This is a genomic window from Nakamurella aerolata (assembly GCF_013002705.1).
Classification (GTDB): Bacteria; Actinomycetota; Actinomycetes; order Mycobacteriales; family Nakamurellaceae; genus Nakamurella; species Nakamurella aerolata.
The window spans coordinates 1-115,343 of the sequence record NZ_JABEND010000001.1; the positions used below are offsets into that span (position 1 = coordinate 1).

The following is a 115,343-nucleotide window of genomic DNA, read 5'->3' on the forward strand; positions in this document are numbered from 1 at the left end:
TCTCGTCGCTCACGTACGGATGGACGGAGCGTGGCTGGGCAGCATCGACATCTCGATCAACAAAGCCTTCACGGCCCGCGCGTTCGACACAGCCACCAAAGACCTCGGCGACCTCGCCCAACCTGGTGAGCAGTTCTACGGCATCCACGCCTCCAACGACGGTCGGGTGATGGTCTTCGCCGGTGGCATCCCGCTCGAGCGCGACGGCCAGGTCGTCGGCGCCGTCGGCGTCAGCGGAGGAACCGGTGACCAAGACCAGGCCGTCGCCGAAGCCGCCGCCAGCGCCTTCTGAGACCGACCCGCACCGAACCCGGCCCCCGGCCGGCAGCCCACCCACCGAAGGAGCCGCAGTCCCGGTCCGTTATCGGCGCCGTTTACAACACTGCGCGGCGTTGTTTAGAGACCAATGCCCTGAAGGACGAGGTCCACGCCGCCGACGACACCGGCACCCCCGCGCAGCAGCCTCGGCCTGCGAATCAGTCCTCGACCGGGTAGGACGCTGTCAGCACCGGCGGCGACACCGGAGCCACCACGTCGCTCGCGCCGGTCGCAGACCGCAGGGTGTCATGAGCACGGCCACCGTCGCGCGAGGCACGATGCCCCTCGCCGACCATCTGCGGGAGGCGCGTCGACGCGGAGTCCGCGCGACAGTGGCGCCATCGGTCGAGTCCGCGCGACAGTGGCGCCATCGGTCGGCGTCGTCGCCGGCTTCCCTTTTTCCGACCAGGTCCTCGACCTCCTGCGTGCGCCGATCGAGCAACTCGCCGCGTCACGCAACGCGAGCCTCAACTACGACACCGTCACCGGCGCGTTCGACCTCAAGCTCAAGATCGCCCTGTTCTGCGGAGTCATCGTGTCCAGCCCGGTCTGGCTGCTGGAGCTGTTCGCGTTCGTCACCCCGGGCTTGACCCGCCGCGAGAAGAAGTACACCCTCGGGTTCCTAGCGACCGCGGTGCCCCTGTTCGCAGCCGGCTGCGCCTTCGGCTTCCTGCTGTTCCCGCACATGGTGCAACTGCTCACCGGGTTCGCCTCGACCGAGGACAGCACGATCCTCACCGCGTCCTACTACGTGGACTTCGTCCTGCAGATCGTGCTCGCTATTGGGATCGCGTTCGTGCTGCCGGTCTTCGTGGTGATGCTGAACTTCCTCGGGCTGATGTCGGCCCAGACCCTGCGCCGGGGCTGGCGCGTCATCGTCGTCATCATCACTCTCCTCAGCGCTCTTGTGACGCCAGCGGCCGACGTCTTGTCGATGTTCTTCGTCGCCGCACCCATGTCCGCGCTGTTCGGTGCCGCCATGGCCATCACCCACCTCCACGACCGACGGGCAGCACGGCATGCGATCACCGCCGACCGCGCACGCCCCGCCCTGACCGAGTGACGAAGGAGTCCACCCCATGTTCGGTTTGACCTTCGAGAAGCTCCTTCTGGTCATGCTCGTCGCCGGGATCATGGTCAGCAGACCACGGTGCGCTGGCGACATTTTCTCGCCGGGTTGGACTTGACCTGACCCGGTCCGGTTGACAGGTCCAAGTCCACTACCCGGCCGAACGAGTCCAAGGTCGAGGTCTTCGGGCGTTCAGGATTCAACCGTTCCGGTCGTTCCGCTCACGTTGAAGGATCAAGTGATTCAACCCAGATGGCGCAGTGACGCAACTGTGAACCACCGTCAGCCCTGGGCCTCGCCCAGGCGCGCTTCGGGCGTGAGCTCGGCGGAGAGCCCGCCGCCGGTCGCAGCCAGGGCGAGGGCGCGACCCAGCAATGGTGCCTGCTTGAACAGATTGTGACCGGCCACAAAAAAGACAGGACTTGCCTCCCACACGGCCACGCCGTCCTCACTCGACGGGAGGTCGGTCACCCAGCAGTGAAGGAAGTCGCGCGGCTCCGGGTTGAGACCGGGCAGCGCCCGTGCCACGTAGTCGCGTGCGCGTTCGTCCAGCGATCGAATGGCCGCAGGGTCGATGAAGGTTCCGTCGTCGCGGACGCCGACGGTCTCGCTGAGTCCGACCGCATAGCTGCTGTTGCCCGGTAACGGCGTCGCGTAGACGCCGACTTCGCCGAAGACGCCGCTGCTGTCCTGCAGGCACGCGACTCGTTCCGGGGCAGCGGCTTTCACGTCGAAGGTCAGCCGTACGTGTGCGGCGAGGCGAACCGGCAGCGACAGGCCGACGCTGCGTGCCAGGCGGGCGGTCTCGCGGCCGGCGCACACGACCACCTTGGAGTAGACAGCCCGGTCGGTGACGCTGCGCACCTCGACCGTCCCGTCGGTGCGGGGGTCGATGGAGATCACCTCCCCGGTGGTGACGGCGTCTCCGAGGGCACCCGTGAGTGCCGTGATCGCGGCGCGGGTGCGGATCGCGCCTCCCGACTCGTCGAGCACCGCGGGCCCCGAGTACCCAGCGAGCAGCGGCATTCGCTGGGCGAGCTCGGCTGCATCGAGCTCGTGGGCTTCCACGCCGCCGACACGGTCGAGCACACGCAGCCGCGCCAGTGCGCTGTCGCCGATCGCCACGACACCGTCTGATGAGACCAGCTCGACGTCAAAGTGTTCGGCCCACTCATCCCATACGCCGCGGCTCTCTCGCGCGAACGTCACGAGTCGCGGGTCGTCGTGGGCGTGCCGGAAGATCCGTGACTCGCCTGCGGACTGACCCGTCCCGGGCAGACCGGCCTCGTACAGGCGCACCGGCACACCCTGTTCCTGCAACGCGTACGCCGTCGACAGACCGACGATCCCGCCCCCGATCACTGCTACCTCGGGTGAACCCGTAGTGGCAGCGCCGTCGTCAGTTTTCGTCATCGCGGTTCCTCATCTATCTGTTCGGGACTTTCGGTAGGCGCAAGAGAAGGGGCCGCTGCGATGTCGTCCGCGGGCTGCGCAAGCCCGAAGTCGGCGCTGGCAGCGGCCCCCTCTGCTCTGGGCCTGCGCTCCCGATCCGTGGTGTCAGGTGGGGAGCTTGAAGGCCAGTACGTCGAGGTCGAGGAACGCCTCCACCTCGTTCTCCTTGCCGGGCAGCGCGTCGAACCTGACCAGCAAGCCCTTCGTCGCGTTCATGACGTCGCCTCTTGCTGTGTCGAGGTGCCCGCGAACCGGGACACGATCGTGTCGCAGAACGCAGGCAGGTCGTCGGGTGAGCGGCTGGTGATCAGATTCTCGTCAACCACCACGTCCTCATCGACGACCTCGGCACCGGCGTTGCGCAGATCCGTGCGGATGCTCGGGAACGACGTCAGGGTGCGGCCAGTGACCACGCCGGCCTCGATCAACGTCCAGGGCCCGTGACAGATCGCCGCCACGGGCTTACCGCTCTCGACGAACTCGCGGACGAAGGAAACGGCGTCCTCGTCGACCCGGAGCTGGTCGGGGTTCACCGTGCCGCCGGGAAGCAGCAGGGCGTCGTAGTCGCCCACGGAAGCATCGGCGACCAGCCCGTCGACGGTGAACGTGCCCGCGGCATCCAGGTCGTTGTCACGCGCTTGGATCTCGCCGTCGTGGACCGAGAGGACCTCGGTCCGAGCCCCGGCCCGGTCAAGTGCCTCGCGGGGCTGCTCGAGCTCGACGCGCTCGACCCCGTCCGCGGCGAGAATCGCGACCCTCCTGCCCTGCAGATCCGCGGCCATGTCAGCTCGCCTTCTTTCCGCTCGACATGCCGGGCTTGATGACGACCTTGGTCCAGCCCTCGGCCCTGGAGTCGAAGTTCCTGTAGGCATCGGCAGCCTGCTCCAGCGAGATCTCGTGGGAGACGATCCAGGACGGCTTCGCCTTGTCAGCCGCGATCAGATCCCGCAGCCGGCGGTTGTACTTCTTGACCGGGCACTGACCGTTGCCCATGGTCTGCCCCTTGAACCAGTGCAAGCCGAAGTCGATTGCCGCCTTGCCCTGCTTGGCCAAGTCGCTCTTGGCCCCTGGATCCTGAGGAACGAACACGCCGACGGTGCCGATCCCGCCGGTGAACCGCACGGCGTTGATGAGCATGTTCAAGGTGGCAGCCGGATCTTCGTTGCCCTGAGGATCGTGGGCCTGGTAGCCGACGCACTCGCAGCCGCGGTCGGCTCCGAGCCCCATGGTCTCGTTCAGCACAGCCTGCACGGGGTCGACCTTGGAGTCGTCGATGGCGATCGCTCCGATCTGCTCGGCCAGCGCGAGCCGGTCGGGGTGGCGATCTACCACCATCACCTTCGCGGCGCCCTTGATCGTCGCGGACAGGGCAGCCATCAGCCCCACCGGTCCTGCCCCGGCGATCACGACGCTGTCGCCCGGGATCACGCCGGCCATCTCGGTGGCGTGGTAGCCGGTGGGGAAGATGTCGGAGAGCATGACGTAGTCGTTCTCCTTCTCCTGCGCGTCCTCACCCAGGCGCAGCGCGTTGTGGTCGCCGAAGGGCACCCGGAGCAGCTCCGCCTGCCCGCCGCCGTACGGGCCCATTTCGGCGAACCCGTAGGCCGCACCGGCGGTCGACGGGTCAGGTTGCGTCGTCAGGCAATAGTTCGTGAGCCCGCGCTCGCAGTTCTTGCAGAACCCGCACGAGATGTTGAAGGGCAACACGACCCGGTCGCCCACCTTGACCTTCTCTACGCCCTGGCCGACCTCCACCACCTCCCCCATGTTCTCGTGACCGAACGTCCGGCCTTGCTCGAAGGAGGTCCGCCCCTCGTACATGTGCAGGTCCGAGCCGCAGATGTTGGTGGTTGTGATCTTGACCAGCACATCAGTGGGCCGCTCGATCTTCGCGTCCGGAACATCGGTGACTGCGACGTCTCGGGGTCCCTGATACACGACAGCCTTCATACGAATCTCCAATCGTTGTGTGGGCCTTCCGACCCCTCCACGCTCGCCGCCGACCACCAGGAAGTCATGGGCACGCCAGGTCCAAACCCCGGTGCCAACTTGGGTCGAGTGCACAACTCCCTACGTTGCGTGCGCAGCGGAAGGGATACGGTGGGCGCAACGCTGCCCCCCGAGAGTTGACGAGGACCGATGAGCTCTCACGAACTCGGACTGGATCCCGCGATACATCAGTGCTGCAGGCACCGAGGTGGTGCCGCTCAGCGCGACGACCTGTTGGGTCCCTACGTCACAGAGGGATCCCGGGTGGGTCGGCGAGGGACCGCGAGATGACCGTCTCAGAGCCTGCCTCGACCCGAACCGTTGCGGACATCGACGGGCTAGATCTGGAGCGTGCCCTCACCGGTCTCCATGAGTTGCTGGTGATGTCCGTGACGATGCTGCAACGTCACGACGTGGACGGGGTCATCGACGTCCTGGCGCGTGGGGTCGAGTCGGTGACCGGCTGCACCTTGGTTCACGTCAGCTTCCAGCGTCACCAGGAGTGGACCACCCTGCCCCCCGGTGAGCCAGCGAGGCCGGCGGAACCGAGCCCCCCCACCGGTGAACGGGTATTCGTGCAGGACCACGGCGACTCCTGGACGTCTACGACCTCTGTCGCGGTCTTGAACGGCGCACCGGGCCAGCTGGTCCTTCGCAGCTCCGCCCGGCCCGACCCCGAACAACTGTTCGTCATCGAGCAGTTGGGCGACCTCCTCGGGACGGCGCTGGCGGACGCGGAGTTGCACGAGCGCCACCGCCGACGCGCCCGCGAGCTCGATTCAGCCAACAACGAGATGGCGTGCACCGTCGCGGCCCTGCATCATCGGGAGGGGGTGCTTGAGGAGTTCGCCCGACTCGCCACGACCGGGACTGAGCTCGAAGTGGCCACCTCGCTGAGCCGGCTCACTGGCTCCACTGTCGTGCTGCGGGACAGATTCGGGCACGAGACGACACGGATCACGGTTGCCGACAGGTATCAACCGGTCCTCGAGCGAACCTCGCTCGAGGCGGTGATCGGCGGACGCCCCGAACTCGGCACGATCGAACTGGAGGTGCCACCGGACAAAGAGCAAGACGACGTATTGTTCGCTCTGCAATACGCCGGCGTCGCACTGGGGCTGCTGAGGGCTCATGCCGCAGCGATGAATGAACTGGAGAACCGACTGAGTCGAGACCTCCTCGACGACCTCCTCGAAGGGCTCCCGGACGACGTTGCCTTGGACCGGGCATCTGCCCAGGGCCACGACCTTGGCGTTCCGCACGACCTGATCGTGTCCGCGTGGTCCTCCGTCAGGGATCACCGCTGGCACGACCGCGACGTCGATCACGTTCGGAGGGCCATTGCTCGTCAGCGACTGCCCTGCTTGGTCGTCCGGAACCAGGGACTGGTCGTCGCCCTCGCCCGTCGAGGTGTCGACATCGGCCGCTTGTTCGACGACTTGTCCCGCGATTACGGCGACACCAACGGTGTGATCGCCAAAGGGGAGCAGATCAACTCGCCGCAGCAGATACCACGAGCCTATGAGCAAGCCCAACGAGCACTCAGGGCTCGTCAGCAGTCCGCCAATCCGTATGGCTTCATTGCCTACGCCGACTTGGGAGTGGACCGACTCCTTGCCCTTGACGCCAATGCCGATGAGGTCGAACGCCTCGTCAGCGACTGGCTCGGCGACCTGCTGAGCTACGACCGCCGCCACGGCACCGAACTCGTCCTCACGCTAGCGGCGTACCTCGACCACGGAGGCAAGTACGCCGACACGGCAGCAGCGCTCTCAATCCACCGGAACACACTGCGGTACCGACTCAGCCGCATCACCCAGATCTCGGGCCACGACCTCACCGACGTCGAGACGAAACTCAACCTCCACCTGGCGGCCCGTGCCCGGCGACTGCGCCGTGCCCCCGTCGGCGAGCCCCCGCGGGACGCCGTACGGAGCGGTACGCCCAATCCGTAGGTCCGGGACAGGAAGCTGCGTTGCTATTCAAACGGTTCGGATCACCGCCAAGCAAGTCCTACTCGGAGGTCGATCACACAGTTGGCGAATTACGTATTTCTCGACGGATGAGTCTGGACCGAACGGAAACATTGCAAAGATCTACGATTTCCGCGGGGGATATGGGTGCGGCATGCGCCCCCGCACAGGGCAGTATCAGACCTGCTACGGTTCGGTCCCAGGCGCATCGGCTCCGTTCGGCCCCAGCGATCTACTGGAAAATAGGAGCGAAGTCTTTCTGAGGTCTGCTGGGAAAAAAACGGGATAACCGTCTTTCCATATCAGCGCTTCTATATCAAGTTCGAGAGCACAATAGATTTCCGCGACAACTCGAGCGATGGTTCCCCTGGACTCAAGTTTCGCGGCTGGGACACGTGTTTGACGGCTCTTCCCAGATGACGGTGTAGGTCGGCCGGGCGGCGCGTCGGTCTGCAGATAGACGTCGAGGTCTCCCGACGACGGAGGTTCCTACGCCATCCATCCGAAAGACCTCGACGTGTCCGACGCTACCCCGCCGGCCGGCTTCGGCCGCCCTGACCTGACCGCCTTCGCTCGACTCGACGGCCTCGGTCTGAGCGTGACCGGACAACGACTTGAACCGGATCGTGCGGTCCTCGCGTGCCGCGTGGTGGAACCAGATCAGTGGTGCCGACGGTGCGGCAGCGAAGGCGCTGCTCGTGACACCGTGATCCGGCGGTTGGCCCACGAGCCGCTGGGCTGGCGACCGACCGTGCTGGAAGTTGTAGTGCGCCGCTACCGCTGTGCCGACTGCGGACACGTGTGGCGCCAAGACACCAGCGCCGCGGCGGAGCCACGCGCGAAGCTCTCGCGCACCGGGCTGCGGTGGGCGCTGGAAGGGATCGTGGTCGCACACCTCACCGTCGTCCGTGTCGCCGAGGGACTCGGGGTCGCGTGGGACACCGCCAACAACGCGGTCCTGGCTGAAGGCAAGCGGCTGCTGATCAACGACCCCACGCGGTTCGAGGGCGTGAAGGTCATTGGCGTCGACGAGCACGTCTGGCGCCACACCAGGCGTGGCGACAAGTACGTCACCGTGATCATCGACCTCACCCCGGTCCGCGATGGCGCCGGGCCAGCAAGGCTGCTGGACATGGTCGAGGGCCGGTCGAAGGCGGCGTTCAAGACCTGGCTCGCCGACCGCGACGACGCCTTCCGTGACGCGGTCGAGGTGGTCGCGATGGACGGCTTCACCGGGTTCAAGACCGCCGCTGCAGAGGAGATCCCGGACGCGGTCACGGTGATGGATCCCTTCCACGTCGTGCGCCTGGCCGGTGACGCCCTCGACAGGTGCCGGCGCCGGGTCCAACTCGCGATCCACGGGCACCGTGGGTTCAGGGACGACCCGCTCTACAAGTCGCGGCGCACGCTGCACACCGGCTCGGACCTGCTCACCGACAAGCAGAGCGACAGGCTACGCGCGCTGTTCGTTGATGACGCTCACGTCGAGGTCGAGGCGACCTGGGGTGTCTACCAGCGCATGATCGCCGCCTATCGCCACGAGGACCGGCAACGTGGCCGCGAGCTCATGGAGAAGCTGATCACCGACCTCAGCGCCGGCGTCCCCAAGGTGCTCACCGAGCTCACCACCCTGGGCCGGACCCTGAGGAAGCGGGCCGCTGACGTGCTCGCCTACTTCGAACGACCCGGCACCAGCAACGGGCCGACCGAGGCGCTCAACGGACGGCTGGAACACCTGCGCGGCTCCGCACTCGGGTTCCGCAACCTGACCAACTACATCGCCCGAAGCCTGCTCGAGACCGGCGGCTTCAGACCCCAACTCCTACACCCCCGATTGGGATGAGCCAACAAACTACCACCGTATTACAGGTTCATCGACCAGATATTAAGTTCGATCAACGACAACGCCGACGAATGGGATGATTGGTGGCGCAATTCCAATGCTCCTCAATGCCACGTCTTCGCCTGGGTCGGCGGCCCTGCAACGAAAATCCGTGTTCACCGATCCGAGCGAAGGGTTCTGGCACAGATTGACCGCGCGATTCCAGTCCGAGCAAGTGGCTGGTCCGACCCCGGAAAAGAAGCAGCCATTTCAGATGCTCACAAACTAATCGAGAGGCTAGCCGACCGGTTTGACCTCGGCAAGGCTCCTACGCTCGTTATACCACCGGAACGAAAGTGCTAGCGCCGGCGTAATTTCCGAATTGCTTCAAGCGGGTGAGTCCCGAATGGACCCGCAGTGGCGCGGTCCCGGAGGCCAAGTTGTCTGATCTGGCGAGTTCGGTGGCGGGTCTGGGGGTGCCGCTCGACGCGCGGGGGCTGTGGCCGGTGCAGGTGGCGCGTCGGGAGCTGGCCGGGCTGTCGGTGTTCGAGCGGCACACCGAAGAGCTGGTCGATGGGGTGCGGGTGTTGGATATCGACCGCTGGTGGGCGGCTCTTCTGAGCCTTGCCGATGCCGGTGAGTTCGTGCGTGTGGCAACCGGTCTGGTGTGGCGTGATCATGTGCGCGGCATGGAGAACCTGGCGGCGCTGGAGCGGTACGGCGAGGAGGGTGTGCTGCCGTGGATAGCGTCCCGTGTTGACCGGCAGGGAGTGCTGTGGGACGTGCCGTGGTGCTTGTACCCGTGCTTGCTGGGGTGTCGTTCCCGGAGGGCGTTCGAGCTGGCCGCGTCGATCCGTGGGGTGGACTCCGATCTGGACGACCCGCCATGGCGCCCGTACCTCGACGAACCTGACGCGATGCTGCGGCATTGGTTACAAGAGCACCCCGACGAGGGCACCGAGTATCTGACGGACGCAGATCCGGTCGCGGCCAAGGCATTGCGAGTGTTGTTCGCCGACGACCCGCGCGGGGCGAAGCGGCGACTGCGCCGGCGGCTCGGTAAGAATCGGGCCGATCGGCTGCTTGCCGATCAACGGATCGCGGTCCCCCCGGTCGCTGCTGCTGTCCGGGAACGGCTCGCGGCTTGCCCGCGAGGTGACATTCCGCGCAGCCGGCAGCCGGTGACCATGGCCGATCTGGCGAGCGTGTTCAGAGCCTTCGACCGGCCTCGAATCGACCCCGACAGGCCGGCGCTCCACGTCACCGGCTATGCCTCGCGCGGGGCCGACGGATTGGTGTTCCAAGCGTTGCGCAGCAACGGAGCTGAGCACAGTATCGGGATCGAATTCACCGCGGTAGGGTTCGGCGGCGGCGTGCACACGCTGGACGAGGCGGAGTGGACGCTGATCGATGCGGGCCAGTTGGACCAGCTCGAAGCGGGACCGTCCGATATCGCCACCGTGCGGGTGCGGCGTTTCGAGCAGCCGGATTCCACGCTGACCGCTCGCCGCGGGACGAACGACTCGTGGGCCGAGAGCCTCCTTGCCGCCGTGGCGGACCGCCGCCGGTCGGTGTTCCTGGACGGTCGGCAGCTGCACAAGCACCTGCAGCTCGGGCCGGTGTTCACACCGCTGTTCGACTGGGACGACTGGGTGCCCCCGCCCTCCGACAAGGACATCTGGAAGTTCCCCCAGGCGGACCTGCTTGTCGAAGCGCTGCGCGGTCGCCACGCGTGCACCACCGCCCGACTATGAGCGGTGGGCGGGTCCGATGCAGGCAGCCCAGAGTCCCCGACACTGTGGACCCTGCGGGCGCCGGTCGCTGATCAGCCGTCGAGCTCGGCCTGTCGCCGGCTCAGGTAGGCACGCTCGGCCGGGTTGCCGGCCAGCTCGATCGCCCGGTCGTATGCCGCGCGCGCCTCGTCGGTGCGCGACAGCCGGCGAAGCAGATCGGCGCGGGTCGCGTGAAACGCGTGGTAACCATCGAGTTCGGTTGCCAGAGAGTCGATCTCGGCCAGAGCGGACTCCTCACCAGCAACCTCGGCAACCGCGACTGCGCGGTTGAGTCGCACGATGGGCGAAGGGTCGAGGGCGAGCAGCCGGTCGTAGAGCGCGACGACCTGCGGCCAGTCGGTCGCGGCAGCGGTGTCCCCATCGGTGTGCACCGCGTTGACCGCCGCGAGCAGCTGGTAGCGCCCAGGGGGTTCGGCTCCGGCGGCGACGGCCGCGATCCGCTCACGCACCAGCGCGTGCCCCTCCTTGATCATCGCCCGGTCCCAGACCCCGCGGTCCTGCTCGCCGAGAGTGACGAGTGCACCGTCCGGTGACACCCGCGCGGCGCGACGGGCATCGGTCAGCACCATCAGCGCCAGCAACCCGCAGACCTCGCCGTTGTCCGGCAGCAGCGAGCGAAGCAGTCGCGTCAGCCGGATCGCCTCGTCGCTGAGGTCGGTCCGCACCGCGTCGTCGCCGGCGCTCGCCAGGTAGCCCTCGTTGAAGACGAGGAAGAGGACCGCGAGCACCCCGGCGAGGCGGGAGCGCACGTCGTCGGCGCTCGGCACCCGGTAGGGCACGTGCGCCGCCTTGATCTTCTTCTTCGCTCGCGTAATCCGCCCCGCCATAGTGGTTTCCGGCACGAGGAAGGCGTGTGCGATCTCAGCGACGGTGAGGCCCCCGAGCAGTCGCAGGGTGAGCGCAACGCGCGCGTCCATGGCGAGTGCCGGGTGGCAGCAGGTGAAGACGAGGCGAAGCCGGTCGTCCTGCACGGGGCCGGTCGGCTCCGGGACCGAATCGTCATACAGCATCTGAGCGGCCTGATGTTTGGTGTCGCGGTGGGATTCGCGGCGCAGCCGGTCAATCGCCTTGCGCGTCGCAGTGGTGGTCAGCCAGCCGCCGGGGTTCGGCGGTATGCCGTCAGCCGGCCACCGCTCGACCGCTGTCGCGAACGCCTCGGCGGCGGCCTCCTCGGCGACGTCCAGGTCCCCGAAGCGGCGCGCGAGGCCGGCGACCACCCGCGACCACTCGTCGTGGTGAGCGCGGGCGATCGCCTCGTCGACCGTCGTCACGAATCCAGCAGGCCCTGAAAGTCTTCTGCGGTCTGGAACGGTCGCACCTCGACCTTGCCGCGGCACGCCTTCGACCCGTCGGCGGCGAGCGCGAGCGCCTCGTCGAGATCAGCGGCGTCGATCACCCAGAACCCGCCGACGTGCTCCTTGGACTCGAGATAGGGGCCGTCGGTGAGCACCGGCTGATCGCCCCGCCCGTCGACGACGGTGGCGGTCGTCGCTTCGGCGAGACCGCCGGCGAAGACGAACTTGCCTGACTTCTCGAGCTTTTCGTTGAATGCGCCGGTGTCGGCGAACGCCTGCAGCATCTCCTCCTTGGAGCCGTAGTTGCCGAACTCGGTGCGCTCGGCCGGCCCGAAGACCGACATCAGGTAACGAGGCATGTCACTCACCGTCCTTGAGTTGCAGGATTTCTTCACGGCTGGGGAAGCGGTGCACTTCCTGCGGCCAGTCGAGGGCGACCGCGATCCGGCCGGCCCATTCGCGTGCTGCCGCGTCGTCGTCGACCTTGATGACGCAGAAGCCGCCGAGGTGCTCTTTGGTCTCCACGAACGGGCCGTCGCTGAAGACCGGCTTGCCGTCCCGTGCCGACACGTTGAACAGTGCGGTCTCCGCACCGATGCCGCCGTCGCTGAAGACGAAGACACCGGCCTTCTCCATCTCGTCGACGACCTGCAGCGCCGCCTTGCTCTTGGCGCGCAGCTCGTCCAGGGTGTGTTCGCCCACCCACTCGTCGTTGAATGCGATCAGGTACTGCGGCATGTCGTCTCCTCGTGCTGCGGCGGCCCGGTTGGCCGCCGTACATCAACTCCACGAACGGGCGCGATCCGATACGACACCCGACCCGGAGCAATTTTCAAGAGCGGTCGAGACGTCGCGAACCGGCCGCCCGTACTTCGCCGGACCATCATCAAGCACTAGGTTCGGCATACGTGCGAGATCGGCGGGACCAGCGGCGATCTCTTCGACAAAGAAGGAGAGCACCTGATGTCGTATGCCGTTGACTTCCAGACCGTGCCGACCGTTGGACTGGAGTCCTCGCCGGTCGCCGAGGCGCTTGCCGGCCTGCGCGCCAACGAGGCTCTAGGCGGAGCTCGGCCCACTGGCGCTCCCGAGTGTGAGGTCGATGGCACTGATGATGTCGGGCAGGGACTCCGGGTGTGCGAGCTGCAGGTGGGTGAGCTCGTCCAGCCGGCACCAGCGCAGGTCGTCGTGCTCGCCGGGCGCCAGGTTGGCTGCCTCACCGTCCCATCGGGTGACCACGAAGCCGTCTGTCGTCAGGTGCGGCGCGTGCACCGTTAGCGGCACCGGACGAGGATTGCGAACGTGAATGCCCAACTCCTCCAGGCATTCCCGGACGACTGCATCGCGGGAGGACTCGCAGGGTTCGACGTGTCCGCCGGGGAGCGCCCACCGGTCGGGGTAGGCCTCGTGCGCCGGGTGGCGGTGCGTCATGAGCACACGATCATTGCGAACGAGCACCACGGTCGCGATCAGGATCATGGCCGGGATCAGGCGGCCGTGTGGGCGTGGCCGGGCATGCGTCCTGGGGTGAGGTCCCAAGTGACGCCGTCGGCGCGGACGTGGACCCTGCTCAGTCGCATCGACACCGGCCACTGGTCGGATGTCTGTTCGTCCCCTCTGGTACTCGTAGTTGGGCCGGCTTCCAGCAGCATTGTCATGATTCGCCGTGCTGACCTCGCACGATCCGCATTTCGATAGGAGATGGGATAACCATGCAACCGAACGACGACGAGCCAGAGCGCCGGCCCATTGGCGAGTTGCTGCGGGGCCTGGAGATGGCTCCGCTGGAGGAGGGGGCGACGCCGATCATGGCGTTCGTCGTGGTGAAGTACCTCGATGCCGACGGGGAGGCGACGTGGGCGTTCCGCGCGACGTCAGCCCCGAACAAGGAGGAACTGCTCGGCGAACTACAGGTGCAATGTGATCTGCTGCGCCGCAGTCTCGTGCGGGAGTGGGAAGCAGACGACGGCGACGACTGACCCCAAGTGGATCCCGCCGGGCTACTTGCTCATCCCCGCGGTGAGCCCCGCGACGATCTGCTTGGTGGCGATGGCGAAGAGTGCGATCAGCGGCAGGGTGGTGATCACCAGGCCGGCGAAGATGGTGGAGTAGTCGTTGGCGTGCTCGCCGAAGAAGGTGGAAAGGCCAACGGGCAGGGTGTATTTGCTGTCGCTGCGCAGCAGCACCAGCGGGAACAGGAAGTCGTTCCAGATCGGCACGAAGCGGAACACCGCCACCGTCGCCAGTGCCGGACGCACCAGCGGGATCATGATCGTGGTGAACACCCGCCACGGCCCGGCGCCGTCGATAGCGGCGGCTTCTTCCAGTTCGCCCGGCACCTGCCGGAAGAAGGCGCCGAGCACGAACACCGAGAACGGAACCCCGCCGGCACCGTACAGCAGGATCAGCCCGATCCTTGAATCGATCAGCCCGACCCCATCGAAAAGATAGAAGATCGGCAGCACCGCAAGGTGAATGGGCAGCATCAGCCCGGAAAGAAACAGCGCCTCCAGCACCCGCATGATGCGGGAGTTGCTGCGCGCCAACGCATACGCCGCCGCGGTGGACACCGCCGTCGACAGTGCCACCGCACCGATGGTGACCAGCAGCGAGTTCAGGAAGTACGCGCCGAACTGCCCCTGCGTCCACGCGCGCCGATAGGCGGCAAAGGTGGGCGAGGTGGGCAGCCCCAGCGGATCGGTGGCCAGCTGCATGTTGGTGCGCAGCGACGACATCACCATGATCAGCAGCGGCAGCAGCGCCACGATCGCGTAGCCCCACAAGATGATCGAGGCCGCCACCCGCCCCGGACCGCGGCGTCGGGTCGTTCCGCCGCCGGCGGCCTTCGGCTGCCGCAGCGGATCGCTGGGCGCCGGCGCGGCCGGCACTGTGGTGGTGGCCGTCATCCCAGCAACCGCCGTTCTTGCCGGCGCAGCACCCAGGTGGCCGTCAACGCCCCACCGAAGATCACCACGAACAACAGTGTCGCCAGCGCCGACGAGGTGCCGATGGCATCGGTGGCGCCGGAGTCGAAAGCGGTGCGGTAGAACAACAACGACAAGAAGTCGGTGGCCCCGCCCGGATTGCCGGTACTACCGCCGACGGCGTACGGCAGCGCGAACGCCTCCATCGCGAAGATGAAGGTCAACACGCTGACGGTGCCGATCGCCGGCAGCAGCAGCGGCAGCTTGATCCGCCGGAAGATCTGCGAAGGACGGGCGCCGTCCACCCGCGCCGCCTCGCTGAACTCCTCGGGGATGCCGCCCAGCGCCGCCCCGTACAGCAGTACCGGGAACCCGATCCACTGCCAGACGCTGATCAGGATCACCACCGGCAGCGCCGTCGTCGGATCACCGAGCCACGGCAGCGCCCACGACTCGAGGCCGACTTTGCGCAGCAGGGTGTTCACCGGCCCGAACGCCGGCGACAGCAACAGGCTCCACAGATAGCCGACCACCAACGGGCTCACCAGGTACGGCACCGCGAACAGGGTCTGCAGTGCCCGCCGGGTACTCGCCCTCGAGTGCAGCAACGAGGCGATGCCGAGGCCGATGCTGTTCTGCAGCACGATGGTGGCAAGGAAGAACACGATGTTGTGCAGTAGCGCCCGCGGTAGATCGGTGGTGAACGGCGGCTTGGTGAACAGTGCCTCGAACTGCTTGAACCCGACGAACGCGCCGCGGCTGGTGCCCTGCCAGTCGAAGAAGGCGTAGCTGAACGCGGTCACCATCGGGTAAAGGATGAACACCCCGAACAGCACCAGCGCCGGCAGCACGAAAAGGGCCGCCGTGCCCAACCGCATTCTCATCGCCGCGCTCGCCCCTCAGCTCCGTTCCGCCGGTCAACGCCCTACTGCTGGGGTTTGAACCAGGCCGCAAGGCCCTTGTCCATGTCGGTGCCGACCTGAGCGGGAGATTGCTTGCCCAGCAACACGTTCACCATGCCCTTGGTGAACAGCTCGCCCCCGGACGGGGTGCCGTAACGGAAATCGGTGAGCAGGAAGTACGGCGACGGGTTCTTGGCGTAGAAGTCGCTCATCTGCTTCATCACCGGGTCCGAGAAGGTCACCCCAGGCACCGCGGAGACCTGCTTGATCTCGTCCACCACCAGCTGCCCGAACTCCTTGGTGGACATCCACTTCACCAGCTTCTTGGCCGCCGCCACGTTCTTGCTCTTGGCGTTCACCCCGAAGTTGCCGTCGGCCCAGCCGGCGGTGGTCGGGGTGGCCCCGGCGGGGGAGCCGTCCACCACCGGCATCTGGAACACCCCAAGCTTCAGGTCGGGGTTGGCGGCCTTGAGCATCGCCAGATCGTAAGAACCGCCGGGGAAGATCGCGGCCTTGCCGGTCGCGAACAGGGTGACGGCGTCGGTCAGTGGCACGCCGGTGACGCCGTCGGGCATGTACTGCTTCAGGTCGGCGACGGTCTGGATGGACGCGGTCCAGTTCGGGTCGGTGAAGTTCTTCTTGCCGCTGGCCGCCGCTGCCGCGAACTCCTTGCCGCCGAAGCGACTTGCCGCCACCGCCTCGTGCACGATCGGCAGGGTCCAGTCGTCCTTGCCGCCGATGGCCAGCGGGGTGACCCCGGCCTGCTTGAGCTTCGCGCAGGCGTCCTGGAACTCCTTCCAGGTGGTCGGCGGCTTGATGCCGTTGGCGGAGAACACATCTTGGTTGTAGTAGAGCTGCACGCTCTGCTGGGCGAACGGCACCGCGTACAGCTTGCCATCGGCCTTGCCCTTGGCGCTGGCCACAATGGTCGGATCCCAACCCTTGAGATCGAGGGTGTCGTCCAGCGGCACCAGCGACTTGGCGGCGAGGGTGGCCTGCAGCTGTCCGTAGGAGCGCACCTGCGGCACGTCGGGCCCGTCCGAGCCGGATAGCCCGGTGGCCAGGATCTGGTTGTACTCGGTGGCCTTGAACGCCTTGAAGTTCACCGTGACGCCCGGGTTCTTGCTCTGATAAGCATCGAAGATCTTGCGGTACGCGGCGGTGTCCTCCACCCGCCAGGACCACACCGTCAGGGTGACCGGCCCGTCGGCCGATGCCGCGCCGCCGCCCGAACCGCCGGCCGAGCCGCCTGCGCCCGCCGCGGTGCCGGTGGACGCCGAGTCCGAGTTGGACGGCGCGCAGCCCGCCGCCAGCAAGGCCCCCGTCAGCGTTGCCGCGGCGGCCATCAGCAGGGTGCGACGGGGCCGCGCGCGGCGGATGGGACCGTGGTGCACGGTACTGCTGAACGACGGTGTCATGGCAGCTCTCCTTGGGACCGGGGTGCGGACGGCGGAACGGTAGCGGATGGTGCAGACGTAGAACCTGACCCACCGGCAGGTGACGGGTGAACGGCGGTGGGCAGCACCGCCAGGGCGCGCCGGACCACCCCGCCGGTGGCGGCGAGAGCGGCCCTGGCGTCGGCGGCGGAGACGCTGCCGATGACGCTGACCAGTGCCGTCTTCAACTCGCCGTCGGCGGCCTCGATGTGCGCCCGAGCGGTCTGCTCGTCGGCGCCGGTGGCCTCTCGCAGGATGCGCACCGTACGCCCGCGCAGCTTGGCGTTGGTGGCCCGCATGTCCACCATCAGGTTCGAGTAGGTGCGGCCGAGGCCGATCATCACCGCGGTGGAAAACCCGTTCAGCACCAGCTTTTGCGCCGTCCCAGCTTTGAGTCTGGTGGAGCCGGTGATCGCCTCCGGCCCGGTCGGAACGGCCAGCAGCACGTCGACCCCGGTGATGTCGGGATGCGGGTGCGAGGTGACCAGCGCGGTGACCGCGCCGTTGTCGGCGGCCGCCCGCAGCGCCCCGGCCACATAGGGGGTGCGCCCTGACGCGGTCAGGCCGATGACGACGTCGCCGGGGCCGGTGTCGGCGGCGTCGGCGGCGCCGGAACGTTCGTCGTCCTCGACGTTCTCGGCGGCCCGGATCAGCGCGGCCGCACCACCGGCGTGGTGGGCGACGAACCAGTCGGCGGGGGCGTTGAACGTCGGCAGCAGCTCCGCGGCATCCAGCACGGCCAACCGGCCCGAGGTACCGGCGCCGAAGTAGTGCACCCGGCCGCCGGCGGAAATGCGTTGCACGGCAATGTCGACCAGCGGTGCGAGCGCCGGAAGCACGGTACTGACCGCAGCGGCGACCTGGCGGTCCTGTTGATTGAGCAGTTGCAACACGGCGAGCGAGTCTTTGGTGTCGATCTCGGCGGTCGCCGGGTTGCGGTCTTCGGTCGGTGACTGCACCGCGACCTCTGGAAGCATCCGCTGAGGTTAGATTTTTCCTCAGGCCGAGTCAACGATGTGAAGAACTGACGACCGGGTGTCGCAGCGCACCCGCGCCCGGTCGGGGCGGGTTTGGTCAGTCGTCGGTGTGGTGCCCGCGGACGGCCCGCCGGGTGGCGGCCACCGCCTTGCGGGCCCGCGGCAGATGCTGCTGGGCGGTGGCCAGATACAGGCAATCCACCACCAGCAGCGCGGCCATCCGGCTGGCGGTGGCGCCGGAGCGTTCGCTCGGTTCCCGGGCCGCCGTCAACAACGAAATGTCGGCAGCGGCGGCCAGCGGCGCCATCGGATAGTTGCTGATCGCAATGCTTTTGGCGCCGTGCGCGGCGGCGGCGCGCAGCGCCTCCACCGACTCGGTGGTGGTGCCGGAGTACGAGATGCCCACCGCGACATCCGACCGGCCCAGCAGCGCAGCGCTGGTCAGCGCCAGGTGCGGGTCGTTGAAGCTGAACGCCACAAAGCCCAGCCGGTACAGCTTCTGCTGCAGATCGGCGGCCACCAGGCCGGACGCGCCCATGCCGTAGATGTCGATGCGACCGGCCTTGGCCAGCGCGCCGGCCGCATTGGCCAGCGCCCTGCGGTCGATGCTGTTGGCGGTGTCGGTGATCGCTGCGGCATCGGCCGAGGCGACCTTGGCGAGGATGTCGTCGAGGCTGTCGCTGGCGTTGATGTCGCCGCGCGGCGGCGTCGCGCCGGCCGCAGCAGTGGCCGCAGCCGACGCGGCTGCCAGGGCCAGCCGCAACTGCGGATATCCGCTCAGCCCAAGGCGTTTCGCGAACCGCAGCACGGTGGTCTCCGACGTGGCGGCGCGGTCGGCGAGCTCGGAGATGGTCAGCGCGGACACCGCCGCTGGGTTGTCCAGCACCAGCGCGGCCACCCGTTCCTCCGCGGGCGTCAGCGTCGGCCGCAACCCGCGCAGATGCACCAACAGCGGACGTCCCTGCTCGGCGGTGGGCGGTGGGGTAGCAGCGGACTGCCCGCGGCGCTGGGTGCTGGTTCGGGAACGACGCTCGGCCATGATCGCTACCGTACGTCCGCCGGGGCGGCAAACCACGGCAATACCGATGGTTCCGGCCCGGCCCGTGTCCAGCGCTGGGGTCAGGCCCGACCGGTGCCGGCAGGCGGGGCAACCGCCGGGCGCGCCGATCCGCCAGGCGGGTCGGTGCCGGCGTCGATCGCGGTGGCCAACGCGCCGGCGAAAGCGGCCCGGATCGGTTGCAGGCTGCGCCCGTTGCGGCTGGGATGCACCCGGTTGGTGAGCAGGATCGCGAAGCTGCCGCGGACGAAATCGATGACGATGCTGGTGCCGGTGAAGCCGGTGTGTCCGGCCGTCGCCGGCCCCGTCGCAGCGCCCATGTAGGCAGGCTGATCGAGCTCGAGGCCGAGCCCGTGGGCGTGGCCGGGGAACGCGCCGTTGCGGTCGGTCACCAACAGCCGCACCGATTCCTCCCGCAGGATGCGGTGCCCGGCGTAGACGCCGCCGTTGAGCAGGGTCTGCGCCAACACGCTGAGATCGCCGGCGGTGGAGAACACGCCGGCGTGCCCGGCGACACCGTCGAGCGCCCAAGCGTTCTCGTCGTGCACGCTGCCCCAGACCATGCCGCGGTCGGGCACCTGCTGCCATTCGGTCGCCGCGATCCGCGGGCGGCGGCGGCCGTCCGGCGCATAGTTGGTGTCGCGCATGCGCAACGGCCCGGTGATCCGGCTGCGCACCACGGCGTCCAGCCGGTGGCCGGTGATCTTCTCGATCACCTGCTGCAGGGTGATCATGTTCAGGTCCGAGTACCGGTAGTCGGTGCCCGGCAGGAACGTGAGCGGAGTCTGCAGGGCACCCAGCATCCGGCTCTGCGGGTCGGGGTACTTCGAGTAGAGCGGCACCCAGGCCGGGAACCCGGAGGTGTGGGTGAGCAGCATGCTCACCGTGACACGCTCCTTGCCCGGCCCGGTGAAGGCCGGCAGATAGCGCTGCACCGGCGCGTCCAGGTCGAGCCGGCCCTGCTCCACCAGTTGCACGGCCGCGATCGAGGTGAACAGCTTGGACAGCGACGCCAGGTCGTAGATGGTGTCGGTGCGGGCCGGGATCCTGGCCGGCGCCGGCAGCAGCACGGCCTCGGTCGCTGCCGGGTCCCGCGGCGCCTGGTACAACCGGGCAAAACCGCTGGCCTCTTCGGCGACGATGCGGCCCCGGTAGCCCAGCACCGCGACGGCCGACGGATAGGCCCGCGGCCGATCCGGCGAGTCCCGCTCGTTGGCCACGATCGCGGTCATCGCGTCGGCGATCGCCCCCGGGTTCAAGCCCACCGATTGCGGTGCCCCCGGGCGAAGCTGGTCGACGTTCATGAAGGTCCATTCCTGCGTTGCTGCTTGGTCGAGAGCGGCCGCCGATGCGGGCGGTCGGGAGAAGAAAGTGGCCGCGGCGACAGACAGGCACCCGGCCCCACCGAGGTGCAGCAGAGCCCGGCGGGACAGTCCTGGTGCGCGCAGTTCGCCGTCGCCGCTCACGGCCGGCCTCCCGGGTAGAGCAGGTACCGCTGTCGGCGGACTTTGAAGGCCGACAGTTCGCGTTGGTAGGCGCTCACCACCGCGGTGGCGCTGGCGCCGGCGGTGATCTGTTCGCGCAGCCGGGTCGACCCGGTGAGCTTGTCGATCCAGTAAGGACGCTGCGGGTCCCAGCTGTCCTTGCGCCAGCCGAATTCCGGGTAGAGCTGCCGCGCCGCCACCAGCAAGTGGATCGCCAGCGGGATGGCTTGGACGGCCTGGATGTCGTCGAGGTGCACCTGAACGCCGCCGCACACCTCGCCGGTGAACTTGCCGAACGTCGGGGTGAAGTAGCACTCGCGAATCCGGACGCCGGGGAGACGTTGTGCGGCAACGGCTTCCGCCCATCGATAGTCGACGAACGGTGCGCCGAGAATCTCGAAAGGCCGGGTGGTGCCGCGACCCTCGGTGAGCACAACACCCTCGAACATCCCGGTGCCGGGATACAGCAGTGCGGTGTCCGGCGTCGGCATGTTCGGTGACGGCGGCACCCAGGCCAAACCGGTGTCGGCGTAACGCATGTCGGGCCGCCAGCCCGTCATCGGCACGACGGTGAGCTTGCGCAGCCGGCCGCCGGCGACGTCCGGCAGCAGCTCGCCGTCGTAGTAGCGGGCCAGTTCGCCGACCGTCATGCCGTGCTGCTGCACGATCAGCCCGGCGCCGACGCCGGAGGTGAACGCCGGTGTCATCATCGGCCCGTCGGCCTTGCCGCCCAACGGGTTCGGCCGGTCGAGCACCACGAACTCGGCGTTCACCGCGATGGCTGCCTGCATGGCGGTGAACATGGTCCAGATGTAGGTGTAGAAGCGGGCGCCGGCGTCCTGGATGTCGAACAGCACGGTGTCGACGCCGGCGGTGCGGAACAGCTCCGTCATCTTCGACACCCCGGCGCCGTAGGCGTCGTAGACGGTCAGCCCGGTGCGCGGGTCCTTCGTCGTGCCCTCAGAGCCGCCGGCCTGCGCGGTGCCGCGGAAACCGTGCTCCGGCCCGAAGATCCCGACGATGTTCAGTGCGCCGGTCCGGTGCATCACGTCGACGATGCTGCGCAGCTGGGCGTCCACCCCCGTCGGGTTGGTGATGATGCCGAGCTTGCGGCCGCGCAGTGCCGAGAACTCTTGCGCGGCAAGGACCTCGAACCCTGTTGAGACCGAAGCGGCCGGCATCGCCGGGGCTGCGGCGGTGGCTGCCGCCATGGCGCCGGGCGCTGCCGGCGCGGCGGCCGCGTTGCTGACGCCGATAGGGGCCGCCGCCGCGGCCACCCCCAATCCGGTGGCGGTCAACAACCTTCTGCGGTTGAGCGCGCTCATCAGTGCTCCCTGGGTAGCGCGGCGATCGGTCAGCGTGCCGGTCGCCGCTGGTGAATGGTTCACATTCCGTGCGTCGCACCTGGGACTAAACTGCATCGGCTCGCTGCGCACAAGGTCTCGGCGCGGGGTTGGCAGGAAGCGGCCAACGGCTCCGGCGACTCGGCCAGGCACCGCCGCGGTGCCGCCCCGATCGGCGATCGATACGCATGCCAAACTGGCGCCATGACGACCTTTGATTGCGCCGATCCGACCGCTCGGCGGGCCGGGATCGCCGCCGCGGTCCAAGCGGCAAGGGCCGGCAACCTGGTGGTGCTGCCCACGGACACCGTCTACGGCATCGGCGCCGACGCGTTCAACGCGGCAGCAGTGGCCCAGCTGCTGGCGGCCAAGGGCCGCGGACCGGACATGCCGGTCGGCGTGCTGGTCGGCTCCTGGACCACCATCGACGGGTTGGTGACGGCGGTGTCGCCGGTGGCGCGCCGGCTGGTCGAGGCGTTCTGGCCGGGCGGGCTGTCGCTGGTGGTGGAGCACGCTCCGTCGTTGGCGTGGGACCTCGGCAACACCGGTGGCTCGGTGATGGTCCGGATGCCCCTCGACCCGGTGGCGCTGGAACTGCTGCGCACTGTCGGGCCGATGGCGGTGTCGAGCGCGAACGTCACCGGCCAGCCGCCGGCCACCACCGCCGCGGCGGCGCAGGCTCAACTCGGCGACAAGGTTGCCGTCTATCTGGAGGCCGGGGAGAGCTCCGTCGGCGAGCCGTCCACCATCGTTGATCTGACCGGCAAGGTGCCGCGCATCCTGCGTCAGGGCGCCGAGTCGCTCGATCGGATTCGTGAGGTGGCCGGAGAGGTGATTCCCGCAGGCTCCTGAGGCATCCCGACCGGGCCGGTGGGGACAACTCCGGCGACTACGCTGGCCGGGTGCCTTCCCTGATCCCCGCGCGGGAGTACGCGCTGGTGTTCGCCACCGCGGCACTGGTGACGTTCCTGATCACCGCGGTGGTGCGGGTGTTGGCCCGCCGGATCGGGGCGTTCACCCCGATCCGCGACCGGGATGTGCACAAGCTGCCGACGCCGCGGATGGGCGGGGTGGCGCTCTACCTCGGCGTTGCCGCCGCCGTTCTGCTGGCCCGGCATCTGCCGGGGTTGTCGCAGGCCTTCGAATCCACCACCGAGATCACCGGGGTGCTGGTGGCGGGCGCGCTGATCTGTGTGGTCGGTGTGCTGGACGACCGCTTCGATCTTGACGCGGTGACCAAGCTCGCCGGCCAGGTCCTTGCCGCCGGGGTGCTGGTGCTGTTCGGCGTGCAGTGGGTGCAGATGTGGCTACCGCTGGGGGACAACGGCAGCACCGTCTCGCTGGGCCAGGCGCAGGGGCTGGTGATCACCGTGCTGATCACCCTGGTGCTGACCAACGCGATGAACTTCATCGATGGGTTGGACGGGCTGCTGGCCGGGGTCGCGCTGATCGCCGGCATCGGCGTCTTCGTCTTCTCGGTGCACCAACTGGCCGCCTCGCACAATCCGACCAGCGCCTCGCAGGCGCCGTTGATCACCGCTGCACTGATCGGCGCCTGCGTCGGTTTTCTGCCGCACAACTTCTGGCCGGCCCGGATCTTCATGGGGGACTCGGGGTCGATGTTCATCGGGCTGACCATGGCGGCGGCCATCGTCTCGGCCGGCGGCCGGCTGGACTCGTCCACCTACGGCGGCAAGAGCACGGTCGCGTTGCTCTCGCCGCTGATCGTGGTACTCGCCGTCGTGCTGATCCCGCTGCTCGACTTCCTGATGGCCGTGGTGCGGCGGACCAGGGAAGGACGGCACCCGTTCTCGGCCGACAAGCGGCACCTGCACCACCGGATGCTCAACATTGGGCACACCCACAGGGCTGCCGTCCTTGTCTTTTACTTATGGGCCGTGGTGATATCCGGCGGCGCGGTGTCGCTGAGCTTTCTGCCGTGGCAGGTGGCGATCGGGCCGATCCTGCTGCTGCTCGGCGTTGCCGTGGTGGTGTCGGCGTGGCCGCGGGTGCGGGCCAGGCGGCTCACCCGCTCCCGCACCCTGGTCAATGTGCCCAGCGCCTCCGGCGCCGGCTCGGAAGGATCAGCATGAGCAGCCCCGACCCAAGCGGTGCCGCGGCCGACCGCCCGCTGCTGGACCTGTCCACCGCGGAGCGGGCGGCGAAGCGGTCGGACATGGCGGTCTGGTCGCTCGGGCATCTGCCGATCTGTTGGGCGGCGCTCGGCGCCGGCACCGCCGTGCTGGCGGTGGTCGGCGGTCTGGTCACCGGCTGGTACGCGGTGTGGGGGACGCTGATCGGTGGCGCCATCGTCGGGCTGTTCTTCACCGTGTCCGCGGTGATCATCGCCAGGGTCGGGGCATGCAATCCGAAGCGCATCATGGCGGCGGCGCTGGCCACCTATGTGCTCAAGATCGTCGCCCTCGGCGTGGTGCTCACCGTGATGCCGCGGGACGGTTGGGTCGACACCCGCTACCTGGCCGGCTCGGTCGGCCTCGGGCTGTTCTGCTGGCTGGGCGCGCACATGCGCTACGTCTGGACCAGCAAGATCTTCTACGTCGACCCGAGCTGAACCTCTCCAACTGACCCGAGTCGGCACCTGCGCCGGGGTCGATCGAATCCCGATGCGGGCGGGCGAAGTCCGCTGGCAGCAGGGGATCTCGTGGCGTACCCGCCCTCGGCCGGCGGTCGTCGGGCGAAAACTTCGACGTGATGTAGAAAAACGGCGCCCCGCGTGCCGGAACATGGTCGGACGACTGTTAGAGTTCTGCTTGCCATGAAGATGCGGCGCCCTCCCGTGATGCACGGACATGCTGGTACGGACCAGGGCTGGGCCGTGATCTCCTCGATGCTCGCGGCTCTCGCGCTCTGGGGAGTGATCGGCTGGCTGCTCGACCAGTGGTGGGGCACCAAGTTCGCCCTGCCGGTCGGCGTCATCATCGGAATGGCTCTCGGGATCTACGCGGTGGTGGCCAGAGTTGACCATTCGCAGCCCGGACAGACGCGACCGACCGACCCAGACACCGGGCCGCCACCGGCCAGGTCCCGAAGGGAGACCGAGTGATTTCCGCTCCGTCCGTACCCGCGTATCGCGCGGCGTTCGAACCGCCGGACGTCACCCACTCGTTCTTCCCCGACCCGATCGGCAACGGCACGGTCATCTCGTCGGTCAAGGCGATGGTGCTGCTGGTCCTCGGCGTGGTGTTGATCATCGCCTTCTTCATGGCAGCGTCACGGCGCGCGGCGGTGCAGCCCAGCAAGATCCAGTTCGCCGGCGAGTCGGTGTACGGCTTCGTCCGCAACGGCGTCGCCATCGAAATCCTCGGCGGGCCCAACGGCCGCAAGTGGGCCGGCTTCCTGTGCACGCTGTTCGTCTTCATCTTCGTGATGAACTTCTGGGAGCTGGTGCCGCTGGCCCAGCTGCCGGTGACCTCGCACTTCGCCGTGCCGGCGTTCCTGGCGGTGCTGGTCTGGCTGATCTACAACATCGTCGGCATCCGCAAGCATGGCTTCTTCGGCTACCTCAAGCTGCAGACCTACATCCCGGGTGTGCCCTGGCCGATGCACATCCTGTTGATCCCGATCGAGTTCCTGTCGAACATCGTGCTGCGGCCGTTCACGCTGGCCGTCCGTCTGTTCGCCAACATGTTCGCCGGGCACATGCTGGTGGTGGTGGCCGCAGCCGGCACCGTCTACCTGTTCACCGACTGGCGGGCCAACTCGATCTTCTTCGTGCTGCCGTTCATCGCCAGCATCGGCCTGGTGTTCTTCGAGCTGATGATCTGCGGTCTGCAGGCGTATGTGTTCACGCTGCTGGCCGCGATCTACCTGGAGGGGTCGCTGGCCGACTCGCACTGATCTCGTTCCACCACGCAGTAGCAGCTATCCGCCACGTCATGCACTGACCAACGACCAACCCACTGATTCCGCAGCCCGCGGAACCGGCGAGTGCACTACCGAAAGGGAGAACCAACCCCATGTCTGCAGCTCTCACCGCAGCCACCAACCTGGCCGCCGTCGATGTTCAGATCGTCGGCAACCTCGGCACCATCGGCTACGGCCTGGCCGCCATCGGCCCCGGTATCGGTGTCGGCATCGTCTGGGCCGCCTACATCCAGTCGACCGCCCGGCAGCCCGAGTCCGCCGGCCTCACCCGTACCTACGCCTTCCTCGGCTTCGCGGTGTCCGAGGCGCTGGCGCTGCTCGGCTTCGTGGTGCCGTTCATCCTGCAAACCACGCCGAGCTGACTCGCGGCAAGTGCAGGGAGCCGCTCACCCGAGTTGCCTGCCAGCCGCAAGTGGAGCAAGCGACCTGGGTCCGTGCGGCGCCGGGTCACGGGCACTAGCCCCCGCATGATTGCCATCACCGACGCAAGGACCCGATCAGCATGAGTTCAGTGCAGTACCTAGCGGCCGAGGGCCCCCAGCCTCTTGGCGTCCCCATCGGCGAGCTCATCATCTCCATCATCGCGTTCGCGGTGCTGGTGTTCGTGCTGGCCAAGTACGTCTGGCCGATGTTCGAGAAGGCCTACGCCGCTCGCACCGAGGCCATCGAAGGCGGCATCAAGAAGGCCGAGCAGGCGCAGAACGAGGCCAAGGCCGCGCTGGAGCAGTACAACCAGCAGCTGGCCGGGGCTCGCGAAGAGGCCGCCAAGATCCGCGAGGACGCCAGGGCGCAGGCCCAGGCCATCAAGGACGACATGCTCGCCTCCGCCAAGGCCGAGGCCGACCGCATCGCGGCCGCCGGCCAGGCGCAGTTGGAGAGCCAGCGGGCGCAGATCGTCGCCGAACTGCGCGGCGACCTCGGCCGCACCTCGGTCGACCTGGCCAGCAAGGTGGTCGGTGAATCGCTGGAGGACGACGCCCTCAAGCGCCGGACCGTCGAGCGCTTCCTGGCTGATCTGGAGCACTGATGCAGCACATCTCCAGCCTGCAGTCGGTCGACGAGCTGACCCAGACGCTGCTCGGCGAGGCCGCCAAGCTCTCCGACGACGACCTGCGCGTCGTCGGCGGAGACCTGCTGGCGGTCGCCGATCTGCTGCGGGCGCAGCCCGTCCTGCGCCGCACGCTGTCGGAGGCGACCACGGCGCCGCAGGCCAGGATCGGCGTCATGGAGCGGCTGCTCGACGGCAAGATCCGCCCGGTGTCGCTGGAGCTGGTGAAGCAGGCCGTCAGCAAGCAGTGGGCGTCTGGAGCCGATCTGCGCGAGGGCGTCGAGCGGCTGGGCCGTACCGCGTTGTTCCTGTCGGCGGAACGCTCAGGGCAGTTGGACGAGGTCGAAGACCAGCTGTTCCGGTTCGGCCGGATCATCGACGGCTCGCCCGAGCTGTCCGTCGTCCTCGACGACCCGACCGCCGACCCGCAGGGCCGACGCAAACTGGTGGGGCAGCTGCTCACCGACCGCGCCAACCCGCTCACCGTGCAATTGCTGGAAGGCCTCGCCACCGACACCCAGGGTCGTTCGTTCTCCCACGGCGTCCGGGAACTGGTGGAGCAGGCCGCCGAGCGACGCCGCGAGGTGGTGGCGCAGGTGCAGACGGTGGTCGACCTGGACGACAATCAGAAGCAGCGGCTGTCCGAGGCGCTGCGCAAGATGTACGGCCACCCGGTCGCCCTGCACATCGAGGTCGACGAGTCGCTGGAAGGCGGCATGCGCATCACCGTCGGTGACGAAGTAATCGACGGCAGCGTGGCGGGCCGGCTGTCCGCGCTGCGCCGCCGGTTCGCCGGCTGACCGGTACCGCACCGCACCACAACTACACACTCATTCGCCGACGGCACCGGCCCGGCGGACGCCAGCAGCACAAGCCCAGCCACAGCAACGGGCACGAGAAGAACGGGAATGCGATGACCGAGTTGACGATCTCCTCCGACGAGATCCGCTCCGCGATCCAGAACTACGTCTCCGAGTACTCACCAGAGGTGACTCGCGAGGAAGTCGGCATCGTCGAGAGCACCGGCGACGGCATCGCCACCGTCGAGGGGCTGCCCTCGGCGATGGCGAACGAGCTGCTGCAGTTCCCCGGCGGCGTGCTCGGCGTTGCGCTGAACCTCGACGTGCGCTCCATCGGTGCCGTCATCCTCGGCGACGCCGACAGCCTCGAGGAGGGCCAGGAGGTCACCCGCACCGGCGAGGTGCTGTCGGTGCCGGTGGGCGACGCCTTCCTCGGCCGGGTAGTGAACCCGCTCGGCCAGCCGATCGACGGTCTCGGCGAGATCACCGCGGAAGAGCAGCGTCAGCTCGAGCTGCAGGCGCCGACCGTTGTGCAGCGGCAGGAGGTTGCCGAGCCGCTGGAGACCGGCATCAAGGCCATCGACTCGATGACCCCGATCGGTCGCGGCCAGCGGCAGCTGATCATCGGCGACCGCAAGACCGGCAAGACCGCGGTCTGCGTCGACACCATCCTGAACCAGAAGGCGAACTGGGAGACCGGCGACCCGAAGCAGCAGGTGCGCTGCATCTACGTCGCGGTCGGCCAGAAGGGCTCGACCATCGCCGGTGTCCGCAAGGTGCTGGAAGATGCCGGCGCGCTGGAGTACACCACCATCGTCGCCGCGCCGGCCTCCGACTCTGCCGGCTTCAAATGGCTGGCCCCGTACTCGGGTTCGGCGCTGGGCCAGCACTGGATGTACCAGGGCAAGAGCGTGCTGATCGTCTTCGACGACCTCACCAAGCAGGCCGAGGCCTACCGCGCCATCTCGCTGCTGCTGCGCCGTCCGCCGGGCCGCGAGGCCTACCCCGGTGACGTGTTCTACCTGCACTCGCGGCTGCTGGAGCGCTGCGCCAAGCTCTCCGACGAGCTCGGCGCCGGGTCGATGACGGGCCTGCCGATCATCGAGACCAAGGCCGGCGACGTCTCCGCGTTCATCCCGACCAACGTCATCTCCATCACCGACGGCCAGGTCTACCTCGAGGCCGACCTGTTCAACTCCGGCGTCCGGCCCGCCATCAACGTCGGCATCTCGGTGTCCCGCGTCGGCGGCAAGGCCCAGACCAAGGCCATGCGCAAGGTGTCCGGCACGTTGCGTCTTGACCTGTCCGCCTACCGCGAGCTGGAGGCGTTCGCCGCCTTCGGTTCCGACCTCGACCCGGCGTCCCGCCGGTCGCTGGATCGGGGATCCCGGCTGGTTGAGCTGCTCAAGCAGCCGCAGTACGACCCGTTCCCGATGCCGGAGCAGGTGGTCTCGATCTGGACCGGCACCACCGGCAAGCTCGACGACGTCCCGGTCGGCGACGTCCGCCGGTTCGAGGGCGAGTTCCTCGAGTACCTGCGGCACGTGCCGAACTCGCCGCTGGCGGCGATCGCCGAGTCCAAGCAGCTCGACGACGACACTGTCTCCGCCCTGGACTCCGCGCTCAACGAGTTCCGCCAGTCGTTCACGCTGTCCGACGGAAAGCCGCTGATCGGCAACGAGAAGCAGGCCGAGGCCATGGATGCCCAAGACGTCGGCCAGGAGAAGGTCCAGGTCCGCAAGCCGCCGCTGGCCAAGCGCTGACCGACCGACTCGAAGCCGCTCAAAGCAGAAAGGGAGGTGAACCGTGGCCGCACAGGCACGCGTGCTCAAGCAGCGCGTCCGTAGCGTCAAGTCGACGCAGAAGATCACCAAGGCGCAGGAGCTGATCGCGACCTCGCGGATCGCCAAGGCCCAGGCCGCTGTCGAGGCCGCGGCGCCGTACTCCGACCAGATCACCGACGTGCTGACGGCGCTGGCCGGCGCCTCGACGTTGGATCACCCGCTGCTGGTGGAACGCGAGAACCCCACCAGGGCGGCGATCCTGCTGATCACCTCCGATCGCGGGCTCTGCGGCGGCTACAACGTCAACGCCATCCGCGCCGCCGAAGAACTCGCGGCGCTGCTGCGCGACCAGGGCAAAGAGCCGTTGATGTACATCATCGGGCGCAAGGGTGTTGCCTACTACACCTTCCGCCAGCGGCCGATCATGGATTCGTGGACCGGCTTCTCCGAGCGTCCCACCTACGCCGACGCCGAGGCCGCGGCCAAGGTGCTGCTCGAGGCGTTCCTGGCCGGCAGCGACGGCGTCATCGAAGAAGGCCCGGATGCCGGCGACAACGGCGTCGACGAGATCCATGTGGTGTCAACGCATTTCGTCTCGATGCTGAACCAGGTGCCGGTGGCGAGGCGGGTCGCGCCGATGGAGGTCGAGTACGTCGAGCACGACGACGACTCCGGCCCGCTGCCTGCCTACGAGTTCGAGCCCGGCCCGTCCGAGCTGCTTGACTCGCTGCTGCCGAAGTACGTGACCACCCGGATCTACGCCGCGCTGCTGGACTCGGCGGCCAGTGAATCGGCCGCTAGGCGGGCCGCCTGCAAGGCCGCCACCGACAACGCTGGCGAGATCATCCGCACCCTGAGCCGGCAGATGAACCAGGCCCGCCAGGCCCAGATCACCCAAGAACTCACCGAGATCATCGGCGGTGCCGACGCTCTCGCCGCAGCCAACAGCGAAGAGGACTGACCATGAGCACAGCATTTGCCCCGACAGACAGCAGCCAGGCTGCCGGTAAGGGCACCGGCCGCGTCGTCCGCGTCATCGGCGCGGTGGTCGACGTGGAGTTCCCGCGCGGTGCGGTACCCGACCTGTACAACGCCCTGCACGTCGACGTCGACGGCGGCGGCATCAAGCGGATGCTGACCCTCGAGGTCGCGCTGCACCTTGGTGACGACATCGTCCGCTGCATCGCCATGCAGCCCACCGACGGCCTGGTGCGCGGTGTTCCGGTTACCGACACCGGCGAATCCATCACCGTCCCGGTCGGCGACGTGGTCAAGGGTCACGTGTTCAACACCCTTGGCGACTGCCTTGACGAGCCCGGCGTCGGTAAGGACGCCGAGCACTGGTCGATCCACCGCAAGCCGCCGCCCTTCGACCAGCTCGAGGGCAGCACCGAGATGCTGATCACCGGCATCAAGGTGATCGACCTGCTGACCCCGTACGTGCAGGGCGGCAAGATCGGTCTGTTCGGTGGCGCCGGCGTCGGCAAGACCGTGCTGATCCAGGAGATGATCACCCGTGTCGCCCAGAACTTCGGTGGCACCTCGGTGTTCTCCGGTGTCGGCGAGCGCACCCGCGAGGGCAACGACCTGCTGGTGGAGATGACCGAGTCCGGCGTCATCAAGGACACCGCGCTGGTGTTCGGTCAGATGGACGAGCCGCCGGGCACCCGGATGCGCGTCGCGCTGGCCGCGCTCACCATGGCCGAGTACTTCAGGGACGAGCAGAACCAGGACGTGCTGCTGTTCATCGACAACATCTTCCGGTTCAGCCAGGCCGGTTCCGAGGTGTCGACGCTGCTGGGCCGGATGCCGTCCGCGGTGGGTTACCAGCCCACCCTCGCCGACGAGATGGGTGAGCTGCAGGAGCGCATCACCTCCACCCGCGGCCGGTCCATCACCTCGCTGCAGGCCGTTTACGTGCCGGCGGACGACTACACCGACCCGGCGCCGGCCACCACCTTCGCGCACCTGGATGCCACCACCGAGCTGGACCGGGCCATCACCGAGAAGGGCATCTACCCCGCGGTGAACCCACTCACCTCGTCGTCCCGCATCCTGGACCCGCAGTACGTGGGCGAGGAGCACTACCGGGTGGCGCAGGAGGTCAAGCGGATCCTGCAGAAGTACCGCGAGCTGCAGGACATCATCGCCATCCTCGGCATGGACGAGCTGAGCGAAGAAGACAAGCTGGTGGTGGGCCGGGCTCGCCGGATGGAGCGTTTCCTCGGCCAGAACTTCTTCGTTGCCAAGCAGTTCACCGGCCAGGAGGGCTCCTACGTCGAGCTCAAGGACACCATCCAGGCGTTCGCGGACATCGCCAAGGGCGAGTACGACAACATCCCAGAGCAGGCCTTCCTGAACGTCGGCGGTATCGACGACGTGCTGGCCAAGGCCAAGCAGCTGGAGAACGGCTGAGCGGGCGCTGACCGCGGCCGGCCCCGCGCTGCCCGCTTGCGGGCGGGCAGCGCGGGGCTGGCCGCGGTCAGCACCGGCGCCGTACACTCATGGACAACCACCACGCACACCCGACACGGCGGGGCGGGTTGCGTGGCATACCTCGTTACCGGGAGTTGACACGTGGCTGAGATGCAGGTGGAGCTGGTCTCCGTAGAGCGCGAGATCTGGTCGGGTCCGGCGCAGATGGTGGTCGCGCGTACCACCGACGGCGACATCGGCATCCTGCCGGGGCACGCCCCGCTGCTGGCCGAACTCCGTGAGGGCTTTGCGGCCCGCATCACCGACGAATCCGGCCAGGTGCTCGGGGTGGCGGTGCACGGCGGGTTCCTGTCCGTCACCAAGGAGAAGGTGTCGATTCTGGCCGAGGGCGCCGAACTGTCCGACGAGATCGACGTCAGCCGCGCCCGCGCCGCCTACGACCAGGCCAAGGCCGCCGGCACCGAAGAGTCCGACCGCCTTGAGGAGCTGCGCCACGCAAGGGCCCAGCTGCTCGCGGTGGGTGAGGACGTCTGAGGTACTAAGAGGTAAGCGGATCGGACGTCAGCGCCATGGCCATCGCGGAATATATCGGTCTGGCGCTGTTGGTTGCCGTCGTTCTGCTGATCGCCGTTGTGGCGTTCCGCCGGGTGACGCTCACCCGTTCCGGCTCCATCGATGTCTGCTGGCGGCCCGCCGACCGTGAGATCGGCCGCGGCTGGGTGTTGGGCCAGGGCCGCTACCAGGCCGACGAGCTCGACCTGTACCGCTCGTTCTCGCCGCTGCCGATCCCGTCGAAGGTGTTGCGGCGCAATGCTTTGGTATTGGGTAGTCGCCGTCCCGCCGAGGGCACCGAGCTCGACCTGCTGCCGCTGGACGCGGTGATCGTGCGATGTACCGAGCGGGCCGTCGCCGGCGCCGAACCGGTGGGGGAGCCGTCCAGCCGGGACTGGGAGCTGGCGCTGAGCGAGGCGGCGCTCACCGGGTTGCGCTCGTGGCTGGAATCGGCGCCGTCGGTGACCCGCCGAGTGTGACGTTGGGCCGGCCTTCCGGGCGGCAAGGTTGGTGGGCGTTGCCGGAGTTGGTGAGTGGTGCCGGGTCAGCGTTACCGGTCAGCGTTCGCCGCCTGGCACCCACAGCACGTCGTCGCCGTCGTTGGCCTTCCGCGCCACGATGAACAGCAGATCCGACAGTCGGTTCAGGTAGCGGCCGGTGAGCGCGTTGGTGCCGTCCGGGTCGTGCTCAACCAGCGCCCAGACGCTGCGCTCGGCGCGCCTGGCCACCGTGCGGGCCTGGTGCAGCAGCGCGGCGCCAGGGGTTCCGCCCGGCAGGATGAACGAGCTGAGCTTAGGCAGATCGGCGTTGAACGCGTCGCAGTCGGCCTCCAACCGCTGCACGTACTCGTCGGTGACGCGCAGCTGCGGCGCGGCCGGTTCGGCGCCGGCGGCGGGCAGCGGGGTGGCCAGGTCGGCGCCGACGTCGAACAACTCGTTCTGCACCCGGCCGAGCACCATCGCGATGACGGGGTCCAGCTGACCCAGCGCCAGCGCAACGCCGATGCTGGCGTTGGTCTCGTCGGTGTCGGCGTAGGCGATCAGTCGCGGGTCGGTCTTGCGCACCCGCGAGAAGTCCGAAAGGCCGGTGCTGCCGTCGTCGCCGGTCCGGGTGTAGATGCGCGTCAGATGCACGGCCATGACAGGCAAACTACCGGCAGCTGGGCTTCATCGGCCTCTCCGCTGTGGGTCTTGCGACCGCCGGCCGGGGCAGTAGCCGGTGAGCTGACGGCCCACCCGGTTCTCGGCGAGCGCGCCGCTGGTGTCCGGTGGGTGGCCGCCGGACCGATACAGTTTGACCTGTGAGTGAACGCTTCCTGGTCGCCGGCGGAGCCCGGTTGGACGGTGAGGTGCACGTCGCGGGAGCCAAGAACAGCGTGCTCAAGCTGATGGCCGCTGCGCTGCTCGCCGAGGGCACCACCACCATCACCAATTGCCCCGAGATCCTCGACGTTCCGCTGATGGCCGAGGTGCTGCGTGGCCTTGGCTGCGAGGTCGAAGTGGGCGGTGACCTCGGAGTACCGCCGGGCGATCGCCCGGCGGGTGCGCCGTCGGAGTTGCCGGCCGGGACGGTGCGGATCAGCGTGCCGACGCGGTTGTCGTCGTCTGCGGACTTCGCCGCGGTGGGCAAGCTACGAGCGTCGGTGTGCGTGCTCGGACCGCTGATGGGGCGCTGCCGCTCGGCCAGGGTGGCGCTGCCCGGCGGCGACGCCATCGGCTCCCGGCCGCTGGACATGCACCAGGCCGGGCTGCGCGCGCTCGGCGCCGACATGTCCATCGAGCACGGCGCGGTGGTGGGCAGCGCGCAGACGCTGACCGGCGCACACATCGTGCTGGAGTTCCCGAGTGTCGGCGCCACCGAGAACATCATGATGGCCGCGGTGCTGGCCAACGGCCGGACCGTGATCGACAACGCCGCGCGGGAGCCGGAGATCGCCGACCTCGCCGACATGCTGGTGCAGATGGGCGCTCGGGTCGAGGGCGGCGGCACCAGCACCCTGACCATCGACGGGGTGCCGGAGTTGCACCCGACCGAACACCGCACCGTCGGCGACCGGATGGTCGCCGGCACCTGGGCCTACGCGGCGGCGATCACCAGGGGCACGGTGACGGTGCGCGGCGTGCAGCCGCACCTGCTGAGCTCACCGCTGGAGCGGCTGGCCGGCGCCGGCGCCAGCGTCACCGCCGAAGGTGGCGCCGACATCCGCGACGGCGCTGCGGGGGAGTCGTTCACCGTCGAGATGACGGGGCGGCCGCGTGGCGTCGACTTCATCACCCTGCCGTATCCCGGATTTCCCACTGATCTGCAGCCGATGGCGTTCGCGCTGGCCGCGGTGGCCGAGGGCAGCTCGTTCGTCACCGAGAACGTTTTCGAGGCCAGGTTCCGGTTCGTCGAGGAGCTGATCCGGATGGGCGCGGACGTGCGCACCGACGGGCACTTCGCCGCGATCCAGGGGCGGGAGCAGTTGTCGTCGGCGCCGGTGTGGGCCAGTGACATCCGGGCCGGCGCCGGGCTGGTGCTGGCCGGTCTGGCCGCCGACGGCCAGACCGAGGTCAACGAGGTGTGGCACATCGACCGCGGTTACCCGCACTTCGTCGAGGATCTGGTGGCGCTCGGCGCCAAGGTGGAGCGGGTCGGCTGAGGTCGCGCTACCCGGGCTTGTCGCGCTTGCGGTTTCCGAACGCGCGGCGCGCGCTTCCTGGCGGAAGATCGTGCACCGACTACGGGGCACGATCTTCCGCGTTGGTGCATGTGCCGCCGGTGGTCGGCTGGTATCACCCCCTGCGCCGGTGCGTTCGGTGCCTGACAATCGTCGTCAACGGTGAAGCTCGGCGCTGGTGGAGTCCGGCGCGGGCGTCGGTGAAGCGCTGGGTCAGCGGCGCTGGTGGAGTTCGGCGCGGGCGTCGGTGAAGCGCTGGGCTGGTGAGTTCGGTGCGCGCCGGGCTCAGCGCCGGTGAAGCTCGGCGTCGTCGCAGCGTTCACAGCGCTGTGGCATACCGCTCCAACCGTTCCGGATCAGCACGTCCGCCACCCTCATCGCGGTGGCGCAGGGTGTCCAGGTCACCTCGGGCCAACCGAACCGCAGGGTCAGCAGCCCACCGGCGAGATGGTCGTTGTCACGCTGCACATCGGCGCGCAGTCGACTCCCGACATGGAACTCCCGCCCGTCGAGTTCGACAATCAGTCTGTACTCGGCGTAGTAGTTGTCGACCCGGTGGGCGCCGAGCCGCGCCTGGCGTTGTGCCGACGGCAAGCCGTGCGCGCGTTCAACGTCCAGGGTGTACCGCCGCTCCAGCAGCGAGTGGGTGCCGTTACCGATCTCCCGCAGGATCGGCAGCAGCGTCCGACGTCCCTGGTAGCGCGGCCGGGCGTCGAGCGCTTCCCGGAGCCGGCGGAGCGTGGTGCGGCGACCGCCGACGGCATCGGCGATGATCGAGGTCATCCGCTCGATGTCGGCGCCCTGGCACAGGTCGAGGACGGTGTCGTCGACGCTGAGGGCGGGCGGCTCGCCCGCCATCGCGAGCCGGCGTTGCTTGAACTCCCAGGGCGGGTGATTCACCCGGCGGCGGCCGGCGGGGAGTCCGATCTCGATGATCTCCGGCGGCGAGTCCACCAGGCCGTGCAGGTGGCCCGCCGCATGGCCGATCAGTCCGGAGCCGTCGCCGCCGATCAGCACGCCGGCCCAGGCCAGCCCCTCCCAGTTCGGCCGCGACCTGGCCCAGTAGATGCCACGGGCCAGCGGTTGCCACAGTCCGATCTCCAGGAACCGCTCCCGTACCCGATCGCTGATGCCGTGGGCGGCGGCCTGCTCGCGCGAGAGCACCCCGGCCTGCCGTTCGGCCAGCGCGAAGAGTTCGGCAGGGGCCCTGGTCCGGGGAATCATGTTTCTCACTGTGGCCGAGTCAGGGCGCGCGATGGGGTGCCGCCCGACGAATGTGGACAACCTGCATCAACGCGGAAGATCGTGCACCGTAGTCGGTGGTCGATCTTCCGCGCAGACGCACTGCCGCCGCCCGCGTCAGCCGACCGCCGCCGCCCGCGTCAGCCGACCGCTTCGCTAACCTGGCGCGGTGCGACTGGTGGTGGCGCGGTGCGCCGTTGATTACGTAGGGCGGCTGACCGCGCATCTACCGATGGCGCCGCGGCTGTTACTGGTGAAGGCGGACGGATCGGTGTCGGTGCATGCCGACGACCGTGCCTACAAGCCGCTCAACTGGATGAGCCCGCCGTGTCGGCTGACGATCGGCGACGGCGAGTGGGTGGTGGAGAACAAGGCCGGCGAGAAGCTGATCATCACCATCGACGAGGTGCTGCACGATTCCAGCCATGAGTTGGGCGCCGACCCCGGCCTGCAGAAGGATGGCGTCGAGGCGCACCTGCAGAAGCTGCTGGCCGAACAGGTGGAGTTGCTGGGCCCTGGGTGCACGCTGATTCGCCGGGAGTACCCGACGCCGATCGGCCCCGTCGATCTGCTGGTGCGCGACGCCGACGGCGCTGCCGTGGCGGTGGAGATCAAGCGCAGGGGTGAGATCGACGGTGTCGAGCAGCTCACCAGATACCTCGAGTTGTTGAACCGAGATCCGTTGCTGGGCAAGGTGTCCGGGGTGTTCGCCGCCCAGCAGATCAAGCCGCAGGCGCGTACCCTGGCGCAGGACCGCGGCATCCGTTGCCTGGTGCTCGACTACGACGTGATGCGCGGCGTCGACGATCCGAGCAGCCGACTGTTCTAGGGCTGCGGGCTGCTCGGGCTGCTTGGGCCACGGTGCGCGCGAGTCGTCGCCGGGGCCGCATCCGACTCGGGCGGCGGGAAGGGTTCGGCCGTCAGCGGACGCCGGAGCAGCCGCCCGTGCGGCTGCACTAACCTGGCGGAGAGGGACAGTTCAACCGGCGCCGACCAGATGCGCCGGTGGGAGAACTCGCCAGTTCGACAGACGAAGGGACGTGCGGTGGAGGTCAAGATCGGCGTGGCGGACAACGGCCGCGAACTTGTGGTCAGCTCGGAGTCCGAGCCGGAGGAGATCGAGAAGCAGGTGGCCGACGCCCTGAAGGACGCCACCGGCACGCTGGTGCTGCACGACGAGAAGGGCCGCCGGGTGGTGATCCCATCGGCGCGCATCGCCTACGTCGAGATCGCGCAGTCCGACACCCGCAAGGTCGGCTTCGGTTCGTAAGGATTCCGGTTCGTACGGGTTCTTGTTCGTCAGGACCACGCGGTCCCGCCAGCCCTGGCGCCTGCCGTTCCATCCGGGCCGGTCGGCTCTTGCGCGGGCCGGTCCGTCAGCCCTGGCCTGAGATGGTCCGTTGGCACGGGCCGGCCGCCGCTGGGGCTGCCGGCTCGCGCAGACCATTCGGTGGGCCTCGCTAGGTGCGGGGCTATCGGTGGGCGCACCGGCCCATCTCCGACTTTGACTCGCCGCGGTCTGCCCCGATCGTGCGGCCGGTAACCGTATCGGTCGGCGGGGCCCGCAGCGGTGACCGGTGTGTTTGTGCTGCCTCGGGCTGCTCGGGCTGCTCGGGCTGCTCGGGCTGATCGGGCCGCTCAGTGCTGCCCGGGCTGCTCGTGCGGCTCTGAATGGTCTTCGCTGCGCGGGAAGCGCGAGATGCCGCGCCAGGCCAGGGTGGAGAGTAACTGCACGGCTTCGCTGCGCGGGATCACATCGGTCTGCTGCAGCCAGAAGCGGGCGCTGACCTGATACAACCCGACCAGCCCGGAGGCCAGCAGCCGCCCGCGGGCGGCGTCCACCCCGGTGTCGGTGATGATGGTCTGCGCGATCGCCTCGATGCAGCCCTCGGAAGCGCGCTCCACCACCTGCTGTACGGCAGGTTCGTCGCGAAGGTCCGACTCGAAGATCAATCGGTAGGCCTGCCCGGAGTCGGCGACGAAGGAGAAGTACGCCTCCGAGGTGTTGCGCACCCTGTCCTTGTTGACGTCGGTGACTTCCATGGCCTGCTGCACGGCCCGCACCAGCTCGTCCGCTGACTCGTTCAGCAGCGCGAGGTACAGATCCAGCTTGGACGAAAAGTGCTGGTACAGAACAGGTTTGCTGACTCCGGCTCGCTCGGCAATGCCGTCCATGGCGGCCGCGTGGTAGCCCTGGTCGACGAACACCTCGCGCGCGGCGGTGAGCAGCTGACGCCGGCGGTCGCTGCGCGACAGCCGGGTGACGGTGCGCGGTGCCGGAGCGGTTTCACTCATCTGCTGTTGGTCTTTCCTGCCGGTGACGGGGTCGGGTGCGCGGACGGTCGCCCGCGCCGGTGTCAGTCGGAGCAGGTTACCCGTTGGCACGGCGGCGGTAGCGCATCAGCGCTGAGTCGGTGGCTCGACCTTAGTTGCTACGGCGGACGCGGGTACGGACGGTGGCGCGAATGGGGCCGGGCGGCGAGTGCGGGCGGTGCCGCGGGTCGTGGCGGTAGCACCAGCGGTGGTGCGGGTGGCGGTGGAGCGAGCGGTGGCGGCGCGAGAGGCAGCGGGGGTGGTGTGGGTGGGGTGGAGCGGTGGCGGCGCGAGAAATAGCGGCGGTGTTGTGGGTGGCGGTGGAGCGCGGGCGGTGCTGGCGCGAGAGGCAGCCGCGGTGGCCGGAGAGGCGTCGGCGGGGCGAGCGGTGGTGTTGCGGCGCAAGAGATAGCGGTGGTCGTGCGGGTGGCGGTGGCGGGAGAGGCAGCGGCGGCGGCGCGAGCCGTGACGGTGCGACCAACGCTGGCGGTGGCGCAAGAGGCAGCCGTGGCGGTGAGTCGGCGAACCGGGACCGGGAACCGGGAACCGGGCTCCGCGGGCGGTCAGCGGAACGGGGGAGACGGAAGGCTGCGGCTGGCGTCGGGGTGCTATCGCAGCAGGGCGGCGGCGTAGTCGCCCTGGGTGTTGAGCCGCTCGACGGCGTCCTGCGGGTACGGGTCCAGCGGCATGCCGGCGGTGACCGCGGCGACCTCGTCGAGGGTGAGCGGGACGACGGCACCGGTGCCTTCCACCGAGTCGACCAGGCTGTACGGCGCCGGGACAACAGAGCCCGGTTCGGGAACCGCCAGCCAGGCCCGGCCGTCTGCGGAACCGACATCGAGCGTGGCGATCTCGGGCGCGCGTTCGGACAGCCGCTGCACCAGGCCGCGCAGTTCGGACGGCGCGTCGCGGCCGTCCGTACCGCCGGTGCGGTACACCAGCAGCCCGCCCTGGCCGTCGGTGGCCGGGATGCCATCACCGCCCGCGGCGCGCAGATCTTCGATCAGCGCAAGCGCGGCGGTCGCGGCCGTCGCAACATTGGCGCCGTCTCCGACACCGACGCTCACACAGGCAGGGCCGGAGCGCTCGGCGGCCTCAAGGGAGCCGGCGCCGACCTCGACGGCGCTGCCGGTCGCCGGGTGCCAGCTGAACCAGCGCACCCCGCGACTGACCGCGGTGTCGACCTCGTCCGCCGACCACCGGTAGTCCGGATCGGTGTCGGGCAGGTCGGTGGACCAGCCGCCCAGCCGAATTTCCCGACCCTGCAGGTGCGCGGCGAGAGTGGCGCCGACCTGCCGGTAGTAGGCGGCAACCGCACGCTCGTCCATCGGCTCCATGCCCCTAGTCTGCCCCCGAGGCGCTGTCGCGCCGGCACCTGGCCGTCGCGTCGGCGGGTGCCCGGCGCGTGCCGGCGGACTCCGTGCTACCGGCGACTTGGCCGCGGCGTTGCAAATGTTCCTGCGCCGGCGCCGCCGGATGCCTTGGCGGGCTTGACATCCGACGAGTACATGGTCGCGCCGGAACCTGGCTGTCGCGCGGGCGGGGTGCGGCGACGATGACGCCGGCCTCCAAATGTTCCGGCAGGCGGGCCGTCGCGTCGGCGGTCGGGGTGCGGCGGACTCCGTCCCATCGGTGCGCCGGTCGTCCGGCTGCTGCATCGCGCTACTGCCGCACGGCCGCGTGGTCGATCTGCCCCCTCCGGCCAGTGTCGCCGTGCGGCCGCGTGGCGCTGGGCGCTCGCCATCATTTGCCCGGCCGGCGCCGAACCCGCGACGACCGGCCGGTGGTAATCAGGCTCAGCTGGGCGAGCGCGTCACCAGAGGTGTACTTGTCCATGGAGTGGTTCTTGACCGACGCAGTGCCGAGCGGCCCGCGTTCGTCCTTCGTCGGTGCGGTGTTGACCCGCTGAGCACCGAAAGCGGCGCCGGCCGGGTCTGCACCCCAGCTGTGCTCGGGCTCTTTCGCTCCGTCCTTGAGTGCGCCCCAGAAGTCGGATGCCAGGTCGGTGACCCCTCTGGTGACGATGTCGCCGTCGAAGTCGATCACGAACGTCCGGTCGGTGCCGGAGCGGTACGCCGAGGCCGAGTCGATTCCTCGCCCAACCCCCGGCGACCCGAGAAACACCACCGTGTCGTACTTGGCGCCCTGCTTTGCGCTCTGTGAGGTGAGCGTGGAGCCGTAGGAATGCCCGACCCCGGACGTGAGCGCGCTGTTCTTGGCGAGCATCAGGTAGCCGTTGGCATCGGCGGCGGCTTGCGGCCCGTAGGCCCGCGCGATGTCGTCGTTGGGGGCCGCGGCGATGTCGGACGCGTCGTCGAGCAGCCGGCCGACACCCGATCGGCCCGGATCGCGCGCACCGGGGAACCCCGACAGGGGTATGTCGTAGCCGGTGTTCACGATCACCGCGGTGCTGGTTCCTGGTGCGGTGACGGCATTTTCGGCGATCAGTCGCTTTGCCATCGCGGTGAAAGCAGCGGTGTTGGCCGGTGATGAGCTGACGCCAGGGGTCAGCATCACCACCTGGTCGGCGGTAGCCAGGTCACCGACTGAGTACGCAACTCTGCCCTGGCCGTCGAACGCGCGCGCGTCGTAGCCGAGCAGTTGCACGGGGGTGTTACCGGCGGCGGCATCGGCGAGATTCTTCTTGACAAGGGTCGCGAACGGTTGGGTGGCCGGGTCGGCGAGATCGGCGTTGAGCTTGGCCGTGTTGGCAGCCGACCGCCGCTCGACCGCCGACACCGGGTCGGCCCTCGCGCCGACGGCTGCCGATGGCGGCGGAAGCGCAGTGCCAGGATCGCCGGCCAGCACGGTGTTGAGCCGTGACAACAGGGCATCGAGCTCGGCGACCAGACCGGCCAGCCGCTCGGCCAGGCCGGTGCAGATCAGCCGTTCCCGATCGCGAAGTGCCTGCTGGTCGTAACCGAGTACGCCGCTGGGGCCGGCCGGAGAAACCGACGAGACGGCAACAGCGGCGGACCGCATCGCTTGAGCGGCGCTCTGCTTCAGCTGCTGCACGGTCGCAACGCTCGCTGTCAGCTGTTCGGCTGCGGCCGTCACCTGCTCACCCGCGCTGGACGCGGCCGCGGAGAGCGCGCTGAGATAGCTGACCGGTTCTGGCGCCGACCACGCCTGCCGGAGCGCACCGACCGGCGCCGCGAGATTTCCACCGGCGGCCCGCAGCGTCGGGCCGAGCTTGCCCAAGCAGCGGGCCACGTTGGAGACCTCGTCCGGCCGCAGCCCGGAAAGGCGCTGCCACGGGGTGGTGAGGTCGATTCCCAGCCGTGCGGCGACCTGGACAAGGTGCGCATCTGGCGGTTCGCTCATCGCGCGGCCACCGCGGGGCCGGCGGGGGCGGGCCCGGCGGCCGATGCCTCCACGGTGTCCATGGCAGCTGCGGTGTACACCAGCCCCGATTCCAACTGCGCGCCGCGATGGATGAGGACGCGGGTGGCCTCCTGCGCACGCTGCAGATATCTGGTCATCGCCAACGAGACCTCGGCGCCGAGCGGCCCCGGCCCGAAGGAGAGTCCCGAGGTCTGCACCACCAGCCCGACAACCGGGTTTCCCACCAGATCGAGCTGGACCCGGTACACCTGGCCGGCGATCCCGTTGAGCGCGGCCGTGTCGATGTTCATCTCGGTTCCTCTTCCCTCTCGGACGAACGCCGGCTGCTGCCGGCCGAGTGACGTGTGTTCGCCGGGCCGCCGCCCATACCAATGGACCCGCCGATTCCGCCGACGCCGCCGGATCGATGGACCCGCAGCACCTGCCGGACCGCCGGACCCGCAGCACCCGCCGCCCGATGGATCCAGCCTGTGCCGGCCCGGCAGCGGAAGACAGCCCCGCGTCGAAAATGGGGATGAAATCCGCGGGTGTGGACAACTGCGGGGTGAAGTTGTCCACATTGGGCGGATCGGCCTGTGCTGAAATCGCTGTTGCGGCAGGTCCGAGCCGTTCTCCGGGTGCTAGGTCGCTGCCGGGGTCGGGCACCATGGACGGGTGACAAATCCGTGGCCGATGCCGTATGCGAGGGATCTTGATGCGTTGGCGGCGATGTCCACCGCCGCGCTGTGGTCGGCCGACGACTTTCCGGAGGTGCCGTCGGTGTCGGCGGACCCAGCTGCGGGGCGATACGAGTTGATCGACGACAGCGGTGTCTACCTCAGGGAGATTCCGTCGTCCGCGCCGTCGGGCGCACCGGTGACCTTGTACGTCCACGGGCTGGCCGGCTCCAGCACGAACTTCGACGCCCTCGGCACGCTGCTGGCCGGGCGCACCCGCGGTTACGCGGTCGATCTTCCCGGCTTCGGTCGCAGCGACCCGCCGTCGGGCGAGCACTACAGCATCAGGCGGATCTCGGCCGTGCTGGCCGCGGTGATCGAACGCGTCGGCGCCGACGTGCCGGGTGGCGTCAACGTGGTGGCCAACTCGCTCGGCGGGATGGTTGCGATCGATCTGGCGGTGCGTCGTCCGGACTGGCTGCGCACGCTCACGTTGATCTCGCCGGCGGTACCTGACCTTCGGATGACGACGGATCGCGGCGCCGACCCGCGCCTCGGCCTGTTGCTGGCGCCGGGGACGCTGGCGCCGGCGGTGCGCCGGCTGTCCGGGATCTCGGCGGCGGACCGGGCGCTGGGCATGGCCCAACTCTGCTACGGCGACCCCAGTGTGCTGACCGAGCACGACCTGCGGGTGGCCGAGGAGGACACCCGCTGGCGGCTGGCACTGCCCTGGGTGCACACCGCAACCGTGCGCGCCCTGCGCGGGCTGATGCGCAGCTACCTACGCGCCGGGCGACGAGCGTTCCGGGCGACCGCCGCCGGTGTGCGCGTCCCGACGCTGGTGGTGTGGGGCACAAGAGACAGGCTGGTCGACCCCCGGCTGGCGGCGCCGACCGCCGAGGCCTTCCCGGACGGCCGGTTGCTGGTGCTTCCCGGTGTGGGTCACGTCAGCCAGATGGAAGATCCGCTGACCACAGCAAGGGCGGTGGCCGCGCTGTGGGCTGGCGTGCCGGGTGCCAGCCCGGCATCGACTATGGCAACCTCGAACGCGTGAATCGACCAGGACCGGACCCGCGGCGGCGCGACCGCGGCGCGGGACCAGCCGACTCGCACCGGCAACGGCAGTCGGACCAGGCCGACCGACAGTCGGACCAGGCCAGCCGGCCGTCGGACCAGGCCGGCCGGCCTTCGGTCCGGCCCGGCGCCGCCGGCCCGCGGAGCGGTGAGCGCGGCCGTTCCGGTCGAGCCGGCCATGAGCTGTCGTCCCGCAGAAGTGGTGACGGTGGCAGCGACGTGACCGGTCCCGACCTCTTCGCCGGCACCGGACCGGCCGAGCTCGAAAGCGGGGCGGACAGCTCGGATCGCGTTCCCCACACCGCCCGGTCGCTGACCACAGGCCCACAGCCGCTGCGAGCCGACTGGGACCCGATCGGTGATGACGTCGGCGCTCGTCGGAGCGCAGCGTCGCGGTCGCGGTCCGGCAGCCGTCAGCTCGGCGCAGGGCCGGCCGACACCACGGCGACCGGGACCAGCGCGGGCGGCGCGGCGCCCGATGGGCAGACAACAACCGGCCGAGGTCGGACCGCAACCGCCGCCCGGAAACGACGCAGCGCCGTCGGCTGGTTCGTCCACCGTTACGGCTGGCGGGCGTACGCGTTGCCGGTGCTGGCGGCGCTCACCGTTGTGTTGCTGGTGCAGGGACTGCGTCCCGGACGGGGTGACCAGTCGTCGGCGGAGACCGGCGGGAACATACCGGCAGCGGCCGAGGCCTCCGGGTCGAGTTCCCCGCAGGGTGCCGCTGCCGGCCCGATCGTCGACCCGGAGCACGGCGCGGCGTCATCACCCGCTCAGACCGCCCAGGCGGCGAGCGGAATCCATGGGACCCGAACCCAGGCGGCCGGAGCCCAGGCGGCGTCGACAGCGCCAACCGCGTCGTCGGCAACCAGCTCACCCAGCCCGTCAGGTGATGCCTCCACCGGTTCACCGACGGCGCCGTCCACCCGCTCGTCCGCGACTCGCACCGCGCCGGACCCCAACGGTGAGTTCGCCAAGGCCGTGCAGAACGGTCAGCTGCCGCCCGGCGGCCCGGTGGTGGACACCGGCAACGGCAGCTGGCACGTGGTGCCGGGAACCAGCAAGCCGTTCGGCAAGGGTCCGCAGCGATACACATTCAGCGTCGAGGTGGAGGACGGCATTCAGAGCAAGTCGGAGGACAAGGCCTTTGCCGACGCGGTGGTGGGCATCCTGTCCGATCAACGTTCGTGGATCGGCGGGGACAAGGTCAGCCTGCAGCGGGTCGACTCCGGCAAACCGAGCTTCCGGATCTCGCTGACCAGCCCGATGACGCTGCGCGGACCGTGCGGCCACAACATCGATCTGGAATCGTCCTGCTACAACCGTTCGGTCGGCCGGGTGCTGATCAACGACGCTCGCTGGGTCCGCGGCGCCGGCTCGTACAACGGCGACCTCGGCCTCTACCGGGTGTATGCGATCAACCACGAGGTGGGTCACGCGCTCGGGTTCGGGCACCAGGCTTGTGCCGAGAAGGGCGGGTTGGCGCCGGTGATGATGCAGCAGACGTTCTCCTTGGACAACTCCCAACTCTTCGCACTCGACCCGGACGGTCCGGTGCCGAACAATGGACTGCAATGCAACGCCAACCCGTTCCCGTACCCGCGAGGCTGACCATTCCCTCCATTCCTTCGGGCCGCCCGTGGGTGGCGGTGGGACGCTGATGTCGCTGCCACCCCTGGTGGATCTTCCGGACGGCGCCGAACTCGACGAGGCCGAGCGGACTCGCTACGCCCGCCACCTTTCGCTCGCCGAGTTCGGCCCTGAGGCCCAGCTGCGGCTGCGGACGGCTCGGGTGCTTGTGGTCGGGGCCGGCGGCCTCGGGGCACCGGTGCTTGCCTACCTCGCCGCCGCCGGCATCGGCACCATCGGCATTGTCGATCCGGACCGGGTCGAGGTGTCGAATCTGCAGCGCCAGGTCTTGTTCGGTGACGGCGACATCGGCCGCGCGAAGGTCGAGGCGGCCGCGGCAGCGATCCAGCGCACCAACCCGTCCGTCACGGTCCGCGCCCATCCGGTGCTGGTGGACGCGACCAATGCGCTGGAGCTGATCGGCGACTATCACCTGGTGATCGACGGCACCGACAACTTCGCCGCCAGGTATCTGCTGAACGACGCCTGCACGCTCGCGGATCGGCCATACGTCTGGGGTTCGATCCTGGGGATGCAGGGCCAGCTCAGCGTGGCCTGGGCCAGCCGCGGACCACAGCTGCGCGATCTCTACCCGGAGCCGCCGGCGCCCGGCGCCGTGCCCAGCTGCGCCGATGCCGGGGTGCTGGGTGCGCTGTGCGGCACGGTCGGGTCGCTGCTGGCCACCGAGGCCGTCAAGCTGATCTGCGGCATCGGTGAGCCCTTGCTGGGCCGGGTGGTGATCTACGACGCGCTCGAGGCATCGGTGCGGACCGTGCGGGTGCAACGCGATCCGGCCGGCGCGCCCATCCGTTCGTTGGCAGCCCACCTGACCGCCCAGGACGGTCCCGTTCCTGCTGCTGCGCAAGAGGTCTCGCCCGACGAGCTGTTGCGACTGCTCGGCGGCACCGACCGGCCGACGCTGATCGACGTCCGGGAACCCCAGGAGTACGACGCCGGGCACATCCCCGGTGCGCGACTGCTGCCGCTGGCCCAGTTGCTCGCCGATCCGGACGCCGCCACGGCTGCGGATCCTGGTGGGGATCGGGCCCAACCGAATACCGTCCAGGTGATCGTCTACTGCCGTTCCGGTCAACGGTCCGCGACCGCGGCGCGAGCGCTCGCCGCGGTCGGCGGGCCCCCGGTGCGTCAGCTGCGCGGCGGCATGCTGGCCTGGCGCGGCGCGGTCGACACCGGTAGTTGACGCACCCCGCCGTCCCGGAGCCGAGATCCGCCGACCGGGCACGCACCGACGCCGGCGACACGGCGCCCGGCTCCGGGGAAAAAGGTCGGCCCGCCGGTAGCGTCCGAGAGTGTGACCCAGCCCCCCGCCCAGCACGTGCTGACGGCCTTCGGAGTTGCCGGCCAGGAGCCGGAGCAGCTCGACGGCGGGCAAGGACTGGCGTGGCGGTGCGGCGACACCGTGCTGAAACCGGCGGGCCTGGTCAGCGAGGCCGCCTGGTTGGCGAACACCTTCGAGCACTTGCACATCGACGGCATCCGGCTGGCCCGACCGATACGGTCGCTGGACGGGCGCTGGGTGGTCGGCGGTTGGACGGCACAACGCTTCGTCGCAGGGCAAGCCGACGACCGGTACGACGACATCCTCGAAGCGGGCGACCGGCTGCACGCCGCGCTGGCCGAGCTGCCGCAGCCGCGGTTCTTGAGCGAGCGCGACGACCTGTACTCGTGGGCGGACCGGCTGGCGTGGGGTGAGATCACCGATCTTGATGGCCGGCTCGGTGACGGCCACGGCGCCAAGCTGTACGCCGAGCTCGCGGGGGAGCGGCGGCCGGTGACCGCTGGCTCGCAACTGGTGCACGGCGATCTGTTCGGCAACGTGCTGTTTGTCGCATCGGCGCCGCCGGCGATCATCGACGTCACCCCGTACTGGCGGCCGGTCGACTATGCGGCCGGAGTCGTGGTTGTCGACGCCATCGCCTGGGGCGGCGCCAGCACCGATCTCATTGCGCAGCAAGAAGAACGCGCCGAATGGCCGGAGATGTTGCGACGAGCGCTGCTGTTCCGGCTGGGTGTGGCCCTCGCCCATCCGAGATCGACCGCGGAGTCGCTGGTGGAGGTGCTGTCGGCGGCCGAGGTCATCGCTCCACACCTGGAACAGGACTGATCGAAACCGGCGAAGCAAGCCGGCGCCGATGATCCCGATCTGCCTCACCATCGACATCACCGCCGCGCCGGCGTTGCCGCCGGCTCGCTCGAGTCGAGGCTGCGCATGCCGTCCAGTGCCCGAGGCTCGACGGCGTGCCACAGCATGCTCTGCATCAGCCTGGCCAGCCGATAATCCGGCCGGTGGGTGAGCGCCTGCTCGAAACAAATGGCAGCCAGCGCACCCCCACCCGCTCGGTAGGCCGCGACGCCGAGCATGGTGCACAGCGCGACCGCATCGGACGGGTTGACCGATTGCAGGCAACTACTCAGCACCGGCGTCCATGCCGTTTCCCTGTCGTCGATCACCAAGCAGATCAGATGATCGCGTACCGACACCTCCGCCTCGACCGCCACCGCGAGGTCGGCCGCGAGATCAGGCGGCACAAGATGCTGGTCGAGAAAGCTTGCAACGCAGGCGTGCAGCAGCTGTTCGGCGTGGATCCGTTGTGCCGTAGTGAAACTCGTTCCGCGCCGCGTCCGGATACCGGTGGGAACTGCGCGCCGGGCTTCGCGGTGCCGCTGCTGAGCCGCCGCGATGCGTTGGCGCGCAATGTTTGTCGCGATCCCGTCGGCCGGCCCGGCGATGCTGGCCGCTAACTCGGCGCGACTGTCCAGCACCGCTCTGCCCGCGAACGCGTTCGCGGCGCTCAAGGCCGCAGCGACCGGGTGGCCGTCGGCCGGCACAGCGATGCTGGGCTCGGTACGACCGTCCGGCCCAGGGAGAAAGCTTGCCTCGTTGCCGCGCACCGCGATCGCGTCGATGACCCGGATTCCCTTGCGCAGGAACGCTTTCAAGACTGTGCGCAACACCTGCCGACCCAGGCTAGAGCTGCTGTAACTGAACAGTGCTGCGGTGGTCCCGTGTCGCAGCGTCAAGCCGGCGACATGGCTGGCGAACCTGCGTTGCTGGGCGGCCGGGGGAAGATCCAACCGCATCGACGGTCCTATCCGGTTGCGCGGGCCAGTGAAGATCAGCACGACGATGCTTTCCTCCGGCCGAAAACCGATAGTGTGCGGGACCGCAGCCAGCAACCCAGCCGCGTCGCGCACCTTGATGACCGCCGGCGAGTCCGGATCGGGGGTGTCGTGGTGCGGAAAAAGTCTTGCACCACCGGCGATCTCGCGCCCGGCAGCGGCATGGTCGGGGCACTCAGCCTCGTCGTCCCACCAGCCCCCGTAGGGGCAGCCGGCACCGTCGCCCAGCTCGTCATCTTCCGGATCATCTTCTGGATAGCCGGCGAGCTCATCCTCATCGAGATCATCGGCACGTTGCGCACCGAACACCCTGGCTAGCTCTCGAAAGCGTTTGGCCTCTGACTCGTCGGTGCAGCTGGAAGCGTCTGCAGCTGATGCGCTGCCGGTGCCGTTGCCGTCCGGGCCCGGTTCCGTTGAAGTCGTCATGACCGGCAGTCAATGACGTATCGGCTCGGTGCGACAGACCGAATCCGAGATTGTGGATGGATTTTCGCCCGGTGCACAAATGCTGTGGACAACCAGGTTTGCCGCCCTCGACTGTCGGACACTGCGGGTATGGGGCTCCGGCTTTAGCCGTTCCATGAGCTGCCCAACGTGAGCTGGCACCGGACGTGAGCAGGCACCGGACGTGAGCTGGCGAGCGCGCACTCCTTCCGGCACCGCACACACCGTGTGACGCGCCGGAACGGCAGCACGGGTGCGAACGGATGGATCTGCGCGCGGCCGGTCGACCACCTGCGTCGGCCCCGAAACCCTGGCGGATGCACCATTGTCGGTGGGCCGTGGTTGCATCGGGTGATGACCAGCTCCGCACCTCCCGCCGCGTCGACGGTCGCCGCTGCCGGCGACCGGTCGCCGGTGGACGTCGCGGCATCCGCCTCGCGGCTGCGCTATCGGCTGCGGTCCGGGCGCGGCAGCGACCTGCCGGTCGAGTTGGACGGGGCCCAGCGCGCGGTGGTCAACAGTCGTCATCGCAGGCTGCGGGTGCTCGCCGGTCCCGGCACCGGCAAGACGCAGACGCTGGTGGAGGCGGTGGTTGACCGGGTGGAGAACCGGGGCGTCGACCCGAGTCAGCTGCTGGTACTGACGTTCTCCCGTCGCGCCGCGGCCGAGTTGGGGGAGCGGTTGTCGACCAGGCTGGCGGTCACCACCACCGAGCCAATCGTGCGCACGCTGCACGGCTACGCGTACTCGGTGCTTCGATCGGCGGCGCAACGTGCCGGGCTGCCGCCGCCGCGGTTACTCGGCGCGGCCGAGTCCGACCGGATGATGGCCGATCTGCTGGCCGGTCAGCTTGCGTCCGGCGGTCGGAACTGGCCGGCTGAGTTTCGGGCGGCGCTCGGTTCGCGGGCGTTCGCGGCCGAACTACGCGATCTGGTGCTGCGCACCGGCGAGCGGGCGCTGGCGCCGTCGGCGATTGCCGCGCTCGGGCGCAAGTACCGGCGGACGGAATGGGTGGCTGCCGCTCGCACCGCGACCGAGTATCAGCAGGTCAGCGACCTTCGGATGGGCACAACCGGGTTGGGTGCCGCGCTCGATCAGGCCGAGCTGACGTTGGCTGCGCTGCAAGAGCTTTCCGATGACGCGGTCTTGGCGGAAGAGCAGCAGCGGGTCCGGCGCATCTTCGTCGACGAGTATCAGGACGTCGACCCGGCGCAGGCCAAGCTGGTGCAGCGGCTGGCCGCCGGGGCCGACGAGTTGGTGGTGGTCGGCGACCCGGATCAGGCGATCTATCGCTTCCGCGGCGCCGACCCGGCGGGGTTGCGCGATATCGCGGTCGATCACACCGTCAACCTGACGGTGAGCTGGCGGTCGGGCGCCGCGCTGCTGGCCGCCTCCCGGCGGGTTGCCCGGCTGTTGCCCGGCCCCACATCGCACCGTGAATTGTGTCCGGTAGGGGGTGATGCCGACGAGGGGCCCAACGCCGGCCCGGTCGAGGTGCGGATCCTGCCAACGGCCGCCAGGGAGGCCGCCTACGTCGCGGATCGCTTGCGGCGTGCGCACTTGCAAGATGGCGTTCCGTGGTCGGAGATGGCCGTCGTGGTGCGTTCACCGGCTGCCAGCTTGCCGGAGCTGAGCCGCGCGTTCGGAGTCGCAGGCGTGCCGATGACGGTGGCGGCCGCCGACTCCGCGACTCGCCCGCATCCACTGGCGGATGCGGTGTTGTCGCTGTTGGAGTGCGGACTGGAGCCGAATCGCATCGACACCGCCACCGTGCTGGCGCTGCTGACGGCGCCGATCGGCGCGGCCGGCGGGCTCGACCCGTTGGCGCTGCGCCAGTTGCGCAGGGCGGTCCGGGTTGCTGGCGCGCTGATGCCCGCTGCCACCGGCGATCCGGCACCCACCGGTGCCCAGCCGACTCCTGACGGCGCGGCGACCGTCGACAGTGTGCGTGCCGCCGACATGCCAGCGACCGACCGCACCACAGCTATGGCGGACACGGCCGACACCGAAGCTGGTCCCCATGGTGCGGCAGACACCGCTCGCGCGGCAGACCCCGATCCAGCAGCGCCGGAAGGCCCGGCGGCCGGTGCCGTCGGCGATCCCGAATTGCTCGGCCGGGTGGTCAGGGCCGAGGCCGCCGGCATCGACCATCCGGTACTTGCGGCAGTGGCGCAGAGCCAACCTGACGCCGCTGCCGCACTGCGTCGCCTGGCCGGTCTGCTGCGGACGGCCGCTGAGGTGGCAACGGCCCCGGACGCCGAGACCGCGCTCTGGCGGGTGTGGACCGCGCTGGGCGTGCAGCCCGGTCTGCTCGCCGCGGTCGACCGTGGTGGTCGGCCGGCCGCCAACGCCGACGCCGCGCTGGACGCGGTGATCGCGCTGTTCGATCAAGCCGCCGAACTCGCCGCGCGGTTGCCCGGAGCTGGGGTGCGGGCGTACCTCGATCAGGCGAGAGGACCGGCCGTCCCTGGTGAGTCGACCGCAGCGGCCGCGCGGCACGGCGACCGCGTCACCGTGCTGTCGGCCCACTCGGCCAAGGGGTTGGAGTGGGATCTGGTGGCGGTCTGCGGCGCGCAGGAGGGTCGCTGGCCGGACCTGCGCACCCGCTCCGGCCTGCTGCACACCGAAGATCTGCTCGATCTGGCCGCCGGACTCGACCCGCAGCTGTCCCGGGTGCCAACCGTACTGGCGGACGAGCGCCGGCTGTTCTATGTCGCGGTGACGCGAGCGCGGCGCTCGCTGTTGGTCACCGCCGTCTCCGACGACGACACTGCCCCCTCGCGCTTCCTTCACGAGCTGGCAGGCGAACCCGGCGATGAGTCGCCCGTCCCGGTGCAGCAGGGCTGGCCCGGCGGGCCGACCAGCCCGCATCGCGGGCTGCACCTGGCGGATGTGGTCGGGGAGCTGCGACGCCTGGTCACCGCGGCCGAAACGGTGCCGCCAGTCCGGCAGCACGCGGCCCGGCAACTCGCCAGACTGGCCAGGGCCGGCGTCGCCGGCGCGCACCCGGAGCAGTGGTACGGCGTCGGCGGCGTCAGCACCGACAGTCCAGCGGTCGACGACGACCGCGGGGTATCGGTCTCGCCGTCGTCGGTGGAGGCGCTGCAGCAGTGTCAGCTGCGTGGGGTGTTGGAGCGGCGCGGTGCGCGTGGACCCCTGGAAGACCCGCAGCTGCTCGGCATCGTGGTGCACGCGGCGGCCGGCGGTCTGAGCCAGGGACTACCCCGCACGGTGGTGGACGCTGAGATCACCGCATTTCTCGCCGGCCTGGTGCAGCTGCCCGACTGGCAGACCGCGCGACTGCGCCGGGCCATCGACAAGATGGTCGGCGCGGTGCAGAACTGGCTGCAGCTGCAAGCCGCCGCCGGCACCAGCACGGTCGGTTCCGAGTCGCCGGTCGATCTTCCGCTGACCGAGCGAGTGCGGATGAGCGGGCGGATCGACCACCTCGCCCGCAGCGCCGACGGGTCGGTGCTGATCACCGACTTCAAGACGAGCTCGCAAACACAGAGCAAGGCCGCGGCCGCGCAGAACCTGCAACTGGCCACCTATCAACTGGCGGTGTCCGGCGGCGGGGTGGCCGGACTGCCGGCCGGAACCGAACTCGGTGGCGCACAGCTGCTTTACCTCAGGGACGGGAGCCCGAAGAGCCGGGTGCAGCCGGCGTTGACCGGCGAGCTGGCCGAGTTGGCCCGCGCCGCCAGCCTGGACGCGGCGGCCGCGCTGTCCGGGGCGCAACTGCTGGCCAAGGAGAATTCCGGCTGCGAGCGCTGTCCGGTGCGTTCCTGCTGTCCGCTGCAGTCCGAGGGTAGGCAGGTGACTCGATGACGGGCACGACGACCCGGCGACCCGCCGGCTCACCGCCCGCGGCAGCGAGCATGGATCCGGCAGCGCCGTTGACCGCCGCGGCGATCGCCGCCAGGTTGGGTCTGCCGTCGCCGACTGCTGAGCAGACTGCCGTGATCGAGGCACCGCTGGAACCGGCGCTGGTAGTCGCCGGCGCCGGCTCGGGCAAAACCGAGACCATGGCCGCCAGGGTGGTGTACCTGGTGGCCAACGGATTGGTTCAGCCGGAGCAGATTCTCGGGCTGACGTTCACCCGCAAGGCGGCGGCGCAGCTCGCCGAACGAATCCGGCGGCGGCTGACGGCGTTGGCTCGCAGCGGCTGGCCACCGGCCGACCGTGGCGCCGGGGCCGCAGCGCTTGCCGACCAGAACGCCGCACGGATCCCCGCCGGGCTCGGCGCCGAACCCGACGTCGCCACCTATCACGCCTTTGCCGGCCGACTGATCGCCGAGTACGGCCCGTTGATCGGCGTTGAGCCGAGCGCCCGGGTGCTCACCCCGTCCGCGGCCTGGCAGCTGGCTCGGCGAGTGGTCGGCACCTGGGACGGCGAACTCGCCACAGAGCTGTCCGCCGACAAGGTCACCGAGACCCTGCTGGAGCTGTCCGGGGCGCTCGCCGACCATCTGCGCGACGGCACCGACCTGTCCGCCTGCCTCGATACCTTGATCAACACGCTGGCCAGCGCGCCGCCGTCGGCGCGGCAGAGTAAACCGTTGCACAGCGACCTGGAACGTCGCATCGTCAGCCTGCAGAACCGCAGGTGGATTCTGCCGCTGGTCGCCGCCTACGCCAGGGCCAAACGCGAATCCAACAGCGTCGACTTTGCCGACCAGATGCAGCTCGCCGCCCGACTGGTGCGCGAGTACCCGGCGATCCGGCGGTCGATGCGCGAGCGCTACCGGGTCGCCCTGCTGGACGAGTACCAAGACACCGGCCACGCCCAGCGGGTGATTCTGCGGGCGCTGTTCGGTGTCGACCCCGATCTCGGCGGCGAGCCGGGGTTTCCGGTCACCGCGGTCGGCGATCCGGTGCAGTCCATCTACAGCTGGCGCGGCGCCTCGGCGTCCAACCTGCTGCGGTTCGGTGAAGACTTCCCGGGCACCCGCGAGGCGGCTCCGCGGTTCGGCCTGCTCACCAGCTTCCGCAACCCGCCGCAGGTGCTCGCGTTGGCCAACAGCGTGTCGGCCGCGGTGCGCACCGACGTGGGTGATCTACGGCCCCGGCCAGGGGCGCCGGACGGTGAGGTACTGCTGTCGCTGCAACCCACCCAGACCGCTGAGAACCAGTGGCTCGCCGACCAGATCGCCGATCGGTGGTTCGCCGGCGAGCAGCCGCCGACGCTAGCCGTGCTGATGCGGCGACGACGCGAGATGGCCGACCTGGCCGACGAGCTGACCGACAGGGGAATCCCGGTGGAAGTGGTCGGGCTCGGCGGGCTGCTGGCCGAGCCGGAGGTCGCCGATGTCGTCGCCGTGCTGACCCTGCTGGTCGACCCGAACTCGGCCACCGCCGCGCTCCGTCTGTTGACCGGCGCCCGCGCGCAACTCGGCGCCGCTGATCTCGCGGCCTTGGCCGAGCGGGCGAGGCAGCTGGGCCGCGCCGGGCAGCGCCGGCCGGCGGACCATCGCGCGGGGCCGGCACCCGCTGTACCGGCCGGCAGCACCGATCACGAGCTTCTCGACGATGGCCAGCAGTCTGCGCTCGCGGCGATGCGGGCGGCGCTCGCCGAGGCCGCGGCCGGGGCCCGCGAGATCGACGATGCGGTTTCGCTGGTGGACGCCATTGCCGACCCGGGGCCGCCGCAGGCCTACTCGCCCGCGGGGTATCGCCGGCTGCAGCGCCTCGCCGCCGACCTTCGAGCGCTGCGCACTCGCCTCGACCAGCCGCTGTCCGAGCTGCTGATCGATGTCGAACGCACCATCGGTCTCGACATGGAGGTGGCGGCTGCCGGGCCGGAGGGCCGCAGTCATCTGGACGCCTTTGCCGCGGTGGTGGCCGATTTCGAGGGCGTCGGTGGGGGAGTGCCCGAACTGCTCGACTTCCTGCGCACCGCCGAGGCAAGAGAAGACGGCCTGCCGCCGGGTGAGATCGAGGTCGCCGCGGGCCGGGTTCAGCTGTTGACGGTGCACGCCGCGAAGGGGCTGGAGTGGGACGTGGTGGCGGTTCCGCACCTGTCCGGCGGTGTTTTCCCGTCCGGCCGCACCACCAGCTGGCTCGGTGAGGCCGGCCAGTTGCCGCCAATGCTGCGTGGCGACGCCGCGGACGTCCCGCAGCTCGGGCTCCCCGTTGGCGACTTCCGCGAAGACGCCGGTGTCGACCAAGGCGATCTGGTGAAAAGCCTTGCCGCACACACCGAATCACTGAAGGAATGGCAGTTGCGTGAGGAGCGGCGGCTGGCCTACGTCGCGGTGACGAGGGCGCAGCGGGAACTGATTCTCTCCGGGCATCAGTGGGGGTCGACCGGGGTGAGGCCGCGAGGGCCGAGTCCGCTGCTCACCGAGCTGGCCGCGGCCGCTGACGGGGTGCCCGGCTGCCGGGTCGACGGCTGGGCCGACGCCCCTGCAGAGGGCGAGGCCAATCCGGCCCTGGCCGAGCCGCGATCGACGACGTGGCCACGTGATCCGTTGCGGCAGCGTCGTGAGCAGGTCGAGCGCGGCGCCCAGTTGGTGCGGCAGGCGCTGGCCGGCGAACTCGACCCCGCGGACCCACGCGACCCGCTCGGCCTGGCCGCCGACGTGGACGCACTGCTGGCCGAACGCAGCGCAGCCCGGCCCGCGTCGGTGGACGTTGAGCTGCCCGGCACGCTGACGGTGTCGTCGCTGGTCGAGTTGGCGGGCGATCCCGAGCAGTTGGCCCGTCGGCTGCGCCGCCCGGTGCCGATGCCACCGGCGCCGCAGGCCAGGCGCGGTACCGCGTTCCATCTGTGGCTGGAACATCGGTTCGCCGGCAACGCGCTGGTGGCGGTGGAGGAACTGCCGGGCGCTGACGATCGCGACGCCCCGGCCGACCAACAGTTGGAGCGACTGCAGCAGGCGTTCGAGGCGTCGACGTGGGCCGACCGGGTGCCGGTGCAGATCGAGGTCGGCTTCTCGATGGTGCTCACCGCGGCGCACCGCCCGCTGCCGGTCCGCGGACGCATCGACGCGGTTTTCGCCGACGCCGACGGCGGCTACACGGTGGTCGACTGGAAGACCGGGCGACCGCCGAGCCGGACGGCGCGTGCCGCGGTTGCTGTGCAGTTGGCCGCTTACCGGTTGGCCTGGGCCGAGCTCGCCGGTGTTCCGCTGCAGCGGGTCCGCGCGGCCTTCCACTACGTGGCGGACAACCTGACCCTGGCCCCGGTCGATCTGCTCGACGCCGACGGGCTGGCCAGACTGATCGACGCCGCTGTCTCCGACGCCGCCGTGTCCGACGGCGCTGGCCCCGGAGGCGCTGGCCCCGGAGGCCCTGTCTCCGACGGCGCTGTCTCCGGCGGCGCTGTCTCCGACAATGCTGGTTCCGCCAGCTCTGGTGCCGGTATCGCGGAGGCCGGCGGCGCAGGTTCCGGTACCGCCGAGGCCGGTGGTGCGGGCTCCGGTACGGCAGAGGCCGGCGGTGCGGGTTCCGGAACGACGAACGCTGGCATCGCGAGCGCCAGGGCGAAGCGTCCGGCCCGGCGTCGTGGGGGAGGGAGCGGCCCGTAGCGTAGAAATCCATGACCGATTCCGCGCATCCGCCCGTGGTGCTGCGTGGGCGGCGGCTGCCCACCGACCGGGCTGCGGTGATGGCGATCGTCAACCGCACGCCTGATTCCTTCTACGACGGCGGGCGCACGCCCGGCTTCGATGCGGCCATCGACGCGGTTCGCCGGGCCGTCGCCGACGGCGCCGACCTGGTCGACATCGGCGGCGTGAAGGCCGGCGCCGGAGCGCCGGTGAGCATCGCCGAGGAAACCACCAGGGTGGTGCCGCTGGTCGAGCGGTTGCGTTCCGAGCTGCCCGACGTGGTGATCAGCGTCGACACCTGGCGGGCCGAGGTCGCCGCGGCAGCGTGCGAAGCCGGCGCGCACCTGATCAACGACACCTGGGCGGGAGCCGATCCGCGGCTGCTCGAGGTGGCAGCGCGGTTCGGCACCGGCATGGTCTGCTCGCACACCGGCGGGATGCGGCCGCGGAGCAATCCGCATCGGGTCGGCTACCGCGACGTGGTGGCAACGGTGCTCACCGAGGTCACCGCCGCGGCCGAACGGGCGGTCGCCGCCGGGGTGCCGCGCGCCGGCGTGCTGGTCGACCCGACCCACGATTTCGGCAAGAACACCCACCACAGCCTGGAACTGCTGCACCGCGCCGACGAGCTGGTGGCTTCCGGCTGGCCGGTGCTGATGGCGTTGTCGCGCAAGGACTTCGTCGGGGAGACCCTCGCCGAGGCCGATCGGCCGCTGCCGCCGGACGACCGGCTGGCCGGCACGTTGGCGGCGACCGCGGTTGCGGCCCGAGCCGGCGTTGCCGTCGTGCGGGCTCACGATGTGCGCGCCACCCGGCAGGTTGTCGACATGGTGGCGTCCATCGGCGGTACCCGACCACCGGCGCGGCCGCTGCGCGGGGTGATCTGACCGCGCGCCCGCCACGTAGCGACGTGCCCGCGGCAGAGCGGCGGCCGGACTAACGACGTGCCCGCGGCAGAGCGGCGGCCGGACCGGTCGGCCCGGCATGGCACCATCGAACCGTGATCGTGGTCCTTGAATACCTGGTGATCGCCGCCGTCATCGGACTGGTGGTGTTCTTCCTGGCCGTCTGGGTGTTCGGGCGGGGCGAGCAGATGGCGCCGTTGCCGGCGCGCACCTCGCCGTCCGAGCTGCCGGACGGAGCGCTCGCCGGCAACGACCTGCGCGCGGTGCGCTTCGCCGTCGGCGTGCGCGGCTACCGGATGGGTGATGTCGATTGGACCCTGGATCGCACGGCCGAGGAGTTGGACCGGCTCCGCGCCGAGATCCGCCGCCTTGGCGGCGACCCCAATCTCCTCGCGACCGACGACTCCACCGCGGACCCTGGCGCTACCGACACCCGCGATCCGCTGGACGACCGGTCGCTGGTGGCCAGTGCCGTCGGCGCACCGGCCGGGTCGCGCCCGGACGGCCAGCACGGCTACCCGGTGCACGCCGAAGCGGCGGGCCAGCATGCTCAGGCGGGTCAGCATGCTCAGGCTGGTCAGTACGGCCAGGCTGGCCAGCTGCCCGACGCCGAGCAGCCGCCTGCCGCCGGCCAGCAGTTCGACGCCGAGCAGCTGCCTGAGGCTGAGCGGACCGCCCAACTCGGTGGCCTCGGCGACCTCGACAACCTCGGCCCCGATGACCCGGCGCGCCGGGACGCCCAGCATCCGGACACCCCGCCGGGTCTTCAGGACGTGCCGCGCCCGGGGTTTCAGGACGCGCCGCCCCAGTCTCAGGACGCGCCGCGCCCGGGGTTTCAGGACGCGCCGCTCCAGTCTCAGGACGCCCCGCCGCCCTATCGGGACGCGCCGTCCCCGGCGTATCCCGAGACCGCGCTCCCGGCGGATCAGGCCCCTTCGCCGGGGCACGCCGACCAGCCGCCGAATCGCGAGCAACAACCCTGGCAGCGGAGTGAGGGCTATCAGGATGGCTGGGCGGCACCCGAATCGGCGCCCTCCGACGACGCGTCGCGAGTCCAGCGTCCGGGCCACGACGACCAGCGGTGAGCGCCGAACAGCCGGACGGTCGCCGGCGGTGTGACTGGGCCACCTCGACCGCCGATTACGTCGCCTATCACGACGACGAGTGGGGCACCGAGCTGCACGGCGACAACGCCTTGTTCGAGCGGCTGTGCCTCGAGGCCTTCCAGTCCGGGCTGAGCTGGATCACCATTCTGCGGAAGCGTCCGGCGTTCCGGGACGCGTTCGCCGGATTCGACATCGACGCCGTGGCCGGTTTCGGCGACGCCGACGTGCAGCGGCTGCTGGCCGACACCGGGATCGTCCGGAACGGCGCGAAGATTCGGGCTGCCATCACCAATGCCCGTGCCGCGCAACAGCTTTCAGAGGGGCTGGATGCACTGCTCTGGTCGTTCCGTCCGGAACATCACACCGCGCCGCGCAGCATCGACCAGGTTCCGGCCACCAGCAAGGAGTCGACCGCGTTGGCCAAGGAGCTGAAGAAGCGTGGGTTCGCCTTCGTCGGGCCGACCACCAGCTATGCGCTGATGCAGGCCACCGGCATGATCGACGACCACGTCGCTTACTGCTGGCGTGCGGCCGACCGCTGACGATCAGAGGTTCGGCCGCGACGAGAAGCCGGCGCCCGGCCGACAGCGCCCGTTCGCTCGTCCCTGGACGCGCGATCAATCCCGGTCACCGGTCGCTCGCTACAGCGTCGATCAGGACGCCGGCCGCCCCGCGTCGATCAGGACGCCGGGACCCCGCGTCGATCAGGTCGCTTCGCTGAGGTCGCCCGCCGCCGGAATCGTCGATCGGGTTGGTTGCCGGTATCGGCAGAACAGCCGAGTCGCCGGTCGGGAACTCAGGGTGCCGCCCACCGGCGGCGCCGATCAGGCCGGCGGTTCGTCGTTGCTGGCGTCGCGGGTGATTTCCAGCGCAGCGGGATCAACGTCGCTGTGCTCCGAAGCGTCGACACCGCTGCCGACGCTGGGCGCGGAACCCTGGTCGGCCTGCGGCTTGCCGGTGGCCTCGGCGGACCCGGCGCCGCCGCTCTGCACCTGCTCGTCCGGTTGGTCGGCACCGGCCGGCGGAGTGTTCTGCTCGCTCACCTAATCCTCGTTCTGGTCTGAGTTGCGCTCGGCGGGACGATCGGAGCCTGACTCGTCCGCGGCGGCCTCGTGCTCGCCAACCGGCTCGGCAGCACCCGTCCGCTCGGCAGCATCCGTCTGCTCGGTAGCGGACCGCTCTGCATCCGACTGCTCGGCATCGGACTGCTCTGTGTCCGCACCGGCGGCGTCGCTCTGCTGGTCCGCGTCCTGATCGCGGCGCGCACCCATGTTGATCACCGCGGTCCCGGAGAGCAGGTCGATGCCGAGCTTGCCGGGATCGGCGTTGCCGGCCTCTTCGCGGTGCGACTGCTTGCGCCGCCGCTCCTCGATCTCGTGCCGCATGCCGGGGTTGAACAGCGCCCCGATCTCTCCCAATGGACCCACGTGACGAAGGCTACGCGAGTTGCCGCGCCACAGGCAGGGCGACCGTCAACACCGCGCCCCGATTCAGCGTCAGGTGAACACGGTTCGACGGCTCAGCCGGCCCCGGGTCAGCGGCCCTGGAACTCGGGACGGCGCTTCTCGGCAAACGCCGCCAGGGCCGCGGCATGGTCCCGCGAGCCGAAGCACGCCAGCTGCGCCCGCGCCTCGGTGTCGAGCGCCGCCGCGAAATCGGACTCGGCCGAGACGTCCAGCGAGCGTTTCATCCAGCCGTACGCCAAGGTGGGCCCGGCGGCGAACCGGCCGGCCAACTCACCAGCGGCGGCGCGTAATTCGGCATCGGGAACCACCCGGTCGACGGCCCCCCAGGCCAGCGCGGTCGCCGCGTCAAGGGGCTCGTCCAGCAGTAACATCCGCCGCGCTCGGCCGGACCCGATCAGCCGGGGCAGGGTGACGGTCAGCCCGGAATCGGCCGACAGTGCGACGCCGGCAAACGAGGTGCGCAGGCTGGCGCTCTCGGCGGCGATCCGCAGGTCGCAGGCCAACGCCAGTCCGGCGCCGGCACCGGCCGCGACACCGTTGACGGCGGCGATCACCGGCTTCGGCGCCTGCCGGACGGCGCTGATCATCGGGTTGTAGAACTCGGTGACGGTGGCCGCGGCTCTGGCCGGGTCGTCCCGCATCAGCCGCAGGTGGTCTTTCAGATCCTGACCGGAGCTGAACGCCTTCCCGGCGCCGGTCACCACCACCGCGCGGACCGCCGGGTCCTCGGCCGCCGCCGAGATCGCTTGCAGCAGAAGCGGTTTGAGGGTCTCGTCGAAGGCGTTGTACGCGGCCGGACGGTTCAATGTCAGCCAGCGCACCGCACCGTCGTCGGTCACCAGCAAGGGGGCGTCAGGCCCAGCGGGCCCGGCGGCGGCAGCCGAGTCGACAGGAACGGCGGCTGCCGGGTTCCCGGCAGCCTGCCGAGCAGGTTCTCTCATATTGCCCAGCTTGGCACGGCGGTCCGCCGCCACGGTGGTCTGCCGGGACGTTGGCCCGCAGACACGTTGGCCCACCGGCACGGTGGTCTGCCGGTTCGGCCGTCCGCACAGCACGTTGGCCCGCCGACACGGTGGTCCACCGGCGCGTTGATCCGCCGGCACAGCGGTCCGCCGCACCGCCGCGCGTAGGTCCGGCCCGCCGCGACCGAGGGCCGCGTAATTTCTTTCCGCCGCGGTGGCATGGGAGAATGTGTTGCTCGCGCAATCGGGCGGGAGCGGCGCAGTCCTGCCTTGTGGCGTGCGCGCGACACCGAATGTCGCGCACCGATCTGCGCCACGGCTGGGCACAGTGAATGTGTGGAGGGAGTCAAGGATGGCGGCCATGAAGCCCCGCACCGGGGATGGTCCTCTTGAGGTGACGAAGGAGGGCCGCGGCATCGTCATGCGCGTCCCGCTGGAAGGCGGTGGGCGGCTGGTTGTCGAGATCACCGCCGACGAAGCCGCAGCGCTGGGTGACGCCCTCAAAGCAGTCGTCAAGTAGCACGGTTCGCCCGCGCCGCCCGTCCCACCCGTTGGGGCGGGCGGCGTTGTGCTGTCCGGCCAGAGGTGCGCCATCGGTCCGGCGGCGAAGCGGCAGCGCCGAAGCCCCTTGCAGCGGAGACGGCCTCAGCGCCGTGCCACCTGCCGACGGCACCGCGCCGCCGGCCAGCAGCGCAAACGGCGAGCGCAACCAGATCAATCAGAGCAAAATCAGAGCAAAATCAGAGCAAACTGCGGTACAGCGCGACGGTCTGCTCGGCCACGGCGGTCCAGGAGAAATCGCGCACCGCGCGTTCCCGCCCGGCGACACCCATCGCGGCGGCCCTGGCCGGATCGTCCACCAGCGCGGTGACGGCGGCGGCCAGTTCGCGCCGGAAGGTGGACTCTTCGGCGGCGTCGTAGTGCACCAACAGCCCGGTCACCCCGTCCTGCACCACCTCGGGAATGCCGCCGACATCGGACGCGACGACGGCGGTCTCGCAGGCCATCGCCTCCAGGTTCACGATGCCGAGCGGCTCGTACACGCTGGGGCAGCAGAACACCGTCGCCGCCGACAGCACCTGCTTGACCTGGTCGAGGGTGAGCATCCCGTCCAGCCAGAACACCCCGGGCCGCGACGCCCGCAGCTCCTCGACGGCGGCGGTGGTCTCGGCGGCGATCTCCGGGGTGTCCGGGGCGCCCGCGCACAGCAAGAGCTGGGTGCCGGCCGGAAAGTCGTGGGCGGCGGCGATCAGGTGCCCGACGCCCTTCTGCCTGGTGATCCGGCCGACGAACGCCACGATCGGTGCGTCCAGGTCGACGCCGAGATCGGTGAGCAGCGACCGGTCGTCCACCGGTGCGTAGATGTCGGTGTCGATGCCGTTGCGGATCACGTGCACCCGCTCCGGGTCGAGCTCGGGATACACCTCTAGCACGTCGGCGCGCATACCGTCGGACACCGCCACCACCGCGTCCGCGCCCAGGTAGGCGGTGCGCTCCGCCCAGGACGAAAGCCGGTACCCACCACCGAGTTGCTCGGCCTTCCACGGTCTCCGCGGTTCCAGCGAGTGCGCGGTCGCCACGTGCGGGATGTCGTAGAGCAGCTTGCTCCAGTGCCCGGCCATGTTGGCGTACCAGGTGTGCGAGTGCACCAGATCGGCGGGCGTCGGGACACCGACAGCGGCGGCCATCGCCAGGTCGACGTCGAGGGTGGCGAGCGCCGCGTTGGCGTCCGCCATGGCCGGCCCCGCCACGTGCCCCATGGCTCCCGGGCGGTCCGCCCCGAAGGCGTGCACGTCCACCTCGATGAGCTTGCGCAGTTCCCGCACCAGGTAGTCGACGTGCACCCCGGCACCGCCGTAGATGTCCGGCGGGAACTCCTTGGTCAGCAGTGCGGTCCGCATGAACAGTGATCTTTGCACCTGCCTGCGGATGCCGGAGGGGTGCGCCGCCCACTAGCCTTCGAGCATGGCCGCGAAGAAACCGAGAGTTCTTGGAATTGTCCTCGCCGGTGGGGAAGGCAAGCGGCTGTGGCCCCTGACCGCCGACCGGGCCAAGCCCGCTGTGCCGTTCGGCGGCAACTATCGGCTGATCGATTTCGTGCTGTCCAACCTGGTGAACGCCGACCATCTACGGATCTGCGTGCTGACCCAGTACAAGTCGCACTCGCTGGACCGGCACATCACCACCACCTGGCGGATGAGCCAAACTCTCGGCAACTACGTGACCCCGGTGCCGGCGCAGCAGCGCCTGGGGCCGCGTTGGTACACCGGCAGTGCCGACGCCATCTATCAGAGTTTGAACCTGGTGTTTGACGACGACCCCGACTACGTGGTGGTTTTCGGTGCCGACCACGTCTATCGGATGGATCCGTCGCAGATGGTGGCCGATCACATCGATTCGGGTGCCGACGCCACCGTCGCCGGGATCCGGGTTCCGCGTTTGGAGGCAACGGCTTTCGGCGTCATCGACACCGCCGAGGACGGCCGCAGGATCACCCAGTTCCTGGAGAAGCCCGCCGATCCGCCAGGGGTGCCGGACGATCCGTCGGTCGCCTACGCCTCGATGGGCAACTATGTCTTCACCACCGACGCGCTGGTGGAGATGCTGCGCCGCGACGCCGCCGACGAGAACTCCATGCACGACATGGGCGGCAACATCATTCCGAACTTTGTCGACAAGGGCACCGCCAGCGTCTACGACTTCGCCCGCAACGAGATTCCCGGTGCCACCGACCGTGATCGCGGCTACTGGCGTGATGTCGGCACCATCGACTCGTATCGCGACGCGCACCTCGACCTGGTGTCGGTGCATCCAATCTTCAACCTTTACAACCAGGACTGGCCGATCATCACCTACCAGTCGCCGCTGCCGCCGGCCAAGTTCGTCGAGGACGGCATCGCCAAGGAATCGATGATCGGCGCCGGCACCATCATCTCCGGTGGCGAGGTGAACCGGTCGGTGCTGTCGCCGGACGTCCGGGTGCAGGCCGGCAGTCAGGTGGACGGCTCGGTGATCATGGACGGGGTCCGGATCGGACGAAATGCGGTGGTGCGCAACGCGATTCTGGACAAGAACGTGATGCTGCCGGACGGCGCGACCGTAGGGGTGGACATCGAACGCGACCGGGACCGGTTCACCGTCACCCCGTCAGGGATCACCGTTGTCGGCAAGGGCGTGCGGGTCGAGGTGTGAGCGGGCCAGCCGCGCCGGCGGCTAGCGTTCCGGCTTCGGTAGCCGCGCAGGGCAGCCGTCGGTGAAGTAGCCGGCGTCGTACTCGAAGTGCCAGGGCTCGTTGTCGTAGCGCCGGCAAAAGCCGTACGCCCCATCGGTTTTCTGCAGCCAGCGGTAGGCGGCGGCCGGCTGGATGTCGATGGCGACGCCGGTCACGTGCGCCGACTTCTCCGGGCGCAGCACCAGCTGGTCTGCGGACTTCTTGCCGTAGTCGCGCACGTACTCGTCGTACTGCGCCTGCTGTTGCGCGGTACTGCGCTTGCCGTCGTTCAGGCAGACGATGACGCCGTCGGCGTTGGCGTGCTTCTCGACGTTCCGCCAGGCCTTGATCACGTCCGGACGCAGCCCGGTCGGTTCCTCGTCGACGTAGGTGTCGTTGGTGGCGCACACCCGCCCGCCCTCGGGACCGGGGTCCTCGCGCGGCACATCGGGTTCGTTGCTGGTCGGGTGATCTCCGGTACCGCCCGATCCGCCGGTCGAGCTGGACGCGGCGGTCGGCTGTTTGCTCGCTGAGCTCGGGCGGCTCGCCGTGCTCTTGGTGGCCGGGCTGGGCGTCGACGTCGCCGCGGTCGACCGGGGCCTGGCGCTGCGCGTAGCGGTGGTGGACGGGGCGGGGCTCGGTGCCGGCGCGTTCGAGTCGGTGTCGGTGGACGCCGGGGCGGTGGCGCCCGGGACGGCCGGCGGGTTGCTGCCGCCGACGGTCACCCTGGGCGGATCGGCGGGCGCGCCGGTCGGCGCCGGAACGGTTGTGGTGACGACGACCGGCTCGGCCGCGGTGTCCGATCCGCAGCCGGTCAGCACCGTCAGGCCGACGACGACCGACAGCAGGCAGCTGCCAGCGACGGCGCCGCGGCGCCGCGGTGTTGTGGTCATCAGCTCGGCTTCGCAGCAGTGGTATCGCCGGAACGCGGCGTGCCGGTCTTGACCGCGGCCAGCAACCCGTCGCCGAGCGGAATCAGCACGGGGACAAGGGTGTCGTCCTCCCGGACCGCCCTTCCGGTCTCGCGCACCGCGACGGTGTCGGCGTCCCGCTGCGTCGGGTCGGCGACCTTGTCGTGCCAGAGCGCGTTGTCGATCACCAGCATGCCGCCCACCCGCAGCAACCGGACCGCCTCGGTGAGGTATTGGGCGTACTCGCCCTTGGCCGCGTCGATCAGCACCAGGTCGTAGGCGCCGTCGGTGAGCCGGGGCAGCACCTCGAGGGCGCGGCCGTTGATCAGCCTGGCCCTGGCCGGCGCGATCCCGGCCTCGGTGAACGCCTGCTTGGCCGCGCGCTGGTTCTCGGCCTCGACGTCGATGGAGGTGAGCACGCCGTCCTTGGCCATCCCGGCGAACAGGGCCAGACCTGACACCCCGGCCCCTGTGCCGATCTCGACGGCGGTCTTGGCGCCGACGGCGGCGGCCAAAAAGGTCAGTGCGGTCGCCGCTCCGGCGCCCACCGGGGTGCAGCCCAGTTCCGCCGCGCGGGCGCGGGCGGCCGAGGCGGTCTCGGATTCGGGGATGAAGAATTCGGCGTACGAGCGGCTGTTGGACACGAACGCGACGGTATCGGAAATCGGCCGGGAACTTCTCACCCGACTCTCAGAGTTGTCCGAAAGAATGACGAGCGAGCCAAGGCCTGCGACCAGGGGCTGACCTGCCAGCAATGGCGGACCCCGCCGGCCCACCGGCAGAATGAGCATCCATCAGCAAGCAACAGCGAGCTCGTCAGGAGAGGACCTTCGTGGCCGAATCGATCAGCACAGACCAGGCGACCTGGACGCCGCCGGCCTGGGAGTCGATCGTCCGCGACCACGGCGACCGGGTGTACCGGTTGGCCTACCGGCTCGCCGGCAATCAGCACGACGCCGAAGACATCACCCAAGAGACCTTCATCCGGGTCTTCCGCTCGCTGCACAGCTTCAAGCCTGGTTCCTTCGAGGGCTGGCTGCACCGGATCGCCACCAACGTCTTCCTCGACCTGGTGCGCCGCCGTGCGCGGATCCGGATGGAGGCCCTGCCGGAAGATACCGATCGCATCGCCGGGCACTCGCTCTCGCCCGAGCAGTCGTACGCCGAGAACAATCTGGATCCCGATCTGCAGGCCGCGCTGGACGAGCTGCCGCCCGACTTCCGGGCCGCCGTGGTGCTGTGCGACGTCGAAGGCCTTTCCTACGAAGAGATCGGAGCCACCCTCGGCATCAAGATGGGCACCGTGCGGTCGCGCATCCACCGCGGTCGGCACGCCCTGCGTCTCGGGCTGGAGCGGCGCCGGGAGGCCGCGGCGCAGCCCGAACCCGCCGAGCCCGCGGTGCTCGAGCCCCGTCCCGCTGAGCGCACCGGAGGGAAGCTGACGTGACCTTCTTCGGTTTCACCGGTCTGTCCGACGCGTTCGTCGACCACCTCAACTTCGACGCGGTGGTGGCCTTCGCCGACGGTGAGATGAGCCTGTCCGCCTACCAACGGGCCGCCGCCCACCTGGCGCGCTGCGAACAGTGCGCCGCCGAGGTGGCTGAGCAGACCAGCGCGCGGGAGGCGCTGCGCAGCGCCTTCGTCCCACGGATGCCCGGCAGCCTCTTCGAGCAGCTGCGGTCGATTCCGGTTGCGCTGCCTGCGGTGTCGTCGCCGAACGGCCGCGACTCCACCAGCGACCCGACCGGCGGCTGGTCCGAGCGGCGGCCGCGTTTCGGATCTCGCTGACGCGGCACAACCGCGGTCAGTACGCTGCCAGCAATGAGCACCACGCCACCCGAGGGAAGCCGCCAGGGCACCCCGGGATTCCCGTCCGAGGCCGCGGTGTTCGGGCGACCGGAACGCGTCGGGGGATCGTTCGGTCCCCGCCAACAGCCACCGGACCGGCGGATCAGCCAGCAGCCGGTGGTGTCGGACATGCTCGCCGAAGCGTTCGGCCGGCCGGCCCCGGCGGCGCCGGGCTTGGAACGCCCCGCTGCCGACACCGCCCCCAACGGCGGGGCCGAAGCAGATCCCGGACCGCAACCCGGCGATGAGTGGCGCGACCCGCAGGCCCCCGTGGTACTCGGCGAGCCGGCGCAGCAACCCGAAGGCGAGCCAGCGGTGCAGCGTGCGCCGGCGCCGCGATTCACCTTGCGGCAGGCGCTGTTTCGGCGCCGGCTGCGGCCGTCCGCGTTGATCGCGCTGGCCGTCTGCGCGCTGCTGATCGGCGCCGTCGGCGCGGTGATCGGCGGGCTGTTGGTCCGCGGCGATCAGTCGACCTCGGCGGCCGACGTCAACCTCGCGACGGTGAATCCCGACATCGAGCGCCCGGCCGGTTCGGTCGCCGACGTGGCCAAGCGGATCACCCCCGCGGTGGTGTCGCTCGAGGTGCGGGTGGGCAACACCGGCGACACCGGATCCGGTGTTGTCATCGACTCCAGCGGGCACATCCTCACCAACAACCATGTGGTGTCGATGGCGTCCGACGCCGCCGGCGCCAAGCTCACCGTGGTCTTCTCCGGTGGCGCCAGGGTGGCCGGCAGCATCGTCGGGCGCGACCCGGCCTCCGATCTCGCAGTGGTCAAGGTCAACCCGCCGGAGGGCATGACGGTCGCCCCGCTCGGCAACTCCGACAAGCTCGCCGTCGGCGACCCGGTGATCGCTGTCGGTTCGCCGCTGGGTCTGCAATCCACCGTCACCACCGGCATCGTGTCAGCGGTGCAGCGGCCGCTGCGGTTGTCCGGCGAGGGCACCGACACCAACGCCGTCATCGACGCGGTGCAGACCGACGCCGCGGTCAACCCCGGCAACTCCGGCGGCCCGCTGATCGACGCCGCGGGAGCCGTCATCGGCATCAACACCGCGATCCGCACGCTGGGCGAAGCCACCAACGCCGGGTCGATCGGCCTCGGCTTCGCGATCCCGATCAACGACGCAAGGGCGGTGGCCCAGGAGTTGATCAAGACCGGCAAGATGCAGCATCCAAGCCTCGGCGTCAACGCCAAGTCGGTGACCGACGGCACCACCGACGGCGCTCAGGTGCAGAACGTGCAGACCGGCGGCCCGGCCGAGCGGGCCGGCATCGCCGAGGGCGACGTGATCGTCAAGGTGGGCGGCCGGTCGGTCGGCAACGCCGACGAGCTGGTGGTCGCGGTGCAGGAGCACCCGGTCGGCGCCACCGTGCCGGTCGAGCTGACCCGCGCCGGGCGCACGATGACCGTCCAAGTCACCCTGTCCGCCGCGCAGTCGTAAGAGCCGCATGTCGTGAATCCGGGTCTGGTGGCCCGCTGAGGCCCGATGTGCACCCCGAGAAGTGCACTGGACCCGGATTGACGACATCATCGGGGTCAGCATCGGTGTCCGGCCGCGTAGGCTGAACGTGTGTTCGGCCTGTCGTGGACCCAGATCCTGCTGATCGTGGTCATCGGCGTGTTCCTGCTCGGCCCCGAGCGAATCCCGGTGGCGGTGCAGTGGGTGTTCTCCAGCCTGCGCAAGGTGCGGGAGATGGCCACCGGCGCCCAGCAGCAGCTGCACTCCGAATTCGGCGGCGAGATCGCCGAGTTGCGTCGGCAGGTGTCCGAACTGCAGTCGCTGCGCGACATGAAAGAACTGCAGGAGCTGCGCCAACTGCGCGACCTGCACCCCAAGAACCTGATCAGCCGCGGCATTTTCGGCGACGCTCCGGCCCCCAGCTCGGCCGGGGGTGCGCTCGGCATCAACCCGGGTGAGGCCAAGAGCCTGTTCGCCGCACCGGACACCCCGGGCCCGAGCCTGACCTCGATGGTCAAACCCGATCCGATCAAACCGGTCAGCGCCGGCGCGCCCGAACCGGTGCCAGCCGCTGCTGCGCCCGATCCGCTGCCAGGCGCAGTGCACCCGACCCCCGCCCAGCAGCATGGGGCCGGCCAGCAGCCGGTGCCCGATCCGCTGCCATCGTCCGGAGTGCCGGTTGCCGATCCGGCGCCGGCAGCCGGTGCGTCACAGCCGGGCGGCGACCCGTTGCCCAGCGTTGCCGCCGCCGCGGCTCCGGCCGGCGATCCGTTGCCGCTGCCCCGCGGCTGACTCCGCGGGGGAACGCCGAGCGAGCCGGCGCGCGCCGGCACAACGAGTCGGCCGGGCGCCGGGCACAACGAGTCGGCCGGGCGCCGGGCACAACGAGACGGCCGGGTGCCGGCACAACGAGCCGCCGGGTACCGGCAGCACAAGTCAGCGGCGCGGGGAAATGCCCAGCGACACCCCGGCGAGCGGCTTGGTGCGGGCGGCCAGATTGCCGGCCACCGTGTTCAACGCCTGCGCGGCGGGGGAGTCAGCGGCCTCAGGCCGCAGCACCAGCGGACGGCCGGTGTCGCCGGCAACGCGCAGCGCCGGGTCCAGCGGCACCTGGGCCAGCAGCGGCACCTCGTGCCCGGTCAGCTGGGTAAGTGAGTTCGCGACCTGCTCGCCGCCGCCGGAGCCGAACACGTCGAGCACGGTGCCGTCCGGCAGCGTCATCCCTGACATGTTCTCCACCACCCCGGCCACCTTCTGCCGGGTCTGCAGCGCGATCGCGCCGGCCCGCTCAGCCACCTCGGCGGCGGCCTGCTGCGGGGTGGTCACCACCAGGATCTCGGTGGACGGGATCAGCTGCCCGACCGAGATCGCGACGTCGCCGGTGCCGGGCGGCAGGTCGAGCAGCAGCACGTCAAGGTCGCCCCAGAACACGTCGGCGAGAAACTGCTGCAGCGCCCGGTGCAGCATCGGTCCGCGCCACACCACTGGGGTGTTGCCCTCGACGAACATGCCGACGCTGATCACCTTCACCTCGGCCGGGCTGCCCTCCCAGCGCGCCACCGGCGGCAGGATCATGTCGTCCACCCTGGTCGGATTGCCTGTCACGCCGAGCATCCGGGGGATGGAGAAGCCGTAGATGTCGGCGTCGAGCACGCCCACCGACAGGCCCTTGGCGGCCAGCGCGGCTGCCAGGTTCACCGTCACCGTCGACTTGCCGACGCCGCCCTTGCCGGACGCGATCGCGTACACCCTGGTCCGCGAGGACGGCTGTGCGAACGGGATCTCCCTGGTGGCGCCGCCGCGCAGGTTCTCCCGCAGCTGGGTGCGCTGCTCGTCGGTCATCACCCCGAGGGTGAGCCGCACCTCCGACACACCGGGGACGGCCCTGACCGCGGCCGTGACGTCGTTGGTGAGAGTTTCCCGCAGCGGGCAGCCGGCGATGGTGAGCAACACCGTCAGATCGACAACACCGCCGGGCAGCACCTCGACCCGGTCGACCATGCCGAGCTCGGTGATCGGGCGCCGGATCTCTGGGTCCTTGACGCCGGCCAGCGCGGTGCGAATATCGTCCGGGTTCAGGGTTTTCTCGGTGACGGCCACCATCCCAGGTTAACCGCGTGATCATTCACCGTTCGCCGTCGGCGAGCGGCCGGGCCTGCGATCTGCCACACGTCGCTGGCCACATGTCGAGCTGCCACCGTTCCATCCGCCACCCGTCCATCCGCCACCCGTCGATCCGCCGCCGCTCGATCCGTCCCGGCCGCCTCCCCATACGGCCGGTGGCGGGCACCCGATGGCCGGTGCACTCACCCTTCATCCATGTCTGGCACAAGTTGCCTGGTTGCGGGGTGTCTACCATCGTTGTCAGCGGGTACCAGTGTGACCCGCGGGTCGTTGATTCTGTGCTGTTGCTGTGTTGATCCGAGTGGAGGTTCGCGAGATGAGTTCGCCGATGGGTTTTCGTGGTGCCGCGGGTGCCGGCGTGCCCAACGTGCCGACCCTGCCGACCGGGTTCGCGGTGGCCGCCTATCCGACGTACCTGCAGGCGCAGCGCGCGGTGGAGCACTTGGCGCAGAACGACTTTGCCATTCAAGACGTCACCATCGTCGGGACCGACCTGCAGATGGTGGAGCGGGTCACCGGCAAGCTCACCTCCGGCAAGGTGATCGGCGCCGGGGCCGCCTCCGGTGCCTGGATGGGTCTGTTCTTCGGCCTGCTGATGAGCTTCTTCTCGCAGGTGGAGGGCGGCGTGCTGCTGCTGATTCTGGTGGCTGTGCTGGTTGGTGCGTTGTTCGGGGCCGGCATGGGCTGGCTCGGCTACTCGATGACGAAGGGGCGCCGGGACTTCACCTCGGCCAGCCAGGTGGTGGCCCGCCGGTACGACGTGCTGTGCGAACCGCGGACCGCCGAGGCGGCCCGGAACCTGTTGGCGCGCATGGAGTTGGGCGGCAACAACCCGCCGCCGCGGCCGGCCGCCAGCGCGTTCTGAGGCGCTACAGCCAGCCGCGCTTGCGCAGCGTGCGGTACAGCAGCACGCATACCGAGACGATCACCAGGATCACCATCGGGTAGCCGAAGGGCCAGCTGAGTTCGGGCATGTAGTCGAAGTTCATCCCGTAGATGCCGGCGATCGCGGTGGGCACCAGAGCGATCGCCGCCCACGCCGAGATCTTGCGCATGTCCTCGTTCTGCTGCACGGTGGCCTCGGCCAACGAAGCGTCCACCAACGACGACAGCAGCTGATCGAACGTCCACACCTGTTCAGCCACCTGGTTGAGGTGGTCCTCGACGTCGCGGAAGTACTCCCGCACCGGGGCCGGCACCAGCGGGTTCTCGGTCTGCGCCAGCCGCTGCAGCGGGATGCGCAGCGGCGCCACCGCGCGACGCATCTCCAGCACTTCCCGTTTGAGCAGGTAGATCTGCTCGATCGAGACGTCCTTGGACGGGTTGAAGACGTAGCTCTCGATCTCGTCGATGTCGTCCTCGATGTCCTCCACCACGGTCAGGTAGTGGTCGACCACCCGGTCGGTGATGGCGTGCAGCACGGTGGCCGGACCCAGCGCCAGCTGCTCCGGGTCGTCCTCGAGGTCCCGGCGCAGCCCGGACAGCTCCGAGTGCGGCCCGTGCCGCACGGTGAGGATGAAGTCGGAGCCCAGAAAAGTGAGGATCTCGCCGGTCTCGACAATCTCCATCGCAGTGGTCGGCGACTCGTGCTCGATGTAGTTGAGGGTTTTGATCACCATCAACGCATAGCGCTTGTAGTTCTCCAGTTTCGGTCGCTGGTGCGCGGTGACGGCATCCTCCACCGCCAGCTCGTGCAGCCCGAAGATCTCCGCGACACCCGCCATGTCGTCGGCGTCCGGCTCGAACATGCCGACCCAGACGAAGCCCTTGCCGGCCTTGCGGACGTGCGCCAGCGCGGTCGCCGGGTCGTTGGTTTCCGGTACCGCGACGCCGTCGACGTAAGCGACGCAATTCACCAGGTACGAATTCCGGGCGGGAGGAGCCACCGGCTCGCCGGCTCTTCGCCCGCCGCTGGGCAGCAGTGGGCGAATCGTCGGTCGAATCGAGGGAAGTCGTGGCACCTGCACAACTTAACCGCCGATAGGTTGGACGCACTATGTCAGCTGCACCTGCGCCGGACGGCTCGTCGCGGCCCGGCACCGCGCCCGGGTCGCTGATCGACCTGCACACCCACTCGTCGGCGTCCGACGGCACCGACAGCCCGGCCGAGCTGGTGGCCAAGGCCGCCGCCGCCGGTATCGGCACCCTGGCCGTCACCGATCACGACACCACGGTGAGCTGGGCGGCCGCCGCCGCGGCGCTGCCGGACGGCATGACGCTGATTCCCGGCACCGAGTTCTCCACCGTGGTCGCGGCACCGGAGCGGTTGGTCAGCGTGCATTTGCTCGGCTATCTTTTCGACCCGCTCGACCCGACGATCGTCGCCGAACATCAGCGGCTGGTGGCGGAGCGGCTGAACCGCGGGCTGGCCATGGTGGACCGGATGGTGGCCGACAAGGTGCCGATCAGTCGTCAGCAGGTGCTCGACATCGCCGCCGGCGCGCCGGTCGGCCGACCCCACCTCGGGATGGCTCTGGTGCAGGCCGGGCTGGTCGGGTCGGTGACCGAAGCTTTCACAAGCTATCTGGCGTTCCGTGGGCCGTACTACGTCGCCAAGGCCGACACCGACCTGCCGGCGGCGGTGGAGATGATCGCCGCGGCCGGCGGCGTCCCGGTGTTGGCTCACCCACGCGGGCGGGGCGAGGTCAGGGTGCTCTCCAGCGACTACATCGGCTCGCTGGTCGACCGCGGGCTGGCCGGCCTTGAGATCGACCATCCCGACCACGATGCCGCGGCCCGCGCCGAGCTGGCCGAGATCGCCGATCGGTTCGCGCTGATCGGCACCGGCAGCTCCGACTACCACGGCCACAACAAGACTCTCCGCTTGGCGCAGGAACACACCGCACCGGAAGCGTTGGCGCAGTTGGTTTCTCGCGGGTCGGGGTCGTTGCCGGTGGTCGGTGCGAGCGTGGGAAGCAGCTGATGCCAGGTACCGCGCCGCTGCCGCGCGTGCCCGAGCCCGAGCGGCCCCGCCCGGGCGACCATCCGGACGCCCCGACGCACCGCATCGCCCCGGCGCCGGCCGCGCGCGGATCAAGGACGGCAGCGGCGCCGCCGGCACCGTCGGGGCAGCAGGCTCGCGTGCCGCGGCCGCTGCGGATTCTCGAGGGAGTGTCCGGCCTGCTCGGCGCCGGGCTGCTGTTGCTCGGGGTGCTGCTGTTGGTGGCGCAGCTGCTGGCGCCGCGCCTGGTGGATGCCGCGGACGGCCCGCGCTGGTGGGTGGTCGGGCTGCATCTTGGGGTGGGCATCGCGGCCGAGGCGCTGCGCGGGCTGCGCCGTCGGTGCCCGGTCGGCATCCGATACCTGTTGGCCTGCTTGACGATCACCGCTGTAGCCGTGGTGCTGGTCGTCACCTGGTGGCGGTGACGCTATGCTGTGCCGCGTGCAGCGATTCGCCGTCCAGTCTTGGTGGCCGTCCGCGACGGACGGCTCCTGACCCTGCGCATTCACCCACCAGCAGCCGCCCGTCCGGGCGGCTTCGCTGTGCAGATCCGAAGGTGAGCACGTTCGCGGAAGTCCCGCCCGGCGGGCCTTATCGCGAAAGCCACCACCGTGATCACTTCCCGCACCAGCTCCGCGCCCGATCCAGCCGCCGACCGCTCCGAGGTCGCGGCTGACCGTTGCCTGCACTCGCTGTCGCCGCAGAGCCGCGAGCTCTCCGGCATCACGCCGTCCGGCGCGCTCACCCTCGGCAACTATCTCGGGGCGCTGCGGCGTTTCACCGAGCATCAGGACGACGCGTTCTATTTCGTCGCCAATCTCCATGCGCTGACCACCGATCACCACCCGGAGCAGCTGCGCCGCGCCACGCTCTCCACGGCAGCGCTGTTCATCGCCGCCGGGCTGGATCCGGAACGAGCGACCGTCTTTCTGCAGTCGGACGTGCCGGCCCACGTCGAGTTGAGCTACCTGCTCGAGTCGACGGCGCACCTCGGCGAGCTGAGCCGGATGATCCAGTTCAAACAGAAGGGCGGCCGCCCCGGCACCCGCGCGTCGTTGTTCACCTATCCGTGCCTGATGGCCGCCGACATCCTGCTGTACGACGCCACTGACGTCCCGGTCGGCGGCGACCAGTCCCAGCATCTTGAGCTGGCCCGCGACCTGGCGATCAGGTTCAACACGCTGTACGGCAGGACGTTCGTGGTGCCGCGGCTGGCGCCGGCCGCGTTCACCACCAGGGTGCGCGACCTGGCCGACCCGACAACGAAGATGAGCAAGTCCGCGCCGGCCGACGCGCCCGGCGTCATCCGGATGCTCGACGACCCTGACACGATTTCCCGCAAGGTGCGCCGCGCCGTCACCGACAGCGACGGCGAGCTGCGCTACGACCCTGACGTCAAACCCGGCATCGCCAACCTTGCCGAGATCCTCGCCGCCCTCACCGCCGGGACGCCCGAGCAGGTGCTCGATTCGGTCAGCGGATACGGTGCGCTGAAACAACTCTGCACCGATGTGGTGATCGCCGAGCTGGAGCCGGTGCGCCGCAGACACCAGGAATTGTTCGCCGACCCGGCAGAGCTGCTCGGCATGCTGGCCGTTGGCGCCGCCAGGGCCAGAACGGTCGCCGACGCTGTGGTCACCAGGGCAAGGGCGGCCATCGGTGTGGTCAGCGCTGTCGGCGCGTCCGGCGTTGCCGACCCGCCGGCCGGCTACCACGCGGTGCACACGGTGAAGCGGTTGCCCCCGAGCTAGCTCGAGACGGACCGCACCAGCGGCAGCACCGCCCGCAGCAGGCGGTCGGGCTGCTCGGTGTTGGGGGAGTGCCCGGCGCCGGGGATCAATACCAGCGAGGTGCCCAGCCGGTTCGCCATCTCGCTCTGCTGGGCCACACCCCAGGCGTCGTCGGCCTCGCCGGAGATCACCGCGATGAGCGTCTGCCGGTCCGCCAGCACCGCCGCGAGCTCGTCCACCCGGTCCGGCTCGGTCAACAACGACTGGCCCATGCCGAGCAGGCCGGCGGCGGTGGACGCCAGGAACCGGCGCTGCAGAAACTCCGCGAGTTCCGGCGGCGGAGCCAGCTGCCCCCGCAACCGCTCGGTGAGCGCGGTGCGCAGCGCATACGCTCCTGCCACGCCCTGCTGCTGCAGCACCGGGATGCCCAGCTGCAATGCCTGCACCCGAGGGCCGGCCGGCAATGCGCCGGGGCCGGAGTCCAGCAGCACCAGGCCGGCCACCCTGGCACCGGCAAGGACGGCAGCCCTGGCCACCAGTCCACCGTACGAATGACCCAGCAACACAACGGGTTCCGGCAACGCCGCGACCAGCTCGGCCACCACGTCGCCGAGCGCGGCCGGCGTGTAGTCGCGTGGATCGTCCGGCCCCGGCGATTCGTACTGACCCGGAAGGTCGATGGCGAGCGCGGCGACGCCGTTGTCGGCCAAGGCATCGAGCAGCGGGGCGAAGTCTTCCTTGGACCCGGTGTAGCCGGGTACCAGCAGCAGCGTCGGGGGCTGTGCTGCGGCGGCGTCGCGGCCGGCCGGCACCGAAGCTGCCGAAGCCGAAGCAGCGGCCGGAGCGAACAGCGCGGCCAGTCGCCGCGTCCCGACGGTCAGCGTGCGGTGTTCGGCATGGTGCGGGAAAAGCTGTGCACCGCCGGGTGTTTGCCTGGCGGCGGCATCAGGCAGCTCAGACTGCTCACCCTGCCCAGACAGCTCACCCTGCTCTGGCAGCTCGGACTGCTGAGGCCGCCTTGACAACTCAGATTGCTCGGCGCCCTTGTCGAGCGTCACGAGCCGAGCACCGCCACCGACGACCCGCGCAATTCCACCACGTTGTTCCCGACCACGCGCACGTCCACCCGCGCCGGGTTGCCGGCCCGGTTCACCGCGATGGTGCGCTCGACTGTGCCCTGCTCGCGCGGGACGACGGCGAGCCCGCCCCTGGTGGGCACCAGCAGGGTCGAGCCCGCTGTCACCCCACGGCTGTCCGGGGCGCTGGTGACGCCGGGCAGGCCGATCACGTCGGTGAGTGCCCACGACACCGTTGGGGTGGTCCGTGAGTAGGTCTCGGTGTTCGACTTCGGTGCCGAACTGCTCGCGCCGACACCGAGCCGGTCGGCCACCGCATCGGTCTGCGGGCTGCTGGTGGTGGTGGTGGGGTTGACCTGCACCGTCTGCTGCATCGACTCGGTGCCGGTGGCCACCAGCGAGCTGCCGATCAGCGAGTAGCTGGTGTCGCCGATGGTCAGTCGTGGAGTGGCCTTGCCGGGGGTGTCCGGACCGAACGACTCGGCCGGAATGTCCAGCCGGCTGCGGGCCACCTCGCTGCCGTCGGAGTCGTAGATGATCACCTGCGGCTCCGGCTGGCTCACCACAACGGCGACCCGTCCGGCTGCCGGCTTCGGTTCCGAATCCGATTCCACCGCAAGGATTCTGGCCTGTGCCGACTTGGTGTCGATCTCGGCGAGCGGCGAGTGCTTCATCACGTTGTAGTCGAGCTTGAGATCCTTGTTGTTGTCGCTGATGTTGCTGGGGTCGGTGTAGTTGATCACCAGCTGCGCGGTGTTGCCCTTGTCGGCGCAGTGCTCGATGGTGGCGACGATCTTGTCGCTGACCGCCGCGTCGGTGAAGGTGCACCCGGTGGTGGCGCCGCCTGGCTGATCGGGACTCGGCTGCTCGCCGAGCTGAACGGTGCGGAACAGGTCGTAGCGGTAGACCTCGGTACGGGACGGGCCCATCCACCCCATCCACTGGTCGCCGTAGAACACCGAGCCGCCGGTCTGGTTCGGCGACGTGCGCTGGTATCGACGCTCCCCGGTCTTCGGGTCGAGCAGGATCAGCTCCTGGCACATGCCGTTGGTCTGGTAGGCCGCGAAGATGCCGAGCCCGCGGTTGGCGTCGGCGCTAGGGGTGACGAACGGCTTGTCGTACGCGGGGATGCTGACGTCATTGGAGGCCACCGCGCACAACTGCTTGTTGCTGCGCTCGTACTTCCAGCGCTGCTGTCCGGTGGCGACGTCGCGGCCGACGACGCTGTGCTGGTCGGTGGTCACCACGGTGCCGTAGGCGGACGTCGCCGCGCCGGTCGCCGGGTCGGTCGGCTGGCTCCACAGTTGCCGCAGCGCGGTCGGGGCGGTGGTCATCGGGGCCACCGCGTCGAAGTCCGGTGCGGTGTCGCTGGCGGTGGCCCTGATGTCGCTGGTCAGATAGATGGTGCCGGCGACGAGCGCCGCCACCACCGCGATCGCCCCGGCCACGATCCAGTCCCGACGGCGCCTACGACGGTAGTCGGACCCGGGCCCGGTGCTGCGCGGCAGCACCGGGCCGTCCGGCGGAGCCGACTCGGGCGTCGGTTCGCTGGAGGCGCTGTCGGTCACGACGCGAGCTTACGGGCGGTGGCTGTCACTACCGGTCGGCACCGGCCGGAGCGGCCGCACCGTCGCCGGCAGCACCCTGGGAACCGGCGCCGCCAGTCCCTCCGGCCGTGGTCTCGCCGGATGCACCGCCGGAGGCCGGCCGACCCCCGCGGGTGCGGCGGCGGCTGCGCTGGCGGCGCCGGCCCGCGGTGTCCGAGCTGCCGCCGGCCGAGCCGCCAGATGCCGAGCCGCCGGATGCCGAGCCGCCGGATGCCGAGCTGCTGGTGCTGTCCCGCCGCTCGCCGGTGGGCTCGCTGCCGGTGGAATCCGAGCGTCGGGTGCGGCGGCGCCGGCCGCCGGAACCGGCCTGGTCTCCGTGGTCGGCGCGGCCGCGGCCACCGTGCTGTCCGTGGCTCTGGCCGCCACTGCTCTGGCCGCGGCGGCCGGCGTGACCGCCGGAGCGGCTGCGGGTCTTGCCGGTCTCGCCCAGATCTTCGACCTGCTCGGCCGCCAGCCCGGCGCGGGTGCGCTGGCTGCGCGGCAGCCGGCCGGTGGCCGACTCCGGGATGTCAAGGTCGGAGCGCAGATGTGTTGAGGTGGAATAGGTCTCGGCCGGTTCCGGCACCCCAAGTTCCAGCGCGTCGTTGATCAACTTCCAGCGCGGGATGTCGTCCCAGTCGACCAGCGTCACGGCGACGCCGGTGCGCCCGGCCCGGCCGGTGCGGCCGATCCGGTGCACGTAGGTCTTCTCGTCCTCGGGGCACTGATAGTTGATGACGTGGGTGACGCCTTCGACATCGATGCCGCGGGCGGCCACGTCGGTGGCGACCAGCACGTCGACCTTGCCGGAGCGGAACGCCCGCAGCGCCTGCTCACGGGCGCCCTGGCCGAGGTCGCCGTGCACGGCGGCGGCGGCGAATCCACGCTCGGCGAGTTCGTCGGCGACCTTTTGCGCGGTGCGCTTGGTGCGGGTGAACACCATGGTCAGCCCGCGGCCCTGGGCCTGCAGCACCCGCGACAGCAGCTCGACCTTGTCCAGCGCGTGCGCCCGGTAGATGAACTGCGTTGTGGTGCGGTGGGTCTGGCCCTCGCCCGGCGACTCGGCGCGAATGTGCAGCGGCTGGGTCATGAACGAGCGGGCCAGGGTGATGATCGGCCCCGGCATGGTGGCGGAGAACAGCATGGTCTGGCGCTGCTGCGGCACCATGCCGAGCACCTTCTCGATGTCCGGCAGGAAGCCGAGGTCAAGCATTTCGTCGGCCTCGTCCAGCACCAGGATCGAGATGTTGCCGAGTACCAGGCTTCCGGAGTTGGCCAGGTCGAGCAGCCGGCCCGGGGTGCCGACCACCACGTCGACGCCGGCCTGCAGCGCGGCGATCTGCGGCTCGTAGGCGCGGCCGCCGTACACCGCGGCCACCGTCAGGTCGACATGCTTGGCCGCGTCATGCAGATCCCTGGTGACCTGCACGCAGAGCTCGCGGGTCGGCACCATCACCAGCGCGCGTGGTGCCCGGCCGGCGGCCGGTTGCGGCGCGGCGCGGTGCTCGCTCGGATCGCCGTCCCTGGCACCGTCAGGGCCCACCGCGTCGGCGCGCTCGGCCAACAACCGGTGCAGCAGCGGCACCCCGAAGCCAAGGGTCTTGCCCATGCCGGTGCGGGCCTGCCCGATCAGGTCGGAGCCGACCAACGCCACCGGCAGCGTCAGCGCCTGGATGGCGAAGGTGTGCTCGATGCCGGCCTCGGCCAGCGCCTGCACGATCAGCGGGTTCACCTGCAGATCGGCGAAGCTGGGGGAGCTCTCGGCGACCGGGGCGTCGGCGGTCAGCGGATGCGACTGCGAGACGTCCTCGGGGGCGAGGCCCTCATTCTGCAGTTCGGCGGCGCTGGTGTCGCTCGTGGTGCCGGTGCCGTCCGTGGCGGTGGCACCGGGGGACTCGGTGGTGGCGGAAGTGGTGGTGGGGGAAGTGGTGGTGGGGGAATCGGTATCGCTGGAGTGGTCAGCCGGAGCTGCCACGGATGAATCGGTCACGGCGGGAAGCCTTCCTGAAAAGAACGCCTTTGCGGCGGCGCGCGAGGCTCCCGGAACAGTGGCTCGAACGTTCGGTGACGTCCGCGCCCGCGGTCATCGGTTGGTGCGGATCCCCCGGCAGGTGCTCGGGCTCGCACAGGCATCGCGCGCACAAGTCGAGCGGCGCCGATCGGCGCCGCCGGTGTGTCAGTCTACCGGTTCGGGCGATAACCTCGGCAGCAAGCCCGAACGGACGCACCGACGGCGGTTCCACATCGTCTGGATCTGCCGGCGTGGATCTGGCCAGTGTGGATCCGGACAGCGAGGATCCGGACAGTCGCGCGACACCACGGGCGCGACACCACGAGTTCGAGATGACGACAGATGACAGGGGTGCAGGTGGAGGGTCAGCTCAGCGATCCGGGCACGGACGCTGCCGGCACCGCCGCCGGCGCTAACGGCACCGCCGCCGGCGCTGACGACACGGCTGCCGGCGCTACCGGCACCGCAGCCGCCACCGACGGTGCGATGCGGCGCGAACCGAGGGGCGAGCCGTTGTCCGCGGGGGTCGTCGATCTGCTGGGAGTGCTGGCCTACGGCGAGCTCTCCGCTTTCGATCGGATGGCCGCCGACGCCCGCTACGCGCCGACGTTCGCCGGCCGGGTGGCGCTGGCGCAGATGGCGTCAGCCGAGATGGGTCACTTCCAGCTGCTGTCGGACTACCTGGCCACGCACGGCCGCTCGGTCGAAGAGGCGATGGCGCCGTTCGCCGGTCCGATCGAGGCCTTTCACGACTCGACGGCGCCGCACTCCTGGCTGGAGTCGTTGGTCAAGGCGCATGTCGGCGACGGGCTGGCCGCCGACTTTTATCGGGAGATCGCCGAGTGGCTGGACCCGCGGTCGCGTGAGCTGGTGTTCGGGGTGCTGGCGGACACCGGTCACTCGGCTTTCGCGGTGCGTGAGGTGCGCAGGGCCTGCCACGACGATCCGCGGCTGTCCGGTCCGCTGGCATTGTGGGGACGACGGCTGTTGGGTGAGGCGCTGACTCAGGCGCAGTACGTCGTTGCCGAGCGAGAGTCGTTGGCGGAGCTGATCATCGGCGGTTCCGGCGATCTGGCCGGCATCGGCGCGCTGTTCCGCCGGCTGCAGATGGGGCACGGCGAACGGATGAAGTCGCTCGGCCTGGCCTGAGCCCGAGCCGCTCAGACCGCTTGCGCCGCGACAGTACCGGCGCGCTCCAGCCACCGGACCGGATCGTCCATCGCGGCCTGTTGGCTGCCCGCCAGGTCGTCGAGTGCGATTCCGGCGACACCGTCGGGCGGCGGGGACTGCAGCACGCCGGCAATCACCAGGCGATGCCCCGGACCCGGCTGCTCCAGCAGATAACCGACCACCTTGCCGGTACCGCTGGAGTTGTCGAAGGCGCCCTCACCGGAGATCAGCACGTCCGCTCCGGGCAGCTCGTCGCGCACCCCGGTCAGCGCAGCGACCTCGGCGGCGCCCGGCACCAGACGGGCGTCCCACAGCGCGGCCAGTCCGTACCCGGCGCCACCGGCGGCACCGCTGCCGGGTGCGCTGGGATCGGCGCTGAAGCCGTTGTCCCGCAACACGGATGCCAGCCGGCTCAGCCCTTGGTCGAGCAGCTCGACCTGGGTCGGGTCGGCGCCCTTCTGCGGTCCGAAGACGGCCGCGGCACCGTGCGGACCGGTCAGTGGTGCGGTGACGTCGGTGAGCACCCGCACCCCGCCGTCCGGGGGTCGGACGAGCGCCGAAACGTCAACAGCGGCAAGGTGATCGAGTGCTCCACCGCCGGTTGGAAGTGGTTCTCCGGCTGCATCGCTGAACCCCGCGCCGAGCGCCGACAGCGCACCCGTGCCACCGTCGGTGGCAGCCGAACCGCCGACGGTGGCGACGATCCGGCGGGTGCCGGGATGGGCGGCCGCGGCCCGCAACTGCTCGCCGAACCCGACGGTCTGGGCATGGAGCGGATCCAGCGCCCGCAGCAACGGCAGCCCGGAGGCGCGTGCCAACTCGACAACGGCGGTGCCGTCGGGCAGCAGCAGCCAGGCGGAGTCGACGCGGCGACCGTCCGGACCCGTTGCGGGGCAAGCGATCCAGCTGGCTCCCGCGGACGCGCCGGCGATCGCGTCGGCGGTGCCCTCGCCGCCGTCCGCCATCGGGCGGAGTACCAGCTTGTCGTCCGGCCGCACCGACCGCCAGCCGTCGGCAATCGCGTCGGCGGCCTGTCGGGCGGTGGCCGTTCCCTTCAAGGAATCTGGTGCAATCAGCACGCTGAGCGGCTTGCCGGATTGCCGGGTCATGTTGTCGATCTTGCCGGGTGTCGCCGCTGTCGTCCTACCGTGGGGGTGTGAGCAAGGACTTCCGCAAGACGCGATCGGATGCGCCGAAGGGATTCTTCGAGTTCGAGGCGGCCGGGCTGAGCTGGCTGGCCGCGGCCGGCGGCGCCAAGACCGTGCCGGTGGTGGCGGTCGAACCCGAGGCGATTGTGCTGCAGCGCTTGATTTCAGGTCCGGTCACCGCCGCCGCGGCCGAGGAGTTCGGCGCGGCGCTCGCGGTGACCCACGACGCCGGAGCGGAGGCGTTCGGCTCGCCGCCGGACGGCTGGCAGGGCGCGGGCTGGATCGGCCGGCAGCGCCAGGCGATGGATCCGACACCGACGTGGGGTGCCTTCTACGCGCAGCAGCGGGTGCGCCCGTTTGTCGAGAAGGCCGTGCGGAACGGCAATCTCGACGCCGCCGGGGCCAGCGTGGTGGATGCGCTGTGCGACCGGATCGCCGCGGGGGAGTTCGATGACGACAGGTCACCGGCCCGGCTGCACGGCGATCTGTGGTCGGGCAACGTGCAGTACACCGACAACGGCGTGGTGCTGATCGATCCGGCCGCGCACGGCGGGCACCCGCTCACCGACATCGCCATGCTGCACCTGTTCGGTGCGCCGGGGCTGGACCGGATCACCGCCGCCTACCTGGAAGCCAACCCCATCCAGCAGTGGCGGGAGCTGCTCGGTCTGCATCAGCTGCACCCGCTCGCGGTGCACGCCGCCAGCCACGGGCCGAGCTACGGCGCCGAGCTGGTCCGAACCGCGCAGCGGTATCGCTGAGCCACCGGCTGGCTTCCCCCGGCGGCCGCCGGGCCGGGCGGACTGGTCAGTCTTTTCGGGGCGACAACGTGAGACGATGGCGCCGTGTCCGAGAATCCTGGCGTCGGGGCCAGTTCGAGCAACCCGGCCGCCACACCTGACCCTGCACCCAGCGCACCGCCCCCGGTGCGTATCGGCAACTCCGAACGTGACGCCGCCCTGCAGGCACTGGGTGTGCACATGCGGGCCGGCCGGCTGTCGCCGGACGAGTACTCCGAGCGCGCCAACCATGTGGCGACCGCTACCAACCAGCTGCAGCTGAACGCCCAGTTCGTCGATCTCCCCGGCGGCTACGGCAGCGCAGCGAGCACCGGCAACTCCGGCGTCGCCGGTCCGGTGGAGCTGGCCAAACCTGCCGCCCCGGCCACCGCGGCATCGGCGCAACCACAGCCGAAGGCGGGTTTTGACGCCAACCGGCTGGTGGCAATCGCCGGCGCGCTGGCGGTGCCGCTGCTGCTGATCTGCGGGTTCGTCTTCGACGGCTGGGCCTGGTCGTGGCTGTTCATCTTCCTGCCGGCCATCGTCGCCGCCGTCGTTCGCGCCGGCCGCGACTGACCCGCCCGCGCCGGCAACGACTGACCCGCCCGCGCTGGCCGCGATCATCGTCCCGGCTCGTCGCGAGGGCGGAACCCACCGATGCGGCCTAGCCTGCCTACATGTCGGGGTTGAGCCAGCGGCGGGGTGTGCTCGGGATCGCGGTGATCGCATTGGGTGCCCTGCTGGTGTTGGCGGTGAATGTGATCAGTGGGCGGGCGGTCGACGGGGTGGCGGCACCCGGACCGCCGCCGCCGTTGCCGGCGCCGAACTCCTGCCTGCAGCTGCGCGGGCAGCAGACCTGGCAACCGGCCAGCTGCACCGCCCCGCACCGGGCCACGGTGATCGTGTCATGGAGCTCGACCGCCCCGGCCGACCAGCGCACCCTCAAGAGCCGGCGCTGTGCCACCCAGACGCTGGCAAATCAGGATGGCGCCGCGTCCTGGCCGCCCGCAGGAGTCCGCACCAGGACCGACTCCGCATCGCCGTGGCTGGAACCCGGCGTGCCGTGGACCGCGATGACGGTGTCCGGCGGCGGTTCGGGCGGCTGGACGTCCTGTGTGATGGTGGCCTGGCCGTTCGGCCGGGCTGCCGACACCCCGCTGACCGACCTGGCCGAGTTCACAATTCCGGCCGGCGACATCGTCAGCGCGGCGCAGCTGCCGGTGAGCCTGCGCCGCTGCAACGCCGGCGAGGCGCCGCTGGTGGGCGGCCCGGCCGTCCCCAATGACGATCGGGTGCCGTGCACCCAACCTCATCAGTGGGAGCAGGTCGCCGCGATGGAGGATCCGGCCGGTGACCCGAGCCGCCTCCCGACACCGGCCGAGCAGCAGGTCATCATCCAGAACTACGGCGACGGATTGACGGGCCTGTCGCCGGTCGAGGTCACCGACCCCGGCGAGGGTGCGAACACCTTTGCCATGCCGGGAGCGATGCCCAGCGGCTGCTACCTGCGGACCAAGCGTGCCAAGTTCGTGGCAACTTCGCTGGCCGGCATCGGCGAGCGTCCGATCCCCTACGTCTCCGGCGGATGACGATGCGCCCGGCACCCGCCGCCGCCCCGGTGTTGTCACTGGAAAGGGCCTAGCCTGCCTTCATGTCGGGGTTCAGCCAGCGGCGGGGTGTGCTCGGGATCGCGATGATCGCATTGGGTGCCCTGCTGGTGTTGGCGGTGAACGTGATCAGTGGGCGGGCGGTCGACGGGGTGGCGGCACCGGGACCGCCGCCGCCGGTACCCGCGCCCGGCTCCTGCCTGAAGCTGACCAGCTCGCAGCGCTGGGTCCCGGCCGACTGCCGCACCCCGTACCAGGCGACCGTGCACCAGGCGTGGCGCACCAGCACCGCCCCGGCCGCGCAGGGTGCGGCACCGGGAAACTGCCCGGCGCCACGGCAATACCCGCCGTCGGCACCCACCATCGACGAGTCCGGCGTGCGTTGGCTGCCACCGGATGTTCCGTGGACTCCGCTCACGGTGGCGGCGGGCGGTGCCAGCGGCTGGACGGCGTGCGTCGCGGTGGCGTACGTGCTGGACCGCAGGAACGCCGCCGACCTGCGCGACCTGGCCATCTTCACTGTCCCACCGGACGAGCTGACCAGCACCGCCCAGCTGCCGGCCAGCCTGCGCCGCTGCTACGCCGGCTCCGCACCCGTGCTGCTCGACCCGGCCGCGGCGCCGCTGGGACAGGGCCAGGTGCCCTGCCACCGGCCGCACCAGTGGGAGCTGCTCGCGGCGGCAGAGCCGGCCAGCTTCAGCAACACCATCGCCGAGAAGATGAACGACGGCGCCGGTGGGCAGTCGGCCACCGGGCCCGCGGACCGGCAGGCCGCGTCGTCGGCCGGGTCGTGCCGGAAGCTGGCGGATGTGTTGCTGGGCAACGGCCGCCGGTTGGACGAGCCCGACGCTCCCGGCATTGTTGTCCAGTTGGCGGCCGACAGCGCGGCCGGCTCATCGGTGAGCTTCGAGGTGCCTGCGGGAGCACCGGCGGCAGGGATGTTCGCCTCGTCGACCCCTGCGGGACCGCCCGGCTGTTATCTGGTGGCGCCGCGAGACAAGTATCTGACCGCGTCCGTCGTCGGGCTGGGGAACCGGCCGTTCCCGTACCGGCGCTGAACTGCGCCGATGGTGCGGCTCAGCGGTGAAAACGGTGATGGAATGTGGCGCCGATCACGCCTAAGCTCACGGCATGACGCGGCTGGCCGAGCGGCGCAGCGTCGTCGGCGGGCTGCTGGTCTTCGCCGGCGCGCTGCTGGTGCTCGCGGTCAACGTGCTCAGCGGCCGCGCCGTCGACGGCGCCGCGACCGCCGGCCCACCGCCGCCCGCCCCGGAAGTCGGCGCCTGTGTGCTCAACTACCAGGTGGGCAGTTGGCGCGAGGTGCCGTGCTCCGCATCGCACAACGGCGAAGTGGTAAAGGCCATCAACGGCATCGACATTCCTTCCGGCACAACCATTTCCACTGCGCAGCGCCGCGAACTGTCGACCAGGCGGGCACAACTCGCGGCGGGCTGCGGCGCTCCCGCAACCGGCCTGCCCGCAACGCCGCTCGCGCCCTGGCCGACGTCGCCGGGGAATGCGCCGGGCGGCGGCCGGTGGATCCCACCGCCGGTTACCACCGGCTCGGTGATCGCCACCTCCGCCGGCGACGCCGGGTGGGCGGCGTGCGTGCAGGTTCCGCAACGCGCCTACCCCGGTAGTGGCCTGGTGACGTACAGCGGGAAACTGGAGGAGATCACCTCCGTCCGCGAACTGCCGGTTGACCTGCGGTTCTGTGCCCAGGTCGATACCACGTCGGCCTTCGCGCCCCCGCCGTCGGCCGCCGGCCCGGTCGACGTCCAGCCGACGCTCGTCAGCTTCGGCCAGGTCGACAACGTCATCAACGTGCCGTGCAGTGAGCCACACAACTGGGAGCTGCTGGCCGCCACCGCCGACTACCGGATGCCAGCACAGTCGTGCCGCGAGTTGGCGGTCGCCATGATCGGGTCGGCCGCGCCGCTGCGGGGCTGGGACGCGCTGTCGGTCGGATCGCTGCCGGACAATCGGATGTCGTACCTGCAGGTCAAAGATCCGGAAACGGGTTTGCTTGTCTATCGGGCGGCACCCAGCTGCGCCGTTGCGGCACCACCGGAACGGTTACTGACCGCCTCGGTGGTCGGCCTCGGTGGGCGCCCGGTACCCCTGCAACTCGATCGCTGACCGGGCCCGCGCGCGGACCGGCCGGATCGCCCGAGGTGAGACACTGGAGCCATCATGAGCAAACCGCTGCCCCTGGTCTTCACCGCGCCCCGCCGCGGCAAGCCGCCGACCCATCTGGCCGATCTCGACCTCGAGCAGCGCAAGCAGACCGTCCGGGATGCCGGGCAGCCGGCCTTCAGGGCCGACCAGCTCGCCCGGCACTACTACGGCGGCCTGACCAGGGACGCCGATCAGATGACCGACCTGCCCAGGGCGCAGCGGCAGGAGTTGGTCGACGCGCTGCTGCCGGAGCTGCTCACCGAGGTGCGCTCCATCGCCTGCGATGCCGGTGACACCCGAAAGACGCTCTGGCGCGCGCACGACGGGACCCTCATCGAATCGGTGCTGATGCGCTACCCGGACCGGATCACGCTGTGTGTTTCCAGCCAGGCCGGCTGCGGCATGGCCTGCCCGTTCTGCGCCACCGGCCAGGGCGGGCTGCAACGCAATCTGTCCACCGCGGAGATCGTTGAGCAGGTGCGGCTGGCCGCCGCTGCCGCCCGCGACGGCGCGCTGGGGGAGCCTGGGCGGTTGTCCAACATCGTCTTCATGGGGATGGGGGAGCCGCTGGCCAACTACAACAGGGTGCTGTCGGCAATCCGGCAGATCACCGCCCCCAGCCCAGCCGGCCTGGGGATATCGGCGCGGTCCATCACCGTCTCGACGGTGGGTCTGGTGCCCGCGATCGATCGGCTCACCGCGGAGAAACTGCAAGTGCGCCTTGCGATCTCGCTGCACACCCCGGACGACGAACTGCGCGACACCCTGGTGCCGATCAACGACCGCTGGAAGGTCGACGAGGTGCTGCAGGCCGCCCGCAGATACGCCGACGCCACCGGCCGGCGGGTGTCCATCGAATACGCATTGATCCGCGACATCAACGACCAGCCCTGGCGCGCCGACCTGCTCGGCCAGAAACTGAAGCAACACCTCGGTCAGCTGGTGCACGTCAACCTCATCCCGCTGAACCCGACCCCCGGGTCGCAGTGGGACGCCTCCCCGCGCGACGTGCAGGACGAGTTCGTCCGCCGGGTGCGCGCCCAGGGCGTCGCCTGCACGGTGCGTGACACCCGCGGCCAGGAGATCGCCGCCGCCTGCGGCCAGCTCGCCGCCGCCGGCGCGTGACGGCGTCGCCGCGCTGGGCAATCGCGCACAACGACGGGGGTCCTCCTCGGCCACACTCCGCGCTGGGAACGCCGGGGAGAATACCCGCAGCCGATCAGTTACCGTCGGTTCCGGAATAGCGGTCCGCGTCCGACAAGGAGTACGCATCGCCCTGCTTGGCGCGCGCAACCCGAACGGCGTCCTGGTATTGATTTCTCAGACTGGCGACCAGCGAAACGGGAGCAGTGTCAAGCAGAGTTATTGTGACAACATTATTCTCGGGATGAATTCCCGCCCCCGTGATATAGCCGGGTGGCCGGCCGATTCGATCACTCAGCTCAGCTTGAATTTGCTCCAGCCGTCCAAGGCTATATCTGGCCGCGCGGAACTCCAGACGAGGCGTGGCCGCCCGGGACGACGCTGCAATTTTGGCCCTGACTTCCTGTTCGACGGTTGATCGTTCAGTCGGTGAATTCGCGTCGATCGCTGGGTCCGTTGTGATGGCTACTATCAGCTTTTCACCGTCTTGCTGATCGATCCAAACACCGGCTAACTTCGATCGAAGTGCAAGGTCTTCTTGGAGATGTTGAGCGACAATGACGAGGGCGTTGCGATTTTCGGTTTCCATAATCTCCACCTGGTGACAGCTATTTCGAGTAGATTCCTTTTGGTCTCGGAGTTCGCGCCAACTTCGGAGTCTTCCCGTTGGCTATGGTCGCAGACAAGTTCCGGAAAAAACAACGAGCTGAGTTCGCATGGCGAGTCTTCCGGGGGCTTGGTGGGTAGTCACCTGCGGAAGCCACGTCTCTTCGGCAGCAACACTATCCGGTCGTCGAGACCTGACCTTGCTCATCTGGCGGATGCAGTCGACGGTAGGGATCGACGTTCATCTGGTTGTGGTGCGCTGGGTCCGCCTGCCTCTGGGGCACGGACCCGGAAAGCGGCTGACGGACCAGGAGGCGCTGAGGCCGGCCCTGGCCCAGGGGTCGGGACCTTCCTGGTTGGCCTGCTGCCGACAAAGGTTTGCGGTCGTGCCGCGCCGAGTGAGGCGGCCTGGCAGGATCGGGGGCGAGAGCGCTACTCGAACACGACCGCGTCCGACCCACCCGCCCCGATCTGAAGGAGCGAGAAGTGACCGTCAGCCTCGTCAAGGGACAGAACGCACCACTGCCGCCCGGGCCCATCCAGATCACCGTCGCCGTGCAGGCGCCGATCGATCTGTCCGCGCTGCTGGTGACCGAGTCAGGGAAGGTGCGCTCGGACGCCGACTTCGTGTTCTTCAACCAGCCGGACGGTCCCGGGGTGCGCTGCACCAAGGATGGCGCGGATTGGCGGCTGCAGATCGACCCGAGCCAGATTCCGCCGGACATCAGCACGGTGCGCGCGGTGGTCAACCTGGAGACCGACGGCCAGCGCTTCGGGCAGCTGGCACCCCCGGTGGTGCTGATCTCTGATTCCGGCGGAAACCCGTTGGCGCAGTACGAGGTCACCGGACTGGACACCGAAATGATCATGGTCGGTGTCGAGCTGTACAGGCGCGGGTCGGAGTGGAAGGCCAGGGCCGTCGGGCAGGGCTATGCCGGTGGCCTGGCCGACCTGATCCGCGATCACGGCGTCTCGGTGGACGACGCCCCGGCCGGCGGCCCGAGCGCCCCGGCCAGCCCCCCAACCAGCCCCTCAACCAGCCCCTCAACCAGCGCGGCTGCCGGCGCCGCCGGTGCCCCCGGCACCAGCGCGGCGTCCGGACCGGCATCGGCGGAGGCGTCCGAGCGCGACACCGGCGGCGCTTTCGGACATCTCACCCCGTCGGCGCCAGCGGCCCAGCGTGCACCCTCGGCGCCGGCTGCACCCTCAGCGCCCTCAGCACCCGCAGCACCGTCGGCCCCGGCGGCACCCTCAGGGCCGGCAGCACCGTCAGCACCGGCGGCGGCTGCTGCGCCGGCTGCTGGACCGTCCGGGTCCGAGCGCGACACCGGCGGCGCCTTCGGACACATGGCGCCGCCCCCGGGTGACGCGCCGCCGGCCGGCTCGTACCCGCCGCCCGGCCAGCCGGCGCAGTCCGCCGGGCCCGGGAGCAGCTACCCGCCGCCCGGAGCGGCACCTTCCGGCCCGCCGGCCGGGCCACCCGGAGGTGCTCCCGCCGACTTCCCGCCACCGCCCGGCGGTGCTCCCGCCGGGTACCCACCGCCACCCGGTGGTGCTCCGGCCGGCTATCCGCCGCCGCCGAGCGGTGCTCCCGCCGGGTACCCGCCACCAGGCGCAGGTGCGCCGCCAACCGGTGCCGGCGCACCGTCGGCCGGCGGTGCCGGCGGCTTCCCACCGCCCGGTGGTGCTCCGGCGGCTGCCTATCCGCCGCCGGCGGGCGCCCCGTCTGCTGGTTCACCGCCTGGGGCCGACCAGGGCCTTTCGGCCAGCCGGCCGGTGAATCTGCAGAAGGGCCAACGGGTTTCGCTGCGCAAAGACACCGGCGGAGACCTGACCCTGGTGCGGATGGGCCTGGGTTGGGACCCGGTGCAAAAGCGCGGTCTGTTCGGCAGCCGCGACGTCGACATCGACCTGGACGCCTCTGCGGTGCTGCTCGCCGACCAGCAGGTGGTCGACATCGCTTTCTACAACCAGCTGTCCAGCAAGGACGGCTCGGTGCAGCACCAGGGTGACAACCGCACCGGCGTAGGCGACGGCGACGACGAGACCGTGGTGGTCGACCTGAGCCGGGTCGCTGCGCACGTCAACAACATCGTCTTCATCGTCACCAGCTACGAAGGGCAGTCGTTCGAACAGGTGCAGAATGCGTTCTGCAGGCTGGTCGACCACCCCAACAACGCCGAGCTGGCCAGGTACACGCTCTCCGGCGGCGGTCAGTTCACCGGCATGGTGATGGCCAAGCTGACCAGGGCCGGCGACGGCTGGCAGATGCAGGCCATCGGCGAGGGCATCCAGGCCCGCACCCCGTCCGAGGCGTTCAGCCAGCTCGGAAGATTCCTGTAGCGGGCAACGGTGTTGGTGGCGTTGATGGTTCGGCGGGCGGCGCGGCGGCCGTGACGCCGCGCCGAGAGCTGCGACCGGGCGAGAACGCCGAGTTGGCCGACATCACGGTCGACGTGCAGGTGCGGCCGTCGGCGGCCGGCTGGATTCTCCCGCTCGCCGCTGACGACACTCCCGCCGGCCCGGTCGGCAGCTTCGACGGCTCGGTGCAACTGCGCCTTGCCGAGCTGTCCGCCGGTGTCGCCCGACTGCTCGTTGTGGTGAAACCGGCTGCACCGCAAGCTGTCTCGCCGGCGGCCGCCGCTCTCGACGTGCTGGTGGGTTCGGCAACGGATGACGCCACCGCGTTGGTGTTCCGACCACCCAGCCCACTGCCGGTCACCGAACTGCTCGAGCTTTACCGCCGCGGCACCGGGTGGAAGGTGCGCGCCCTTGGCCAGGGATACGCCGGTGGCGCGGCCGAGTTCGCGGGTCGCTACCGCATCACCCTGCCGGACGCCGCACCATCGGGTGCGGCGGCGCCATCGGGTGCGGCAGCCGCAGCATCGCCGGCGCGGCCCGCGCACCAGGGCGCACCGCCGGGCCCGTCGCACCCGGCCCAGCCACCGGCTGCACCGTCGGTGGGGGTGTCAGCAGCAACGGCCGCGGCGGAACCGCCGGCCCAGCTGCTGACCCTGCTGCGCGCCTGCACCGGAATCTGGCGGGATGCCGCGCACAGCACCTCCGCCTACACCGATGCAGTGGCCTACGCCGAACACCGCCGGGACACCGAGATCGAGCAGCTGCTCGCCGATCCCGCCGCCCGCGGAGCGGACCACCCGGGCCGCCGGGCCGCGGAAGAACGTTGTCAGCAACTCGTGGACGTCGCCAGCAGCCGCCGACTCAGCGACCTCGACCAGTTGATCGGCGAGCTCGCAGACCTGGAGACCGAGCTGCCACCCGCCGCCGCCCGCTGGGACGCCGCGGTGTGGCAACGCCCGCTGCCGCCGGACGGCGGGATGGTGATCCGTATCGGGGAGTTCACCAGGCCGGACTCGCAGGCACTGCGGATACCGGTGCTGCATCCGCTACTGGTACCCGGCGGCCTGCTGCTCGATCGGCAGTCCAGCGAGCCGGCCGATCCTGCGGTTGTCGCTGCGCTGCAACGCATCTGCGCAGCGGTACCGGACGACCGTGAGGTGCGGGTGATCGGCGCGGATCCGACACTGCTTGCGGCGCTGCAGCTGTCGCCGGCGGCCGGCGTCGACCATCGCGAGAACGAACTTGCCGGGCTGGCGATGGCACTGGATCTGTGGTCGATGGCCCGCTCCGGCGGTGTCGAGGCAGAGCTGGAGCGGTTGCCCGCCGTTGCGGTGGTGCCGTGGCCGGCGCCGGGGGATCCGGCCGGCGAGCCAACTCAGGCCGAGACCGAGGCGCTGAGCATCATCGCCGAACGTGGGCCCGAAGCCGGGCTCGGACTGGTGCTCGTCGCCAGTCTGACCGAACCTGGTGGGTGGCGTCAGCACCTCGACCCCTCGCCGGTGCCGCTGGTACCCGCTCGGGTGCGCGACTCCTGGACCGGCCAGAGCTGGGAGTTCGTCCCCGACGCCGGCGGCCCGACGCCGCAACTCGGCGAGCGGTTGCGCGCTCGGCTGTCACGCCACCAGAAGTAGCCGGACGAGCGCTGTGCCTGGGTGCCGTCAGGGCCGGCTGTGTTGGATTGCCGTCACGGACGGCTGTGCCGGATTGCCGTCAGGGCCGGCGGTATTGAATTGCCGTCAGGGCCGGCGGCGGCGTTCCTTGCGGGCGGCGACCTCACGGCTGGCGATCCAGATCAACATGCCGACGCCGATCACGGCCAGCCACCAGTCTTCGACGCGGCTCACGTGGTTGCCGAACAGCATCAGGAAGATCACCGCGGTGAACACCAACAGCAGCAGCCGAGAACCCTTGCTGGCAAACAGCTTCCACTCGCCGTGCCAGCCCCACGCCTCGCTCGGGGCGTCCGGGTTGTAGCGCAGCACGTGGCCGCTGCCGTGCTCGGCCTCAGCGGGCAGATGAGCAGCGTCGTCGACGCGTTCCTGGTTGTACCGGGACGGGGTGGCCAACCGCTCGTCGGAGCTCTGCACCACCGCGGCGACCGAGCCGGCCTCCGCAGGGTCCGACTGCGTCGAATACGGGCCGGACGTTACTTTCGCCACCAGAATGCTCCTGCCTGCCGAGATCCACTGTTCCCATCTTCGCACGGGTGGCCCGGCGAACGGCGTCGGCACCGCGGGGAAGCGGCCCGGCAGCGGGCAAGCCACCCGGTACAGCCGCCCTGGCACACCCCCATCGCGGCACATCCGAGATCACCGCCGCAGCCGGTCTCACCAGCCCCGACGCTGGGGGACAATGGTGCGGTGCGACGCGTGATTGTGCTCGGATCCACCGGATCGATCGGGCAGCAGGCTCTTGAGGTGATCGCCCGGCACCCAGAGCAGTTCGAGCTCGCCGGGCTGGTGGCCGGCGGCAGCCGGCCCGAGGTGTTCACCGCCCAGCAGCGGCAGTTCCCCGCGGCGACGGCGGCCACCGGCGTCGACGGCGCGCTGGCCGTCATCGGCGACGTGGACGCCGACATCGTGCTCAACGGCATCACCGGCTCGGTAGGTCTGCGGCCCACCCTGGCTGCGCTGGCCGCCGGCCGGACGCTGGCGCTGGCCAACAAGGAATCGCTGATTGCCGGCGGCCCGCTGGTGCTGGCCGCCGCCGCCCCTGGGCAGCTGGTGCCGGTCGACTCCGAGCACAGCGCGCTGGCGCAGGCGTTACGCGGCGGACGCGCCGACGAGGTTGCCACGCTGGTGCTGACCGCGTCCGGCGGGCCGTTCCGCGGCCGCACGGTCCAGCAGCTGCGCGAGGTCACCGTCGAGCAGGCGATGGCGCACCCCACCTGGGACATGGGCCCGGTGATCACCATCAACTCGGCGACGCTGGTCAACAAGGGGCTTGAACTGATCGAGGCGCACCTGCTGTTCGGCGTGCCGTACCGGCAGATCGACGTGGTGGTGCACCCGCAGTCGATCGTGCACTCGATGGTCACCTTCCGCGACGGGTCGACGTTGGCGCAGGCCAGCCCACCGGACATGCGGCTGCCGATCGCGCTCAGCCTGAGCTGGCCGGATCGCCTCGGCGACGTCGCCGCCGCCTGCGATTTCTCCACAGCGTCCAGCTGGACCTTCGAGCCGCTGGACGACGAGGCCTTCCCCGCGGTGCGGCTGGCCCGGCAGGCCGGCGAGGCCGGCGGGCTGCTGCCGGCGGTCTACAACGCCGCCAACGAGACGGCCGTGGACGCCTTTCGCCGTGGCCAATTGTCGTATCTGGGCATCACCGGCCTGTTGGCTGGCATCCTGGACGAGGCCGACGAGTACCGGCACGATCCGCGTGATGTGCAGGACGTGCTCGCCGCCGAAGACTGGGCCCGTAGCGCCGCTGCCGAGCGGATCGCGCGGGCCGATCGGCTGACCGGGCAAGGAGCGCAGCACTGATGTGGATGGCGATCGGCATTGTGCTGTTTGCGCTGGGGCTGCTGTTCTCCATCGCCTGGCACGAGCTCGGGCACCTCACCTTCGCCAAGTTGTTCAAGGTCCGCACTACGCAGTACATGGTGGGTTTCGGCAAGACGCTGTGGTCCAAGAAGGTCGGTGAAACCGAGTACGGCCTGAAGGCCATCCCGCTGGGCGGCTACATCCGCATGGTCGGCATGGTGCCGCCGGACCGGCACGGCCGGCAGCGCATCACCAGCACCGCGCTGGGTCCCGCCGGCTTCTTCCGGCAGATGATCGAGGACTCCCGCTCGGCCGACCGCGCCCAGGTGCAGGAGACCGACGACGGCCGACAGTTCTACCAGCTGCACCCGTTCAAACGCATCGTCATCATGTTCGCCGGGCCCTTCATGAACCTGGTGCTGGCGGTGGGGCTGTTCGCGATCGTGATGACGACCATCGGCACGCCGCAGTCCACCACGACCGTCCAGCAGGTCAGCGCCTGCGTTGTGCCGGCGTCGGCGCCGGCGGCCGAGCAGAACCGCACCGACTGCGGCCGCGACACCTGGACGCCGGCGCGGTTGGCCGGGCTGCAGGCCGGCGACCGGATCACCACCTTCGCCGGGCAGCAGATCACCAGCTGGGACCAGCTCACCGAGCTGATCAGGGCGGCGGCCGGCACCACGGTGCCGATCACCGTCGACCGCGCCGGACGCAGCGTCACCACGCAGGTGCCGATCGTGCGGACCGAACGCCCGGTGCTGGACGACCGTGGGCGCCTGGCCGGCACCGTCGAGACCGGTTTCCTCGGGGTGCAGTCGCAGCAGCAGTACCAGACCGCGTCGATCGGCTCGGCCTTCACCCGCACCGGCGAGTTCATCGCGACCGCCGCGCGGGCGGTGGTCGCCATCCCGGCCCGCATCCCGGCGTTGTGGGAGGCCGCGTTCACCGGGGAGGAACGCGATCCGGACTCACCGGTCGGCGTTGTCGGCGCCGGCCGGCTGGCCGGCGACATCCTGGAGGCGGACACCCAGGCCAAGGACAAGCTCTCGCTGTTCCTGACGCTGCTGGCCGGCTTCAACATGAGCCTGTTCCTGCTGAACCTGCTGCCGCTGCTGCCGCTGGACGGCGGGCACATCCTCGGGGCCGTCATCGAGTGGATTCGGCGCGGCTGGGCCAAGCTCCGGCGCGCCGCCACGCCGCCCCCGTTCGACGTCGCCAAGCTGATGCCGGTGGCCTACGTGGTGGCATTGTTGTTCATAGCGTTGTCGGCGCTCACCCTGGTCGCCGACATCGTCAACCCAGTCAAGATCTTCTAGTGCGGGAGCGTTCGATGACCAGCGCCAACACCTCGGTGGACCTGGGCTCTGTGGGGCTTGGCATGCCAAGCATGCCGGCCGACCGGGAGGTGCCGGTGCTGGCGCCGCGGCGGCCCACCCGGCAGTTGGACGTCGGCGGCGTCGGCGTTGGCTCGGAGCACCCGGTCTCGGTGCAGTCAATGACCACCACCCAGACCGCGGACGTCAACGCCACCCTGCAACAGATTGCCGAGCTCACCGCGGCCGGCTGCCAGATCGTGCGGGTGGCGGTGCCCACCAACGACGACGCCGCCGCCCTGGCCCAGATCGTTCAGCACTCGCAGCTGCCGGTGATCGCCGACATTCATTTCCAGCCCAAGTATGTGTTCGCCGCCATCGACGCCGGTTGCGCCGCGGTTCGGGTGAACCCGGGGAACATCAAGGCTTTCGACGATCGGGTCGCCGAGATCGCGCAGGCCGCGAAAGAGCACCACACCCCGATCCGGATCGGGGTGAACGCCGGGAGCCTGGACAAGCGGCTGCTGGCCAAGTACGGCAGGGCCACCCCTGAGGCGCTGGTCGAGTCGGCACTGTGGGAGTGCTCGCTGTTCGAGGAGCACGATTTCCGCGACATCAAGATCTCGGTCAAGCACAACGACCCCGTGGTGATGGTGCGGGCGTACGAGCTGCTCGCCGAAAAGTGTGACTATCCCTTGCATCTCGGCGTCACCGAGGCCGGGCCGGCGTTCCAGGGCACCATCAAATCGTCGGTTGCCTTCGGCGCGTTGCTGAGCCGCGGCATCGGCGACACCATCAGGGTCTCGCTGTCCGCACCGCCGGTGGAAGAGGTCAAGGTCGGGCTGCAGATCCTGGAATCGCTGAACCTGCGGGAGCGGGGCCTCGAGATTGTCTCGTGCCCGTCGTGCGGGCGGGCGCAGGTCGATGTCTACACCCTGGCGAACGAGGTGACCGCCGGCCTCGAGGGCATGGACGTGCCGCTGCGGGTCGCGGTGATGGGGTGTGTGGTCAACGGGCCGGGGGAGGCCCGGGAGGCCGATCTCGGGGTGGCATCCGGCAACGGCAAGGGGCAGATCTTCGTCAAAGGCGAGGTGATCCGCACCGTCCCCGAATCGCAGATCGTCGAGACCCTGATCGATGAGGCCATGCGGATCGCGGAGACCATGAAGGCCGACGGGGTGCCGTCCGGCGAGCCGTCGGTCACCACTGTCTGACCATGCGTCGGCAGCGGAGCCGCGGCCGCGCGGAGCGTCGAATGTCGGCGTCGTGCTGACCGCACTGTCGGCCCGCACCCTCGGCCCGGCCAACCGCGAGCAGATCGTCGCGGCGCTGCAGGCCGACCCGATCGCCAACTGCCTGGTAGCCGAACGCTGGGAGCAGGCCGAGTCCGGTCGCGCGCTCGGCGGCACCTTCTGGGGAGTGGGCGGTGGCCGGGACGCGCTGGTGTTCGCGGGTGGCAATCTGATCCCGGTGAGCGGCACCCCGGCCGGCCTGCGCCCCATCGCCACGACGTTGGGCCGGCGCCGCCGCACGGTCGCCTCGCTGGTGGGTAGCGCACCGCTGGTGTTGCCGCTGTGGCAATACCTGCAGCCGCACTGGGGAGTGGCCCGTGAGGTCCGCCCCGACCAGCCGCTGCTGGCCTGCGCCGAGCCGCCGCTGCTGCCACCCGACCCGCGGATCCGTGCCGTACCAGCCGATTTCATCGACAGCTACCTGCCTGCCGCGGTGGCGATGTTCACCGAGGAGGTGGGCGCCGATCCGCTGGCCGGCGACGACGGTCGCAGCTATCGGGGCAGGGTCAGCGAGCTGCTGCAACAGGGCAGGGCGTTCGCGCTGCTGACCGACCCGGACGCAGGCGGCCGGCAGCGCGTGCTGTTCAAGGCCGAGATCGGGGCCCTGTCCCGCGACACCGCGATGATCCAGGGGGTGTGGGTCGACCCGGCCTGGCGTGGTCGAGGTATCGCGGCCCCGGCATTGGCAGCGGTGGTACAGCAGGTGCAGCAACGGTTTCGCCGGCTGCCCTGCCTGTATGTGAACCAGTACAACGTGATTGCCCGCTCGGTGTACCGCCGCATCGGCTTCCAGCAGGTCGGCACCTACGCCACGGTGCTGTTCTGAGCACTCTGCCGTTCTGAGCACTGTGCCGTTCTGACTGCGGTGCTGTTCTGATTGCACGTCACCCGGGGTCGGGCGGCGCGGCGGGCGCCCCGGCGAGCGCCAGCGTGCGGCGGGCCTGCCGCAGCACCGCCTCGTCGACAAAACGCCCGTCCGGCAACGCGTTGGCGCCGTTGCCAGCGGCGAGCAGTTGCCGAGCCGCGCTGATCTCGCCGGCGCTGGGGATGAAGGCGTCCCGGATCACCGGTAGCTGCGCCGGATGCAGCGCGGCCCGGCCCAGAAAGCCCCGGGCCCGCCCGCGGCGGCACGAGTCCGCCAGCCCCGCCAGATCGCGCAGCTGGGTGTACACCGACATGATCGGGGCCGGCAGACCCGCTGCCGCGCAGGCGTTCACCAGCCGAGACCTGGCCCAGTCGAGCCCGGCGTCGTCGGTGACGCCAAGGTCGGCGCGCAGGTCCGCCTCGCCGAGTCCGAGTGAGGCGACCCCGGGGAGCTGAGCCAACTCGAAGGCCCGCTCAACCCCGAGCGCGGACTCCAGCAGCAGGTGGGCCGGCCGGTCACCCGCGCCGGCGATCTGCGCGCTCACCACGGCCGGGTTCGCGCACTTCGGAATCCGCACACCGACCACTGTCGGCAGTTCCGCGACCAGCGCCAGATCGGCTGCGCCCCAGGCGGTGTCGGCGGCATTGACCCGCACCTGTGACGGCCGGTCGACGCGGTCCAGCAGCTCAGGCAGCGCGCGCCGCGCGGCGGCCTTGTGCGCCGGGGCGACGGCGTCTTCCAGATCGATCAGCACCACATCGGCCGCCGAGGCGAGCGCCTTGCGAACGCGATCAGGGCGGTCGGCCGGAACGTAGAGGTACGTGAGGGCCGGCCGCTTGCTCACCTCGCCGGTCACGATTCGTCCGCCCGGCCGCCGCCGGTATCGGCGCCGACGGCACCGTCGGCCGCGGCGACAACACCGTCGGCGAGCAGCCGATCCACCTCCGGTTCGCTGTAGCCGAGTTCGGTGAGCACCGCTCGAGTGTCGGCGCCGGGGTCCCTACCGGTGTGCCGGACCGGCCCGGCACCCTCGGCCATCCGGAACAGTGGTCCCTGCATGGCGAACTCTCCGAAGTCGGGGTCAGCCACCCGCAGCACCGTGCCGAGCGCCTGGAACTGCGGATCGGCCAGGATGTCCGCCGGCTGGTAGATGGGCGCGACGGCCGCCTGTGCCGCCTCGAACTGCTCGATGACATCCTGCTGGGTACGGTCGGCGATCCAGCCGCCCACCGTCGCGTCCAATTCGTCGGCGTGCTCGGCCCTGGTGTGCCCGCTGGAGAACCAGGGCTGCGCAACGAGATCGGGGCGTCCCACCAGCCTGACGACCCGTTCGGCGATGCTCTGCGAGCTGGTCGAGACGGCTACCCACTTGTCGTCGGAGGTGCGGTAGATGTTGCGTGGCGCATTGTTCGCCGATCGATTACCCAGCCGCGGAGCCGCGGTACCGAGCAGATCCCAGCGGGACAGCTGCGGGCCGAGCATGGCCATGATCGGCTCAACGATGGCCAGGTCGATCACTGTGCCTTTGCCCGTCATGGTGCGCTGGTACAGCGCGGTGGAGATGGCGAAAGCCGCTGCCAGCGAGGCGATTCCGTCGGCCAGCCCGAACGGCGGCAGCGTTGGCGGGCCGTCCGGGTCGCCGGTGGCGGCGGCGAAACCGCTCATCGCCTCGGCCAGGGTGCCGAAGCCCGGCCGCCGCCGGTACGGCCCGATCTGGCCGAACCCGGTGATCCTGGCCAGTACCAGGCCGGGGTTGTCGACAGACAGCTCCGGGTAGCCGAGGCCCCAGCGTTCCAGTGTGTCGGGCCGGAAGTTCTCGATCACCACATCGGCGCCGGCCGCCAGCCGGCGGAACACCGCGGCTCCCTCCGGCGTCGCCAGATCGATCTGAACGGTGCGTTTGTTGCGGCCCAGCGTTTTTGACCAGATGTTCTGGCCGTTCAGTTCCGGCCCGTGCCCACGCGCCGGATCGGGGCGGCGCGGGTGCTCCACCTTGATCACCTCGGCACCGACGTCACCGAGATGCATCGCCGTCATCGGGCCGGCGAACAGGGTCGACGCGTCGATCACGGTGATCCCGTGCAGCGCTGCGGTTCCGGTCACCGGGCGGCGTCACTCGGGTTCGTTGCCGGGCCACCGGGTGCGTCCCAGGCGACCCGGAAGCCGATGTTCACCGATCGGCCGAGACCCATGCCCGGGAGCAGATACTTGGCCGAAAACTCAGGGTCCTGCGGTCCGCCGTCGAAGTACCAGGCCGATCCGGTCGGCTGGTAATCGGATCCGCCCTTGAGCATGACGAACCGGGTGCGCCCGTCGGTGTATTCACTTTCGGTGAGATTCCAGACCAGTGGGGTGCGGCGGCCGAACCGGCGGTCGCCGGCAGCCAGCTGCCATTCGTCCTCGGTGGGCAACCGGCCGCCGACCCAGCGGGCGTATGCCCTGGCATCGGGCAGATCCACCTCGGTGACCGGCCGGTCGGCGTCCGCCTCGGACACCGCGCGACCCCACCAACTCGGCAGGATGCGGCTACGGGTGGCTGCGCGGTAGCCGGTGGCGGCAACGAACCTCGCGAACTCCCGCTCGCTCACCTCGGCGACCGCGACCGCCAGCGGGACGATGAGCTCGCCGGACCGCTCCAGCGTGCGCAGATCGTGCAGGCGTGGTGGCAGTGGCTTCCATTCGTTGACGAACGGCGCGCCCTCGTACATGCCGGTCTCGCGGCTGCGGTAGCGCACAGTGAGCCGGTACGGCCCGGCAGGCACCGTCACGGTCGGAACGGTCGGCGCTGTTGCGGTCGGTGCTGTTGCGGTCGGAACGGTCGGCGCTGTTGCGGTCGGTGCCGTTGCGGTCGGAACGGTCGGCACCGGTGAGGTCGGGGCCGGCAGTCGCTGCCGACGCTGTGCCGCGGTGACCCGTTGCGGTGCAAGGGATCCGCTCGCAGCACCGGCAGCACCAGGTTCGCCCGGTGCGCCGGCCGGGTCGACCACCCGCACCGGCGCGCGGTGCCGGAACGCGGAGGACGCCGGTTCCGGTGGCTCCGTCGGCAGCCAATCCGGGCGGTCGGTTGAGCCGGCGCGCTGCCAGGCGCCGCCGATGCCGCCGGCCGGTACCGTGATCGCCGGAATGCCGTCGACCAGCGGTGCCGGCGCGCCGGACCATACGTCCCAGACCCGGCCGTCCGGGGTGAGCGGGAGCGGCACCGTCACATCGACATCGGAACGATTGATCAGTGCCAGCAGTACCTGGTCACGGTCGCGGAAGCTGGAACCGTAGACCCCGGCGTCGGCGGTGTCGTCGCCCAGATCAACCAGTGGCGTCCATTCCCCGTCGGCGAGCAGATCGGCGAGACCCCGCTGTATCGCTGCCGCCCGGCGCAGCATCTGGGCATCCCGATCCGACCAACCCACCCAGACCCCGAAGACGACCTCCCACACCATCACCCCGACACCGTTGAACCAGGCCGACTGCAACTCCTCGGCATGGTTGCGGTGCCAGCGCCGGACGTGGTGCAGCATGTGCCGCCGCTCGAACCAGTGTGCCCGGATCACCCCGGGCACCGGGGAGTCGGCGAACCACTGCGCCCACGACAACGGATGGTCGGCGAGCGCCGCCACCGAGACCCTGGACTCACCTTGCACCGCCACGCCTTCGACGCTCCAGTTGACCCTGGACAGCAGCCCGGAACTGCCCTCGCGCATGGTGTCGAGGAAGATCCCGTCAACGGCGAACTCGCCGGCAAGCGCACTCAGTGCCTCAGGGTCGCCGCCCGCAGCCAGACCCGGCCGGCTGCCGACGTCCCACGGGTTGTAGTCGACGAAAACCCGCACCCCGGCGTTGTGCAGCTGGGCGACCAGTTCGTCCAACCCCGCGATGTCGCGATAGAAGTCCCACTGGTTGCGGTCGTCGATGCCGATCACCGGATAGGCATGCCAGAGCACAATCGCATCGAAGCCGCCGAACCGGAAACGGGCGTCGGCGAGCAGCCGCTCCGGGGTGAACCGGTGCTCGTCCCAGTCGTAGAGCAGCTCGTCCCACAGCCATACCTGGGAGATGACGAAGCAGCGCCGGATCCACTCCATGTCGGCACGCCGGTACATGGTGTCGTCGTACGAGAACCGGGCGACCGCCTCGCGTCGCCAGCGCTGCAGTTGCTGCCGCCACGCCGGCCAGAGCGCCGGATCATCCGGTGCCGCAAGGATTTTCGCGTCGTCCAGCCCTGACAGGTCGGCGTCGGGATCGAGCGGAACCTGCTGTGGCCGGTCCAGCGGCCGCGGGATCAGCGGGTTGAACGCGAGTTCGATGCCGGGGTACTCGCTGACCGACGGGCCAGTGATCGGGCCGGGCGTCGGCCCTGCGTGCCGGCCGGGGCGGCGTCCGGCCCCGACGGTGACAGCCGCCCGGGCGGGCGCCCCGGACACGGTCGGCCGCGCCGGGCGGGTCAGGAACGACATGTCGACTCCCGCACCACCAGCCGGGGCGTCACCGTTCGCATCTGCGGGGGCGCCGACGGCTCGGACATCCTGTGCTGCAACAGCTCAGCGGCAAGCCTGCCGCGCTCGCGCGAACGCAGGCTGACGCTGGTGAGCGCCGGCGAGAACACCCTGGCGAAGGTGATGTCGTCGATGCCGGCGACGGCGAGCTGTTCGGGTACCGCCACGCCCGCGCTGAGCGCGCCGCGGAGAATACCCAGCGCCAACAAATCGTTGGCGGCCAGCACCGCATCAGGGCGCTCTGCTTTCGACAAGGCCGCGAGCTTGTTCCACGCGCGCTCGCCGGAGCGCACCGTGAACGAGCCGGTGACCAGTACCCGGCCGTCATCGTGCTGCGCGAGCTGCCGGAACGCGGTGAGCCGGGCGGAGCCGGGCGCGGTGTCCGGCGGCCCGCCGACAAAGGCGATCCGAGCCGCGCCCATCGACTGCAGGTGCCGGTAGGCCAACCGCACCGCGCCGGCCGAATCGATCCGGACGCTGTCCAGCGGTACCGCGTCGGCCAGGTTGCCGACCACCACCACCGGGATGGGAGAGTCGACCAGGCTGCGCAGCAACTCGCTGCTGCGGCGCAGCGGGCTGATCACCAGCCCGTCGGCGAGCCCGCGAGAAAGGTTGCGTACCAACGCCGAGAGCTCGGACGGCTCCTGCCCGGTGGAAGCGATGCTGAGCCGGGCCCCTGATCCGCTGAGTCCGTCGACGACGCCCTGCATCAGCTCGCTGTAGACCGGGTTCCCGATGTCGTCGACGGCCAGTGTCACCTGCCGGCCGCTGCCAAGTTTCAGGCTCCGTGCGGCGGCGTCCGGCAGGTAGCCGAGCTCGGCAGCAGCCGCGCGTACCCGATCCGTGGTGTCCGGTCGTGCGGCCTTGCCGTTGAGCACCCGTGATACCGAGGCGATCGACACCCCGGCCCTCCTGGCCACCTGCACCACGGTCGGGCGGCGGGTCGTCACGAGCGTTCCGATGTGAGCACCGGTGACGCGACGGCCGCGGCAACCGCGGCGGTCCGCTCGATCAACGTGTCGACGGCGACCCCGTTCTCGCCGGGAATGCTGGTGTGCAAGCCGCCGGCCAACGGCCGGGTCCAGTGTTCGGCGATGGCCCCGGGACCGGCCGCGGCGCCGATCAGACCCCCGACGGTGGCACCGTTGGAGTCGGTGTCCCAACCGCCCATCACCGTCAGGCCCAAGGTTCTGGTCACGTCGCCGCGGCCTGCGGTCAGCGCGAAACATACCAATGCCATGTTGTTGAGCGCGTGCACCCAGTGCACATCCGCGAACGCTGTCTCCAGGGCCTGGTACGCGCCGCGCGGATCCTGCTGATACCGCGGGTCGGCGCCGAGTTCGCGGCCCAGCCTGATGGCGGTTGCCATTCGGCTGGTCGGTGGCACCACGGCGGTGCCGGCGTCGATGGCCGCGTCGATCCCGGCGCCGGTCACCGCGACGGAGGCGGCAGCGGCGACAAACATGGCACCGTACAAGCCGTTCCGCGCGTGGCTGACCGAGGCGTCCCGCCATGCCCATTCCGCGGCCCTGCGGGGGCGCCCCGGGTTGACCCAGCCGTACAGATCGGTGCGGATCTGCGCGCCGATGAACTCCCTGAAGGGATTGTGGGTCAGCGCCGTCGCCGGCGGGCTGAGGCCTTCCAGCAGGTTGCGCAAGGCGACTCGCTCGGCGGTGAAGGCACGACCCACCGGCAGATCCAGCAGCCAGGCCCGCGCCACGTCGTCGGCGGTGAAGTCGGCACCGTGCTGCTCGGCCGCCCGGTGCGGCCGCAACCGGTTCTCCCGCAACCGGTTCTCCCGCAACCGGTTCTCGAGTAAGCGGAGCGCCATCAGCGTGTAGTTGATGTCGTCGTCCTCCGGTACCCCGGAGATGTTCTCCTCGAGGCTGGTACCGCGGCTGGCCTTGTTCCACGGCCAGCGCCCGGTGACGTCCGGATCGAGTCCGACGGCGGTGAAGTAGCGCTGCAGTGGCCACCTTCCGGTGCCGCGCAGGATCTCCTCAATGCCTTGCCGCGGAATCTTTTCCACCGGCTTGCCCAGCACACAACCGACGATCCGGCCCCACCAGGCACCGCGCAGCCGCGTCCGGTCCACCGCGGCGGGTGAGTCGGTGTCGGGGCCGAGGGTGGCGACGATCTCGGGCCAGCCGTCCGGCTCGGCTCCGGCGGTGGGGTCCGGCATCCGGTCGAGCTCGTCCAGGAGTTCGACGGCCAGCGCCCGTTGCCGCGGGTCGGCGACATCGCCCGAGGCCCCGCCGTAGGGCGGGGCCACCGGCAACCCGGTAGCCGCCCACCGGCGCCGGATGTCGGCGACGTCGCGACCCTGCTGGGCCGACTGCCGCAGTTCATGGCGGATCAGGTCTTCCGGTTGTACCCAGGTCAACCGCATCAGGCCGGCTCGCCCCCTGGCCGGGAGGTAGCGGCGACCGGCGGGGCGGTGAGAGCGCTGAAAGCGTTGTCGCGGGCCGCGAATGCTGCCTTGTCGGCGGCGTGGATCTCGCTGGCGATCTCGGCCATTGCGATGCCACCGGCGCGCAGGTCGAGCTGGGAGCCGGTGGAGACCGCATCCACCCACTCGGCCGGCACCGCGGCGGCGCCGCCGAGCGCCCCGGCGATCGCCCCACCCATGGTGGCGATGGAGTCCGAGTCCCTGCCGTAATTGGTGGCACCCAGGATGCAGCCGGCAACATCTCCGTTGGTGGCCTTGAGGAAGCCGAGCGCCACCGGAAGTTCTTCGATGGACTTGAGCCGGCTGGGTCGGCGGGAGTCCTGCGCCGGGGTGCGGTACTGCTCGCCGACGGTGTCGAACGGCCGGATCGCTTCCCGCAACGGCGAAATCGCCTGCTGCCAATCGGTGCCGGGCTCGACGGACGCCAGTACCGCGGCGATGGCGTCGGCGGTGCCGTCCTTGGCCAGCGCGGTGACGGCGGCGAGCACGTCGTCGACGGTGGCGCCCGGCGCCATGGCGGCGGCGACGGCGGCGGCGAACACCGCGGCGGCCTCCCGTCCGTAGCTGGACTGGTGCGCGCCGGTGATCTCGATGGCCTCGGCGTAGGCGCCGGCCGGGTCGCCGGCGTTGGCGATCCCTACCGGTGCCATGTACATGGCCGCCCCGCAGTTCACCACGTTACCGACACCCGCCTCGCGGGGGTCGTTGTGCCCGTAGTACAGCCTGGTGACCAACCACTTCTCGGCCAGGAAGACCCGCAGAATCGGTACGGTCTCGGTCTCCAGCTCGGGGATCCAGGTCTTGTCCGTCATCATCAACGGCACCAGGTCGCTGGCCATGTCGAATGCCGTCAAGTGCCTGCGGTGCTTGGCATACACCTTGATCAACAGGTTGGTCATCAGGGTGTCGTCGGTGACGTGCCCGTCGCCCTTGTGATACGGCGACATTGGTTTTGCGGTGCGCCAGTCCTTCATGAAGTAGTCGACGATGCCGGTCACCGGCCCGTCGTAGCGTTGCACGATCTCGGTGTGCGAACGACCCTCGGTGGCGCCGCCGATGGCGTCACCTACGGCGGCGGCAGAGAGGGCGCCGATAGCTTTGTCCTGCAACAGGTTTGCGGGGGATGTCATGAGTTGCTTTCAGTGCGGTGCTGATCGTGGATCGGTGGTTGGGTGGGTGCTGGTGCGTGCGGGACGGCGCCGGTGGCCGGACGCCGGCGGTGGTCAGGACTTCCAGCCGTCGGTGAGCTCCTTGGTGAGTCCGGCCTCGTCGATCTCCCCGGCCAGGAACTTCTGGTAGGCAGGGGTGGCGTAGTTCTCCTTCCAGTCGGGGAACTGGTCGGCCTTGTTCCACGGGGCGTCGACCAGCTGGTCGGCCGCGGCGAGCATGGCGGGCCAGCCGTTGGCATCGCCGACGTTCTTGGCGACCAGGTCGGCGGCCGGTTTGGTGACCGGGATCAGCGAGTCGCCCTGCGCGATCGCGGCGAGATTCTTGGCCTGCATGTAGTACGCAATGAACTGGGCTGCCTGCGCCGGGTACTTGCTCTGCCTGGCCACCGACAGCGTCTGCGGATTGCTGGCCTGGTGCTGGTTGGTGCCCTTCAGCAAGGGCAGCATGGTCCAGTTGAATCCGTCGGGCGCTTCTTCCTGGATCTGGGTGGCGACGTAGTTGCCGGCCATCACCATCGCGTATTTGCCGGCATAGAAGCCTTTGAGGGTGTCGGTCCCGGACAGGCTGGTGGAGTCGGCTGCCATGCTCTTGTCCTGCAGCATCTTCCGCAGCAGGCTGGGCACGGCGAGTTCTTTGTCGGTGATGGAGATCTTGGGTTTGGCCTCGTCGCCGGTGACGAAGGTGCCGTCGAAGCCGAGCGAGGTGCTCATGATGCCGGCGGTGGGCGACTTGAGGCCCCAGGCGAAGCCGCTGGTGCCGCCCTTGGTGAGCTTGTTGGCGTTGGCGTGCATGGCGTCCCAGGTCCACGGTGCGTCAGCGGTCGGTACCGCCACACCGGCGGCCTTGAGCAGGTCGGTGTTGGCGAAGACGGTGTACACCTGGGCGATGGTGGGCACCGCGGTGATCTTGCCGCCGTAGGTGACCGAGTCCCAGACCGATTGCGGTACCTGCTGTTTCAGATCGGCCGGGATCAGTGAGCTCAGGTCGGCCAGGTTGCCCTGCCGGGAGAACCCGGCGATGTCGGCGGCCTCGTCGTGAATGATGTCGGGCGCCTGCTTACCGGCGAACTGGGTGACCAGCTTGTCGTGCACCGAGTTCGGGTCGACCTTCTGCACGGTCACCTGGATGTTCGGGTTGGCGGCGTTCCACGACGCCACGATGTCTTCGGTGGCTTTCACGGTTGCGTCCTGGAAGGCATAGGTGGAGAACGTCAGCGACACCTTCTGATCGGCGGCCAGCGACGACGGGGCGGGGGACTCACCGCCGGAGCCGCTACCGGAGCCGCTGACGCAGCCGGCCAGCAGGGTGAGCGCGGCCGCCGTCGAGCCCAGCATCAGGCTGGAGCGGGCAATTCGGGTACGGGTCACGGCTGGAGTTCCTTTCCGGTGGTCGCCGGGCCGATGGCCGGGCGATGCGAGATTCGGCTGGGGCGCAACGGTTGTGGCGTCGGCACGATCGGGGTGAGGCACAGCGCTTGGCGTCCGGCACACATTCGGCATCAACCCTTGACCGATCCGGACATGATCCCGGCGACCAGCTTGCGTTGCGCGATCGAGAAGATGAGCAGGCTGGGCAGAGTGGTGAGCAGCGCCGTGGCCGCCAGCGGGCCGAGATTGACCGAACCTTCGGCCCCGACGTAGCGGGCAAGCAGCAGCGGTGCGGTCTCCTTGGCCGGGTCGGTGATGATCACCAGCGCGAAGAAGAACTCGTTCCAGGCGGAGATGAACGCGAACATTCCGGTGGCAACGATCCCGGGCAGCAGCAGCGGAAACACCACCCTGGCAAGGATGTTCAGCTTGGAGGCGCCGTCCATGGCCGCGGCCTCCTCAAGCTCTTTGGGGATGGCCGACACGTACCCCATCAACATCCACAGGGTGAAGGGCAGCGCCCACACCACGTACACCACCACCAGTCCGGTCAGCGTGTTCAGCAACCCGAGGTTGTTGAGCAGTACGAAGACCGGGATCACGATGAGGATGAACGGGAAGATCTGGCTGACCAGGATCCAGCCGACGCTGACCGTGCGCACCACGCTGCGCAGCCGTGCCAGCGCGTAGGCCGCCGGCATGGCGATCACCGTGGTGACCACGGCGGTGGACGCGGCCACGATCAGCGAGTTCAGCAGCGCCTGCGGCAGTTGGGTCTGCTCGAAGGCGATCCGGAAGTTCTCCGTCGTCCAGTCGACCGGGAACAACGTCGGGGTGAGCTTGGCCAGCTCCTGCGGCGACTTGAACGCTGTGGACAGCAGCCACAGCAACGGGAATCCGAGGAAGACGATGTAACCGACCAGCGCGACGTACTGGCCGAACCGCCCCCACAGGCGCAGCCAGTTGCGGCGGCGTGGGGCCGCGGGCGTGCGGCCGGCCTGCTTCCCAGTGGAGAGCTGCTCGCTGACGATGCTCATTGCGATTGCCTCATCTGCCGCCACAGGTACACGCCCATGATGGCGAGGACAACGACCACCATGGCGTTGCCGAGCGCCGAGGCGTAGCCGAAGTTGCCGGACTGGAAGGCCGCGTTGTACGCGAACAGCATCGGCAACATGGTGCGGCCACCGGGGCCGCCCTCGGTGAGCACATAGACAAGGCCGAAAGAGTTGAAGTTCCAGACGAAATCGAGGCTGGTGATGGCCACCACCACCGGGCGGATCGCCGGCCAGGTGACCGTCCGGAAACGCGTCCAAGCGCCGGCCCCGTCCAGCGCCGCGGCCTCGTGCAGATCGGCCGAGACGTTCTGCAGCCCGGCGAGCAGTGCGATGGTGGTCTGCGGCATCCCCGCCCAGACCCCGACCACGATGACCGCGGGCAATGCCATCGAAAAGTCGCCGAGCCAGTTGATGTTGCGGTCGGTGATGTTCAGACCCTGCAGCGCGGCGTTCAGAATCCCGCCGTCGGGCGCATAGATCAGTTTCCACAGGATCGCCACGATCACCGACGGCATCGCCCACGGCACCAGCGCCAGTGGCCGGACCAGCCACTGCAGCCGCAGGCCGGCGTTCAGCAGTAGTGCAAGGCCGAGCGCCAGCAGGAACTGCAGAATGGTGACGCTGAACGCCCAGATCAACCCGATCTTGAACGACTGCCAGAACAGGTTGTCCTGGAACAGTTGTCGGTAGTTCTCCAGCCCGTTGAAGCGGTACTGGACGTCGAAGCCGGCCTTGGCATCGGTAAATCCCAGCCAGATGCCGTTGAGCAGCGGGTAGACGCTGAACAGCACAACCGGGAGCAGGCTGGGCAGCAGCAGGAACCAGGTGCTGCGGCCACCGATTCCGCCGCTGCTGCGGCGCTTTCGACCCGGCGGCGGTTGCGGTGCTGCCGGTGCGCCAGCTGGTGACGCAACGGAGGTCTGCATCGACTCCCTGTCCTCATCCGGATCGGCGCTCGCGTCGCCCGTGCCGTAAACGTTTACAGTACGGCCGATCGTGCCTGTCGCCGACGCCACTGTCAAGCACTCGGGCACACTGCCACCCGTGACTGGGACAGAACTGACGGTGGTGGTCGGCGTGGTGATGCTGCTCGGCCTGCTCGGCGTTGCGGTCCCGCTGCTGCCCGGCCTTGCCCTGATTGCGGCTGCCGCATTGTGGTGGACGCTGGCCGACGGCCCCTCGGCCGGACACTGGGTGGTGTTTGCGGTGATCGTCGTGGTCTGGGGCGTCGGCTTCGCGCTGAAGTACGCGGTACCGGCCAAACGCACCACCGCTTCCGGTGCTGTCGGCAGCTCGCTGCTGTTGGCGGCGCTGCTCGGAGTGGTGGGGCTGTTCGTCATCCCGGTGATCGGTGCGCCCGTAGGGTTCGTGCTCGGCATCTATCTGGCCGAACTGCGACGGCAGCGCTCGTCCGGGGCGGCGTGGCGCAGCACCAAGGCTGCTCTCACCGGGATAGCCCTCGGCATGCTGATCGAGTTCTGCGCCGGCGCGTTGATGATCGGCGTGTGGGTGCTCGGGCTGATCCTGGTGTGAGCCCACCGGTTCGGCGATCCGGCGTTGCCTACCAGGCTGCCGAGCGACAGCCGGGATACTGGGCGGGTGTCGATCCTGCCTACCGCCGCTGCCTCGCCGGCACGGCGGCATGTCCGTCGCCGCCGGACCGGCGCGCTGCTGGCGGCGCTGTCGGTGGCGCTGCTGACCGCACTGACGGCGTGCACCTCGACCCCGGCACCGGACAACAAGACGCCCGACCCGATCGCCCCGATGCAGCAGTTCATCACCCACCTGCAGGCCGGCGAGATCGACGCCGCCGCAGCCATGACGTCCGACCCCGGTGCGGCACAGCAGCAGCTGCAACGGGTGACGGACGATCTGGCCGCCAAAGAAGTGCAGGTGCAGCCGGGCGTCATCGACCGCCGCAGCGACGACGTGGCGGTGACGGCGGTGCGGTACACCTGGCAGCTGCCCACGGCGGGCTCCTGGAGTTACGACGACAGCTGGACCTGGCGGCGATCAGGCACCGGTGTCAAGGCCGACTGGATCCTGGAGTGGGCGCCGACGGTGATCCACCCGCAACTCGGTGCGCAGCAGAGCATCGGGCTGCGGGTCGATGAGGCCGACGCCGGGATCCTGGTCGACCGCAACAACCGACAACTGGTGGCGCCGGTCAAGGTGTACTCGGTGCAGGCCAAGCGTTCTGCGATCAAGGACGTGCCTGGTACCGCCGCTGCGCTGGTGGCGCTGCTGCGCGGCTACGACAAGACACTCGACGCCAAGACCATCGCCGACGGGATCGGCAAGGCCGACCCGTCCATCGGGTACACCGTGATCAACCTGCGGGAGCCGGAGTTCGCTCAGGTCCGCCCGAAGCTGGAGTCGATCGCCGGGCTGTCTTTCCCGTCACAGCTGCGAAACCTCGGGCCCAGCAAGAACTTTGCCAGGACGGTGCTGGCACAGGCGGAGCCGGTGGCGGCCAAGCTGGCCAACGGCAGCGCGGGGTGGAAGATCGTCTCGATGGATTCCACCGGGGCGGCGGTGAAGACACTGTCCCAGCGCGCCGGCGAGAAGGGCAGCAAAGTCACGCTGACGCTTGACATTCCGACGCAGCAGGCGGCGGAGCAGGCCATCGCCGGCATCAAGGAGCCGGCCGTGATCGTGGCGATCCAGCCGTCCAGCGGCGACATCCTCGCGGTGGCGCAGAACGAACCGGCCGACGTACAGGGTGCGATAGCGCTGACCGGGCGATATCCGCCGGGGTCGACCTTCAAGATCGTCACCGCGACGGCCGCGGTCGACACCCTGTCGGCCACCGCCGACACCGTGCTGCCGTGCCCTGGGCAGTGGACGGTGAACTCCCAGGTGATCCGTAACGAGGGTTTCGAGCTGGGTGACGTGCCGATGCGGCTGGCCTTCGCCAAATCGTGCAACACCACCTTCGCCGAGTTGGCCAGCAAGATGCCCGACCCGGCGCTGCCGGACACCGCCAAGCAGTACGGCATCGGCCTCGACTTCGTGATCCCCGGCATCACCACGCTCACCGGCTCGATCCCGATGCCCGCCAACATCAATCAGCGCGCCGAAGCCGGCTTCGGCCAGGGCCGTGACCTGGTGACGCCGTTCTCGGCGGCGCTGATGGCGGCCACCGCCGCGACCGGGAACATGCCGGTGCCCACCCTGATCCGCGGACAGAAAACCACGGTGGATCAAAAGGTTCCGCCGCGCAGCCCCGCCGCAAGGCAAACCGTCAACTCGCTGATGCGCGCCGTGGTGACCGACGGCACCGCCACCCTGCTGTCCGCCGACGGCACCGCCGCCCAGCCGGTCTTCGCCAAGACCGGCACCGCCGAGTACGGCGAGAAGGGCAAGATCAAGGCGCACGCCTGGACCGTCGGCTTCCGCGGCGATCTCGCCTTCTCCGCGCTGATCGTCGGTGGCGACACCTCCAAGCGCACCAACGAAGTGCTGCACCAGTTCCTCGCCAAGGTGCCCGCGTCCTAAGTCGCGCGCTCGAAGCCGGCCAGCAATCGGATGGTCGGCAGGTTCACCAGGAAGACGCCCAGATAACCGACACCCGCGACCGCCCAGATCCAGCGGTGACGCGGGCACGCAGGACAGGCCCGGCGCCGCCGCCGGTCTCGCCGCTGACTTGCGTAGGGTCGCTGGGGTGAGTCGTCAACCCGTTGCAGCCGGTGTCGTCGGGCCGTTGCGCCAGGTGCCGGCGAAGATCGCCCGGCCCGAATACGTCAGGAAGAAGGGGCCGACGCGGTCAACCGGCGGCGACGTCCAGACGCCGGAAACCGTGGAGAAGATGCGGGTGGCCGGGCGGATTGCGGCCAATGCGATGGCGGCGGCGGGCGCGGCGGTAGCGCCGGGCGTGAGCACCGACCAACTGGACGCGATCGTGCACGAGTACCTGCTGGACAACGGTGCCTACCCGTCCACTCTTGGCTACCGAGGTTTCCCGAAGTCGTGCTGCACCTCGCTGAACGAGGTGATCTGCCACGGCATCCCGTCGTCCACCGTGATCGAGGACGGCGACATCGTGAAGATCGACGTCACCGCCTACCTCGACGGCGTGCACGGCGACAACTGCGCCACCTACCTCGCCGGCGAGGTGGCTGAGCCGGTGCGGCTGCTCACCGAACGCACCGAGCAGGCGCTGCAGCGGGCGATCAAGGCGGTCCGCCCCGGCCGGCAGCTCAACGTGATCGGCAGGGTGATCGACACTTACGCGCGGCGGTTCGGCTACGGCGTTGTCCGCGACTACACCGGCCACGGTATCGCCGACACCTTCCATTCCGGCCTGGTGATTCTGCACTACGACGACCCGACATCCGCTGTGGGGCAACGCATCATCGAGCCGGGCATGACGTTCACCATCGAGCCGATGATCACCCTCGGCGGCGTCGACTGGGAACTGTGGAGCGATGGCTGGACGGTGACAACCAAAGACCTCTCGTGGTGCGCGCAGTTCGAGCACACGCTGGTGGTCACCGACACCAGCGCCGAGATCCTCACCCTGCCGGGCTGATCAGCAGTGGCCGCCGGGGGCGGTCGGCAAGTTTCGACCCGAGCTGCCTCCAGTGCGCCGGAAACCGCGAAAATGCCGGGAGTCGCGACATTGGAGGCAGCTCAGGTACAAGCGCGGCCGCGCACTCAGCCGCCGAACACCGAACCGATCGAGCTGCCCCATTCGGATGCCTTGCCGGAGGCCGCCGAACCCCATTCGGATGCTTTGCCGGCCGCCGCGGAACCCCATTCGGACGCCTTGCCCGCGGCCGCGGAACCCCACTCGGCGGCCTTGCTCGCCGCGTGGTCGCCGGCCGCCTTGGCGGCGTTCTTGGTCTTCGCCCAGGCCGCCGCAGCTGCCTTGTCGGCGGCCTTCAGCTGGTCAAGGTCGATGCCGGCTCTGGCTGCGGCGGCCTTGGCGGCCGGCGAATCCAGGTCGGGCTTGGCGAACTTCTTCGGCTGCACGGTGCGGTCGGTGGCAGCGTCGGGGCGCACCCGCGCGGTGAGCGTGTCGGCCGAGGCCGCCGCCCTGGCCAGCACCTCGGGCGAGGCGACGGCGGTGGTGTTGGCCGCGGCGGACACCAGGGGCAGATAGCCGCTGGCCTGGCCGGCCCGGTTCGGGTGGTACGACTCGGTGATCGGCCAGGACAGCCCGTTCAACCACTCCGGGTTGTCGCAAACCGCATGTCCGACAAAGGCATTGGTCGGATCGGCGAACCGGTAGCCGGCATTGCCTGCCGCGGTGCGCAGGGTCGCGTTGAGCAGATCGGCGGTGGCGTTCAGCCTGGATTCTTCCGCGGGGGAGAACCAGGTGCCGGCGTTGCAGTCTTCACCGTTGAACAGCCGCGGATAGCCGACCACCACCACCTCGGCGGCGCCGGCGCGAGCGCGGATGTCGGAGTACAGCCCGGAGAGCCGGCCGGGCAGGGTGTCGCGGATGTAGCCCTGGGCGCCGTCGATGGCGCGGTTGCAGTTGCTCATCCAGCCGGGCAGGGCACACTCGGTGAGCACGTCGGCGAAACCCGCGTCATTGCCACCGACGGAGATGCTGACCCGCCCCGTGCCGGCCGACAGCGAGCTCAGTTGGCCACTGCTGACGTCGGCGACGGTGGCGCCGCTGCACGCCCGAAAGGTGAGTTGCCAGCCCGTGGCCGCAGCCAGCAGCGACGGATAGGCGTAGGTACTGCGCTGGCAGTTGGTGCCGTCGTTCAGATAGCTGCCGGTGCCGACCCCGGAGGAATAGGAATCGCCGAGCGCCACATAGCTGACGGGTGTTGCGGCTGCCGCCGGATTCACCCACCCCGCCGCCACCAGCATCGACGCGCCGCATACCGCGGCCGACCTCTTGATCACCGTGCGCATTCCGACCCCGCCCTTTCGCCTGCTCACTGGACATGTCCGGGCAGCCAGGTCGCCGGTGCTCGGGTGCGCTCACCGGTGTCCCGCCGCGCTGCCTACCGACGAGTATCTCCTGACGGCGCCGGGGTCGGCCAGCCGAAGGCATGGGCACCGCAGCCCAGGCGGCGTGTCGGACCCCACCGGCCGGCGCCGCCGGCAGCGGGTTTCCCGGTCAGCCGGCCGTGCCGGCCAGCGGCAACTTGAGCAGCGCGTTCTCCACCAGCTCGGTGAGCGCGGGATGGATCCAGAACTGTCCGCGCGCCATCTTGTCGGCGGGCAGACCGAAAGACATCGCCTGGATCAGCGGCTGGATCAGCGTCGCCGCCTCCGGGCCGATGATGTGCGCGCCGAGCAGCAGCCCGGTGTCCGGGTCGGCGAGCAGCTTGGCGAAGTTGACGCCGTCCTCCCTTGCCCAGCCGGCGGCGATGCCGGCATACGGCTGCTCGGCGGTCACATACCTGACGCCCTTCGCGTCGGCGTCCTGCTGGGTGAGGCCGACCCCGGCGATCTGCGGCTCGGTGAACACCGCCCACGGGATGAATCGATGATCAATGGAAATCGGGGCGTCGGGATGCAGGATGTTGTAGAAGACCACCTTGGCCTCCCGATTCGCCACGTGCTTGAGCTGCATCGGCGAGCAGATGTCGCCGAGCGCCCAGACGTCCGGCTCGGTGGTGAGCTGATGGTCGTCGACGATCACCCGGCCGGCCGCGTCCATCTGCACCCCGGTCGCGGTGACGTTCAACTCGTCGCCGTTGGGCCGGCGTCCGACGGCGATCAGCAGCAGGTCGGTGCTGATACTGCTGGCCCCGTCGGGACCCGCGAGGTCGATGCGCAACCCGTCGCCGTCCGGGCTGATCCGGCTGACGGTGGTGTTCAGCAGCACGTCGTACTCGTGCCGGGCGTCGATGGTGAAGGCCTTGCTGACGGAAATGTCCTGCGAGCTCAAAAGCCTGTCGCCACGGGCGATCTGCGTCACCGCGGTGCCGAACGAGGAGAACACGTGGGCGAACTCGGCGGCGATGTAGCCGCTGCCGAGAATCACCATCCGCTGCGGCAGCGCCGGAATGCGCATCACGGTGTCTGAGGTGTGCACCTTGCCGGCGACCGCGGGGGAGTCAAGACCGGGAATGTCGGGGATGATCACCCTGGAACCCGCTGCGAGCACGAACTTCTCGCCGACAATCGTCTGGGTGCTGCCGTCGTGCAGCTTGACCTCGAGCGT

Annotated in this window: 103 protein-coding genes and 1 pseudogene (1 of these 104 running past the window's edge); 58 read left to right on the plus strand and 46 right to left on the minus strand. The window is 69.8% G+C overall.

The window, feature by feature from the left end; all coding sequences use genetic code 11:
* Nucleotides 1-292, plus strand: a 292-nt coding sequence (locus HKD39_RS00005) for a GlcG/HbpS family heme-binding protein (RefSeq protein ID WP_171197816.1), incomplete at its 5' end; no start/stop codon positions are given.
* 387 nt (nt 293-679) lie between these two features.
* On the plus strand, nt 680-1,381 hold the full coding sequence (tatC, locus tag HKD39_RS00010) for a twin-arginine translocase subunit TatC (RefSeq protein ID WP_212753719.1): 702 nt from the start codon (nt 680-682) through the stop codon (nt 1,379-1,381).
* Between the two features lie 288 nt (nt 1,382-1,669).
* Here the strand turns inward: tatC and HKD39_RS00015 are convergent, their stop codons facing one another.
* The 3 genes from HKD39_RS00015 to HKD39_RS00030 form a co-directional block, all read right to left on the minus strand.
* A complete protein-coding gene (locus tag HKD39_RS00015) occupies nt 1,670-2,800 on the minus strand; it encodes an NAD(P)/FAD-dependent oxidoreductase (protein WP_171197817.1) in 1,131 nt (376 codons plus the stop codon).
* 251 nt (nt 2,801-3,051) lie between these two features.
* Nucleotides 3,052-3,621, minus strand: coding sequence for a type 1 glutamine amidotransferase domain-containing protein (locus HKD39_RS00025; RefSeq protein ID WP_171197818.1), 570 nt, complete (start codon nt 3,619-3,621; stop codon nt 3,052-3,054).
* 1 nt (nt 3,622) lies between these two features.
* The gene (locus HKD39_RS00030) at nt 3,623-4,789 is read right to left on the minus strand and encodes a glutathione-independent formaldehyde dehydrogenase (protein ID WP_171197819.1); all 1,167 of its coding nucleotides are present in this window, start codon (nt 4,787-4,789) and stop codon (nt 3,623-3,625) included.
* 326 nt (nt 4,790-5,115) lie between these two features.
* Here HKD39_RS00030 and HKD39_RS00035 point away from each other — a divergent pair, with 326 nt between their 5' ends.
* The 3 genes from HKD39_RS00035 (at nt 5,116) to HKD39_RS00045 (ending at nt 10,377) form a co-directional block, all read left to right on the plus strand.
* Nucleotides 5,116-6,783: a PucR family transcriptional regulator gene (locus HKD39_RS00035; RefSeq protein ID WP_171197820.1), complete on the plus strand. Its 1,668-nt coding sequence runs from the start codon at nt 5,116-5,118 to the stop codon at nt 6,781-6,783.
* Nucleotides 6,784-7,318: 535 nt separating this feature from the next.
* Entirely contained in the window at nt 7,319-8,644 is a 1,326-nt protein-coding gene (locus HKD39_RS00040; RefSeq protein WP_171197821.1) for an ISL3-like element ISPfr2 family transposase, read from the plus strand.
* A 374-nt stretch (nt 8,645-9,018) separates the two neighbouring features.
* A complete protein-coding gene (locus HKD39_RS00045) occupies nt 9,019-10,377 on the plus strand; it encodes a hypothetical protein (RefSeq protein ID WP_171197822.1) in 1,359 nt (452 codons plus the stop codon).
* A gap of 71 nt (nt 10,378-10,448) precedes the next feature.
* On the opposite strand, the gene HKD39_RS00050 is transcribed toward HKD39_RS00045, so the two are convergent.
* From HKD39_RS00050 to HKD39_RS00060, 3 genes are read right to left on the minus strand one after another with little or no spacing between them, the layout of a single operon-like run.
* The gene (locus HKD39_RS00050; RefSeq protein WP_171197823.1) at nt 10,449-11,687 is read right to left on the minus strand and encodes a DUF6596 domain-containing protein; all 1,239 of its coding nucleotides are present in this window, start codon (nt 11,685-11,687) and stop codon (nt 10,449-10,451) included.
* The gene (locus HKD39_RS00055; protein WP_171197824.1) at nt 11,684-12,070 is read right to left on the minus strand and encodes a YciI family protein; all 387 of its coding nucleotides are present in this window, start codon (nt 12,068-12,070) and stop codon (nt 11,684-11,686) included. The genes HKD39_RS00050 and HKD39_RS00055 overlap by 4 nt, the downstream gene beginning before the upstream one ends.
* A gap of 1 nt (nt 12,071) precedes the next feature.
* The gene (locus tag HKD39_RS00060) at nt 12,072-12,449 is read right to left on the minus strand and encodes a YciI family protein (protein WP_171197825.1); all 378 of its coding nucleotides are present in this window, start codon (nt 12,447-12,449) and stop codon (nt 12,072-12,074) included.
* A gap of 225 nt (nt 12,450-12,674) precedes the next feature.
* On the opposite strand from HKD39_RS00060, the pseudogene HKD39_RS20150 reads away from it, so the two are divergent.
* Nucleotides 12,675-12,770: pseudogene (locus HKD39_RS20150) on the plus strand (phage tail protein); the annotation flags it as partial.
* Here HKD39_RS20150 and HKD39_RS00070 read toward each other — a convergent pair.
* Nucleotides 12,771-13,190, minus strand: coding sequence for an NUDIX domain-containing protein (locus HKD39_RS00070; protein WP_212753721.1), 420 nt, complete (start codon nt 13,188-13,190; stop codon nt 12,771-12,773). It abuts the pseudogene before it with no gap.
* A gap of 233 nt (nt 13,191-13,423) precedes the next feature.
* On the opposite strand from HKD39_RS00070, the gene HKD39_RS00075 reads away from it, so the two are divergent.
* Nucleotides 13,424-13,690, plus strand: coding sequence for a hypothetical protein (locus HKD39_RS00075; RefSeq protein WP_171197826.1), 267 nt, complete (start codon nt 13,424-13,426; stop codon nt 13,688-13,690).
* 21 nt (nt 13,691-13,711) lie between these two features.
* Here the strand turns inward: HKD39_RS00075 and HKD39_RS00080 are convergent, their stop codons facing one another.
* The 7 genes from HKD39_RS00080 to HKD39_RS00110 form a co-directional block, all read right to left on the minus strand.
* Nucleotides 13,712-14,617 (minus strand): carbohydrate ABC transporter permease, encoded by a 906-nt coding sequence (locus tag HKD39_RS00080; protein ID WP_171197827.1) that lies wholly within the window; start codon nt 14,615-14,617, stop codon nt 13,712-13,714.
* A complete protein-coding gene (locus HKD39_RS00085) occupies nt 14,614-15,519 on the minus strand; it encodes a carbohydrate ABC transporter permease (protein ID WP_212753722.1) in 906 nt (301 codons plus the stop codon). Before HKD39_RS00085 ends, HKD39_RS00080 begins: the two co-directional genes overlap by 4 nt.
* A 41-nt stretch (nt 15,520-15,560) precedes the next feature.
* Nucleotides 15,561-16,955 (minus strand): extracellular solute-binding protein, encoded by a 1,395-nt coding sequence (locus tag HKD39_RS00090; protein WP_171197828.1) that lies wholly within the window; start codon nt 16,953-16,955, stop codon nt 15,561-15,563.
* Nucleotides 16,952-17,950 carry an N-acetylmuramic acid 6-phosphate etherase gene (locus HKD39_RS00095; protein ID WP_171197829.1) on the minus strand — a complete coding sequence of 333 codons (999 nt, stop codon included), beginning with the start codon at nt 17,948-17,950 and terminating at the stop codon, nt 16,952-16,954. The genes HKD39_RS00090 and HKD39_RS00095 overlap by 4 nt, the downstream gene beginning before the upstream one ends.
* Before the next feature lie 97 nt (nt 17,951-18,047).
* Complete coding sequence (locus HKD39_RS00100; RefSeq protein WP_171197830.1) at nt 18,048-18,989, minus strand: MurR/RpiR family transcriptional regulator; 942 nt, start codon at nt 18,987-18,989, stop codon at nt 18,048-18,050.
* A gap of 80 nt (nt 18,990-19,069) precedes the next feature.
* Entirely contained in the window at nt 19,070-20,473 is a 1,404-nt protein-coding gene (locus tag HKD39_RS00105) for a serine hydrolase domain-containing protein (RefSeq protein WP_212753723.1), read from the minus strand.
* A complete protein-coding gene (locus HKD39_RS00110) occupies nt 20,470-21,816 on the minus strand; it encodes an exo-beta-N-acetylmuramidase NamZ family protein (RefSeq protein WP_171197831.1) in 1,347 nt (448 codons plus the stop codon). The genes HKD39_RS00105 and HKD39_RS00110 overlap by 4 nt, the downstream gene beginning before the upstream one ends.
* A 222-nt stretch (nt 21,817-22,038) precedes the next feature.
* On the opposite strand from HKD39_RS00110, the gene HKD39_RS00115 reads away from it, so the two are divergent.
* The 13 genes from HKD39_RS00115 (at nt 22,039) to HKD39_RS00175 (ending at nt 32,818) form a co-directional block, all read left to right on the plus strand.
* Nucleotides 22,039-22,686, plus strand: a complete 648-nt coding sequence (locus HKD39_RS00115; protein WP_171197832.1) for an L-threonylcarbamoyladenylate synthase — start codon at nt 22,039-22,041, stop codon at nt 22,684-22,686.
* A 50-nt stretch (nt 22,687-22,736) separates the two neighbouring features.
* Nucleotides 22,737-23,927, plus strand: a complete 1,191-nt coding sequence (locus HKD39_RS00120; RefSeq protein WP_171197833.1) for an MraY family glycosyltransferase — start codon at nt 22,737-22,739, stop codon at nt 23,925-23,927.
* On the plus strand, nt 23,924-24,406 hold the full coding sequence (locus HKD39_RS00125; protein WP_171197834.1) for a Cg1360 family ATP-synthase-associated protein: 483 nt from the start codon (nt 23,924-23,926) through the stop codon (nt 24,404-24,406). Before HKD39_RS00120 ends, HKD39_RS00125 begins: the two co-directional genes overlap by 4 nt.
* A 210-nt stretch (nt 24,407-24,616) precedes the next feature.
* The gene (locus HKD39_RS00130; protein WP_171197835.1) at nt 24,617-24,898 is read left to right on the plus strand and encodes an AtpZ/AtpI family protein; all 282 of its coding nucleotides are present in this window, start codon (nt 24,617-24,619) and stop codon (nt 24,896-24,898) included.
* Nucleotides 24,895-25,692, plus strand: a complete 798-nt coding sequence (gene atpB / locus HKD39_RS00135) for a F0F1 ATP synthase subunit A (RefSeq protein WP_171197836.1) — start codon at nt 24,895-24,897, stop codon at nt 25,690-25,692. Before HKD39_RS00130 ends, atpB begins: the two co-directional genes overlap by 4 nt.
* Nucleotides 25,693-25,811: 119 nt before the next feature.
* Nucleotides 25,812-26,081, plus strand: a complete 270-nt coding sequence (gene atpE, locus HKD39_RS00140; protein WP_171197837.1) for an ATP synthase F0 subunit C — start codon at nt 25,812-25,814, stop codon at nt 26,079-26,081.
* Between the two features lie 140 nt (nt 26,082-26,221).
* A complete protein-coding gene (locus HKD39_RS00145) occupies nt 26,222-26,746 on the plus strand; it encodes a F0F1 ATP synthase subunit B (RefSeq protein ID WP_171197838.1) in 525 nt (174 codons plus the stop codon).
* Nucleotides 26,746-27,567 carry a F0F1 ATP synthase subunit delta gene (locus HKD39_RS00150; RefSeq protein WP_171197839.1) on the plus strand — a complete coding sequence of 274 codons (822 nt, stop codon included), beginning with the start codon at nt 26,746-26,748 and terminating at the stop codon, nt 27,565-27,567. Before HKD39_RS00145 ends, HKD39_RS00150 begins: the two co-directional genes overlap by 1 nt.
* A 113-nt stretch (nt 27,568-27,680) precedes the next feature.
* Nucleotides 27,681-29,330, plus strand: a complete 1,650-nt coding sequence (atpA, locus tag HKD39_RS00155; RefSeq protein ID WP_171197840.1) for a F0F1 ATP synthase subunit alpha — start codon at nt 27,681-27,683, stop codon at nt 29,328-29,330.
* Nucleotides 29,331-29,373: 43 nt separating this feature from the next.
* Nucleotides 29,374-30,312, plus strand: coding sequence for a F0F1 ATP synthase subunit gamma (locus HKD39_RS00160; RefSeq protein ID WP_171197841.1), 939 nt, complete (start codon nt 29,374-29,376; stop codon nt 30,310-30,312).
* 2 nt (nt 30,313-30,314) lie between these two features.
* Nucleotides 30,315-31,766 (plus strand): F0F1 ATP synthase subunit beta, encoded by a 1,452-nt coding sequence (gene atpD, locus HKD39_RS00165; protein WP_171197842.1) that lies wholly within the window; start codon nt 30,315-30,317, stop codon nt 31,764-31,766.
* 162 nt (nt 31,767-31,928) lie between these two features.
* Nucleotides 31,929-32,321: a F0F1 ATP synthase subunit epsilon gene (locus HKD39_RS00170; RefSeq protein WP_171197843.1), complete on the plus strand. Its 393-nt coding sequence runs from the start codon at nt 31,929-31,931 to the stop codon at nt 32,319-32,321.
* Between the two features lie 35 nt (nt 32,322-32,356).
* Nucleotides 32,357-32,818 (plus strand): DUF2550 domain-containing protein, encoded by a 462-nt coding sequence (locus tag HKD39_RS00175; protein WP_171197844.1) that lies wholly within the window; start codon nt 32,357-32,359, stop codon nt 32,816-32,818.
* Between the two features lie 78 nt (nt 32,819-32,896).
* Here the strand turns inward: HKD39_RS00175 and HKD39_RS00180 are convergent, their stop codons facing one another.
* On the minus strand, nt 32,897-33,478 hold the full coding sequence (locus HKD39_RS00180; RefSeq protein WP_171197845.1) for a cob(I)yrinic acid a,c-diamide adenosyltransferase: 582 nt from the start codon (nt 33,476-33,478) through the stop codon (nt 32,897-32,899).
* A gap of 161 nt (nt 33,479-33,639) precedes the next feature.
* Here HKD39_RS00180 and murA point away from each other — a divergent pair, with 161 nt between their 5' ends.
* Nucleotides 33,640-34,980, plus strand: coding sequence for a UDP-N-acetylglucosamine 1-carboxyvinyltransferase (gene murA, locus HKD39_RS00185; protein WP_171197846.1), 1,341 nt, complete (start codon nt 33,640-33,642; stop codon nt 34,978-34,980).
* Nucleotides 34,981-35,283: 303 nt separating this feature from the next.
* Here the strand turns inward: murA and HKD39_RS00190 are convergent, their stop codons facing one another.
* Nucleotides 35,284-36,222, minus strand: coding sequence for a type IV toxin-antitoxin system AbiEi family antitoxin domain-containing protein (locus HKD39_RS00190; protein WP_171197847.1), 939 nt, complete (start codon nt 36,220-36,222; stop codon nt 35,284-35,286).
* Nucleotides 36,223-36,409: 187 nt separating this feature from the next.
* Here HKD39_RS00190 and nucS point away from each other — a divergent pair, with 187 nt between their 5' ends.
* Both nucS and HKD39_RS00200 read left to right on the plus strand, forming a co-directional pair.
* Nucleotides 36,410-37,069 (plus strand): endonuclease NucS, encoded by a 660-nt coding sequence (gene nucS, locus HKD39_RS00195; protein WP_171197848.1) that lies wholly within the window; start codon nt 36,410-36,412, stop codon nt 37,067-37,069.
* A 216-nt stretch (nt 37,070-37,285) separates the two neighbouring features.
* Complete coding sequence (locus HKD39_RS00200; protein WP_343074503.1) at nt 37,286-37,510, plus strand: DUF3107 domain-containing protein; 225 nt, start codon at nt 37,286-37,288, stop codon at nt 37,508-37,510.
* A gap of 368 nt (nt 37,511-37,878) precedes the next feature.
* Here HKD39_RS00200 and HKD39_RS00205 read toward each other — a convergent pair whose 3' ends face one another.
* The 4 genes from HKD39_RS00205 to HKD39_RS00220 form a co-directional block, all read right to left on the minus strand.
* Entirely contained in the window at nt 37,879-38,535 is a 657-nt protein-coding gene (locus tag HKD39_RS00205; protein ID WP_171197850.1) for a TetR/AcrR family transcriptional regulator, read from the minus strand.
* Between the two features lie 626 nt (nt 38,536-39,161).
* A complete protein-coding gene (locus HKD39_RS00210) occupies nt 39,162-39,890 on the minus strand; it encodes a hypothetical protein (protein ID WP_171197851.1) in 729 nt (242 codons plus the stop codon).
* Between the two features lie 406 nt (nt 39,891-40,296).
* The gene (locus HKD39_RS00215; RefSeq protein ID WP_171197852.1) at nt 40,297-41,877 is read right to left on the minus strand and encodes an alpha/beta hydrolase; all 1,581 of its coding nucleotides are present in this window, start codon (nt 41,875-41,877) and stop codon (nt 40,297-40,299) included.
* Complete coding sequence (locus HKD39_RS00220) at nt 41,874-42,188, minus strand: hypothetical protein (RefSeq protein WP_171197853.1); 315 nt, start codon at nt 42,186-42,188, stop codon at nt 41,874-41,876. Before HKD39_RS00220 ends, HKD39_RS00215 begins: the two co-directional genes overlap by 4 nt.
* A 364-nt stretch (nt 42,189-42,552) precedes the next feature.
* Here HKD39_RS00220 and HKD39_RS00225 point away from each other — a divergent pair, with 364 nt between their 5' ends.
* The 4 genes from HKD39_RS00225 to HKD39_RS00240 all read left to right on the plus strand — a co-directional run bounded on the left by HKD39_RS00225 (nt 42,553) and on the right by HKD39_RS00240 (nt 47,382).
* Nucleotides 42,553-43,608: an alpha/beta fold hydrolase gene (locus tag HKD39_RS00225; protein ID WP_171197854.1), complete on the plus strand. Its 1,056-nt coding sequence runs from the start codon at nt 42,553-42,555 to the stop codon at nt 43,606-43,608.
* A gap of 608 nt (nt 43,609-44,216) precedes the next feature.
* Nucleotides 44,217-45,239, plus strand: coding sequence for a DUF3152 domain-containing protein (locus HKD39_RS00230; protein WP_171197855.1), 1,023 nt, complete (start codon nt 44,217-44,219; stop codon nt 45,237-45,239).
* 49 nt (nt 45,240-45,288) lie between these two features.
* Complete coding sequence (locus HKD39_RS00235) at nt 45,289-46,458, plus strand: ThiF family adenylyltransferase (protein ID WP_171197856.1); 1,170 nt, start codon at nt 45,289-45,291, stop codon at nt 46,456-46,458.
* Nucleotides 46,459-46,569: 111 nt separating this feature from the next.
* Entirely contained in the window at nt 46,570-47,382 is an 813-nt protein-coding gene (locus tag HKD39_RS00240) for a TIGR02569 family protein (RefSeq protein ID WP_171197857.1), read from the plus strand.
* A gap of 56 nt (nt 47,383-47,438) precedes the next feature.
* Here the strand turns inward: HKD39_RS00240 and HKD39_RS00245 are convergent, their stop codons facing one another.
* On the minus strand, nt 47,439-48,824 hold the full coding sequence (locus HKD39_RS00245) for a DUF4192 domain-containing protein (protein WP_171197858.1): 1,386 nt from the start codon (nt 48,822-48,824) through the stop codon (nt 47,439-47,441).
* Nucleotides 48,825-49,196: 372 nt separating this feature from the next.
* On the opposite strand from HKD39_RS00245, the gene HKD39_RS00250 reads away from it, so the two are divergent.
* The 5 genes from HKD39_RS00250 (at nt 49,197) to HKD39_RS00270 (ending at nt 58,945) form a co-directional block, all read left to right on the plus strand.
* The gene (locus HKD39_RS00250; RefSeq protein WP_171197859.1) at nt 49,197-52,670 is read left to right on the plus strand and encodes an ATP-dependent helicase; all 3,474 of its coding nucleotides are present in this window, start codon (nt 49,197-49,199) and stop codon (nt 52,668-52,670) included.
* Nucleotides 52,667-56,371: an ATP-dependent helicase gene (locus HKD39_RS00255; protein WP_246231754.1), complete on the plus strand. Its 3,705-nt coding sequence runs from the start codon at nt 52,667-52,669 to the stop codon at nt 56,369-56,371. The genes HKD39_RS00250 and HKD39_RS00255 overlap by 4 nt, the downstream gene beginning before the upstream one ends.
* Nucleotides 56,372-56,382: 11 nt before the next feature.
* The gene (gene folP / locus HKD39_RS00260) at nt 56,383-57,279 is read left to right on the plus strand and encodes a dihydropteroate synthase (protein WP_171197860.1); all 897 of its coding nucleotides are present in this window, start codon (nt 56,383-56,385) and stop codon (nt 57,277-57,279) included.
* Nucleotides 57,280-57,392: 113 nt separating this feature from the next.
* Nucleotides 57,393-58,382: a DivIVA domain-containing protein gene (locus tag HKD39_RS00265; RefSeq protein WP_171197861.1), complete on the plus strand. Its 990-nt coding sequence runs from the start codon at nt 57,393-57,395 to the stop codon at nt 58,380-58,382.
* Complete coding sequence (locus HKD39_RS00270) at nt 58,379-58,945, plus strand: DNA-3-methyladenine glycosylase I (RefSeq protein WP_171197862.1); 567 nt, start codon at nt 58,379-58,381, stop codon at nt 58,943-58,945. The genes HKD39_RS00265 and HKD39_RS00270 overlap by 4 nt, the downstream gene beginning before the upstream one ends.
* A gap of 282 nt (nt 58,946-59,227) precedes the next feature.
* Here HKD39_RS00270 and HKD39_RS00275 read toward each other — a convergent pair whose 3' ends face one another.
* From HKD39_RS00275 to HKD39_RS00285, 3 genes are all read right to left on the minus strand, one after another.
* A complete protein-coding gene (locus tag HKD39_RS00275) occupies nt 59,228-59,446 on the minus strand; it encodes a hypothetical protein (protein ID WP_171197863.1) in 219 nt (72 codons plus the stop codon).
* A complete protein-coding gene (locus HKD39_RS00280) occupies nt 59,447-59,830 on the minus strand; it encodes a DUF6191 domain-containing protein (protein ID WP_171197812.1) in 384 nt (127 codons plus the stop codon). It lies immediately after the preceding gene.
* Between the two features lie 107 nt (nt 59,831-59,937).
* The gene (locus HKD39_RS00285) at nt 59,938-60,810 is read right to left on the minus strand and encodes an enoyl-CoA hydratase/isomerase family protein (protein ID WP_171197864.1); all 873 of its coding nucleotides are present in this window, start codon (nt 60,808-60,810) and stop codon (nt 59,938-59,940) included.
* A 373-nt stretch (nt 60,811-61,183) separates the two neighbouring features.
* On the opposite strand from HKD39_RS00285, the gene HKD39_RS00290 reads away from it, so the two are divergent.
* On the plus strand, nt 61,184-61,351 hold the full coding sequence (locus HKD39_RS00290; RefSeq protein ID WP_171197865.1) for a DUF3117 domain-containing protein: 168 nt from the start codon (nt 61,184-61,186) through the stop codon (nt 61,349-61,351).
* 220 nt (nt 61,352-61,571) lie between these two features.
* Here the strand turns inward: HKD39_RS00290 and glgA are convergent, their stop codons facing one another.
* Nucleotides 61,572-62,732, minus strand: coding sequence for a glycogen synthase (glgA, locus tag HKD39_RS00295; RefSeq protein WP_171197866.1), 1,161 nt, complete (start codon nt 62,730-62,732; stop codon nt 61,572-61,574).
* Nucleotides 62,733-62,796: 64 nt separating this feature from the next.
* Here glgA and glgC point away from each other — a divergent pair, with 64 nt between their 5' ends.
* Complete coding sequence (glgC, locus tag HKD39_RS00300) at nt 62,797-64,023, plus strand: glucose-1-phosphate adenylyltransferase (RefSeq protein ID WP_171197867.1); 1,227 nt, start codon at nt 62,797-62,799, stop codon at nt 64,021-64,023.
* 21 nt (nt 64,024-64,044) lie between these two features.
* On the opposite strand, the gene HKD39_RS00305 is transcribed toward glgC, so the two are convergent.
* Nucleotides 64,045-64,935 (minus strand): D-alanyl-D-alanine carboxypeptidase family protein, encoded by an 891-nt coding sequence (locus HKD39_RS00305; RefSeq protein ID WP_171197868.1) that lies wholly within the window; start codon nt 64,933-64,935, stop codon nt 64,045-64,047.
* Nucleotides 64,935-65,597: an O-methyltransferase gene (locus HKD39_RS00310; protein ID WP_343074504.1), complete on the minus strand. Its 663-nt coding sequence runs from the start codon at nt 65,595-65,597 to the stop codon at nt 64,935-64,937. Before HKD39_RS00310 ends, HKD39_RS00305 begins: the two co-directional genes overlap by 1 nt.
* A gap of 149 nt (nt 65,598-65,746) precedes the next feature.
* Between HKD39_RS00310 and sigE the strand changes: the two genes are divergently transcribed.
* From sigE to tatB, 4 genes are all read left to right on the plus strand, one after another.
* Nucleotides 65,747-66,400, plus strand: coding sequence for an RNA polymerase sigma factor SigE (gene sigE, locus HKD39_RS00315; protein WP_171198351.1), 654 nt, complete (start codon nt 65,747-65,749; stop codon nt 66,398-66,400).
* Nucleotides 66,397-66,741 (plus strand): anti-sigma factor family protein, encoded by a 345-nt coding sequence (locus tag HKD39_RS00320; protein WP_171197870.1) that lies wholly within the window; start codon nt 66,397-66,399, stop codon nt 66,739-66,741. Before sigE ends, HKD39_RS00320 begins: the two co-directional genes overlap by 4 nt.
* A gap of 33 nt (nt 66,742-66,774) precedes the next feature.
* Nucleotides 66,775-68,247: a S1C family serine protease gene (locus HKD39_RS00325; RefSeq protein ID WP_171197871.1), complete on the plus strand. Its 1,473-nt coding sequence runs from the start codon at nt 66,775-66,777 to the stop codon at nt 68,245-68,247.
* A gap of 129 nt (nt 68,248-68,376) precedes the next feature.
* Nucleotides 68,377-69,057, plus strand: coding sequence for a Sec-independent protein translocase protein TatB (tatB, locus tag HKD39_RS00330; RefSeq protein ID WP_171197872.1), 681 nt, complete (start codon nt 68,377-68,379; stop codon nt 69,055-69,057).
* Between the two features lie 144 nt (nt 69,058-69,201).
* On the opposite strand, the gene HKD39_RS00335 is transcribed toward tatB, so the two are convergent.
* The gene (locus HKD39_RS00335) at nt 69,202-70,368 is read right to left on the minus strand and encodes a P-loop NTPase (protein WP_171197873.1); all 1,167 of its coding nucleotides are present in this window, start codon (nt 70,366-70,368) and stop codon (nt 69,202-69,204) included.
* Nucleotides 70,369-70,705: 337 nt separating this feature from the next.
* Between HKD39_RS00335 and HKD39_RS00340 the strand changes: the two genes are divergently transcribed.
* Nucleotides 70,706-71,254: a YflT domain-containing protein gene (locus tag HKD39_RS00340; RefSeq protein ID WP_171197874.1), complete on the plus strand. Its 549-nt coding sequence runs from the start codon at nt 70,706-70,708 to the stop codon at nt 71,252-71,254.
* Between the two features lie 4 nt (nt 71,255-71,258).
* Here the strand turns inward: HKD39_RS00340 and corA are convergent, their stop codons facing one another.
* Entirely contained in the window at nt 71,259-72,350 is a 1,092-nt protein-coding gene (gene corA / locus HKD39_RS00345; protein WP_425488403.1) for a magnesium/cobalt transporter CorA, read from the minus strand.
* Nucleotides 72,351-72,385: 35 nt separating this feature from the next.
* Here corA and HKD39_RS00350 point away from each other — a divergent pair, with 35 nt between their 5' ends.
* The 3 genes from HKD39_RS00350 (at nt 72,386) to trpS (ending at nt 75,081) form a co-directional block, all read left to right on the plus strand.
* Nucleotides 72,386-73,312, plus strand: coding sequence for a PHP domain-containing protein (locus HKD39_RS00350; RefSeq protein ID WP_171197875.1), 927 nt, complete (start codon nt 72,386-72,388; stop codon nt 73,310-73,312).
* A complete protein-coding gene (locus HKD39_RS00355; protein ID WP_171197876.1) occupies nt 73,312-73,755 on the plus strand; it encodes a hypothetical protein in 444 nt (147 codons plus the stop codon). The genes HKD39_RS00350 and HKD39_RS00355 overlap by 1 nt, the downstream gene beginning before the upstream one ends.
* A 186-nt stretch (nt 73,756-73,941) precedes the next feature.
* On the plus strand, nt 73,942-75,081 hold the full coding sequence (gene trpS, locus HKD39_RS00360; protein WP_212753724.1) for a tryptophan--tRNA ligase: 1,140 nt from the start codon (nt 73,942-73,944) through the stop codon (nt 75,079-75,081).
* On the opposite strand, the gene HKD39_RS00365 is transcribed toward trpS, so the two are convergent.
* Genes HKD39_RS00365 through HKD39_RS00375 form a run of 3 tightly spaced genes read right to left on the minus strand, consistent with a single transcriptional unit; the run spans nt 75,078 to nt 79,712 of the window.
* Nucleotides 75,078-76,118 (minus strand): alpha/beta fold hydrolase, encoded by a 1,041-nt coding sequence (locus tag HKD39_RS00365; RefSeq protein WP_212753725.1) that lies wholly within the window; start codon nt 76,116-76,118, stop codon nt 75,078-75,080. The two genes, trpS and HKD39_RS00365, sit on opposite strands and share 4 nt — an antisense overlap.
* A complete protein-coding gene (locus HKD39_RS00370; RefSeq protein ID WP_171197877.1) occupies nt 76,115-77,704 on the minus strand; it encodes an Rv3212 family protein in 1,590 nt (529 codons plus the stop codon). The genes HKD39_RS00365 and HKD39_RS00370 overlap by 4 nt, the downstream gene beginning before the upstream one ends.
* A 28-nt stretch (nt 77,705-77,732) precedes the next feature.
* Nucleotides 77,733-79,712: a DEAD/DEAH box helicase gene (locus tag HKD39_RS00375; RefSeq protein WP_425488404.1), complete on the minus strand. Its 1,980-nt coding sequence runs from the start codon at nt 79,710-79,712 to the stop codon at nt 77,733-77,735.
* A gap of 507 nt (nt 79,713-80,219) precedes the next feature.
* Here HKD39_RS00375 and HKD39_RS00380 point away from each other — a divergent pair.
* A complete protein-coding gene (locus tag HKD39_RS00380) occupies nt 80,220-80,882 on the plus strand; it encodes a ferritin-like fold-containing protein (RefSeq protein ID WP_171198356.1) in 663 nt (220 codons plus the stop codon).
* A gap of 11 nt (nt 80,883-80,893) precedes the next feature.
* Here the strand turns inward: HKD39_RS00380 and HKD39_RS00385 are convergent, their stop codons facing one another.
* Nucleotides 80,894-82,012, minus strand: coding sequence for a glycerate kinase (locus HKD39_RS00385; protein ID WP_171197878.1), 1,119 nt, complete (start codon nt 82,010-82,012; stop codon nt 80,894-80,896).
* Nucleotides 82,013-82,059: 47 nt separating this feature from the next.
* Between HKD39_RS00385 and HKD39_RS00390 the strand changes: the two genes are divergently transcribed.
* The 6 genes from HKD39_RS00390 (at nt 82,060) to rlmN (ending at nt 87,740) form a co-directional block, all read left to right on the plus strand.
* Entirely contained in the window at nt 82,060-82,812 is a 753-nt protein-coding gene (locus HKD39_RS00390) for a fructosamine kinase family protein (protein ID WP_171197879.1), read from the plus strand.
* An 84-nt stretch (nt 82,813-82,896) separates the two neighbouring features.
* Entirely contained in the window at nt 82,897-83,406 is a 510-nt protein-coding gene (locus tag HKD39_RS00395; RefSeq protein WP_171197880.1) for a DUF1707 domain-containing protein, read from the plus strand.
* 101 nt (nt 83,407-83,507) lie between these two features.
* Nucleotides 83,508-84,419 (plus strand): hypothetical protein, encoded by a 912-nt coding sequence (locus tag HKD39_RS00400; RefSeq protein WP_171197881.1) that lies wholly within the window; start codon nt 83,508-83,510, stop codon nt 84,417-84,419.
* A gap of 62 nt (nt 84,420-84,481) precedes the next feature.
* On the plus strand, nt 84,482-85,495 hold the full coding sequence (locus tag HKD39_RS00405) for a hypothetical protein (RefSeq protein WP_171197882.1): 1,014 nt from the start codon (nt 84,482-84,484) through the stop codon (nt 85,493-85,495).
* A gap of 73 nt (nt 85,496-85,568) precedes the next feature.
* Nucleotides 85,569-86,576, plus strand: coding sequence for a hypothetical protein (locus tag HKD39_RS00410; protein ID WP_171197883.1), 1,008 nt, complete (start codon nt 85,569-85,571; stop codon nt 86,574-86,576).
* Between the two features lie 54 nt (nt 86,577-86,630).
* Entirely contained in the window at nt 86,631-87,740 is a 1,110-nt protein-coding gene (gene rlmN / locus HKD39_RS00415; protein ID WP_171197884.1) for a dual-specificity RNA methyltransferase RlmN, read from the plus strand.
* Nucleotides 87,741-87,834: 94 nt separating this feature from the next.
* On the opposite strand, the gene HKD39_RS00420 is transcribed toward rlmN, so the two are convergent.
* Nucleotides 87,835-88,356, minus strand: a complete 522-nt coding sequence (locus tag HKD39_RS00420) for a hypothetical protein (RefSeq protein WP_171197885.1) — start codon at nt 88,354-88,356, stop codon at nt 87,835-87,837.
* 494 nt (nt 88,357-88,850) lie between these two features.
* Between HKD39_RS00420 and HKD39_RS20715 the strand changes: the two genes are divergently transcribed.
* Together HKD39_RS20715 and HKD39_RS00430 are read left to right on the plus strand one after the other, a co-directional pair.
* Nucleotides 88,851-90,707 carry a TerD family protein gene (locus tag HKD39_RS20715; RefSeq protein WP_171197886.1) on the plus strand — a complete coding sequence of 619 codons (1,857 nt, stop codon included), beginning with the start codon at nt 88,851-88,853 and terminating at the stop codon, nt 90,705-90,707.
* A 50-nt stretch (nt 90,708-90,757) separates the two neighbouring features.
* A complete protein-coding gene (locus HKD39_RS00430) occupies nt 90,758-92,356 on the plus strand; it encodes a TerD family protein (RefSeq protein WP_171197887.1) in 1,599 nt (532 codons plus the stop codon).
* Nucleotides 92,357-92,461: 105 nt separating this feature from the next.
* Here the strand turns inward: HKD39_RS00430 and HKD39_RS18545 are convergent, their stop codons facing one another.
* Nucleotides 92,462-92,884, minus strand: a complete 423-nt coding sequence (locus HKD39_RS18545; RefSeq protein ID WP_343074506.1) for a DUF2631 domain-containing protein — start codon at nt 92,882-92,884, stop codon at nt 92,462-92,464.
* Nucleotides 92,885-93,085: 201 nt separating this feature from the next.
* Between HKD39_RS18545 and dxr the strand changes: the two genes are divergently transcribed.
* Genes dxr through HKD39_RS00455 form a run of 4 tightly spaced genes read left to right on the plus strand, consistent with a single transcriptional unit; the run spans nt 93,086 to nt 97,638 of the window.
* Nucleotides 93,086-94,207, plus strand: coding sequence for a 1-deoxy-D-xylulose-5-phosphate reductoisomerase (gene dxr / locus HKD39_RS00440; RefSeq protein WP_171197813.1), 1,122 nt, complete (start codon nt 93,086-93,088; stop codon nt 94,205-94,207).
* Nucleotides 94,207-95,523 carry a M50 family metallopeptidase gene (locus tag HKD39_RS00445; protein WP_171197888.1) on the plus strand — a complete coding sequence of 439 codons (1,317 nt, stop codon included), beginning with the start codon at nt 94,207-94,209 and terminating at the stop codon, nt 95,521-95,523. Before dxr ends, HKD39_RS00445 begins: the two co-directional genes overlap by 1 nt.
* Nucleotides 95,524-95,537: 14 nt before the next feature.
* Nucleotides 95,538-96,734 (plus strand): flavodoxin-dependent (E)-4-hydroxy-3-methylbut-2-enyl-diphosphate synthase, encoded by a 1,197-nt coding sequence (gene ispG / locus HKD39_RS00450; RefSeq protein WP_212753728.1) that lies wholly within the window; start codon nt 95,538-95,540, stop codon nt 96,732-96,734.
* A gap of 52 nt (nt 96,735-96,786) precedes the next feature.
* On the plus strand, nt 96,787-97,638 hold the full coding sequence (locus HKD39_RS00455; RefSeq protein WP_171197889.1) for a GNAT family N-acetyltransferase: 852 nt from the start codon (nt 96,787-96,789) through the stop codon (nt 97,636-97,638).
* Nucleotides 97,639-97,696: 58 nt separating this feature from the next.
* On the opposite strand, the gene HKD39_RS00460 is transcribed toward HKD39_RS00455, so the two are convergent.
* From HKD39_RS00460 to HKD39_RS00500, 9 genes are all read right to left on the minus strand, one after another.
* Nucleotides 97,697-98,533: an HpcH/HpaI aldolase/citrate lyase family protein gene (locus tag HKD39_RS00460; protein WP_212753729.1), complete on the minus strand. Its 837-nt coding sequence runs from the start codon at nt 98,531-98,533 to the stop codon at nt 97,697-97,699.
* Nucleotides 98,530-99,780, minus strand: a complete 1,251-nt coding sequence (locus HKD39_RS00465) for a CoA transferase (protein WP_171197890.1) — start codon at nt 99,778-99,780, stop codon at nt 98,530-98,532. Before HKD39_RS00465 ends, HKD39_RS00460 begins: the two co-directional genes overlap by 4 nt.
* A complete protein-coding gene (locus HKD39_RS00470) occupies nt 99,777-102,128 on the minus strand; it encodes an SUMF1/EgtB/PvdO family nonheme iron enzyme (protein ID WP_171197891.1) in 2,352 nt (783 codons plus the stop codon). The genes HKD39_RS00465 and HKD39_RS00470 overlap by 4 nt, the downstream gene beginning before the upstream one ends.
* On the minus strand, nt 102,116-103,117 hold the full coding sequence (locus HKD39_RS00475; protein WP_171197892.1) for a substrate-binding domain-containing protein: 1,002 nt from the start codon (nt 103,115-103,117) through the stop codon (nt 102,116-102,118). The genes HKD39_RS00470 and HKD39_RS00475 overlap by 13 nt, the downstream gene beginning before the upstream one ends.
* A complete protein-coding gene (locus HKD39_RS00480) occupies nt 103,114-104,556 on the minus strand; it encodes an ADP-ribosylglycohydrolase family protein (RefSeq protein ID WP_171197893.1) in 1,443 nt (480 codons plus the stop codon). Before HKD39_RS00480 ends, HKD39_RS00475 begins: the two co-directional genes overlap by 4 nt.
* On the minus strand, nt 104,556-105,746 hold the full coding sequence (locus HKD39_RS00485) for an ADP-ribosylglycohydrolase family protein (protein ID WP_171197894.1): 1,191 nt from the start codon (nt 105,744-105,746) through the stop codon (nt 104,556-104,558). The genes HKD39_RS00480 and HKD39_RS00485 overlap by 1 nt, the downstream gene beginning before the upstream one ends.
* A 93-nt stretch (nt 105,747-105,839) precedes the next feature.
* On the minus strand, nt 105,840-107,153 hold the full coding sequence (locus HKD39_RS00490) for an ABC transporter substrate-binding protein (RefSeq protein ID WP_212753731.1): 1,314 nt from the start codon (nt 107,151-107,153) through the stop codon (nt 105,840-105,842).
* A 131-nt stretch (nt 107,154-107,284) separates the two neighbouring features.
* Complete coding sequence (locus HKD39_RS00495) at nt 107,285-108,190, minus strand: carbohydrate ABC transporter permease (RefSeq protein WP_171197895.1); 906 nt, start codon at nt 108,188-108,190, stop codon at nt 107,285-107,287.
* The gene (locus HKD39_RS00500; RefSeq protein WP_171197896.1) at nt 108,187-109,137 is read right to left on the minus strand and encodes a carbohydrate ABC transporter permease; all 951 of its coding nucleotides are present in this window, start codon (nt 109,135-109,137) and stop codon (nt 108,187-108,189) included. The genes HKD39_RS00495 and HKD39_RS00500 overlap by 4 nt, the downstream gene beginning before the upstream one ends.
* Nucleotides 109,138-109,255: 118 nt before the next feature.
* Here HKD39_RS00500 and HKD39_RS00505 point away from each other — a divergent pair, with 118 nt between their 5' ends.
* The 3 genes from HKD39_RS00505 (at nt 109,256) to map (ending at nt 112,742) form a co-directional block, all read left to right on the plus strand.
* Nucleotides 109,256-109,744: a DUF456 domain-containing protein gene (locus tag HKD39_RS00505; protein WP_212753732.1), complete on the plus strand. Its 489-nt coding sequence runs from the start codon at nt 109,256-109,258 to the stop codon at nt 109,742-109,744.
* A gap of 66 nt (nt 109,745-109,810) precedes the next feature.
* Nucleotides 109,811-111,709, plus strand: a complete 1,899-nt coding sequence (locus HKD39_RS00510) for a penicillin-binding transpeptidase domain-containing protein (RefSeq protein WP_171197897.1) — start codon at nt 109,811-109,813, stop codon at nt 111,707-111,709.
* Nucleotides 111,710-111,875: 166 nt separating this feature from the next.
* Nucleotides 111,876-112,742: a type I methionyl aminopeptidase gene (map, locus tag HKD39_RS00515; RefSeq protein ID WP_171197898.1), complete on the plus strand. Its 867-nt coding sequence runs from the start codon at nt 111,876-111,878 to the stop codon at nt 112,740-112,742.
* 125 nt (nt 112,743-112,867) lie between these two features.
* Here map and HKD39_RS00520 read toward each other — a convergent pair whose 3' ends face one another.
* Together HKD39_RS00520 and HKD39_RS00525 are read right to left on the minus strand one after the other, a co-directional pair.
* A complete protein-coding gene (locus HKD39_RS00520) occupies nt 112,868-114,082 on the minus strand; it encodes a GDSL-type esterase/lipase family protein (RefSeq protein WP_171198362.1) in 1,215 nt (404 codons plus the stop codon).
* A 208-nt stretch (nt 114,083-114,290) separates the two neighbouring features.
* A protein-coding gene (locus HKD39_RS00525; RefSeq protein WP_343074507.1) for a mycothione reductase crosses the window boundary here: on the minus strand, nt 114,291-115,343 show its 3' portion. 372 nt of this gene lie beyond the right edge of the window; the window shows 1,053 of its 1,425 coding nt (coding positions 373-1,425); the start codon falls outside the window, past its right edge — the gene reads right to left on this strand; it ends in the stop codon at nt 114,291-114,293.

Excerpts from the sequence above, each read along its gene's own strand:
- HKD39_RS00015 (WP_171197817.1), bottom strand. The coding sequence starts at position 2,800 with ATGACGAAAACTGACGACGGCGCTGCCACTACGGGTTCACCCGAGGTA.
- HKD39_RS00025 (WP_171197818.1), bottom strand. The coding sequence starts at position 3,621 with ATGGCCGCGGATCTGCAGGGCAGGAGGGTCGCGATTCTCGCCGCGGAC.
- HKD39_RS00030 (WP_171197819.1), bottom strand. The coding sequence starts at position 4,789 with ATGAAGGCTGTCGTGTATCAGGGACCCCGAGACGTCGCAGTCACCGAT.
- HKD39_RS00035 (WP_171197820.1), top strand. The coding sequence starts at position 5,116 with ATGACCGTCTCAGAGCCTGCCTCGACCCGAACCGTTGCGGACATCGAC.
- HKD39_RS00055 (WP_171197824.1), bottom strand. The coding sequence starts at position 12,070 with ATGCCTCGTTACCTGATGTCGGTCTTCGGGCCGGCCGAGCGCACCGAG.
- HKD39_RS00060 (WP_171197825.1), bottom strand. The coding sequence starts at position 12,449 with ATGCCGCAGTACCTGATCGCATTCAACGACGAGTGGGTGGGCGAACAC.
- HKD39_RS00070 (WP_212753721.1), bottom strand. The coding sequence starts at position 13,190 with ATGATCCTGATCGCGACCGTGGTGCTCGTTCGCAATGATCGTGTGCTC.
- HKD39_RS00075 (WP_171197826.1), top strand. The coding sequence starts at position 13,424 with ATGCAACCGAACGACGACGAGCCAGAGCGCCGGCCCATTGGCGAGTTG.
- HKD39_RS00080 (WP_171197827.1), bottom strand. The coding sequence starts at position 14,617 with ATGACGGCCACCACCACAGTGCCGGCCGCGCCGGCGCCCAGCGATCCG.
- HKD39_RS00085 (WP_212753722.1), bottom strand. The coding sequence starts at position 15,519 with ATGAGAATGCGGTTGGGCACGGCGGCCCTTTTCGTGCTGCCGGCGCTG.
- HKD39_RS00090 (WP_171197828.1), bottom strand. The coding sequence starts at position 16,955 with ATGACACCGTCGTTCAGCAGTACCGTGCACCACGGTCCCATCCGCCGC.
- HKD39_RS00095 (WP_171197829.1), bottom strand. The coding sequence starts at position 17,950 with ATGCTTCCAGAGGTCGCGGTGCAGTCACCGACCGAAGACCGCAACCCG.
- HKD39_RS00100 (WP_171197830.1), bottom strand. The coding sequence starts at position 18,989 with ATGGCCGAGCGTCGTTCCCGAACCAGCACCCAGCGCCGCGGGCAGTCC.
- HKD39_RS00110 (WP_171197831.1), bottom strand. The coding sequence starts at position 21,816 with ATGAGCGCGCTCAACCGCAGAAGGTTGTTGACCGCCACCGGATTGGGG.
- HKD39_RS00115 (WP_171197832.1), top strand. The coding sequence starts at position 22,039 with ATGACGACCTTTGATTGCGCCGATCCGACCGCTCGGCGGGCCGGGATC.
- HKD39_RS00125 (WP_171197834.1), top strand. The coding sequence starts at position 23,924 with ATGAGCAGCCCCGACCCAAGCGGTGCCGCGGCCGACCGCCCGCTGCTG.
- HKD39_RS00130 (WP_171197835.1), top strand. The coding sequence starts at position 24,617 with ATGCGGCGCCCTCCCGTGATGCACGGACATGCTGGTACGGACCAGGGC.
- atpE (WP_171197837.1), top strand. The coding sequence starts at position 25,812 with ATGTCTGCAGCTCTCACCGCAGCCACCAACCTGGCCGCCGTCGATGTT.
- HKD39_RS00145 (WP_171197838.1), top strand. The coding sequence starts at position 26,222 with ATGAGTTCAGTGCAGTACCTAGCGGCCGAGGGCCCCCAGCCTCTTGGC.
- HKD39_RS00150 (WP_171197839.1), top strand. The coding sequence starts at position 26,746 with ATGCAGCACATCTCCAGCCTGCAGTCGGTCGACGAGCTGACCCAGACG.
- atpA (WP_171197840.1), top strand. The coding sequence starts at position 27,681 with ATGACCGAGTTGACGATCTCCTCCGACGAGATCCGCTCCGCGATCCAG.
- atpD (WP_171197842.1), top strand. The coding sequence starts at position 30,315 with ATGAGCACAGCATTTGCCCCGACAGACAGCAGCCAGGCTGCCGGTAAG.
- HKD39_RS00175 (WP_171197844.1), top strand. The coding sequence starts at position 32,357 with ATGGCCATCGCGGAATATATCGGTCTGGCGCTGTTGGTTGCCGTCGTT.
- HKD39_RS00180 (WP_171197845.1), bottom strand. The coding sequence starts at position 33,478 with ATGGCCGTGCATCTGACGCGCATCTACACCCGGACCGGCGACGACGGC.
- HKD39_RS00190 (WP_171197847.1), bottom strand. The coding sequence starts at position 36,222 with ATGATTCCCCGGACCAGGGCCCCTGCCGAACTCTTCGCGCTGGCCGAA.
- HKD39_RS00205 (WP_171197850.1), bottom strand. The coding sequence starts at position 38,535 with ATGAGTGAAACCGCTCCGGCACCGCGCACCGTCACCCGGCTGTCGCGC.
- HKD39_RS00210 (WP_171197851.1), bottom strand. The coding sequence starts at position 39,890 with ATGGAGCCGATGGACGAGCGTGCGGTTGCCGCCTACTACCGGCAGGTC.
- HKD39_RS00215 (WP_171197852.1), bottom strand. The coding sequence starts at position 41,877 with ATGAGCGAACCGCCAGATGCGCACCTTGTCCAGGTCGCCGCACGGCTG.
- HKD39_RS00220 (WP_171197853.1), bottom strand. The coding sequence starts at position 42,188 with ATGAACATCGACACGGCCGCGCTCAACGGGATCGCCGGCCAGGTGTAC.
- HKD39_RS00235 (WP_171197856.1), top strand. The coding sequence starts at position 45,289 with ATGTCGCTGCCACCCCTGGTGGATCTTCCGGACGGCGCCGAACTCGAC.
- HKD39_RS00245 (WP_171197858.1), bottom strand. The coding sequence starts at position 48,824 with ATGACGACTTCAACGGAACCGGGCCCGGACGGCAACGGCACCGGCAGC.
- HKD39_RS00250 (WP_171197859.1), top strand. The coding sequence starts at position 49,197 with ATGACCAGCTCCGCACCTCCCGCCGCGTCGACGGTCGCCGCTGCCGGC.
- HKD39_RS00255 (WP_246231754.1), top strand. The coding sequence starts at position 52,667 with ATGACGGGCACGACGACCCGGCGACCCGCCGGCTCACCGCCCGCGGCA.
- folP (WP_171197860.1), top strand. The coding sequence starts at position 56,383 with ATGACCGATTCCGCGCATCCGCCCGTGGTGCTGCGTGGGCGGCGGCTG.
- HKD39_RS00285 (WP_171197864.1), bottom strand. The coding sequence starts at position 60,810 with ATGAGAGAACCTGCTCGGCAGGCTGCCGGGAACCCGGCAGCCGCCGTT.
- HKD39_RS00290 (WP_171197865.1), top strand. The coding sequence starts at position 61,184 with ATGGCGGCCATGAAGCCCCGCACCGGGGATGGTCCTCTTGAGGTGACG.
- glgA (WP_171197866.1), bottom strand. The coding sequence starts at position 62,732 with ATGCGGACCGCACTGCTGACCAAGGAGTTCCCGCCGGACATCTACGGC.
- glgC (WP_171197867.1), top strand. The coding sequence starts at position 62,797 with ATGGCCGCGAAGAAACCGAGAGTTCTTGGAATTGTCCTCGCCGGTGGG.
- HKD39_RS00305 (WP_171197868.1), bottom strand. The coding sequence starts at position 64,935 with ATGACCACAACACCGCGGCGCCGCGGCGCCGTCGCTGGCAGCTGCCTG.
- HKD39_RS00325 (WP_171197871.1), top strand. The coding sequence starts at position 66,775 with ATGAGCACCACGCCACCCGAGGGAAGCCGCCAGGGCACCCCGGGATTC.
- HKD39_RS00335 (WP_171197873.1), bottom strand. The coding sequence starts at position 70,368 with ATGGTGGCCGTCACCGAGAAAACCCTGAACCCGGACGATATTCGCACC.
- HKD39_RS00340 (WP_171197874.1), top strand. The coding sequence starts at position 70,706 with ATGAGTTCGCCGATGGGTTTTCGTGGTGCCGCGGGTGCCGGCGTGCCC.
- HKD39_RS00350 (WP_171197875.1), top strand. The coding sequence starts at position 72,386 with ATGTCAGCTGCACCTGCGCCGGACGGCTCGTCGCGGCCCGGCACCGCG.
- HKD39_RS00355 (WP_171197876.1), top strand. The coding sequence starts at position 73,312 with ATGCCAGGTACCGCGCCGCTGCCGCGCGTGCCCGAGCCCGAGCGGCCC.
- HKD39_RS00380 (WP_171198356.1), top strand. The coding sequence starts at position 80,220 with ATGCGGCGCGAACCGAGGGGCGAGCCGTTGTCCGCGGGGGTCGTCGAT.
- HKD39_RS00385 (WP_171197878.1), bottom strand. The coding sequence starts at position 82,012 with ATGACCCGGCAATCCGGCAAGCCGCTCAGCGTGCTGATTGCACCAGAT.
- HKD39_RS00400 (WP_171197881.1), top strand. The coding sequence starts at position 83,508 with ATGTCGGGGTTGAGCCAGCGGCGGGGTGTGCTCGGGATCGCGGTGATC.
- HKD39_RS00405 (WP_171197882.1), top strand. The coding sequence starts at position 84,482 with ATGTCGGGGTTCAGCCAGCGGCGGGGTGTGCTCGGGATCGCGATGATC.
- HKD39_RS00410 (WP_171197883.1), top strand. The coding sequence starts at position 85,569 with ATGACGCGGCTGGCCGAGCGGCGCAGCGTCGTCGGCGGGCTGCTGGTC.
- rlmN (WP_171197884.1), top strand. The coding sequence starts at position 86,631 with ATGAGCAAACCGCTGCCCCTGGTCTTCACCGCGCCCCGCCGCGGCAAG.
- HKD39_RS00445 (WP_171197888.1), top strand. The coding sequence starts at position 94,207 with ATGTGGATGGCGATCGGCATTGTGCTGTTTGCGCTGGGGCTGCTGTTC.
- ispG (WP_212753728.1), top strand. The coding sequence starts at position 95,538 with ATGACCAGCGCCAACACCTCGGTGGACCTGGGCTCTGTGGGGCTTGGC.
- HKD39_RS00470 (WP_171197891.1), bottom strand. The coding sequence starts at position 102,128 with ATGTCGTTCCTGACCCGCCCGGCGCGGCCGACCGTGTCCGGGGCGCCC.
- HKD39_RS00480 (WP_171197893.1), bottom strand. The coding sequence starts at position 104,556 with ATGCGGTTGACCTGGGTACAACCGGAAGACCTGATCCGCCATGAACTG.
- HKD39_RS00485 (WP_171197894.1), bottom strand. The coding sequence starts at position 105,746 with ATGACATCCCCCGCAAACCTGTTGCAGGACAAAGCTATCGGCGCCCTC.
- HKD39_RS00495 (WP_171197895.1), bottom strand. The coding sequence starts at position 108,190 with ATGAGCATCGTCAGCGAGCAGCTCTCCACTGGGAAGCAGGCCGGCCGC.
- HKD39_RS00500 (WP_171197896.1), bottom strand. The coding sequence starts at position 109,137 with ATGCAGACCTCCGTTGCGTCACCAGCTGGCGCACCGGCAGCACCGCAA.
- HKD39_RS00520 (WP_171198362.1), bottom strand. The coding sequence starts at position 114,082 with ATGCGCACGGTGATCAAGAGGTCGGCCGCGGTATGCGGCGCGTCGATG.